This window comes from Pseudomonas germanica (assembly GCF_019614655.1).
Lineage (GTDB): Bacteria > Pseudomonadota > Gammaproteobacteria > Pseudomonadales > Pseudomonadaceae > Aquipseudomonas > Aquipseudomonas neuropathica.
The window spans coordinates 5103351-5216975 of sequence record NZ_CP071586.1 but is presented as its reverse complement, the minus strand read 5'-3'; the positions used below and the strand labels follow the sequence as shown (position 1 = coordinate 5216975).

Annotated in this window: 103 protein-coding genes and 2 pseudogenes (1 of these 105 cut by a window edge); 40 read left to right on the top strand and 65 right to left on the bottom strand. The window is 54.9% G+C overall.

What is annotated here, in order from left to right:
• Window positions 1-220 precede the first annotated feature (220 nt).
• Window positions 221-304, bottom strand: a pseudogene (locus J0G10_RS30210) (hypothetical protein); the annotation flags it as partial.
• A gap of 21 nt (window positions 305-325) precedes the next feature.
• Here J0G10_RS30210 and J0G10_RS30205 point away from each other — a divergent pair.
• The 4 genes from J0G10_RS30205 to J0G10_RS23050 all read left to right on the top strand — a co-directional run bounded on the left by J0G10_RS30205 (window position 326) and on the right by J0G10_RS23050 (window position 7544).
• Window positions 326-829: a tyrosine-type recombinase/integrase gene (locus J0G10_RS30205; RefSeq protein WP_342593387.1), complete on the top strand. Its 504-nt coding sequence runs from the start codon at window positions 326-328 to the stop codon at window positions 827-829.
• 412 nt (window positions 830-1241) lie between these two features.
• Window positions 1242-2498 (top strand): hypothetical protein, encoded by a 1257-nt coding sequence (locus tag J0G10_RS23060; RefSeq protein ID WP_220556842.1) that lies wholly within the window; start codon window positions 1242-1244, stop codon window positions 2496-2498.
• 823 nt (window positions 2499-3321) lie between these two features.
• Window positions 3322-5691 carry a sensor histidine kinase gene (locus J0G10_RS23055; RefSeq protein ID WP_220556841.1) on the top strand — a complete coding sequence of 790 codons (2370 nt, stop codon included), beginning with the start codon at window positions 3322-3324 and terminating at the stop codon, window positions 5689-5691.
• Window positions 5692-5693: 2 nt separating this feature from the next.
• A complete protein-coding gene (locus J0G10_RS23050; RefSeq protein WP_220556840.1) occupies window positions 5694-7544 on the top strand; it encodes a hypothetical protein in 1851 nt (616 codons plus the stop codon).
• 100 nt (window positions 7545-7644) lie between these two features.
• Here the strand turns inward: J0G10_RS23050 and J0G10_RS23045 are convergent, their stop codons facing one another.
• The 4 genes from J0G10_RS23045 to mobH form a co-directional block, all read right to left on the bottom strand.
• Complete coding sequence (locus J0G10_RS23045) at window positions 7645-8484, bottom strand: phosphoadenosine phosphosulfate reductase domain-containing protein (RefSeq protein ID WP_220556839.1); 840 nt, start codon at window positions 8482-8484, stop codon at window positions 7645-7647.
• Window positions 8477-11788: an ATP-binding protein gene (locus tag J0G10_RS23040; RefSeq protein WP_220556838.1), complete on the bottom strand. Its 3312-nt coding sequence runs from the start codon at window positions 11786-11788 to the stop codon at window positions 8477-8479. The genes J0G10_RS23045 and J0G10_RS23040 overlap by 8 nt, the downstream gene beginning before the upstream one ends.
• Entirely contained in the window at window positions 11778-12704 is a 927-nt protein-coding gene (locus tag J0G10_RS23035) for a DUF4007 family protein (RefSeq protein WP_220556837.1), read from the bottom strand. The genes J0G10_RS23040 and J0G10_RS23035 overlap by 11 nt, the downstream gene beginning before the upstream one ends.
• A 498-nt stretch (window positions 12705-13202) precedes the next feature.
• Window positions 13203-14930 carry a MobH family relaxase gene (gene mobH, locus J0G10_RS23030; protein WP_220556836.1) on the bottom strand — a complete coding sequence of 576 codons (1728 nt, stop codon included), beginning with the start codon at window positions 14928-14930 and terminating at the stop codon, window positions 13203-13205.
• Between the two features lie 230 nt (window positions 14931-15160).
• Here mobH and J0G10_RS23025 point away from each other — a divergent pair, with 230 nt between their 5' ends.
• Complete coding sequence (locus J0G10_RS23025; RefSeq protein WP_027912535.1) at window positions 15161-15355, top strand: DUF7740 domain-containing protein; 195 nt, start codon at window positions 15161-15163, stop codon at window positions 15353-15355.
• A 133-nt stretch (window positions 15356-15488) separates the two neighbouring features.
• On the opposite strand, the gene J0G10_RS23020 is transcribed toward J0G10_RS23025, so the two are convergent.
• Together J0G10_RS23020 and J0G10_RS23015 are read right to left on the bottom strand one after the other, a co-directional pair.
• A complete protein-coding gene (locus J0G10_RS23020) occupies window positions 15489-16451 on the bottom strand; it encodes an ArdC family protein (protein ID WP_220556835.1) in 963 nt (320 codons plus the stop codon).
• A gap of 134 nt (window positions 16452-16585) precedes the next feature.
• On the bottom strand, window positions 16586-16915 hold the full coding sequence (locus tag J0G10_RS23015; RefSeq protein ID WP_220556834.1) for a hypothetical protein: 330 nt from the start codon (window positions 16913-16915) through the stop codon (window positions 16586-16588).
• Window positions 16916-17365: 450 nt separating this feature from the next.
• Here J0G10_RS23015 and J0G10_RS23010 point away from each other — a divergent pair, with 450 nt between their 5' ends.
• Complete coding sequence (locus J0G10_RS23010; RefSeq protein WP_220556833.1) at window positions 17366-17731, top strand: DUF3742 family protein; 366 nt, start codon at window positions 17366-17368, stop codon at window positions 17729-17731.
• A 9-nt stretch (window positions 17732-17740) separates the two neighbouring features.
• Here J0G10_RS23010 and J0G10_RS23005 read toward each other — a convergent pair whose 3' ends face one another.
• The 9 genes and pseudogenes from J0G10_RS23005 to J0G10_RS22965 all read right to left on the bottom strand — a co-directional run bounded on the left by J0G10_RS23005 (window position 17741) and on the right by J0G10_RS22965 (window position 27017).
• A complete protein-coding gene (locus J0G10_RS23005; RefSeq protein WP_220556832.1) occupies window positions 17741-19297 on the bottom strand; it encodes a conjugal transfer protein TraG N-terminal domain-containing protein in 1557 nt (518 codons plus the stop codon).
• Window positions 19298-19307: 10 nt separating this feature from the next.
• On the bottom strand, window positions 19308-19616 hold the full coding sequence (locus tag J0G10_RS23000; protein ID WP_217856104.1) for a hypothetical protein: 309 nt from the start codon (window positions 19614-19616) through the stop codon (window positions 19308-19310).
• A gap of 3 nt (window positions 19617-19619) precedes the next feature.
• Window positions 19620-21002 carry an integrating conjugative element protein gene (locus J0G10_RS22995; protein WP_220556831.1) on the bottom strand — a complete coding sequence of 461 codons (1383 nt, stop codon included), beginning with the start codon at window positions 21000-21002 and terminating at the stop codon, window positions 19620-19622.
• Window positions 20999-21955, bottom strand: a complete 957-nt coding sequence (locus J0G10_RS22990; RefSeq protein WP_220556830.1) for a TIGR03756 family integrating conjugative element protein — start codon at window positions 21953-21955, stop codon at window positions 20999-21001. The genes J0G10_RS22995 and J0G10_RS22990 overlap by 4 nt, the downstream gene beginning before the upstream one ends.
• 163 nt (window positions 21956-22118) lie before the next feature.
• On the bottom strand, window positions 22119-23198 hold the full coding sequence (locus J0G10_RS22985) for a polyamine ABC transporter substrate-binding protein (protein ID WP_220556829.1): 1080 nt from the start codon (window positions 23196-23198) through the stop codon (window positions 22119-22121).
• A 53-nt stretch (window positions 23199-23251) separates the two neighbouring features.
• Window positions 23252-23593: a cupin domain-containing protein gene (locus J0G10_RS22980; RefSeq protein WP_220556828.1), complete on the bottom strand. Its 342-nt coding sequence runs from the start codon at window positions 23591-23593 to the stop codon at window positions 23252-23254.
• Between the two features lie 27 nt (window positions 23594-23620).
• Complete coding sequence (locus tag J0G10_RS22975) at window positions 23621-25027, bottom strand: NAD(P)/FAD-dependent oxidoreductase (RefSeq protein ID WP_220556827.1); 1407 nt, start codon at window positions 25025-25027, stop codon at window positions 23621-23623.
• A gap of 51 nt (window positions 25028-25078) precedes the next feature.
• Window positions 25079-25899: pseudogene (locus tag J0G10_RS22970) on the bottom strand (helix-turn-helix domain-containing protein); the annotation flags it as partial.
• Between the two features lie 269 nt (window positions 25900-26168).
• Window positions 26169-27017 carry an SDR family NAD(P)-dependent oxidoreductase gene (locus tag J0G10_RS22965; protein WP_220556825.1) on the bottom strand — a complete coding sequence of 283 codons (849 nt, stop codon included), beginning with the start codon at window positions 27015-27017 and terminating at the stop codon, window positions 26169-26171.
• 271 nt (window positions 27018-27288) lie between these two features.
• On the opposite strand from J0G10_RS22965, the gene J0G10_RS22960 reads away from it, so the two are divergent.
• Window positions 27289-27981 carry a Crp/Fnr family transcriptional regulator gene (locus J0G10_RS22960; RefSeq protein ID WP_220556824.1) on the top strand — a complete coding sequence of 231 codons (693 nt, stop codon included), beginning with the start codon at window positions 27289-27291 and terminating at the stop codon, window positions 27979-27981.
• Window positions 27982-28012: 31 nt separating this feature from the next.
• Here J0G10_RS22960 and J0G10_RS22955 read toward each other — a convergent pair whose 3' ends face one another.
• From J0G10_RS22955 to J0G10_RS22915, 9 genes are read right to left on the bottom strand one after another with little or no spacing between them, the layout of a single operon-like run.
• Window positions 28013-30760: a conjugative transfer ATPase gene (locus J0G10_RS22955; protein WP_220556823.1), complete on the bottom strand. Its 2748-nt coding sequence runs from the start codon at window positions 30758-30760 to the stop codon at window positions 28013-28015.
• The gene (locus tag J0G10_RS22950; protein WP_407682007.1) at window positions 30760-31164 is read right to left on the bottom strand and encodes a TIGR03751 family conjugal transfer lipoprotein; all 405 of its coding nucleotides are present in this window, start codon (window positions 31162-31164) and stop codon (window positions 30760-30762) included. Before J0G10_RS22950 ends, J0G10_RS22955 begins: the two co-directional genes overlap by 1 nt.
• Window positions 31139-32656, bottom strand: a complete 1518-nt coding sequence (locus J0G10_RS22945) for a TIGR03752 family integrating conjugative element protein (protein WP_220556821.1) — start codon at window positions 32654-32656, stop codon at window positions 31139-31141. Before J0G10_RS22945 ends, J0G10_RS22950 begins: the two co-directional genes overlap by 26 nt.
• The gene (locus J0G10_RS22940) at window positions 32646-33458 is read right to left on the bottom strand and encodes a TIGR03749 family integrating conjugative element protein (RefSeq protein ID WP_220556820.1); all 813 of its coding nucleotides are present in this window, start codon (window positions 33456-33458) and stop codon (window positions 32646-32648) included. The genes J0G10_RS22945 and J0G10_RS22940 overlap by 11 nt, the downstream gene beginning before the upstream one ends.
• Complete coding sequence (locus tag J0G10_RS22935; RefSeq protein ID WP_220556819.1) at window positions 33455-34096, bottom strand: PFL_4703 family integrating conjugative element protein; 642 nt, start codon at window positions 34094-34096, stop codon at window positions 33455-33457. Before J0G10_RS22935 ends, J0G10_RS22940 begins: the two co-directional genes overlap by 4 nt.
• Complete coding sequence (locus tag J0G10_RS22930; protein WP_220556818.1) at window positions 34093-34506, bottom strand: TIGR03750 family conjugal transfer protein; 414 nt, start codon at window positions 34504-34506, stop codon at window positions 34093-34095. The genes J0G10_RS22935 and J0G10_RS22930 overlap by 4 nt, the downstream gene beginning before the upstream one ends.
• 7 nt (window positions 34507-34513) lie before the next feature.
• A complete protein-coding gene (locus J0G10_RS22925) occupies window positions 34514-34885 on the bottom strand; it encodes a TIGR03745 family integrating conjugative element membrane protein (RefSeq protein ID WP_123341799.1) in 372 nt (123 codons plus the stop codon).
• 17 nt (window positions 34886-34902) lie between these two features.
• On the bottom strand, window positions 34903-35142 hold the full coding sequence (locus tag J0G10_RS22920; RefSeq protein ID WP_123341798.1) for a TIGR03758 family integrating conjugative element protein: 240 nt from the start codon (window positions 35140-35142) through the stop codon (window positions 34903-34905).
• Window positions 35129-35467 carry an integrative conjugative element protein, RAQPRD family gene (locus J0G10_RS22915; RefSeq protein WP_220556817.1) on the bottom strand — a complete coding sequence of 113 codons (339 nt, stop codon included), beginning with the start codon at window positions 35465-35467 and terminating at the stop codon, window positions 35129-35131. The genes J0G10_RS22920 and J0G10_RS22915 overlap by 14 nt, the downstream gene beginning before the upstream one ends.
• Window positions 35468-35583: 116 nt before the next feature.
• Between J0G10_RS22915 and J0G10_RS22910 the strand changes: the two genes are divergently transcribed.
• A complete protein-coding gene (locus tag J0G10_RS22910) occupies window positions 35584-36669 on the top strand; it encodes a hypothetical protein (protein WP_220556816.1) in 1086 nt (361 codons plus the stop codon).
• A 26-nt stretch (window positions 36670-36695) separates the two neighbouring features.
• Here J0G10_RS22910 and J0G10_RS22905 read toward each other — a convergent pair whose 3' ends face one another.
• The 11 genes from J0G10_RS22905 to J0G10_RS22855 form a co-directional block, all read right to left on the bottom strand.
• Window positions 36696-37427 (bottom strand): TIGR03747 family integrating conjugative element membrane protein, encoded by a 732-nt coding sequence (locus J0G10_RS22905; RefSeq protein WP_220556815.1) that lies wholly within the window; start codon window positions 37425-37427, stop codon window positions 36696-36698.
• A gap of 89 nt (window positions 37428-37516) precedes the next feature.
• Complete coding sequence (gene traD / locus J0G10_RS22900) at window positions 37517-39622, bottom strand: type IV conjugative transfer system coupling protein TraD (protein ID WP_220556814.1); 2106 nt, start codon at window positions 39620-39622, stop codon at window positions 37517-37519.
• Window positions 39623-39631: 9 nt separating this feature from the next.
• Entirely contained in the window at window positions 39632-40147 is a 516-nt protein-coding gene (locus J0G10_RS22895) for an integrating conjugative element protein (protein ID WP_220556813.1), read from the bottom strand.
• Entirely contained in the window at window positions 40144-40692 is a 549-nt protein-coding gene (locus J0G10_RS22890) for a lysozyme family protein (RefSeq protein WP_220556812.1), read from the bottom strand. Before J0G10_RS22890 ends, J0G10_RS22895 begins: the two co-directional genes overlap by 4 nt.
• Window positions 40674-41393 carry a TIGR03759 family integrating conjugative element protein gene (locus tag J0G10_RS22885; protein WP_220556811.1) on the bottom strand — a complete coding sequence of 240 codons (720 nt, stop codon included), beginning with the start codon at window positions 41391-41393 and terminating at the stop codon, window positions 40674-40676. Before J0G10_RS22885 ends, J0G10_RS22890 begins: the two co-directional genes overlap by 19 nt.
• Before the next feature lie 9 nt (window positions 41394-41402).
• On the bottom strand, window positions 41403-42074 hold the full coding sequence (locus J0G10_RS22880) for a DUF2570 domain-containing protein (protein ID WP_220556810.1): 672 nt from the start codon (window positions 42072-42074) through the stop codon (window positions 41403-41405).
• A complete protein-coding gene (gene pilL2 / locus J0G10_RS22875) occupies window positions 42071-42613 on the bottom strand; it encodes a PFGI-1 class ICE element type IV pilus protein PilL2 (protein WP_220556809.1) in 543 nt (180 codons plus the stop codon). Before pilL2 ends, J0G10_RS22880 begins: the two co-directional genes overlap by 4 nt.
• Before the next feature lie 106 nt (window positions 42614-42719).
• Window positions 42720-43466 (bottom strand): DUF5983 family protein, encoded by a 747-nt coding sequence (locus J0G10_RS22870; protein ID WP_220556808.1) that lies wholly within the window; start codon window positions 43464-43466, stop codon window positions 42720-42722.
• Window positions 43467-43519: 53 nt separating this feature from the next.
• Window positions 43520-44014: a RadC family protein gene (gene radC / locus J0G10_RS22865; protein ID WP_220556807.1), complete on the bottom strand. Its 495-nt coding sequence runs from the start codon at window positions 44012-44014 to the stop codon at window positions 43520-43522.
• A gap of 100 nt (window positions 44015-44114) precedes the next feature.
• The gene (locus J0G10_RS22860; RefSeq protein WP_220556806.1) at window positions 44115-44372 is read right to left on the bottom strand and encodes a hypothetical protein; all 258 of its coding nucleotides are present in this window, start codon (window positions 44370-44372) and stop codon (window positions 44115-44117) included.
• Between the two features lie 71 nt (window positions 44373-44443).
• Entirely contained in the window at window positions 44444-45016 is a 573-nt protein-coding gene (locus J0G10_RS22855; protein ID WP_220556805.1) for an STY4534 family ICE replication protein, read from the bottom strand.
• Window positions 45017-45641: 625 nt separating this feature from the next.
• Between J0G10_RS22855 and J0G10_RS22850 the strand changes: the two genes are divergently transcribed.
• The gene (locus tag J0G10_RS22850) at window positions 45642-46130 is read left to right on the top strand and encodes an Lrp/AsnC family transcriptional regulator (protein ID WP_220556804.1); all 489 of its coding nucleotides are present in this window, start codon (window positions 45642-45644) and stop codon (window positions 46128-46130) included.
• Here J0G10_RS22850 and J0G10_RS30160 read toward each other — a convergent pair whose 3' ends face one another.
• Complete coding sequence (locus J0G10_RS30160) at window positions 46131-46265, bottom strand: hypothetical protein (RefSeq protein WP_281062454.1); 135 nt, start codon at window positions 46263-46265, stop codon at window positions 46131-46133.
• Between J0G10_RS30160 and J0G10_RS22845 the strand changes: the two genes are divergently transcribed.
• The 6 genes from J0G10_RS22845 (at window position 46264) to J0G10_RS22820 (ending at window position 54726) form a co-directional block, all read left to right on the top strand.
• A complete protein-coding gene (locus J0G10_RS22845) occupies window positions 46264-46803 on the top strand; it encodes a peptidylprolyl isomerase (protein ID WP_220556803.1) in 540 nt (179 codons plus the stop codon). The genes J0G10_RS30160 and J0G10_RS22845 overlap by 2 nt on opposite strands.
• Window positions 46803-48587: an aminopeptidase P family protein gene (locus J0G10_RS22840; RefSeq protein WP_220556802.1), complete on the top strand. Its 1785-nt coding sequence runs from the start codon at window positions 46803-46805 to the stop codon at window positions 48585-48587. The genes J0G10_RS22845 and J0G10_RS22840 overlap by 1 nt, the downstream gene beginning before the upstream one ends.
• Window positions 48588-48747: 160 nt before the next feature.
• The gene (locus J0G10_RS22835) at window positions 48748-50034 is read left to right on the top strand and encodes a purine-cytosine permease family protein (RefSeq protein ID WP_220556801.1); all 1287 of its coding nucleotides are present in this window, start codon (window positions 48748-48750) and stop codon (window positions 50032-50034) included.
• A gap of 166 nt (window positions 50035-50200) precedes the next feature.
• Window positions 50201-50914, top strand: a complete 714-nt coding sequence (locus J0G10_RS22830; protein WP_220556800.1) for a TorF family putative porin — start codon at window positions 50201-50203, stop codon at window positions 50912-50914.
• 60 nt (window positions 50915-50974) lie between these two features.
• Window positions 50975-53026 (top strand): hydantoinase/oxoprolinase family protein, encoded by a 2052-nt coding sequence (locus J0G10_RS22825; RefSeq protein ID WP_220556799.1) that lies wholly within the window; start codon window positions 50975-50977, stop codon window positions 53024-53026.
• Window positions 53023-54726, top strand: coding sequence for a hydantoinase B/oxoprolinase family protein (locus tag J0G10_RS22820; RefSeq protein ID WP_220556798.1), 1704 nt, complete (start codon window positions 53023-53025; stop codon window positions 54724-54726). The genes J0G10_RS22825 and J0G10_RS22820 overlap by 4 nt, the downstream gene beginning before the upstream one ends.
• 583 nt (window positions 54727-55309) lie before the next feature.
• Here the strand turns inward: J0G10_RS22820 and J0G10_RS22815 are convergent.
• Complete coding sequence (locus J0G10_RS22815) at window positions 55310-55651, bottom strand: helix-turn-helix domain-containing protein (RefSeq protein WP_025214468.1); 342 nt, start codon at window positions 55649-55651, stop codon at window positions 55310-55312.
• A gap of 209 nt (window positions 55652-55860) precedes the next feature.
• On the opposite strand from J0G10_RS22815, the gene J0G10_RS22810 reads away from it, so the two are divergent.
• Window positions 55861-56118 (top strand): hypothetical protein, encoded by a 258-nt coding sequence (locus J0G10_RS22810; RefSeq protein WP_047542283.1) that lies wholly within the window; start codon window positions 55861-55863, stop codon window positions 56116-56118.
• 46 nt (window positions 56119-56164) lie between these two features.
• Here the strand turns inward: J0G10_RS22810 and J0G10_RS22805 are convergent, their stop codons facing one another.
• The 16 genes from J0G10_RS22805 to J0G10_RS22730 form a co-directional block, all read right to left on the bottom strand.
• Window positions 56165-58135 carry a DNA topoisomerase III gene (locus J0G10_RS22805; RefSeq protein ID WP_220556797.1) on the bottom strand — a complete coding sequence of 657 codons (1971 nt, stop codon included), beginning with the start codon at window positions 58133-58135 and terminating at the stop codon, window positions 56165-56167.
• Window positions 58136-58350: 215 nt separating this feature from the next.
• The gene (locus tag J0G10_RS22800; RefSeq protein ID WP_220556796.1) at window positions 58351-58821 is read right to left on the bottom strand and encodes a single-stranded DNA-binding protein; all 471 of its coding nucleotides are present in this window, start codon (window positions 58819-58821) and stop codon (window positions 58351-58353) included.
• A complete protein-coding gene (locus J0G10_RS22795) occupies window positions 58818-59336 on the bottom strand; it encodes a DUF3158 family protein (protein ID WP_220556795.1) in 519 nt (172 codons plus the stop codon). Before J0G10_RS22795 ends, J0G10_RS22800 begins: the two co-directional genes overlap by 4 nt.
• Window positions 59333-60088 carry a PFL_4669 family integrating conjugative element protein gene (locus J0G10_RS22790; protein WP_192002622.1) on the bottom strand — a complete coding sequence of 252 codons (756 nt, stop codon included), beginning with the start codon at window positions 60086-60088 and terminating at the stop codon, window positions 59333-59335. Before J0G10_RS22790 ends, J0G10_RS22795 begins: the two co-directional genes overlap by 4 nt.
• Before the next feature lie 144 nt (window positions 60089-60232).
• Window positions 60233-61420, bottom strand: a complete 1188-nt coding sequence (locus J0G10_RS22785; RefSeq protein ID WP_220556794.1) for an STY4528 family pathogenicity island replication protein — start codon at window positions 61418-61420, stop codon at window positions 60233-60235.
• Window positions 61417-61965, bottom strand: coding sequence for a DUF2857 domain-containing protein (locus tag J0G10_RS22780; RefSeq protein WP_220556793.1), 549 nt, complete (start codon window positions 61963-61965; stop codon window positions 61417-61419). Before J0G10_RS22780 ends, J0G10_RS22785 begins: the two co-directional genes overlap by 4 nt.
• Entirely contained in the window at window positions 61962-63524 is a 1563-nt protein-coding gene (locus J0G10_RS22775) for a ParB family protein (RefSeq protein WP_220556792.1), read from the bottom strand. The genes J0G10_RS22780 and J0G10_RS22775 overlap by 4 nt, the downstream gene beginning before the upstream one ends.
• A 14-nt stretch (window positions 63525-63538) precedes the next feature.
• Window positions 63539-63748 (bottom strand): hypothetical protein, encoded by a 210-nt coding sequence (locus tag J0G10_RS22770; RefSeq protein ID WP_220556791.1) that lies wholly within the window; start codon window positions 63746-63748, stop codon window positions 63539-63541.
• Between the two features lie 78 nt (window positions 63749-63826).
• Entirely contained in the window at window positions 63827-64666 is an 840-nt protein-coding gene (locus tag J0G10_RS22765; protein WP_220556790.1) for a ParA family protein, read from the bottom strand.
• Window positions 64667-64670: 4 nt separating this feature from the next.
• Window positions 64671-64901, bottom strand: coding sequence for an AlpA family phage regulatory protein (locus J0G10_RS22760; protein ID WP_220556789.1), 231 nt, complete (start codon window positions 64899-64901; stop codon window positions 64671-64673).
• Between the two features lie 112 nt (window positions 64902-65013).
• Complete coding sequence (locus J0G10_RS22755) at window positions 65014-65763, bottom strand: hypothetical protein (RefSeq protein WP_220556788.1); 750 nt, start codon at window positions 65761-65763, stop codon at window positions 65014-65016.
• Between the two features lie 359 nt (window positions 65764-66122).
• Complete coding sequence (locus J0G10_RS22750) at window positions 66123-67193, bottom strand: AraC family transcriptional regulator (RefSeq protein WP_220556787.1); 1071 nt, start codon at window positions 67191-67193, stop codon at window positions 66123-66125.
• 501 nt (window positions 67194-67694) lie between these two features.
• A complete protein-coding gene (locus tag J0G10_RS22745) occupies window positions 67695-69056 on the bottom strand; it encodes a CitMHS family transporter (RefSeq protein ID WP_342593402.1) in 1362 nt (453 codons plus the stop codon).
• A 92-nt stretch (window positions 69057-69148) separates the two neighbouring features.
• The gene (gene phbB / locus J0G10_RS22740) at window positions 69149-69892 is read right to left on the bottom strand and encodes an acetoacetyl-CoA reductase (RefSeq protein ID WP_220556785.1); all 744 of its coding nucleotides are present in this window, start codon (window positions 69890-69892) and stop codon (window positions 69149-69151) included.
• Between the two features lie 133 nt (window positions 69893-70025).
• The gene (locus J0G10_RS22735) at window positions 70026-70814 is read right to left on the bottom strand and encodes a hydroxypyruvate isomerase family protein (protein ID WP_220556784.1); all 789 of its coding nucleotides are present in this window, start codon (window positions 70812-70814) and stop codon (window positions 70026-70028) included.
• Window positions 70815-70843: 29 nt separating this feature from the next.
• Window positions 70844-71503 carry an aspartate/glutamate racemase family protein gene (locus J0G10_RS22730; protein WP_220556783.1) on the bottom strand — a complete coding sequence of 220 codons (660 nt, stop codon included), beginning with the start codon at window positions 71501-71503 and terminating at the stop codon, window positions 70844-70846.
• 225 nt (window positions 71504-71728) lie between these two features.
• On the opposite strand from J0G10_RS22730, the gene J0G10_RS22725 reads away from it, so the two are divergent.
• Entirely contained in the window at window positions 71729-72667 is a 939-nt protein-coding gene (locus J0G10_RS22725) for a GntR family transcriptional regulator (protein WP_220558890.1), read from the top strand.
• Here J0G10_RS22725 and rraA read toward each other — a convergent pair.
• Complete coding sequence (gene rraA / locus J0G10_RS22720) at window positions 72660-73142, bottom strand: ribonuclease E activity regulator RraA (RefSeq protein WP_220556782.1); 483 nt, start codon at window positions 73140-73142, stop codon at window positions 72660-72662. The genes J0G10_RS22725 and rraA overlap by 8 nt on opposite strands.
• Window positions 73143-73394: 252 nt before the next feature.
• On the opposite strand from rraA, the gene J0G10_RS22715 reads away from it, so the two are divergent.
• The 3 genes from J0G10_RS22715 (at window position 73395) to J0G10_RS22705 (ending at window position 76942) form a co-directional block, all read left to right on the top strand.
• A complete protein-coding gene (locus J0G10_RS22715) occupies window positions 73395-74465 on the top strand; it encodes an isocitrate/isopropylmalate dehydrogenase family protein (protein ID WP_220556781.1) in 1071 nt (356 codons plus the stop codon).
• A 117-nt stretch (window positions 74466-74582) separates the two neighbouring features.
• Complete coding sequence (gene otnK / locus J0G10_RS22710; RefSeq protein WP_220556780.1) at window positions 74583-75851, top strand: 3-oxo-tetronate kinase; 1269 nt, start codon at window positions 74583-74585, stop codon at window positions 75849-75851.
• A gap of 218 nt (window positions 75852-76069) precedes the next feature.
• A complete protein-coding gene (locus J0G10_RS22705; protein ID WP_245397998.1) occupies window positions 76070-76942 on the top strand; it encodes an amidohydrolase family protein in 873 nt (290 codons plus the stop codon).
• Window positions 76943-76993: 51 nt separating this feature from the next.
• Here J0G10_RS22705 and dctA read toward each other — a convergent pair whose 3' ends face one another.
• Window positions 76994-78349 carry a C4-dicarboxylate transporter DctA gene (gene dctA / locus J0G10_RS22700; RefSeq protein ID WP_220556779.1) on the bottom strand — a complete coding sequence of 452 codons (1356 nt, stop codon included), beginning with the start codon at window positions 78347-78349 and terminating at the stop codon, window positions 76994-76996.
• A gap of 402 nt (window positions 78350-78751) precedes the next feature.
• Here dctA and J0G10_RS22695 point away from each other — a divergent pair, with 402 nt between their 5' ends.
• From J0G10_RS22695 to J0G10_RS22680, 4 genes are all read left to right on the top strand, one after another.
• On the top strand, window positions 78752-79822 hold the full coding sequence (locus tag J0G10_RS22695) for an isocitrate/isopropylmalate dehydrogenase family protein (protein WP_220556778.1): 1071 nt from the start codon (window positions 78752-78754) through the stop codon (window positions 79820-79822).
• Window positions 79823-79938: 116 nt separating this feature from the next.
• Complete coding sequence (locus J0G10_RS22690) at window positions 79939-80820, top strand: LysR family transcriptional regulator (RefSeq protein WP_220556777.1); 882 nt, start codon at window positions 79939-79941, stop codon at window positions 80818-80820.
• Between the two features lie 42 nt (window positions 80821-80862).
• Window positions 80863-81927, top strand: coding sequence for a lactonase family protein (locus J0G10_RS22685; RefSeq protein WP_220556776.1), 1065 nt, complete (start codon window positions 80863-80865; stop codon window positions 81925-81927).
• A complete protein-coding gene (locus J0G10_RS22680; protein ID WP_220556775.1) occupies window positions 81924-82964 on the top strand; it encodes an AbrB family transcriptional regulator in 1041 nt (346 codons plus the stop codon). Before J0G10_RS22685 ends, J0G10_RS22680 begins: the two co-directional genes overlap by 4 nt.
• A 37-nt stretch (window positions 82965-83001) precedes the next feature.
• Here J0G10_RS22680 and J0G10_RS22675 read toward each other — a convergent pair whose 3' ends face one another.
• On the bottom strand, window positions 83002-83742 hold the full coding sequence (locus J0G10_RS22675) for an ABC transporter substrate-binding protein (protein ID WP_220556774.1): 741 nt from the start codon (window positions 83740-83742) through the stop codon (window positions 83002-83004).
• Window positions 83743-83955: 213 nt separating this feature from the next.
• On the opposite strand from J0G10_RS22675, the gene acnA reads away from it, so the two are divergent.
• The gene (gene acnA / locus J0G10_RS22670; RefSeq protein ID WP_220556773.1) at window positions 83956-86640 is read left to right on the top strand and encodes an aconitate hydratase AcnA; all 2685 of its coding nucleotides are present in this window, start codon (window positions 83956-83958) and stop codon (window positions 86638-86640) included.
• A 64-nt stretch (window positions 86641-86704) separates the two neighbouring features.
• Here the strand turns inward: acnA and otnC are convergent, their stop codons facing one another.
• The 3 genes from otnC to J0G10_RS22655 all read right to left on the bottom strand — a co-directional run bounded on the left by otnC (window position 86705) and on the right by J0G10_RS22655 (window position 90046).
• A complete protein-coding gene (gene otnC, locus J0G10_RS22665; RefSeq protein ID WP_220556772.1) occupies window positions 86705-87343 on the bottom strand; it encodes a 3-oxo-tetronate 4-phosphate decarboxylase in 639 nt (212 codons plus the stop codon).
• A complete protein-coding gene (locus tag J0G10_RS22660) occupies window positions 87318-88301 on the bottom strand; it encodes a GntR family transcriptional regulator (RefSeq protein WP_245397996.1) in 984 nt (327 codons plus the stop codon). Before J0G10_RS22660 ends, otnC begins: the two co-directional genes overlap by 26 nt.
• Before the next feature lie 122 nt (window positions 88302-88423).
• Window positions 88424-90046 (bottom strand): methyl-accepting chemotaxis protein, encoded by a 1623-nt coding sequence (locus tag J0G10_RS22655; RefSeq protein ID WP_220556771.1) that lies wholly within the window; start codon window positions 90044-90046, stop codon window positions 88424-88426.
• Between the two features lie 316 nt (window positions 90047-90362).
• On the opposite strand from J0G10_RS22655, the gene pyk reads away from it, so the two are divergent.
• The 7 genes from pyk to J0G10_RS22620 all read left to right on the top strand — a co-directional run bounded on the left by pyk (window position 90363) and on the right by J0G10_RS22620 (window position 98261).
• Window positions 90363-91811 (top strand): pyruvate kinase, encoded by a 1449-nt coding sequence (gene pyk / locus J0G10_RS22650; RefSeq protein WP_220556770.1) that lies wholly within the window; start codon window positions 90363-90365, stop codon window positions 91809-91811.
• Window positions 91812-91825: 14 nt separating this feature from the next.
• Window positions 91826-91996, top strand: coding sequence for a hypothetical protein (locus J0G10_RS22645; RefSeq protein WP_220556769.1), 171 nt, complete (start codon window positions 91826-91828; stop codon window positions 91994-91996).
• Window positions 91989-93290 carry a phosphopyruvate hydratase gene (gene eno, locus J0G10_RS22640; RefSeq protein WP_220556768.1) on the top strand — a complete coding sequence of 434 codons (1302 nt, stop codon included), beginning with the start codon at window positions 91989-91991 and terminating at the stop codon, window positions 93288-93290. The genes J0G10_RS22645 and eno overlap by 8 nt, the downstream gene beginning before the upstream one ends.
• A 3-nt stretch (window positions 93291-93293) precedes the next feature.
• Window positions 93294-94076 (top strand): triose-phosphate isomerase, encoded by a 783-nt coding sequence (gene tpiA / locus J0G10_RS22635; RefSeq protein ID WP_220556767.1) that lies wholly within the window; start codon window positions 93294-93296, stop codon window positions 94074-94076.
• Window positions 94077-94173: 97 nt separating this feature from the next.
• Entirely contained in the window at window positions 94174-95799 is a 1626-nt protein-coding gene (locus tag J0G10_RS22630; RefSeq protein ID WP_220556766.1) for an NADP-dependent glyceraldehyde-3-phosphate dehydrogenase, read from the top strand.
• 9 nt (window positions 95800-95808) lie between these two features.
• The gene (gpmI, locus tag J0G10_RS22625) at window positions 95809-97332 is read left to right on the top strand and encodes a 2,3-bisphosphoglycerate-independent phosphoglycerate mutase (RefSeq protein WP_220556765.1); all 1524 of its coding nucleotides are present in this window, start codon (window positions 95809-95811) and stop codon (window positions 97330-97332) included.
• A 161-nt stretch (window positions 97333-97493) separates the two neighbouring features.
• Window positions 97494-98261: a TerC family protein gene (locus J0G10_RS22620; RefSeq protein ID WP_220556764.1), complete on the top strand. Its 768-nt coding sequence runs from the start codon at window positions 97494-97496 to the stop codon at window positions 98259-98261.
• 76 nt (window positions 98262-98337) lie between these two features.
• On the opposite strand, the gene J0G10_RS22615 is transcribed toward J0G10_RS22620, so the two are convergent.
• The 5 genes from J0G10_RS22615 to J0G10_RS22595 form a co-directional block, all read right to left on the bottom strand.
• A complete protein-coding gene (locus tag J0G10_RS22615) occupies window positions 98338-99792 on the bottom strand; it encodes a serine hydrolase domain-containing protein (RefSeq protein WP_220556763.1) in 1455 nt (484 codons plus the stop codon).
• A gap of 114 nt (window positions 99793-99906) precedes the next feature.
• Window positions 99907-100653, bottom strand: a complete 747-nt coding sequence (locus J0G10_RS22610) for a TorF family putative porin (protein WP_220556762.1) — start codon at window positions 100651-100653, stop codon at window positions 99907-99909.
• Between the two features lie 416 nt (window positions 100654-101069).
• Complete coding sequence (locus tag J0G10_RS22605) at window positions 101070-102008, bottom strand: LysR family transcriptional regulator (protein WP_220556761.1); 939 nt, start codon at window positions 102006-102008, stop codon at window positions 101070-101072.
• Window positions 102009-102087: 79 nt separating this feature from the next.
• Window positions 102088-103263: a sensor histidine kinase gene (locus J0G10_RS22600; protein ID WP_220556760.1), complete on the bottom strand. Its 1176-nt coding sequence runs from the start codon at window positions 103261-103263 to the stop codon at window positions 102088-102090.
• A gap of 5 nt (window positions 103264-103268) precedes the next feature.
• The gene (locus tag J0G10_RS22595; protein WP_220556759.1) at window positions 103269-103958 is read right to left on the bottom strand and encodes a response regulator transcription factor; all 690 of its coding nucleotides are present in this window, start codon (window positions 103956-103958) and stop codon (window positions 103269-103271) included.
• A 96-nt stretch (window positions 103959-104054) separates the two neighbouring features.
• Here J0G10_RS22595 and J0G10_RS22590 point away from each other — a divergent pair, with 96 nt between their 5' ends.
• The 8 genes in view from J0G10_RS22590 to J0G10_RS22555 are tightly spaced (at most 17 nt apart) and all read left to right on the top strand, a layout consistent with a single transcriptional unit that may run on beyond the window.
• Window positions 104055-105539, top strand: a complete 1485-nt coding sequence (locus tag J0G10_RS22590; RefSeq protein ID WP_220556758.1) for an efflux transporter outer membrane subunit — start codon at window positions 104055-104057, stop codon at window positions 105537-105539.
• Window positions 105536-106375, top strand: a complete 840-nt coding sequence (locus J0G10_RS22585) for a MipA/OmpV family protein (RefSeq protein WP_220556757.1) — start codon at window positions 105536-105538, stop codon at window positions 106373-106375. Before J0G10_RS22590 ends, J0G10_RS22585 begins: the two co-directional genes overlap by 4 nt.
• A gap of 17 nt (window positions 106376-106392) precedes the next feature.
• On the top strand, window positions 106393-107523 hold the full coding sequence (locus tag J0G10_RS22580; protein WP_220556756.1) for an efflux RND transporter periplasmic adaptor subunit: 1131 nt from the start codon (window positions 106393-106395) through the stop codon (window positions 107521-107523).
• Window positions 107524-107526: 3 nt separating this feature from the next.
• On the top strand, window positions 107527-110589 hold the full coding sequence (locus tag J0G10_RS22575) for an efflux RND transporter permease subunit (RefSeq protein WP_220556755.1): 3063 nt from the start codon (window positions 107527-107529) through the stop codon (window positions 110587-110589).
• On the top strand, window positions 110586-111197 hold the full coding sequence (locus tag J0G10_RS22570) for a paraquat-inducible protein A (protein ID WP_220556754.1): 612 nt from the start codon (window positions 110586-110588) through the stop codon (window positions 111195-111197). The genes J0G10_RS22575 and J0G10_RS22570 overlap by 4 nt, the downstream gene beginning before the upstream one ends.
• Window positions 111194-111808 (top strand): paraquat-inducible protein A, encoded by a 615-nt coding sequence (locus J0G10_RS22565; RefSeq protein WP_220556753.1) that lies wholly within the window; start codon window positions 111194-111196, stop codon window positions 111806-111808. The genes J0G10_RS22570 and J0G10_RS22565 overlap by 4 nt, the downstream gene beginning before the upstream one ends.
• On the top strand, window positions 111801-113471 hold the full coding sequence (locus tag J0G10_RS22560; protein ID WP_220556752.1) for a PqiB family protein: 1671 nt from the start codon (window positions 111801-111803) through the stop codon (window positions 113469-113471). Before J0G10_RS22565 ends, J0G10_RS22560 begins: the two co-directional genes overlap by 8 nt.
• Window positions 113468-113625 carry the beginning of a PqiC family protein gene (locus J0G10_RS22555; protein WP_220556751.1) on the top strand. The gene runs 463 nt beyond the window's last position, so 158 of the gene's 621 nt are visible here — the first part of the coding sequence; it begins with the start codon at window positions 113468-113470; its stop codon lies beyond the right edge, outside the window. The genes J0G10_RS22560 and J0G10_RS22555 overlap by 4 nt, the downstream gene beginning before the upstream one ends.

Below are 113625 nucleotides of genomic sequence, written 5' to 3'. Positions count from 1 at the left end.
ACCAGTTCGCCATAATCCCTTTCTCCAGGTAAGTGAGCTTCCAGGATTGCTCAAGGCCGTCGCTCTCTACGAGTGTGTAGAAGCTACACGGCTTGCTATCCGTCTATTGCTGCTGACGGGCGTGCGTACAGGAGAGCTGCGGGCGGCCACGCCAGACCAATTCGACCTCGACAAGGGGAGGGATCTTGATCAGGGCGAACCAGAACTCGAACTCACCGAAGGCTTTTACCGCGATCATCTCGACGCCGAGGTAGGCGAACATCACCATTTGCAGGGACATCAACACGCCTTGCACGCCGTCTGGCTGGTGCCACTGGAGGGTGTGATGCAACTCCGGAGTCGTGTTCGAACCCAAGGGAATGAGATCCCGCCTTATGTGATCCCACTGTCTACTCAAGCGATTGCAATTGTGCGGAGGCTGATGCAGTTAAGGGCGCGCGGTGCGCGCTATCTGCTGGTTCACCGATACGAAACGCAGGAAATGATCAGTGAAAATACCCTTAACACCGCGATCAGCCGGATGGCGTACAAAGGACGGCAAACCGGCCATGGCATCAGAGCCACCATCTCAACGGCGCTCAACGAGGTTGGCTTTGTAGAGGAGTGGATTGAGGCGCAGCTTTCACACGCTGATACCAATCAAATTCGGGCCGCATACAATCATGCAGAATACGTCGAGCCGAGACGTAGGATGATTCAGTACTGGGCGGATTTATTAGATGCGTTAGAGATCGGCGATCCATGGCCTGTGCCCAATGCTCACCTGTTGCAGGCCCGGAGTGCCCCGGCGAGCTTTCTGTGGTCACAACGGGAATCTGCTAATTCCTAACGTGGGGTACGAGAAAGCAAGTCAATTCAAAAAAAGCCACTCGAAGGTGGTTTTTTTCCTCAGGAATGGCTAAGGATTAGGTGCAATGCACTAGATGTTCGAGCAGTTCAGGAGGAGATCATTCTGTAAGCTAAGAGCGGTAGATAGAGGCGGTTGCATTTCCATTGCCAGACCTCTGAGTCCGGTGGCTATACGTGCGTCACGTTGCTCACCTTCTGAAAAATTATGTAATAATGGCTAAATGGTGGCTCTTGGTGTTTGCCGATATGGATTGATACAGGTTAGATCGGTTGTCAGTAGATTAAAAATCTCAATTTCTAGTTTTCAGCCCGAATTCGTTGGCATCGCCTAGGCCGGGACGTATTCGAATTTTAGGCCATGAGCAGGCGATTTTTTTGTATATGAGGGTGTCATGTCTCAGTGGTTTTTACAGTTTTCGCTTCCCTATTATTCGCTTGTCTTGACCGGCTCCTACTCGCTGATGCAGAATTTTCAGGCTATGGGATGGGCCAGTATATGGCAGGGGATGACCATGGACTTCGGCATCATTCGGTCTGTAGCCGCGCTTTATCTTCTTCTCCTACCAGTGATCTACTTGCTTAATGTTCTGGCTGCACGGGTGCTGTCCCCGCGTCTGGCAGTCATGATTACTTTGGTTTGGTTCATACCAGGATTGCTTTCTCTGTCGGGTCTGTACAGCATAAAGGCTGTCGTCCCCGATACTTACGTCATTGGCTCTGGGGGATCGGATCAGTTAGGCAGTGTCCACGGTGCACTGGTCAATTCAATCCTGCTCTTGCTTGTTAGCTGGTCGATTTCGACTCTTTTTCTGCATGCGATGAGAGCTGGCAAGAAGAGCAAGAGTGCATTTGATCACCTCTGGTACCTGCTCGGGCTGACTGCAGTGGTGTTCTACGTGTCTGATGGCAGCCTCAAGAGCACGGCTGATAACGCGGCCCAGCATGAGAAGGATTTGTCGACTGGATTCTCGTTGCTTGAACCGCAATTTGCAAAAACTTCGGTGCGATGCCGCGAAGTGTCATTCGCTGTCAGTAATCCAATACTTTGTGCCTGGGTAATTGAAGCGCGTGCTTATATTAATCAGCAAGCGCAGGAAAATTGGGTCGGGCGTAAATATAAAGATGCTCCGTCTTCTACGTACGTGTTCCAATTGCTACGGTCGCAAGGTATTGACAGTCAGCAAATAATCAATGCTGTTCGAGTTTACAATCAAAACTATTGTAGGGGCAGCAACAGGGATCCAGATTGTCAGCCCATTCCTGTGGAGCTGAATCAGCATCCAGGCTTGCTTAAAGGAGAGGCGGATATTTTCGATCAATATCTTTTGTCAGTCGAAGGTGTATTGCCCTACGTTAACTATCACTGGAATGCTGAAGTCAAAGCTAGAGAACGGTACGAGAGTCAAAAAGCCGTGATAAATGAGCGATGGGCATACCTTGCGTTACTTTTTCCACTATTCATTGGAATTAAAATCTCCCATTCTAGTCGCGAGTTATTTGGGGGGATCGAGACCTCTGTAGTGCGCAAAGGCTTCAAGGCCCTAGGACAGAATTTCTGGAGTGTGTTGATCGTTATCGGTAGTACCCTCATGGACGTAGCCGGAAGTTTGGCCCGGAGACTAGGGCACATTATCACGCGTCGATGCTGAAAACCGCTTTTACGCGAGCATTGACCATCAGGTGTATTTGCAGGGAGGGCAATTCATATTTCCCGTGCAGAGCTTTGACACTGATGGACATCGGTGCCGGACGCATCGCCTCTACCTAGCTGCAAATTTCTGTCGCGCAGGGATGAGCCATGTTGCCAGTAGCCTTCTCCCTATCATTTTTGGAGCTGCGTGGTCGGGGGCATAGCAGCCCAGCCTTTGTGCTATTTTTTCAACATGGCCAGGTATAATCAAATGCGCAAACCTGTTTGGTAACAGCCCTGGTTCTGCCCTGCATCTGCCTCCACAGGCCGCAGCGATTAATTAACACCTACAAAGTAAGTGGCTATTCAGTGCCTAATACAGGGCTTGCTCATTGATGTCACCTGCAGCTTGAATGCGCCTGAACAGGTCGCGAACCAACAGGCCTGCTTAGCTCCAGTCGAACTGCATCACATAGGCGGATGAGGTATCTGGGGAGGAGGCTTCCATGCTGTCTAGTAAACTCATGGACTCTCTCGATTACCTCGGGTGGCGCATGAGGGGGCGCCAAAACCTAGGGATGAATTCTCTGATAGCTTGGCTAGCGCGTTGGCCCGGTAATCCGCGCGGACGTTCAGCTAATTTTTGCAGGTTGGTCTGACGATGAATTAATATTGGGTAATTCGCTCGAGCTGACATTTGGCGTCGACGTTCAGCTCGTAGCTACGGCTGATAGGTCCTCAGGCATGTCTTCTTATGGTATCAGTGATGGGATTTTCGGCGAACCCCGGCTTCTAGGTGAACCTCATCCATCATTTCACTCAAAATTCAAGGATCTGAATCAGTGGCGAAGTTTTCCGTAGCAGCCCGAACCCTCGTTCACCTCGGCGCAGAGCTCATCACCTCGGATGAAGTTGCAGTGAATGAATTAATAAAAAATTCGTTTGATGCCGAGTCTCCTCGAGTAAAAATAGAAATAGTAAATCCTATACCTCATCAGCTTGTCGAAGAGATAGGCAACAAGTTAAGCGCTATAAAAAATAATGTTGGTCTGAAGTCTGTAGTGGCATTGGCCGCTGAGCGTTTGTTGGCAGCGCTGCTTGAGCAGCCAGACGGGGAAGTCAAGAAGGAAGCGGAAAGGAAAATTCGCAAATTTGAATTCGTTAAGTTCAGATTTGAAGCGCTGCGTATCCTAGACACTCTTAACTATATCTCAATAGAAGACGCTGGCATTGGGATGAGTAAGAAGAACTTGTTGTCAGTTTTTCTTACCATCGGTACCCCGTCGAAGCTTCATACTCAAAACAGCAAGGATCTGAGTCGAAAAATCCAAGGTAATAAGGGGATTGGTCGGCTGGCGATGATGCGGTTAGGTGGGGTTGCGCATGTGACCACTTGGGAAAATACCAAGGTGGCGCACAAGATAAAATTTGACTGGCGTATGTTTGATGATCCTGATAAGGAAATTGGTGATATACCTCTCGGTATTTTGTCAACTCTACCTCCTCGCAGCAGTTCATCAGGAACACTGATTCAGATTTTTGCCCTCAAGAACACCTGGACCGAGGAAAAAATTCGCTCGGACTTAGTTGGTAAGTTCTTGCGTAGGCTTCAGAGTCCATTTGCGACAGCAGATAATAAAAAAAGCCCCATAAGTTTTCCCATAGATGTTCATTTCAATGGTGGGCAGAGAATCCCAATCGAAGGAATGAAAAAGGTTCTGACTGACCTCGTTCAAATAGACTTTGAACTCGAATTCAATCCGGAAGGTATGGGAAAAAACGCGAATAATATAGTAGAAACCAAACTCACTGATTATCAGCGAGGGAAAGACCCTGATGTCACACGACGGACGATAATTGAAGTAGCTACTAAGTTAGAGGCTACGAAAGACGAGCTTGATAAAATTGGGCCATTTAGAGCCGTCATTCGGTGGTTTAATCGCGATAAACTGCGTCAGCAGGCAACATTACATGGTAGCTGGAAGGCGGCTAAGCAGGAATTAGATTTGTGGAGCGGCGGGATCGCCATTTATCGGGACGGATTTCGGGTTGGATTTTCCGGTCAATCAACTGGCGAAGACTGGCTTGGGCTTGATAGCTCGGCGTTAAAGCGCGGTGGTTTTGCAGTCAATCGAATTCAAGTGGTCGGTGCACTTGAAATTACGCGCACGCTGAATCCAAATCTGATCGATCGTTCAAATCGTGAAGGACTAATTGACTCGCGGGAAACTGTATTAGTTCGTGAGCTATTGACCGATTTCGCGATAGGAGAACTGCGTAGGTATATAGACAAAGAGGGGCGGGAAGAGAAAAAAACTGAGTTAGATGATTTGGTTGAAAGTGCTCCAGCGACGATCCGGACTAGGGTTGCCAAAGCGGAACAGGGTTTGGCTGAGATACGCTCAAAAGTTTCCCCTGAGGTCAAGAAAACCATACAATCTATATCGGTGAACCTGCACCTGATAAAGAATGAAGTAAAAAAGTTTGAGGACGCGAGCAAGCAAGCGAGTGAGAGGAGAGAAGATATTCTTGAGCTAGCAGGCGTCGGTACCGTGATGTCTGGAGTACTGCATGAGCTGACCAGGACTACTGGGCACACTAGACAGCTTCTCCAAAAGCTGTCCAAGGATGAGTCTCCTCAGACAAAAGCGCTTCTCTTAAAGTTAGATGCCGAGATTAAAGCGATTAACACTCGGTTACGGCAACTCGACCCTCTGACCCCTTCTGGTCGTCATCGCAAGGAAGAGTTTGATCTAGTCGCGTTGTTAGAAACAATAGTAGATGGCTATGCAGCCCGATTTGAGAGGCATGAAATTACGTGCGAGTTATGTATATCTAACGAAAGCGCGCTTCGGCCCGTAAAAGTAACAATGGTTAGAGGATTTGTCAGTCTGGCTATCGAAAATCTGATCACCAACTCAATATACTGGTTGAAAGAAAAGAGCAAAGTCTCTACTGAGCAATCGGCGATCCGAATCGAGTTGGATCCAGAGTCTAAAACGCTTTCTATTAGTGATACAGGCCCAGGCATATCGCCCGCAGACAAAGATCGAATTTTCAGCGCAGGGTTTTCTCTACGTCCTAGGGGGCAAGGGTTGGGGCTTTTCATCGCAGCAGAAGTTGCAACTTATCATAACGCGAAGTTACTTCTCGACTCTCCTGATGATGATGGGCGTTATCGTTGTTTTGTTCTCGAGTTGCCGAGGGATTAAAAATGGATTTTAGTGAATCTTTGATGCATGCCAATATCAAGCGCGTGGCCATAGTGGATGATGATCTATCCAGAAGCATTACGACTCAAGATCTACTAACTATTGACGGTGATCTCGAGGCACTATTGAGTGATCCGAACGATCCCGATAACCAACAGTACCAGGAGTTATTGTCTGCGCTGGGACATGATTACGATAGCCTTGAGGATAAGGCTGGGCCCTTGTCAGATCCGGCGCTCGCAGCACAAGCGCCTGCTAGGTTGAGGAGTGCAGCTGAGCAAGTATTAGAGGCGCGTTCTAATAATGCTGAGCCAGTGGCTAGGCTGCATGCGCTTTTAATATCGGCAGGCATATCAGAAGATAGTATTGATAAGTACTCTTCTCCGTACATCCCGCCTGATAAATTGTACGATCTTATTATTGTTGATTATTTCTTGGTTGATAATTCTGAAAAGAAAACCTTACCTTTTATTCGTGAGATGATTGAGGCCCATGACGGTAGAGAACACCCGTTACAGGTGATTTTAATGTCCACGCATGAAGCGGAGATCAAAAAAGAGTTTCGCAATTTCCGTCCTGAGCTAGGGGTCACAAGCTCTCGTATGAGGGTGATGGGGAAACCGGTGTCTGACGACTATCTCATACAATGGCGTCTCGCGTTGCTGCAACTTGCTAATGACCGATCGTACATCAATGTTATGGAAGGGTTCATCAGAAATGCCGGAGCTGCAATACAGAAAGCGGCTGCCGACCAAGCCCGCAGTATGTGGGAACTTGATCTTCAAGCTATGGACATTCTGCATGAAACGTCAAGTCGGGATAACGATAATTATTGCCGTTATGTAGAAGAGTGCCTTAGTCGGAATTTGCTAACTAACCTTGAAGAGCAAACCGTCATGCGCGCGGCGCTCACAACTCTTGAAGAGCAATTAGTTACTCATCGTGTAACAAAAGTTATTCCTCCCGTTGCGGAGGTCGGTGACTCCCGCGCCGCTATCCGCGCTCTTATGAAGAGCATGGAATGGCGGGGAGGTGCGGGGCCTAGTCTATCAGTTTATCCGGCAGGCGGTTCGGCGTTAGAAAAAGCTCGTTGGGTTCGTCTCAACCTTCGCTTCGGAATGGTTCTCAGGGCGGCTGACGGCAAGGAATGGCTAAATATCACTCAAGCCTGCGATCTGGCGCAAGCTAAGGATGCCGACGTTGAAAATACTACATTGCTTTTGATCGGCGGTTATAGAGCTCATCCATCGAGTTCAACTGCGAACGAGGCGATGATTCAGATGAATTCAACTATGACAGACAAAGATGCGCAAGTACTTGGTTGGAACCTGCGCAGTGTTAGAACGCCCTCAATACAACAGTTTGGCGTAGAGTACGAGCAGGGTTGGTCGGTGTCGGGTGAGCTGCGGTTAGACTTGGCGCAGAGCATAGCTACGCAATATGGATCAAGAACGGCAAGAGTAGGTCTTCAAAAGAAAATGTGGAGCTGGAGGTTACAAGGAGTCGGGCTTGCGGCCCACGCTCTTTTGGATGCCGCTCCGGAGAGCCCCGTTGTTGGTGTTGTGCTTTCTGGTCATGGCATGTCTCGCGGCAAGTTTGAAGAAATTCATATCGACCGAGAAAGCTTAACGGCGTTATCTGATGAATTTCCAGGTGTTTATTCAGACACGGTTCACGCCCATGAAGGATTGCAACTAAAGACCGGCAGTAAAAAAGATGGTTCTCCGCTCATTCTTTATTGCAAAGGGACACCGGCAAATATGGGTGAGCTCCGCACGGAACTCAGCCACGAACAATGGTTAACGCGTGCAGATAATCGGCAGAAAATAATAGTCGCACTTTGGTACGCCTGAGTCATATCGCCTTATGAAAGCTGACGGAGCTTTGGGGGCAGCTTTCATTTAAAACATCTTCGTACGAAGATGTTTTAAATTCCACTGCTAAACAGACGGCTTATTTGTGGCAGATGTTGCAACTACCGTTCGACTCATCTACCCCATAAATCTCGTCGATTTCTTGGTTTTCCTCCCAGGGCCGAAGTGGGTTCCGAGGCCTCCGTGCCTTCGTCCTAGCGATGCGCGCGTCGTATTCTTTTCTAATTGACACTATACGTTCGGGCTTTTCAAGATCTGTCAATGGTTCCCCTTTAGTCCATGTAAAAGGTGAGCCGTGCTCAATCGCAGTCTTTTCCAGCGCTTTTGCTTCTTCAAATGCTGCTGGGTGCCGTTCCCGGAGGCGAACCCATTCAATTTTTTGCTGAAAAAAGCAAAACGTACATCCACTCCGGCTTCGCCATTCGTAGTATCTGGGAAGGCCTACTCCTGACGACTCGAGTATCTCCATAACCCCAGCTTTATCGATACCATCTCCACGAAATGGCAGAACTATTTTTAGGTTCTCGTTCTTCGAAGAATATCCTTCACGATAGTCTTCATCCGAGCGTATCGCCACATATGAGAAGACCCGTTCGCCTTTGGCGAGCATCGGTCTGGTCCACTCTTCAAAGGGAGCGAGTTTCAGTTGGCGCGTGCACCAGCGAGTTTGCGCAGACGGCAGAAAATTATTGTATTCTTTGAGCCAAAACTCGAAATCTCTGCGAGGATTAAGTCGCAGGATTGGTTTGCCTAGGAACCCTTCGAGGCGGCCTAGAAACTCATGCACTTCAGGGAGTTCTTCTCCTGTGTCCGTGAAAAAGTACTCAATATCTAGCTCGGGCCGTGTTTGTCGCATGTACACCGCTAGAGCGGCGCTATCTCGCCCTCCCGAAAGACCTAGAAGATGTCGTTCAAGCATTTTCGACCTCCGTGTTTTTTACCATGGTCGTTCCTGCGCGTGCTATGGCGGCCAAAAGAAGGTCGCCATCAAGGCCTGACGCGGTCAAGAAGCTTATAATCTGATCGGCAGCTTCCCTAACTTTTTCACGGTCCCTGCCAGCGATTTCGAAGTGCTTGGTAACGAGGCTTGATGATGCTCCCTCTCCAATTACCACGGCGAACGATTCACGCCCCGGCAGTCGTCCTTCTACAGAGACGAATGCCTCTGCTCTTCTGAATGCCAAAGACAGGTCGGCAACTGCAACGAGGGCAGAATCGAAATCGAGATCGGTCCAGTCTCGGGGCGGCTTGTTCACCGCCAAACCTAATATCTCTTCTACGCCCTTTGTGGTGCCATCGCGTTGTCTGAGTCTGGCGGCGAAGCCCTCTAACCTTAGGTCGCCGGTCATTGTCGACAAGTACTGCGCGCGTGCTCTCAGTTCAGGGTCATCACCTTCTTCAGCATCCAGAGCTTGAGCTAATCTAGCATCAGCTTTCTTGAGCATGTCTGAATAAGCACTGAGCAGCTCCTCTAAAGGAGCCTGAATGTTAGCGCAATACTCGTTTTGGTTGGGAGAGAACACCTCAGGGAGGTCTATGAATAGGAGTCTGTGTGGGTCAGATGCTTTTAGCAAAATATCGCGAACTGTTTGTGCTTTTTTCGAAATGCGATGCGTTCGTCGTGTCCATGCAGGGAGCGAAAAGACCAGGGCCACCAAAGCTCTCGCAACCTCTAACGGTACCTCGCTAGCAGGGGGGAAGCCGCATTGTTTTAAGGTAATCGACAAGACTTCGAGGGCGCGTTTTTTCTCGGCGTCGTCATCTACCCAGCGTACCGAAAATCTCCCGGCATCTTGCAACATCTCGTCGACGTCCGCGTCTGTCAGTGAAGGTTCAAATACGCCGTCTCGGTATACTGCAACTGTCTCTGCATGAGCGAGCATGAAGGCAAGCGCCAATACGGGTAGCAGGCCAGCTTTTACCCCATAAGGGCGTGATCCCCATAGGGAATACAGCTCCCTGAGACTTACCGTGCCCGCTATGCGTGTAGAAACCAGCTCGAGGGCAGATGTCCATAGCGGAATAAGGTTTCGCTGGTCGGGTAGCTCTGGAGCGTAGAAACGCCAGGCTCCATCAGTCCCTTCACGGTGTAATCCCGTTGAAGATAACAAGGTGTCGTATAAGCCGCGCTCAGCTGGAAACCCCTCTATTCCAAGATTCTCTTCGAACGTATTTTTTATCATTCGGTGAAGGAGGTCGCGGCGGGCTTTTACACTGTTTGCCGAAAGCGAATCACGGTTTACAAGTTCACTCCAGACCCTCGGTGATGCTGAAAAAATTTCATTAGCCATTTCTGAGGCTAATGTTGACAGCGAATTAGATTTCTTTCGTTTCGTGCCGATTCTCCACTCAGCCTTTGTTACAGCCGCTCGAAGCGCCTCCTCAAGAGCGCCCTTTACTGACGATAGCCGGGCGGCCACTTCTCGACGTGCCACTGAGTCGCCTTCCAGCTCGGGGCTGCCTTCGAAAACAAGTCTTAAAGACAAAAGCTCAGCGCCTAAGTCCGCAATCAGCTCATAATTGGGAGGTACACCGTAGATGATAGGGCTCTGCGAATTGACCGGAAGCGCAGCCAGCGCTCTTCCGGTTTCCTGGGCATTGGACTGCCGCTCGGGTAGCACTAGCGCAAGTCGGCCAAATTCGCCGCCTTCTGGTTGGTAGTTACTCGCCAGATGTTCCGCTTCGTGGACGGAGTGCATTGATACACCAAGCCATCGGAAACTTCCGGTGTCATTGTAGTGACGCTTGGCAATCACAGGGTGGAGGTTTGCCATAGCGGTTAGCGTTTTCATATCCGCAGAAGCAAATGTCGCGCGCGCTTTCGCGACTGCTTCATCAATATCGAAATCGCTTCCCTCATAGATTGTCCAGGCCCCGACGTGTTTCCTGAACAACGCAACACGCCACACTGACAACTTGCTTAAAAGCGCTTCTACATCTGTCTTACTACGGCCATGAAGAATTGTTTGAAGCACATCATTGTCTGCGGCCAAGCCAGAAACACTGCGAAACATATCAATGATGGCCAATGATTTGGCTAGTGCTATCTCGTCTGCTGCTCCACCTTTGGATTCGGTTCTTTCAACCGCTTCCACAGCTTGAGCCCATCGGTGCCCATCTGGGGAGGCTAGAATCGCTTGTTCTAAATTCGCCCTCAAGTAATCCCAAAATTTGTCAGGCCCATAGGTCGCTTTGCCGTCCCACTGCTCGAGAAAATCCTGGAAGCCATTAGGTTCAAGGGAGGTCAAGAAGCCAAATACGCTGCGTTCATTTTGGCCAAACTGGCGACGTGAAGCCGGACCGAGAAGGGCCGCCGTTACAGGATGGAGAGGCCAGCAGCGGTTCAATAAGGTGCCCATGCCCTGACCGACAGCTGGGCGTCTACCTGAAATTGCTGAGCCAATGATTTCCGCTGCACTCAAATCTGCTGGGTGCGCAACTTTGCATTCTATCGCCCTGCCGATCAGCTCGACCACTTCATCGCCGGTTGCTACGAACGAAACGTCGGAAAATCTTCCTTGGACCTTCGCCCACTCTTCCCGGGCTTCGATACCCAAGCGCGAGGCATACTGGCGAAACGCTTGATGGAGAATCCCGATAACAACGATCTTTCCGTCACTGCGTGCAGCAGTTTCGGCTAAATCCTGGAAAAAATGGACATCGTCGCCACCGGCAGCCGAGGCTTCAAGAAACTTACCCATTTCATCGACAATTAACAGCACGCCGCCGCAGCCTTCCCGGCAGGCCTCGTTAGCGAGATCTGTAACTAGCGTGTCTTCAGATGAAGCTTTGTCTGCTGTGCCAAGCGCTTTCGATAAATTTTGAGCAATGGCTTTGGTGATGCTCCCGCGTCTACCTACAACTGGAACTACGAGCCAGTCGCCGTCATCAGCGGAAAATACTTCATTAAAATAGGGGATATTTTTTAGCAGTTCGATGGATTTCTTTCGAAGTGCTTGATCGGCTGACACTGCTGCAGCCAGGACAAGTGCAAGTGATGACTTGCCACCTCCATAGGGCCCAGTCCACGTGAATGCTCGTTGATTACTGCCTGCTATCTGCCGCGCCATAACGGAGAGAGCTTCTCTAGCTGTGTCTGTTAAGAGGTAACCGTCTAGCGCGTCAGACCTACCAATGTCAGCATCAATCCTAACCGAGCGGCGATAATGCCTCACTATCTTGACTAGGTTTTTGTCGTCCGCAACTCCTAATTCAGCAGTCATAAGATTTTCTCAACATTCTTTCCATTAGCAATTCAGAGTCGAAATCAGCTCGATGAACTTGGCGGAGTCCGGAGGTATCCGACCAACGAAGCTTGCCCTCAGTGTGGTCCGCGAGGGAGAAAAGTCGCTCAGCTACTGACTCCTCGTCTAGCTTGAAGACCCTTCCAGGAGAACCTTGGGCATAAGCTATAGCTTCAAAGCTCAGTGACGATTCTGCCTTCCTGTGATTTGCCCAGAAATCGAGGAGTGCCCAAGTGAACATTGCGTCTGGCAAAGTCGTTTTAGGTCCTCTACGAAAAGAGAACACACCCTTACGCTCCTCCTGGAGCAAACCCAATTCGGCTAACATGGGCTCTGCGGCTTCCTCTACAGAAGAGGACGCTGATCTAGGGGCGTACCCTCTCAAACAGGTATCTAGGTCGCGGCTTAGGGTTGCCTGCGAAAGCTTCTTACCATTTGCCACGGTCAGGGCATATTTAGTGAGTATTGGTAGGGCTTCATCACGGCTGAAGGATTGTGCTGAGAGGCTGTTGAAGAGCCAAAACCATGTCGTTGAACGGCTTCCTCGACCGGCTAGGCACCAATGGGCGTACCATGTAGTCACCGGGTTCTCGGAATAGGGGTCAAGGCCCCCTGCGCCGAAGATACTTTTGCCATCCTCGGTAAGATCAAAATTGCGACGAGATTCGTCTTCCGCAATCACGTCGCACGCAAGCGCCCAATGTCGAATTGACGCAACCATATTCCTGCCAACGCCAAAATACGCGATCGCCTTTTCGCTAGCGAAGGTATCCTTAGAAATTCTACCGCTAGCGTCGGCCTTATCGACCGCTTTTTTTAGCCACATCTGCCGCAGTGGGAATGTCTCATGCCCAGAAAAATGGGCATCCGTCCTGTTCGCCTGCACCATAGTCATCCCACTCATCGCTAACTGGACGCCTCCTCCAGCACCAAACGTGCCGACTGGTGAACTCATCCAGTCTGAGGGGCTTTGTGTGCATTGTATCCTCCGTAGCGGTTGATGTCTCGTCAGGGAGACGTTCCGGCAGCGCAAATCTGAGCTCCGACGGAACCCTGCTATGGCCTAAATGACTCAAGTGCAGGGCCCCTCGTTGAGCGTTATACGCCTCATGCTGAGTTATATTTTTCGAGTTTTCGTGGTTGTTTTGGGTTGAGCTTCAATGGGTATGTGTTGATTTATAGATCCCAATATTCCTTTTTTCAGTTTTAAAATTTGTATGTGCTTATTTGGGTGTAATGATTTGATTTTGCGTCTAAGCAGTAGATTTATAAATATTTCCTAATATCTGATAAACCTCTAATCGGTTGGTCTGCATTTTATTCGCAAGTTTATTTGGTGTGCTTGGCGCATGTTTAACTAGTTGTTCTATGTGGTACTGTCCGTGAAATATAGCTACTGGCTGGCGTCAAGTTTTAGAAAGGGATTGTCTGGCGGAACGTTTTTTATAAGTGAAGCCGGTTCGGTGATAAGGTACCCCTTCAACGAAGTTTGCTTTCTGGGACCTTGTACCTTGCAGGTCCAGATGTTCAAACCATCAGCGCGCTTTCTGTGTGCATTCAGTTTCTCAAACTGCTTCTGCGCCCAACGCCATTCTTCAATCTCTTGATCGACCCCTTTCGCGATGCCAGGAAACTCCTGGACATAACGTTGGAAGAGGCCCGGCGTCACGAGAAACACAGTGCCATCCACCGTGTGAACCTTCGCCTTGCTGTCGTTGATGATCAGCTTGTGACTCACAACGCCTTCCTTGACCCAATTTAGGAATGCCTGACCTGGGCTGTCCGATGGAGGCGTTGAGGTTTCGAGAGTACTTTCTGCCGGCGCATTGCTGGTCTCAGAGTCTACCAACTCGAACATGTCCAGCAGCGGGCCGAGGTAATCGGCATCCTCTAGCGCCATGGGATCCGGCTGCGGTTGACTTTTACCCGATACGATACTGACTGTCTCGGGCGCTGGTGTTGGTAGCGGGGTGTCAGATGAGCGTTCATGAGCCACAATGCTCACCGTTCCGCTGAACGCCTCAGGCCGGTCTTCGTTCCCCCAGATCAACGCCGGTTGGAGGCGCAGAAAGGTAAAGCTCTGCTGCCAATTTCCCTGTGCCACAAGCGCGGTCCAGATGGCTTTGCCTTCTGGGGTGGACTCGACCAGACCATGTGATTGCAGTTCGTCGAACACGGCGATGTTGGAGGAGGGAATGCCTTCAATCGATTGCGACAGCAGATGGGCTCGTAGCTTGTCCGTGACCGTCTTGCTGACTAGCCAGAGTGCGTCCTGGGTCAGCCATCCCGCGGCACCTGGCTGGTTGAGTTTCAGCTCGTGCTGAATCAAATGACGCAGTCCGCTGATCAAATGGTGTTGCAGCGAATGAGTCGGCGCTTGCAGCGCCTTGCTCGGGTTACCACCGATGTTCTGTGCGGTGGAAACACGGTCTGCCTGCATCACCAGCTCACCCAGCACGCCGGCACGTTCGTACTGACCCGCCAGGACATACAGCAGGTTGGCCCAGAGCGATGGGAACCCACTGAGCCAATCGAGGATCGGGCGGTCGAGAATCTGGGTATAGATCAAGCCTGCGGCCGCGCGGTGCAGGTGGTAGTCGCGACCCTTGAGGTAGCGAAAACGGTAGGGCTGATCCAGCGATCCCTGCCAAGGATGCCAGACACGGCCATCCTGGCGTTCGACCAGCAGGTCCACGGCGATCTTGCCGATGTCATGGAGCAACGCGCCATAGGCGATGCCAGCGGACCAAGCGTCGGTCTGGGCTGCTTGGTCTTCGGGTGCGGCGCCGGTGGGAAGCAGATACGATTGACGCAATTTCAGACTACAGGCGACCAACTCCAACCCATGGTCGAGCATGCCGCCAAGATAAGCATGGTGGTGCGTCTCGCTGGCTGGAAGCTGCTGGACCAGTTCGGCGTAGCGATGGATCGGATTTAAATAGAGCTGTCTGAATTGCGGATGGGAGAGGGCGGTGTACTGCCAAATGCGATCAAGCAACTGGCGGCGATGCCCGGCTGCTAACAAGCTCTGGGACGATTCGATGGACAGGTACCCATCGGCGACGTTTACGGTTGGTGGAGGAGGAGGCTTTTGCCTTTTGTGCCGAAACAAACTGAGCATCGTGACTTCCCGGGAAATGGCAGGATCAGTGGCCTTTTAGCCTTTTCGGATAGGGCTCTTACCCTTGACTCCCATTCCCCTTCCAACCCTTACCCGTCCTTTTGCCGTGTGTCCTTTTTTGCGGCAATCGGAATATCGATTTGTCTTGGTGCCGTTTTGTTGGATGCGTGTGCTGGTGCGAAAAAGGCAAGTGTCGGTACACTGCGGTGCGAATTTTATCGGGTCTTGCCATGAACCTCACTGACGCCACGCTCATACTGCTGCTCGCGGCACGTATCCATGGAACAGACGAAGCCGTCAGGGCCTCGGCGAAGAGCGTGGTCAAGAAGCTACCGCGAAGCAAACGTGATCTGATCTACAAGGTGATCGACAGCCGAAGTCCACTCGAACTGGTGGATTACCTGGCTGAGAATCTGGATACGTAACGGCGCACTGCGGTTACGGGATTACTTCATGTTCTTTGCGTCAGAGCTCCGCAGTGTGGGAATTTTCTGGGCATAGAAAAAGGGTCCAACTCGTGTTGGACCCTATGAAGCATTTGCAGCGGTGAGGTGACGATCAAGCTCCATCGTTCATGCATCGCGAGTCATCCATTCCCGTCTGCCTCCGTTGCTGCTCCAGGTTGAGCACATACTCCGAAGCGCATCGGGCCTGGCCACTGGCGCGGAAAATCGCGCGGTTGTCAGACTTGAGCAGGCCGAGCCAGGAGTCGATATAGCCCTCGTGCCGAAGCTCTCCCCGTATACCGGCGTAGGCACATAAAAAAGCGGCGCCCATTTCGGCGATCAACTCTTCAAATGCATAGCCTGGCGAGCCAAATGGACACGGAGATGTCACGCCTTCGCGCTGCAACCGAGAGTGGTGTCCGGTCCAGTGCGTCAGCTCGTGAAGTGCAGTGGCGTAGTATCCACCTTGATCGTGGAATTGCGATTTTGTCGGCAGTTGGATGAGATCCCTGATCGGGTGGTAAAAGGCTTCGTCGGCAAAACGATGGATGATATGTGCGCCCGAACTTCGCAACAAACTTTCTGCAGCAGCGTTAGGGAAGAAGGGATCGCTCGATTCCGTCTCGAGCACCGTTTCGTTGAGCGTTTCGAGCCCCTCCGTTTGCTCGATGTTGAACAGAAAATGCGTCCTGAGAATGCCAAAGTGAGCGACCTTGGGCTGACCGTTTTCATCTAGTACGGGTTGGCCTGATTCGGTCTGTTCCTCGCGTTCCATCGGTTTGTAGAGCACTGCCAGGGTGCTGTGCTCACCCTTACGGATGTGCCCGCCGGCTTTTTTGGCTTGGTTGAAAGTCAGCCAGCGATCTTGAGTGAACCCCTGCAACCTAGCCTCGGTCCAGAGCAGCGGTAAATTGATGCCCGAATAGGGACGCTGGGTGATGGCGTTGATGGGGTAGGGGTGGTGATGACCGACGTCAGCTGAGCCACTTGAGGACCAAGGTTTGATCCAGGGCGCTACGCCTTGGTCCAGCGCGGTAACAATCTTGTCAGTTACGTCTTGGTAGATATTGCGCATGGCATTTTCCTCGAGAGAAAACGGAGGAACGCCTTGCCCGTCGGGGAGGGTTCCCCGGTGGGTGTTGGTTGGATTGGATGCAGGACTGCGCGCAGTCTAAGTGTGGATCAGTGGCAGAGTCTGGCCATTTGCGGTCAGCGTTGCTGCTCTTTCGCAAGCGCTATCAGTAGGGCGTTAGGTTGGTCTGCTGCCTGAAGCTGGCTGAGGCTCAGTCGCAGCAATGGTTCATGATCTGCATCACTCGCTGAGACGAACTTGGCTACCTCAAACACCACGTAGGGTGCGTTTGGATCGGCCAGGTGTGCTTTGAAGGCTGCGCGTACGATGTTGCTCAGCCTATCGAGCTGCAGTTTTTCAGAATGATTTGAACCATCGAGCAATACTGCGTGTTGCCACGCGTCTGGAGTGAACACAACGGGCAAGTGCAGAGTGTTCAGTGCTTCGCTTGTGAGTGAGTCGGACATGGGGTGCCTCCGTTGATAGCGCGAAGAAACCTGTCCCATAGGGGAAAGAGTTTCCCGCGGTGGGTTGAAGAAAAACAAGAGGGGTTAGGACGAGCCGAGCTCGAAAGACGCTCGGGAGAGCAGTAGGCGTTCATCACCGTGAAGCGTGACCGTGCGAGCCACCGAACGCTAATCGCACTTGGGGGGAACCATCACCGGAGTGACGTAGCCTCAAAGGCTCTGGCTACCTGGGAAGGTGCTGTCGATAACAGCGATCCGTACCCTCTATGTAGCTGGATGATATGGATGGGTCAACGGCCATAGAGGCGCCGGTGCACGAGCTGCGTCTTCTGTCTTCCAGTGAAGCGTTTTTCGACCGAGCAAGCTGATAAACGGTTAAGCATGGGCGGTTTTCAGTAGTAGTCTGTAATCTCGATTTCCACAGGAATACGCTCAGAAGAGGGCGCAATCATGTCGGCTCAGCAGCCACTTCAAATCTCCCGCGCACACCGCTGGGCATATGCATGCGGTATGTTCGCCAAACGTGGTTATCGAAGGTTGAAAGGGTTTGAGTCTCGTGTGGCCAAGCGTGCAGTGACGGCAGGTTTGCCTGCGGGTAATTTACTCGTTCGCGGGATCTTTCTGCTTGCCCAGGTGGCCCTGTTCGGAGCACTTCTTTTTGTTAGCTTTTGGTTGTTTCTGCTGGTGTGCACATTCGTCGCATTAGCAGCTATCCCAGTTCAAGATTCAGACACTCCAGATATTGATGATCTCGATGATCCAATTCACAGAGCGTCTTGGCCTGAGCGGTACGATAAATGGGGTTCACTGAAGTAACCTCCCTGGTTATTTTGAGCCCGATTTACCTGAAATCATTCTTGCTCCGCTCATCAACTGAGAGGTCCCGTTAGAACTCGCTGTCTGCGCAGCCTGGGTTCCCCGGCTGAGCATTCCTTCTACACCCGAACCTACGCTATACCCAGCCCAGCTCATTGCGGCTAGAAAGACCATCGGCAGTACGATGAACATCGCCCCCATCACATACTCTATCACCTGCGCCGTGACGGTCCCGTCCATAAAACCGGATGTGGGCAGCGACAGCAGCACCTGATTGGACGCCGACACTTGGTTGTACAAGGTATCGAGCATGCTGGAGTCGACCCAGCGGGCCAACTCCCACCAGAAGGTCAGCATGTGCAGCGTGAACAGCGCGAACGTCACCGTCATGACGGTCTTTAGCTGGTAGGTACTGACCAGTAGGATCAGCGGCAAGCTGATGATGACGCCCATGATCAGGAAGGCCTGCACCATCGGCAGGGCTGCGCGTAGCGCGTTCATCGCCGGGAAGTTGCTGAAGGAACCGAGGGCTAGCCCAGTGTTGGTCGCCAGGTTATTGAGCCCCTGATTGATCGACCCACCGCGAGCACTGGAGCCATAGTCCTGGTACACCTGTCCGGGCGACATGGACATCGATTGTTGGCGCGGGCTGACCAGTTCGCGCAGGGTGGCATCCTCAATCTCGTTACTCGAACGGCCAGTCAACCAACCTTTTAGCTGAGTCAGCAGCGAAGGATCGACCTGCTTGATCAAGCGTTCGCGCAACCCGACACCACTGTCGTTCCACCACTGTTTGCAAGTGGGGTAGCCCGCGCCATTTTCCAGCCGTGGCAAGGAAATATCGCGGGTTTCATCATAGGGCCAGCTGACTCGCGGTGTCCGTGAGCGATCGGTGTCGTAGTAGCCGGGAGTGTCGAGAAAATAGCTTGAGCCGATCCAGGACGCATCATGACTTTGTGCCTTGTCCAACTGAGGACGGTTGGTGAACAGCCGAGAACGGGAATAGCCGTAGCAGTCGCGAGTGAAGTCGGCGACTTCCTGTAGCAGTACCTGGTTATCGATGCGAGAACTGTCGATCTCCATGCGCATCTGCCGGATGTCCGGTGCGCAGGGGATGGAGGCGGTGGCCGCTGCGGTCACTCCTTTACTCAAGGCGTGCACCAGAAACCACCAGATTGGCACGTTGGCAGAGCGTTCACCGATGGTGTTGAACGTGGTGCCCCAAGCGGTTTCCGCTGGCTTGGCCACGCTGACACCGCAGCGTTGGCTCGCTGCATCGTCGAACGCCATTGAAGCGAGGTTTAGCGGAAAGACCGGCGCACAGCCGAACAATACGACAATGTAGGCCAGCCAAAGCCGGTTCTCGATTCGAGGTACCGAGAGCAATCCTTTGTTGCCTTCATCCGCGCCTTGCTGACGGGCCGACAACCATTCTTGCAAGATGATTGCACCAAAGGGGGTGGCGAACAGGCCAGTATCGGACAGGACGTTCCAGATACCGTTGTTGATGATCCAGGCCAGCAGCGAGAGGTAAAACTCCAGGTAGCTGTTGGTGCTCATGAGCATGGTAGTGACCTCACAACCGAGTGAGCTCGACGCAGGTAAAGAGCAAGAGCCCTAATGTCCCGGCGCGCTTCACGCGCAGTCGGTCCTGAGGTCGATGTCGATAGCGCCTCAGCAGGTCCCACCAGAGTGCTAATAGGACGCCGTAGAGCAAGGCTCGCCACCACCGCAGGTAAGGCCGTATCGATTCCAAGGCTTGCTGCCAGACCTCGAAACTGCCCAGCGCAGTGCGGCCGATCCAGGCGATCAGTGCGGCGGTCAGGATCATCCCTGCGGCGATCCCTAGACTTGAAAGCAAAGTGAATAGCAGCGAGCGTTTCATGGCTCACTTGTGCCTGGCGTCAGCGTCGTTGAGTCGGCCAGGTTCGGGGTCGCCTTGCTCGACGGTGCGCGACGCATCGGCACCTCCGGCATGCCGATCGAGCACGAGGCTGGCGGTATTGGTTGTGAGCATCTGCCGGACCTGCAACTCGGTTTGTAGCAGGCGTATCTCACGCTCCAGTGTGTCGATGTTTTTCGTCAAGGCCGTTTGGGCCGGTTCGGCGGAAGCGATGTTAGGTTCGTGGCTGCCTGCCAGCAGCGTGCGCAATAGCAGGAGCGCTTTGTCGAGCACGCTGGACAGGGCCGTCTCACTGGCCAGGCGCCGCGCCAAGAGTTCCTGATCAGGATCGTCGCGCAGGGCTTCGATCACACCACGGGTCACCGGCAGCATCGGGCTTGAGGCTTTGCCCAGATTGTCAGCGTTCGGCGGCAGAGATCCGGACAGTAATCCTTGCAGGGTTTTGAGGTGTTCACTGTAGGCCTCTTGGATCAGCGGCGTCAGTCCGATGCCAGCGGTAGCCCGCAGAGTCTCGCAGGTGTCGCAGGTTGCGACTTCGGTCTCGCCCAACACTCGAACAGCCCATTCGGATTCCTCTTGGGGTGAGGTCCATGCCTGGCAAATAGCGCCGCCCAGGCAATCACTGCTACTGATCGAGGCGCTGTCATCCACGGACCGGTTATGCAGCAGGTTGTAGCCCGCCCGCACCACATCGGAGGTTGCCCGGATGGGTGTTTGTCCGCTACCTCCAGCCTTCTGCCCGCCGACCCAAGACACCCCATTGTTGCCGTTACGGGCCTCGGTGTTTTTCACCGCAGCCACCGCGTCACCGCCGGTTTGTTCGAGGTTGCCCTGCATTTCCTGGTTCTTGGCCAATGCGCCCCAGCCGGCTTGACCGACCTTGTCCGCCATCTTCTCAGCCATGGCTTGGCAGGTCAGTTTGGAGCGGTCGAAGTCGATACGTCCCTGCAGCACCCCATTACTGAGCAATTCATAGAGACCGGGATTGGCGCGCTGAATAATCAGCGCCGGCAGTGACATGACTGCTTGGGTCGCGTTCTGCACGATGCTGCCCATAATCTGCTGGAAACCTTCGGTGACGCCGTTTAGTTGGTTTTGCAGAGTGTTGGTGAGGCTCATGTTTCCGCACATCATGTTTGCTTGCCAGGATCCGCCGACACCGAGCCCGTTGGGGCGATAGAGCGAGCTCGGCGAGCCCGCTGCCGAGCCGCCACCGATGGTGTACATCACCCGGTCGTCGAGCACCTCACCTTGAGTGCCTAGACGGTAATCGTCCTCGGCGGCGTCGGCATGCGTGGCCACGGCGAGCAGCCCGCAGAGCAACAAACTCATCGGGCCCAACCATGGTCCTGTAAGAAGCGGACTCATGAAGCACCACCTTCGAAGTCGATGCTGAACAGGAAGGTCTGTCCCTCACGCTTGCAGCAGCTATAGGGGCGCCACAGAGACCAGGCGTAGCCGCCATCCGCGCTCTGCACCGGATCGCTGGGGAAGATGGCACATGTTGGCTGAACCAGAGGGGAGAGCAATTGCCATTTGTGGCTCGAAGCTTCGTTTTCAACGATTGGGCCAGGCGGCCAATAACCATCGCGTGGTACGGGTATGAGCGGGAAATACACGTGCGGTTGCCAGTTGCGGGTAATGACATCACCCGCCCGCTGCGCCATTACCGCAGCGGCTTTGAAGTCGTCGGGTTGCACCAAAAATCCTTGCCGGGGATAGACGTTGCCCCACATGTTTCCCGCGAGCTGACGACCGATTTCACGGATCCCAGGCACGAGCGACTCGGGGTAAAGGCTTTCCGGGATGCCATGACGCCAGGCCAGTGAGTCCAAAGTGCTCAGGTAGTAGGGCATGAACGCTGTGGCGCCGCTGGCGCAGGCATAGCCGGACTGAGAAGCCAGTTGCGTGGCGGCCCAGCCTCCGGGATGGCCAATGCCATCAACATTTTTGAAACGAGGCAGGTTATCGCGCTGGGTGTTCGGCGTGATCAGGTTACCGCCACCTTCCGCACCGCTGATGGGAGAGGAGAGAGCGGCCATCTCGGTCCACGGATTGCTGCCGGTGGTGGTATAGCTCGAGACCACCAGTTCAGGAATGAAATGACGGACCTTGGTTGAAGTTTTAACCGTGCAGCCGAAGGGGGTGCAGAGCAACCAGAAGCAGATGCCGACGACTCTGTACTCGAGGCAGTCTGGAGAAAGTACGGAGGCGGTAATGCTGTCGGTATCCAGCGCCACGCTTGACCCGGATGCCAGCAGAATGCTCAGCACCAAAGGATGTAACTTCTGGGGCGAAATGTGCGGGCAGGCAGCAGACATGATCCAGGCTCTGGTTGTATGGCCTGGACAGGTTCAATAATCGAGATAGGGGTGTCAGTAAGAAAGCCGAACGCAGGATCGTCGGTTTAGGCAAACTTGAGGTGCTAGACGTCCATGTCATCATCAAAAGTACTCTCGCTCCCGCACTCGCTCTGCTCCGTCCTTAGCTACCTGTACGTATCTTATTCCACGACCGTGTACGGATTCTGTCGATATCCATTGGCATGGCTTCCAGAGAAAATAATTTGCCCATCATTTCAGGGTTAGGGTAGACCTTGGTATCGCTCTTGATCGCCGGGTCTACCAACTTGTCAGCTGCCGCATTGCCATTGGCGTAATGTACGTAATTAGTGATATCGGCCATCACTTCCGGGCGTAGCAGATAGTTCATGAATGCGTAGCCGGCTTGTTCGTTAGGGGCTTCGGCGGGCATGGCGACCATGTCGAACCAGATGGCGGCGCCTTCCTTGGGAATGTTGTAGCCGATGTTCACACCGTTCTTGGCTTCCTTCGCGCGGCTTTCAGCCTGCAGGATGTCGCCGGAGAAGCCGACGGCCACGCAGATATCGCCATTAGCCAAGTCGGCGGTGTATTTCGAGGAATGGAAGTACGCCACGTAAGGACGCACTTTCATCAGCAGGTCCTCAGCCTTTTTGTAGTCCTCGGCTTTTTTACTGTGGTGTGGCAAGCCCAGATAGTTCAACGCGGCCGGTAGTAGTTCCGGGCCGTTGTCGAGGATCGCCACCCCACATTTCTGCAATTTGGCCATGTTCTCGGGCTTGAAGATCAGGTCCCAAGAGTCCACCGGGGCGTTGTCACCCAATGCCGCCTTGACCTTATCAATGTTGTAACCGATTCCAGTACTGCCCCACAGATACGGGAAACCGTGGGCATTCCCCGGGTCATTGGTTTCCAGGGCCTTGAGCAGTATCGGGTTGAGGTTCTTCCAGTTGGGCAACTGGCTCTTGTCGAGCTTCTTTAGCGCCCCGCCCTGGATCTGCCGGGCCATGAAGTGGTTGGACGGGAACACCACGTCGTAGCCGGATTTACCGGTCATCAACTTTCCATCAAGGGTTTCGTTGCTGTCGTAGACGTCGTAGGTGAACCCGATGCCAGTCTCTTTCTCGAAGTTCTTGGTAGTGTCCGGCGCGATATAATCCGACCAGTTGTAAATCCTAACCGACTCGGTAGCTTGACTGAGGGTGGTAATGAGCAACAGGGGTAACAGCGCAATGGCTCTCATGATCTGGTTTCCTGGCGATTTTAGGGCTGTTTTTATGGCAGGCGATCAAAGAGTTAGAGGATCAATACATAGGTCTTGCGCACCGATTCCAGAACGTTCCAGATACCAGCACTGTTGGCCGGCAGCATCAATGCGTCGCCAGCTTCGATGTGTATGGTTTCACCATTGTCTGGAGTGAAAGTGCAGCGGCCTTTGACGAAGTGGCAGAACTCTTGGCTAACGATTTGGCGCCGCCAGAGCCCGGGGGTGCATTCCCAAATACCGGTTTCGACGCCATCGCTGCGTTCCACGCTTAGGGTGGACGCCACAGCCACTGGCTCGCCCAAGGGCACGGCGACTGGGGATGAATATGGCAAGTGACTGCTTAGAGCATCTTTGAAGTGAGTGATATTCATGGTCATACCTGTAGTAGTTGAGACGACTTACTGCATGAAACCTTCCATGAATCCGGCAATTCCACTGGCCATGCGTCGACGCCACGACGCAGTGCCGGGGTTGGCCAGGATCTGGTCTTCATGAACAAAGCTATGAATAATCGCGCTGTAGCCCAGCCAACGGCAGGGTTCCCGTTCCCAGGCCTTTAGGGTGTCGAGATTGCCTTGGGGAATGACCCAAGGCTGGCGAATTAGAGGCGTCTCAAGACCCAGGATCAGGTCCGCCAGGGTCCGACCGCCGAGGTTGCTGGCGCCTACTCCCTCACCGCCGTAACCGCCGGACAAAGCAATGCCTGATCGGTGGTCACAGAGCATGTGCGGCCTGAAACGACGTGACATGGCTAGATTGCCGCCCCAGGCGTGAGTAATGCGAACATCCTTGAGCTGAGGAAACAGCTCGCCGAATAGATAGCGGCGCAGATCTACTTCGTTATCAGTCAGGTCAAAGTTATCTCGCAACTTACCGGCAAACTGATAGCCGCCACGGGCCCCAAACACAAGACGATTGTCCGCTGAGCGCTGGCCATAGGTGACTTGTCGGCTGCTTTCGCCAAAGGCTTGGCCTCGGCTTAGGCCAATTTCATCCCAAATGTTGGCGGGCAACTGCTCGGTGGCGACGATCAGGCTTTGCACCGGCAATTGATAACGTCCCAACGGCGGCAGAGTTGGGGCATAGCCCTCGACCGCAGGCACTACCCAGGAAGCGCGGACTACGGCTTTGTCAGTGCGCAAACTGCCGGATTGCCAGTGGGTCACTGGACTGTTCTCGTAGATGTTGACCCCCATCTGCTCGACTATCCGTGCCAAGCCTCGAACCAGTTTGGCTGGATGAAGGGTTGCGACATGAGGCGCGAAGATGCCACCGTAAGGTTTGGCGATGCGGATCTGCTCGGCCAACTGCTGTGGGCTCAACCAGCGATAATCGGCTTCGGTCAGGCCTTGGGCATAAAGATCATTGAGATGCTTGCGTAGGCTAATCTCCTGTTCCGGATAGCGGGCTGCGCAATACAACACTCCACCCTTGCGGTAGTCACAATCAATGCCTTCGCGTTCGATGACCTGAGCCACTTCATCGGGGATGCCGTGCAGTAAGTCGAAGGACGCGCGGCGTTGCTCGAAAGACAAACCCGCGAGCAAACGGTTCTCACCCAGCAGATTGCCCATCAGCCAGCCACCGTTGCGGCCCGAAGCGCCAAAGCCTGCGGTTTGCGCTTCGATGATGGCAATCTTCAGTTCAGGCGCCTGGCGTTTGAGGTAATAGGCGGTCCACAACCCGGTATAGCCAGCGCCGATGATCACGACGTTGACGTCCAAGTCGCGCTCCAAGGATGGTCGACCCACCAGCGGCTCTTCCAGCTGGTCCATCCATAAGCTGATATTGCGCCATTGCAGCATGCCCAGCTCCACCATCCGACCTTGATGGCGTGATCTTAGTGTTTGGGCTCCGGGAGTGTCTTGCGTGCGTGCACGCAAGAAATTTGTTTGACGTAGGCCTTGGGCGACAGCCCAGTGTGCTGACGAAAGCAACTGTAGAACGCCGATAGCGAATTGAAACCGGCGGCGAATGCCAATTCATCTATGCGGATTGGAGGTGGCGTTTTGTCCAAGGCCGCCAGCAAATGCTGCAGGCGTGCATGGTTGACGTAACGATAAAAGCTTTGCCCTAGCACCTGATTTAACAGGTAGGAAATTTGGTTACGGCTATAGCCACATTCCTTGGCTACCCGTTGTAAGTCTAGCTCGTGGTCCAGGTAGGGTTGCTGATCTTGAAAGTACTGTTGCAGGTCTTTGGCCATATAGCCCAGCTGGTGGGGCGACAAACCAAGTCGGCTGACCGTTGGGCGTATGGCCTGGGAGGGAGAGCGGTTGGTGGGATGCTCATGCACCAGAGATGCATATTCATTGACGCGCCAGATCAAACCGTCGCGCACGGTGATCGCCTCACTGGTGCGAAACGAAACCAAGCCCTGACCACCACGAAGAGTGATGCAATACTGGATGAACGCCGTATCACCATCGACCCGGATACGGTCGCTGTGCTCGATGTTCTCGTCGGAGCCACGGGGCATTGTCTCTTGCAGATACTCACGTAGTCCGTCGAACGTCACCACTCGATTCTGAAAGAAATCGTGGTATTGAATTTCAGGATGGTAATGAGCCAGAACCCCTTCGAGGTTCCGGTTTTTCCAGCACAGGTGATGATCCAGTACCACATCGCCTGTGGCCTGGGTTTGCGCGCGATCATCGTCTGGAGCTATATCTGGCATAAAACGCTCCGCTCGGGGCTGGTGACCCTGGATTTTGCCCAACTGTACGAGGCCCTTCAATGACCCACTGGACAATTTGGATGACGTTTTAGGGCAGGAAGGTCTATCAACGGAAAAGCGCCGAACGGCTGAAATCCGGCGTGCGATGCGTCATCGGTATAGCGGCAGTGCAGAAAAAAAGTGTTGAGTGATGATCTAGTGATCCGATTTGGAGGGCAAAATCGGCCTTGGCCACGTGACCCAAGAAGATCGGGCTGTCTCTAGCTTAGTTAAAGCTTAGCCGGATCCATGGAAACGCCGCTCCCCAGCTCTTCACGAAGTTTCGCCAGACGCGTACCCTCCCGGGCCGTTAAAGTGAAGAGTTGTTCCGGATCTTGGGTGCGCAGCCGCAAAGCCATCGCCTCGATACCTTCGGCCACTACAATTTCCCGACTGTTATTTTTCAAACCGTTCAGAATCAACTCCGCAACAGTCTCCACTGCCATACCGTGCTCAATATTGTCATCGGAACGGCCTCGCGAAGCACCGTTGCCTTCAAGTGAGTTAATCGCAATCGACGTCCGCACTGATCCTGGCAGGATAACACTCACGCGAATGCCATAGGCCTCTTCGACTTCTGCGCGCAAGGCATCGAAGTAACCGACGACGGCATGTTTTGCCCCGCAATAACCCGAACGCAGTGGCGCGCCGACTTTGCCGGCAACCGAGCTGACCACTGCGATCTGTCCGCTACGCTGCTCAACCATCAGCGGTAGCAGCTGTCGGGTCAGCGCCACGGGGGCAACGTAATTGACCTCCATGAGCTGGCGATAGACGGCTAGGTCGGTGTCCAACGCAAGGCTTCTTTGACTGATGCCGGCGTTGTTGATCAAGCGGTCTACTCGGCCACGCCAGTTCCAGGCGCGCTCTACTAATTCGGGAAGCGCGGCATAATCAGTGGTGTCGAACGGTAGGACGAGAGTGCGATCCGGCGCCAGGGCTGCAACTCGATCAAGTTCACTGACGCGCCGCCCGGAAAGAATCACCCAAGCGCCATCGCGCAAAAATGCCGCGGCCAACCCTTCACCGATACCCGAGGACGCGCCGGTGATCCATACAACTTCATCTGTGAATGACATACATGATTGCTCCAGGTTGAAATCAGGATGACGCAAGGGTTGGACTACGCAGCATGACCAGGCCACCCAATGCCATTAGGGCGGTCATTGCGTAAAAGCCGAGGGTAAGACTACCCGTGCCATACAAGGTGGCACGCTGAAAAGGAGGGTAATTTTTTGAGCCGGTGGACACTGCAAGGAATCTTGCATTCAGCGAGTTTTTTACGAAGGGTGATTGGGAGGCGCACCTTTGTGGGACTACATTATGCCGGCTGACAGAAGAGAGATAACCATGCTTGCCTACGACCAACTCCTGAAGCAGATGGCCGAGAACCAGTGGTTCGCTGGCCTTGCACCTGACGTGCAACAGGAAATGCTCGTCGACAGCCGAATCCAGCGTCTCAATCCCGGAGAGTTTCTCCTTCGCCAAGGCGATGCGCCGGGCTGTTTCTATGGATTGGTCCACGGCGCGCTTAAGGTGTCCAGCTTAGGGGAAGATGGCAAAGAAGCGATTTTGACGGTGTTTGAAGTGGGTAATTGGTTCGGTGAGACGTCATTGCTCGACGGACTGCCGCGGATGCACGACATGAGCGCTGTGACTGCGGTCGAAGTGCGCTGCATTGAGCCCGCAGATTTCGAACGCCTGATGAGTAACAACGGTTTCGCACGGGCGATCGCGGCACTGCAAGCCATGCACTCTCGTCTCGTCTACAAAATGCTCGAAGACAGCATGCTGCGTTCGACCCGCATGCGCATCGCTCGTCGACTTGATCACCTAGCCCACGGCGATACATCTTTGTCGCTGAATGAGCGTCATGTCCTCAATATCACTCAGGACTCGCTGGCCATGATGCTTGGCATCACCCGGCAAACCCTTGCACTTGAGCTCAAGTCCATGGCAGGCGAGGGGGCGGTAATTCTAAAATACGGACAGGTTCAGATCGCATCGTTGGCAAAATTGAAGGCGATGGCGTCTGGATTGTGAATCGCGCTGTTGGTATTTAATGATGTCCGTGTCACTTGATCCCTCGCATCTTATCGATCCGTTCAGCTACTCGGTAAGCCGCTTCTAATTCCGAGCAGCCGGTGCTCTGCATCAGTCTCCAGCGCTCGGCCTTTTCCTCAGGCTCCGTCATGGCCAGGGCGAGGTAAAGACTGGGCGGCACGGCCCGAAACAGTGTTTCGAGCTTCTTCGACAGCACGACCCCCTCGGTGTATTTACCCGGCTCCTTGCTGGCGGAGAGCAGCAAGGCTTTCTGTGCCGATGTGAGCTTTTTGAATCGTGCGATTTCCTCAATCTCTGCGGGCGGCATGTTCAAACAAATCCACCATTCGATCATGTTGAGCATGGTCTGCGCGGCAGTGGGAAAGTCGGCAAGGTTTTGCGTCGCCATCCAGAACCAGGCACCGAGCTTGCGCCACATCTTCGTGCCTTTGACCACGAACGGTGCCAGCAAGGGGTTCTTGGTGATGATATGGCCCTCGTCGGTGACCATGATAATCGGTCGCCCCAGGTACTGGTCGCGCTCGGCAAGGTTGTTCACGGTGTTCATCAGGCTGATGTAGCTGATGGACATCTGTGCCTCGTAGCCTTCGCGAGCGTAAGTGGCCAGGTCGACAATGGTCACATCGCTCTCGGGCCAAGGTGCGCCCTCGCGATCGAACAATTCACCCTCGAAGCCCTGACAAAACAGGTCGATGGACTCACCCATTTCCTGGGCACGCTCACGACGTTTCTCCGGCAAGCGCGTGTCAGCAGCGACGCGCAGCAGGGCGTCGCGCACGTCGCGAGTCAGTACCTGGTGACCCGCCGCGACGCACGTCTGCGCCGCATCCAGAAGGCACTCGCGGATCAAGCTGCGATCGGCTCGACTCAGGCGCGCCTCTTCCTTGGCCTCGCCGCCGGTGATCATCAGGCGGGCAGTGATTTCCAGTTCGCCTAGAATGTCGCGTTGGTTTTCGCTACTGGCTACCGTCTCATCGTCGAGCTCATCGATCGACAGACTCGCCACCTGATCCGGCTGCTCGACCAGGCGCGAGGCATCGGCGAAAGGGGCGAGGCTGATCGCGGTACCAGGTTTCAATTGGACCATGTTCGTCGACAGGTCTTGCATCGCGAAGTAGTCGCCCTGCAAGCCAAATGAGTTACCGGCCTCGACGATAAACAGGCGGGGGCGGTACACCGCCATGACCTGCATCAGTAGGGTGACCAAGGTGGCCGACTTACCGGCGCCGGTCGGGCCGAACAACAGCAGATGGCCGTTCATAGCCCGGTCTAGTCGTGACAACGGATCGAAGCTCAACGGCGAGCCACCACGATTGAACAGAGTGATGCCCGGGTGGCCAGTGCCAGTGCTGCGGCCCCACACCGGAATCAGGTTTGCCAGGTGCTGGGCGAACATCAGGCGGGTGTACCAGTTGCGTGTGTCGCGGGCCGGGTTGTAAGCCATCGGCAACCAACGCAGATAACTGTTGCAGGCGGCCACTTCATCGCCTTCGCGTACCGGTTGCAGCCCCGCGCCCAACAGCGCGTTGGCCAGGCTGACCGATCGCTGGTGCAATTGCTGTTCATCGTGACCGCGCACGTAAAATGCCAGGGTGCCCCGGTATAGCTTGTGCTGACGGCCGATGATCGCGCGAGCCTCTTCAACATCCTGGCGGGTCTGGGTCGAGGCCAGGTTTTCACCGATGGCTTTGCGCGCCAGACGGTTCAGCTGCTCCTCGAGCACATCTTGGGGTTTGACCACCAGGGTCAGACTCATCACCGTGCCTTCGGGTAACTGGTCGAACAGCGCATTCACCGCGTCGCCCTTGCGAGTTTCACCATTGAGTTGACCAATCAAGGGAGGCCGCCGCAGTTTGTCCACCACCATGACCCGATGGGGTTGTCCATCGAAGTACCAAAGTCCCTGTTGCACATCCGAACGCGGTTCGTTGAAAAACAGCCGCTCGGAGAAGTCGTGGTCGAAGGGTAACTCCAGCGACTCGCCATCACTTGACTCCGGATAGGCCACGCATTGGTAGAAATCCTCGGGCGCTTCATCCGTGAGCCTGGGCGCCGGATTGAACCAGGGCAACAACCAAGCATACAGACCGTGGCCATCGACTCGCGCCGATTGCACCCCGCATGCCTGCAACGAAGCCACGATACGTTCGCAAGCCTGTTGCAGGGATTGCGCCGGGGTAAGTCCCGCCTCCTCAGCGCCAGACTCAAGCCAGCGATAGATCACCAGGCGCACCCGTCGGTTATTGCCACGCCAGGGTAGGCGCGTGACGGCCTTGTCCTCGAACAGACCTCCCGGCTTGGCGATGGCCTTCAGATGACGACGACTGAGTTCCAAAAACGTTTCGGTGAAGACCGTACCTCGCGCGCTGTCCTGAATATAATCGGTGAGCCGCGTCAAGTAAGGGGTGAAATCGTTGTCGTCCTGGCAGAAAAACTGCGCCACCCAAGGCGCTTGATCCAGTTCGTCAAAGCTATCCTGCAGGGCGTCTTCGAGTGCATCGCGGGCGGCCATCAGCCAATCGGGTTCGCGCCCTTCGGTACCGATGGGCAGTAACTCGAACACCGCTCCCACCGAGCGATTGTCATCCAGCAGGAAACACTGCTCGGTGTCGAGGTATTCGACCCAAGGCAGATGATCGGTGAAGCTGGGGTTGTGTGCATACAGTGCAGCTTCATCGGCCAAGGTGGCACGAGGGCGCAATGGGTGGCGCCAGGCTTTCCACGCAGAAGTGCGGCTGCCCGAATCGCCGGTACGCACTACAAGTCTTCCTGACGTTCACCCGGCAATGCGTACTGCACCCGTTGGTAGAACGGAAAGACCGTCGAGTAACCTGGGATCGGTGTCTGTTCGGTACCACTAAGGTGCGGATACACGTACAGCACCAGATCGGGATTGGGCAGGCGAGGGAACAAATTGTGGATCTCGTTCGCTGCGGTGCGCGTATACGGTTCCTGGAGAAGCGCGGAGAAATCCGCCTGAGCCAGCGGGCGGCGTAGCTGCTGCCGAGCATCTAACAGTTGCTGCTGAGTGCCTTGCGAACCGGCGCCGTTCCAGATGTCCAGCATGGTTTGCTCGCCATGGGGCAGCAGCGTTTCTTTGTCGGTGGAACACCCAGCCAGGCCCCAGCAGAACACGCTAATCCAGATTAGGTAGGGAGGCATGATCTTTTTCATGGCGAACACTCCGGCCCTTGGGCTCGTAGTCGATGGTAATTTCATGGTCGAGGTGCAGCGCGACTTGGGCGGCCGGTGGCACGTACACGGCAGCAAAGGTCTCGCCATAGAGTTTGTTGATCCACTCACGGATGTCGCTGACCCCACCGCTGAGAATTGAATTCAGCGCGCTATTGCCACTGCTGCTGGTGACCCCGAGCGTACTGCCGCCCGAACTGATCACGCTGTTGTTGTTCTGCTCATCCCCGAGCAAGGCGGCAACACCGGCGCCGGCGGCAGTGATTAAGCTCTGGCTACCAAGGTACTGTTGGGCGTTTGAGCGGCGCTCACCGGCAATGCAAGGAATGCCATACGGATCGGACAGGTAACCGAGTCCGCCACGAATCTTGTCGGTATTCGAACTCTGGGCGGTGGAGGCGTTGCGGCTGGCCACTGCCTTCGGCTGAGGCACCGTGCGGATAGTGCCGTCGGTAAACACAAAGGTGATTGACTCAACCTGTCCGCGTACGCAAGACAGAGTCCAGTCACCGGACGCGGTGCCGCTCATTACAGCGCCCGCAACATCCGGCAGATCGATGCCGTTGGCGGTCAGGTTCTCTGGACCAACCAGCACCTTGAAGGGGTAGGGATCATTCACGGTGCCGTCCACTGGGACTCGGCCGATCAACGCAGTCATGGCGACCGAACCCATCAATGTCGCGTTTTCCGGAATGGTGTAGATCGGCTTCGCATCTTCGGTACGGTCAGCGGATCGCGAAAGGTCACGCTCACCCTTGGTGGCCTCGCGTAACTGCTTCTGGCTGCGGTCGATGGCATTGTCCTTCAAACCCTCCAGTGAGTTGAAGGCAGTTGGCAGACTCAGGTCGGCCGCGGTCTTGGTTTTGCCCTGGGGGGTGGTGGGCAGAGCATCCGAGGGCTCAATCCACTGCAGTGCATCATTGGTAGAGTGCTGCCCTTCGAACTGGGCACCGTCGTTCGGCTCAAGCCCCAGTCCGATCGGCATATCCTTGTCTTTGCCGGTCAGCCCCGACAACTGCTCCTGCAATTGCGTCAGCAGACCGCGAGCCTGACGACTGTCTTGTTCTGCTTTGAGTCGGGCCTCGTTGGCTTGTCGGCGGCCTTCGTCGACCTGCTGCGTTACGCTGCCCAGTGCGGTCTGGATACGTGAGTCGACACTGTTTTCCCGCTCGCGCAGGCGATTGTTCTCCGTCAACAAGGAATCGTTGTGTTTCTTCAAACCGAGCATGTCGCTGCGCATGGCTTTCACCTGGCCGATCAGGGTGGCGACCGTGTCGCGTGGAGTATCGCCCGCAATACCGAGCGACTTGGCTTGCTCGGCGGATAACTGAATGTCACCCTGATCAACTGGGTTTGCTGGAGAGGGCGTGCTGCTACCCGCGACCCAGGTTTTCAGGATGATCAACACCACGGCCAGCAGCGCAGCCGGTACCAGCCATTTGAGCAAGGCGTTAGCCTTCATCGTCAGCACCTCGCGCAATGGGCGGGAGCAGCATGGCTTGTTCGAGGCCGGCACCGCGAGTGAGGAGGTAGGCGATCGTAGTGTCTTCAGCGCTGCCGACAGGCCCGAGGAAAGCGTGCTGGAAGGTCGCGGCGAACAGCTTGGCCTGAAGTCGGCGTGGGTCGAGTTGCACCGTCTCTGAACCACGATTGCGCAGCTTCACGGCCGTCACCCAGTAATCACCGAGTCGCCAGGCGGCGATGGGTGTGCTGGACACGTTTTCGGTTGGCAGCAGGGTTGGCAGTTCGGTACGCAGCATGAGCGGGACGCGACGCACACCGGGCAGGGACTCCACGGTGCGTAGCGGCGAATACAGGCTTTGCGCGGCGTAGCGCGTCAAAGCGACTGGGATTGGCGTACGTTCTGGAACAGGGACGGTGCCAGATTCAGCCTCGGTAGGCTGTCCCTGAGCATTCTTGATAATACGCACGGGTTCCAGCGGTTGCTCGCCAGGCGTGGCTGCAATGTCCAAGAGGATGATCTCGCCCGTCGCGACCGATTGCAGTTGTAACCGGGTAGGTGCAATGGCTTCTGACGCGCGTAGGTACAGCGTGCCACCGGTTGATTGCACGCGCAGTTTGCCTGTCAGAGTTGAGGGCAGCCCGACTCGAACATCCTCATCGATAAAGACCACTCGTTCCTGATTGATCACCAGCGGGACCGCGAGAGGGAGGCGTTCCCAGCGCATCAACTCGACGGCCTGCGCTGCAACTCCCCATAGCATCAGTGCGATGGTGAGCCCCAGGGTAGAAATCCGCGTCATGGCTCACCTCCAGGAAGAGCGATTTTTTGCGGCGTGCCCTGATAACAGTCCAGTGCCAGCCCCCATTTATTGCGTTCGGGGTCCAGATCAAAACGCACCACGCGTAATGGATAACGCACCACCACCCGTTTCACCGGTTCGGCGGCGTAATACTCATCGGCGTTGAGGTCGAGCGTGACCAGCCAGCTGTCGCGATCGAGCTGCTTGACCCTGAGTTCCGGATCTTCGCTGTAGCCTCGGCCCAGAATTTCGTAGACGCCACGCACCCGCTGGCGGAGTTCGCCGGCGGCCTTGCGGTATTCGTAGTCGCCATCGAGGAAGGCCTTGCAGGAGGGTGTCAGGTAGGACTGCAAACCATAGATGGCGCGGCGATAATCCTGCTCGCCATCCGAGGGCCAGCGGTTGAGTTGGCCAAAGATGTACATGGCAAAGGCATAGACATTCTCTGAGGGGATATCCCACCACTTGCGCGTGCTGCCTGAGCGCAGATCCGGTGGTACATGCACGGTCAGATCGGTCGGTGCCGAGCGCCAGCCGTACCAGAGCCCGGCACAGACCAGGGCAAGGATCATTACCGCCAGACGTAGGCTGAAGATATGAGCCTGTTGGGCATCGACCTTGTTCCTGAAGCGGCTCATGGCTGCCACCGGGACAGGGCAGGGCGCAGTCGCCGCGAACGGCGAACCGTCCAGGTACCGGAGTGGAGAATCAAACTTCCGCGCCCCAGGCGCCAACGGCTGGCGAGTACCCATTCGAGTTTGCGGTACAACCAGGTCTCGGGGCGAGCCCGTTTGGCCCGACGCAGTAGTGAGCCACTGGCAAATAGCACCATCGCCATGCCTGCGATCATGCTGGTTGGAGCCACGGCAATGGAGGAGGTGGCTATCGCCAGAGGAACACCCAGCACTAGGCCGGTAAATGCGCCAGCACCGAGCGCGACCCACATCTCATCATTGGTCAACCCTCGCAATACGGCGGGATCACGATTGAGTCGCTCAGGGAGAAAGACCAAGGTGCCGTCGGCAAGGCGTTCGATAGTGTCGTTCATGTCGACCTCACAGAATCGCGGCGGCCTTGGTCAGGAACCAGATGATGATTACCACCAGCAAGGCACCGATGCCGACCACTGCACCCAAGTCCTTCCAGGTCTTGCGCTGGTTTTGCACGTCGGCATACACGGTCAATGAGTGCCAGGCCACCCCCAGGAAAGCGAGTAAGGCGATCAGCAGACCGAGCAGGATGCCTCCGTCGTAGGCATAGTTTTTGATCGTCTCGATCAATCCGGACCCTTCGCCGCGAGAGGGGGCTTCCATAGTGGGGAGCTCGGCGAAAGCTAGGCTCGGACCAAGCACCAGCAGCAGACCGATCAAGCGCTGGCTGGCACGGTCACGCAGATTGTTTTTCAGGGGGTAAAGGCACTTGAGCATGATGGCGATCTCCTGGGTTAGGACAGGGTGAAGAACATCAGAACGAGCAGAGCGAGCAGCACACGCGTGGCGCTGCCGCCTAAGGCTCCAAAGCGCACACTGCCGGCTGCCCAACCCCGGTAACCCATCCAAATCACCCAGGCACACCAAAGCAAAGTCAGGACGAGAACCAGGGACAGCCAGAGCGTCGAACTGCTCTGCGCCGAAAAGCCGGAGGCGTTTTGGAAGGCAGCGGTCTGGGCGTCAGTCATGCTCATGGCGAGGACTCTGTGGCGTGGTATCGAGGCGGTAATCGCCGAACAGTTCACTGGGGTCGCGAGGTTGGGCACGGGAAGGGGATAAATAGCCCTTCACACCTTCGCGAATGCGCTGGATATCCTGAGTCAGGCGAGGGTAGTCAAAGCGATAACGTGTATTTAATTCTGGTGCTTCGAAACGTGGCGCCCTGCGTACTAACGTGTCGAGGGTATCGAGCTGTCGGAGGATTAAAGTGAGCTGCTGCTCTTGCCCGCCCGCCGCAAAGCTGTTGCTGTGAAATGCGATAACAGCAAGCGTGAGCAAACGCATAGGAGAAATGGACATTATGGTGGTCCCGACGTTGGTCTGGAATTAAGATCTCCGTTGGAAGAGTGAACGTCAGCAGATTATTCGAGCTGAGTGTGATCGGTTTTATTAAATTGTCGTTAAGGAAGGTGGTAGTGGAAGGCGTAAAGGGAAAAATTATAGTCGAGGTCGCGGAGCGTTTACATGGCCGCAGCGACGAAGAGATTTTTCAATTTTTTATGTCGACTGAGACGTTTGCAAGAAAATACGCGGTCAGCTACGAGTTGGAAGGGCCAATGTATTTGGTTCTCGATAATAGTATTATTCAGTCTTTTAAACATAGAGCCTCTAAGCCGAATCGCGATTTGCAGGCATTATCATATACCGCGTTTACCAGGTTCGTAACAGGCTGGAGTGATAGAGAAACCCACTTGGCTGTGACACCGGCAGCTCTTTATGAGCATATGGGGCGTCGTGGGAATATTACGTCAGCTGAAGCAGTAAATGCACTCGAAGAACTTCAGCTGTATTTCTCTGATACAGGTCTGTGCATGACCTGGATCGGCTTTAAGTCGGTTGAAGCTTTGGTGGAAGTTCTCGCTGCGGTACATGCTGACGATATGTACCTTACGCAATACTTTAAGAAAATAGAAGGCATGAGTTGGAAGAGAGACTTGAAGGCGCCTTTCGGTGTGAAAATTCCTTCTGGTATTGCGTATGGTGAAATACCTGATGACTTGCCTTTGAAATATTTTGATGCTTGGTATGTTAAGTTCGTACTCGCTAGTCGAGTGGAGCGCGCGATAATTCAGCAGTCACAGCATAACCTCGATGCACTGCCGATCGGGAGTGGCCCAATGGCGGAGGCTTTAGCTGATCTCAATAATTTCAATAGGAAGGGTGCTTTATTGGGGCTAGGAGATATTGATATGTTGCAAGTCTGTGATGGTTCCCGACAGTATCAGCAGAAAGCCGGTTATGTTTTGGTAGGGCAAACCCTGGACGATACGCTCGCTGACGTCCTGAGTCATCGACACTCATATATTGAGAGCATGGGAGTGGAGTTCGGAACCCCAGATACGGAGAGCCAAATTAAAGATATGGTTAATTTTATGTTTTCAAAACCATTCTCTGAGCATGAAAAACGTGCGGATAGAATTTGGCCTAAATTGAAGGATTTCATGGGGGCAATCGCCACGGCCTGCAAAAATGCGAGTATGAATTCCACTCATAGCCAATGACTTGAGGAACGCTTAACGGCCAAATTTCACAGATATTTCTTGAATGTCGTCGCGGTGATTGCCGTTGTTACACCAAGCATCGCGGCGCTCGGTATAAATATAACGAGAGGGTTGAGTGAAACGGGCAGCGATAGATAAACAATCCAAGGTACAAGCAGCAACGGCGTCATTGCACGCTTAGCCCTATGATAGACAAAACTGCTCTCTCGCCCCGCGCCAAATTTTCGCAAGTCACGACGCATCAAACCATCGACAAAACCAGTGAACATGACCATCAAGAAGAGCGGTGTGGCCAGAACTAGAATTGTCAGGCGCACCACGAAGGTAAAGGCCACATACACAGCGGCCATTACGAAGTCCTCGATGCTTACGTAGAGCTGGTTGATCCAGCTCCAGAAGCCGTTGCCCTGGCTCGACACCCGCGCCTGCCGAGCGAAGTCCGCAAAGCCAGTCTTGACCAATAACCATTGATTAAGAAAATCCAGCCACTGGACAATCGTCTGTCCAGGTTGTTGGAGGATGAGAGAAGATTTGAAGTGCTCACTCAGCCAGCCCAGTTCGTTCGCCAACATGGCTTGGCTGTGCCGCCAACCCAGATCACCCCAGAACAGCAGCAAACCGGCGAACTCGATGAGTATCGAGAACAGCAACGAGGCGATCAGCAAACCGATAATGCGTAAGACCAAGCCAATAACCGAGATGATCAATCCCGGGCGCTGGATCGGTTGTGGCGGCGTGTTCTGTACGGAAGTCGCCATCCTTTACTCCATTGCGCACCGTTAAGTTGATGCTGCCACGGCGCCTGCCGAATAAGTGTTTGCTGAGTCAAAACCTGTAGCGGGGCGGGCTACCCCACCTGATCCAGATCGAAGTTGGTTGTTGGGCCGCCACCGCTCGCACTCCACCATTGGCCCGCCTGTTCGTTGTAAGTGGCCCGCATCCGCTGGGTAAGCTCTTGCAGGTCCTTGGGCATGGCATCATCGTTGGAGGGCTTAGGCAAAGGCATACGGACTTTCCAGAGCTGCCCACCGACCTGGAAGGAGAACATCTGCCCCTTGGGCAAGCTCACGATGTGAGCGGGCTCGATCAACGGCACGCTGGTGCTGCTGACGCGATCCTGCGAAGACGATGTGAAGTCTGTGTTGGCGTCGGGATCGGAGGTGTCGGTGGCACCGGACACCAGCGTTTTCGTAAGTACATTCACCATAGGCAACTGCTTGGTGAGTAACTCCGCGGTAGCGGTTTCACGCACGCGTAGCATCTGCAGGGTGTTGAAATTGCCGATCACCTGGCCGGCCTTGGCCCGGTTACCGATTCGCGCTTCGATGTCGCTGAGGGTTTGGGTGTAGGCCGTCACCTGAATGCCGGCACCGCCACCCTTGTTGATCAGCGGAATGAACTCATCGCCCATCAACTCGTTGAACTCATCAGCGTGCAGGTTGATCGGCAGCTTCTCACTGCTGCTGCCCGATGCGGGCAGGCCGTGATCAATGCCATGTTTGTAGATGTGGCCCGCGACCGAGACCAAGTCGGCGAACATGGAGTTGCCCACGGCGGCAGCCACCTCGGCATCGGTCAGTGCATCGAGGCCGACATAAACGATGCCGCGTTTTCGGATGACTTGCATCCAGTCGAAGATCGGCCGTGGATCATCCAGATCGGTGTAGTTGGGGGCTAGTAACTGGGCGGTCTTACCGGTGGTAAGTTTCTCCAGCAGCGGTAGAAGCGAGGCAACAATTTTGTCGAAGTAGGTGCGGTCATAACGCACCGCCGAACGCAATCCGTCCATTACTGGATCAAACACCCGTTTCGCCGCCAGGTATTGCTCGATGGCCACCACCCGCTTTTCGCGTCCCACCATGTGCCGGGGAATGTTCTTCTCGGTGAGCTTGCCTTCAAGCTGAACGATCACCTCCCACGCCTTCGGGTCGGTCTTAGCGAAAAACTGCTGGGCGTACTCAATGAACAGTGCGTCGATGTTCACCACATGCCGTTGGATCTGCAGGTAGTCCGGACGCCGGCCTAACTCGATCAGGGCGCGGGCGATGATGTTGACGAAACGCCAGGCAAACTCGCGAAAGGCCGCGGAGTTACCTTCGCCGCTGAGCTGCCCGGCGATGCGTGACGCCACTTCCGAGATGCGCCCGAAGCGTCCCACCGCATTGTATCGAGCGGAGATCTCCGGCCAGCCCAGATGGAAAACATAAAACTCCTTATCCCGACCGGCTCGTTTGGCTTCGACATACATCCGCTTGAGCAAGTCAGCATCGCCTTTCGGATCGAAGACAATCACTACCTCGTGTTCGACGCGGTGTATGTCCTGGGTGATATACACCTCGGCGAGCCGCGTCTTGCCGACACGGGTCGTGCCCAGCACCAGTGTGTGTCCGACCCGTTCGCCCAGCGGCAGACTGGCTTCCATTTCGTCGGGCTCGACCCCATGCAACAGCGGCGAGCCACCTACCGGGGGCAAAGGGCGCAACGGATTGAAGGCACTGTCCCAAGCCGTGACTCGGGCCAATGTCGAGAGCGGAAACGGTGCATGTTCCAGGCGTCGTTCGAGTCCACGGGCCAGACGGTAGCTGGTCGGTTGGTCGACATAGTGGGCGACCGCCGGATCCTGGGCCTCGACCAAGCGCTGGGTGTGTAGACGGGTCCAGCGAAAGCCGCGACCCATGAACAAACGCTTACGGTTAACCGGAATCTGCCGACTGGTCAGTTCGTAGCGGGGCAGCCGGCGGATATTTCGTCGATAGCGCAACACCTCCCAGGCTTGTCGTAGGCGGATCAGGCCGAACAGGGCATAGGCCAGCGCCGCAACCTGCCCGATCTCGGGTGACAGGGCCACGGCCCAGGGCGAGGACATGCACAGCATTGCGGCCGCGATGCAGATCGCTACGGTGTACAGCTCCACCGCTGGCCGGAGCTTGGATTCCATCGCATGCTCGGCCATGACCTGGACTCACTGTTCCAGTGAGGTGGCAGTGATCAAGACGGGGTAGTGCTCGATCTGCAAGCGGGTGGCGATGTCGTTACCGTTGATCGGCAGGATGGTGAGGTTCGGAGCGGCTGTTCGAATCCGCGCCAAAGCTTCGGTGTCGGCCACTTCGACGGCGAGGCCGGCCGCGCCCATTTCGTGCAGTTCGGCCGCGCGTTGACGCAACCAAGCCAGTGACTGGGGATCCTCACCTACCAGGAAAAATGGCCGTAAGCCCGGCATGTTCAGGGCGCGAGACGTGATTTGGCCAGGGCTCAAGTGAGAGCTGCGGACGGGTAGTGTCCAGGCTTCATCGGCAAAAGTGGACAGGTCCGCATGCATGGCCCGATTAGGCTGGATCTCGTTGTTTATTGGCGGCCTGGCGACCTGAAAATGGAGGCGGGTGAAGTCGCTAGGCTGATCCTCGGCTACGGTCAGTTCCGGCTGGGCGAAAGTAGCCAAGAGCAGGATGAAATAGCAGATAAGGGGTATTCGCTTCATGGTGGTGTGCCCTGTTTGAAGGAAACCTGCAGTCGTTCGAGTTGGCGGGAAAAGCCGGCGCGGTAACGCGCGGCCGGCGTTCCTCCTGCCGGGCGGTGATATCGGCCGGCAGCTGACACCCAATCACCGGTAGCGGCGTGATGCTCCTGCAACAGCGCGGCAGTCACGGCGAGATTTCGGTAGGGATCGAGGGCTTCGCAAGGATTGGGAAAACGTTGTCCGTGGTAACCCAGGTTGGTTTGTCCAAGACCGACATCAACCCGCTTGGCGTCATGTCGGACGAGTGCTTGAAGCAAGGCGTGACAGGCGGCCGCTCGTGTGGCGAATCGGTAAGGTATTCCTCCGATGTTCAGGGTCCAGGGCCAGGGCAGCAGTTGATCACGGACGCGGATACCACTCTCCTGCAGCGCAATCGCGAACAGCACCTTTGAAGGGATGCTGGCGTCATGCGCCGCTAGTTGATAGGCAGGCGGCGGAAGTTCGTCAGCCTGGGCTGCGAGCATCGTCAGCATGAGCGCAAGTCCACTCAGTCTAAGCGTTGCCATTGTCCGTTCACCTGTTGAAATGTGGCGGGCAATGGCCCCGCAGCACCCAGGCTGAACCAGCGACCTCGGTCATGGTTCAGGGTAATCTGCCGGCGCTGAACCTTGGCCGGATTGATGTCCGCTTGCCGAGCCCAGCGACGGACGCGTTCATCCTCGCCCTGGCTGCCCACCATGTAAATATCAAACGCCGTATCACTGCTTTGCAGACGCTGCGCTTCAGCGGTGCACGCTGGGCAATGGTCCTCGACAAACAGAGCTTGGCGCGGCTCTACCGATGAGCTGGCAGGGGACGGGGATGCCATACCCTGGATCGGCAACAGCCCCGGAAACAGCTTGGCCCAGGCCGCGGTGTAAGCATTTTGGTAGGCCAACTCGCGCTCGGCACGTTTGGCTTCCAGCGCTACCTGCAATTCGGCATAGCGCTGACGCTCCTGGTCGTTCTCTGCTTCGACACCGAGTGCAGTCAGCGGATCGAGATTCGGGCTCCAGTAACCACGCGGACCGGTTTGGATCTGTTTGAAGCGTGTCCACTCCTGCTCCGTCAGGCCCCAGCTTGCCGCCTGTTCTGAGTGCGAACGCTCCAGCGGAGCAGGCTGCGTGTCCTGGGTCCGTGGCGGTGTCGTGACAGGGTTACCCATCGCAGCGCCCGTGCTAAGCAATGAAACGAGACAGACGACAGGGGACAGTAGCGCTCGGTTCATGATCGTTTCTCAAGGGAGTTGCACGGTCTGGTCTGGCTGAGTGGGCACCGTGAAGATGGCCGCGTTCGGCTCCAGCGCCTTCAGCTGCCATGTGCCGAGCTGCTCGCCGTTGTGCAGCAACCGGATATCTGTGAGCGAGCGACTATCAGGAGGTGAGACGGCCAGAAAGCGCTCGCCACCGCGGGATTCAACACCCAGCACTGAGAATGGCGGCGAGAGCGGGGCAGGCTTAGCGCGAGCGGCTTTTTTCGGCTTGGCTGAGGAGGGCGTCGGTGATGGGAGTGATGACTGGGGCTTGAGGTCCAGGAGTCGCTGCTCAACGTTCTCAAGTCGTGCGCGTAGCACGATCATATCGGCTGCGGTGGCACGGTCTGCCAGACCGTCGCGTAGCTCCTGAATCTCTTGCGCCCATTGATCCAACATCGGATCGAGGGTATTGGCCTGTTGCTCACCGGTATCGGCCATCTGCTTCAGGTCTTTCAGTGCGTACTGCAGCTTCTCCTGTGCATCCATGAGGGTGCTTGAATCACGTTGCAGGGTATCCAGGGTCTGTAAGCGTTGGGCGTTCGCATTTTCCAGCTCGGTCACGCGTTGATACTGGTTATACAAGCCACCACTCAGCCCGGAGACCGCCAGACAAAGGGAGCCGACAATGAGAGTTTGAAATGTCGAGGCTTTCATGGGCGTGCCTCCGACTGATGGGACGAGGTTGGTGTGACCTGCACGTTGCCAGCGTCATTTTTCTCCCGTTCGAAGCAGACCGAACGGCTGACCTCATCGGTCGTGAGTTGCCAGGCGGGGCCAGCCAGTACCTGCAGTGCGCTGCGTAATGGGATCGGGCCGAGCCGGTAATGGGCTGCGGGCAGAGGCCGGGTGAAAAGTATTTCTACTGGTTCGGCAGCAGGGCAGAGCGAATAACCCGAGCGCTGCAGCACGTAGTGCATCGCCTCCTGTACCGAGGGATTCAGGTTGGACGGAATGCTCACGTCAATGATTTGAGTGAGAAGATCATGTTGTTCTGTGGTGGGCTCGGTGCTGACCAGCGTATAGCGGCCATAGCGGAGCTCTGACGGATGGCTTTCGTCGGCCGGGCTCCTCGATAACTGGGGCCGATTGGAGCCACCGTCAATCTCTGCATTAGTCGGCAATGGGTTTGGTATTTGCGCGGTGCAGGCACTCAGCAAGCCCAGCAGGCAGACAGGCGTGAAAAAACGCTCCATGGAAAAAACCTCATGTCAGATTCAGTGCAGAACCTGACATGAGGTGAACGAGCCAATCAGTGAGAAAGTTGATTCAAGGCGAGTCGCGTTAACGCTGAAGGCATTGCTACTCATCAAAAATGGCTAGCCCATCCAAGACGGCAGCGTCGGGGTCGAAGATCAACAACCTCACATCCGCCAATGCCGCCAGATACAGTACGTTGACCAAGGCCTCCGGCGTACCGGCGTCGAGCTGCTCTTGTCTCAGCGACGAGTAAGGATTGCCCTCGATCTGCACCAAGTTATCGTCGGTCCAGGGCGTGCCGATCAGCTTACATCCGACGCCATTGCAGTCTGGCAGGGCAAAGGGTTCAAACAGCAGTCCTGTTGGCTTGGAGACGGCATTGCCAACCCGGCTTTCCAAGTGGTGCAGTGCTTCGTCAGTGAGGTGTGCGGTACTGATCTCCCAGGCTCGACTGTAGTGTCCTGTGTCGAAGTTCAAACGATGGACCATGGCTTGGGCTTCTTCCAGGGAGTACAGGTCTCCGACATGATGTCGCTCGTTGAGCATTTCGCCAGTCACGGCATAGATCACTTGCCGCACCAGTCCGGTGGACTGGAAGCGTTCATCCAATTCATCCGGAATGGACTGACCCTCGCTGATCAGAGCCACGTCGTCATTGAACAGGCAGGGAAACAGTTCTAACGCATCATCGGGCAGATAGGCTTGTGCGTCGTGTACGGTGCGAAAGCAGGGAGGGCAGTCATTTGCGTAGGTGATCTGTAGCAGTCGTTCGATATGCAGCTTGTCGTAGCCGCGAGCAAATGGATTCGAGGTTTCCGGCAGAGCTAAGGGTTGGGATGTTGGGTTCATGAGGATTCTCCAGAAGGGAAATGAATAAGGCGTCCGAAGAAGCCTTTGGGGGGTTAAAGCCAGCCATGCTCGGCAAGGGAGAGAGGACGACCTTCACCGACGATGAAGTGATCCAATAAGTGCACTTCGATCAAGTCCAAGGCCTCTTTCAACCGTGCGGTCAAGGCGCGATCCGCCAGGCTGGGTTCCGTGCAACCGGAGGGGTGGTTGTGAACGACAATGGCAGCTGCCGCGTTATGTGCTAGGGAGCGCTTGACGACTTGGCGCGGGTAGACACTGGCGCCATCGATGCTTCCGTGAAAGAGGATCTCGAATGCCAGAGCGCGATGGCGGGCATCGAGAAAAATCACACTGAAAACCTCATGTTCTTGGGGGGCAACATACAGTTTTAGGTATGAGGCCACGGCGTCAGGTGACGTCAGGCTGGGGCCGCGGGTGAACAGCCGATGATCCAGAATGTGCAGCGCTTCGTCGATCAGCTGGTTTTCCTGGGCGATACGATCAGCCTCGACATCCGAGGCTTCAATCAGGGTGAGCTGGGTGTTCATGAGGTACCTCCGAAGGGAACAATCCGGGGGTACACACCCGAGGGGAGTGGTGTCCCCGAGGTGGATATAGAGTCACGGGCATTGCCCGATGACGCGCTGTTTACAGCCGAGTGAATCGGTGGCGTTGTCCGTGCAGTTGTGAATCACAACCGTCGCAGGGCAATGGGGAGAAGGTTCTTATCCCCTGGCCGGTTTCGGGATCGAAGTCGGCACTGATGGGCATTAATCGAACCAGTTCCTGATGGAGACCGGCGATGCGTTTCTCGATCTCATCCGTCGTGTAGTAGAGCGATAATGTGCTGTAGTCCTCGTAAGCCGCAGCGAACAGGCAGTCTTCGCAAAGCCAGAAGGATTCCATGTTGGTTCTCCTGTGCTGACTGAAGAAAAGGCGCTCGATTGAGCGCCTTGATGTAAAACATCGTGAATTGTTCAGGCGGACTGAACAGTACGTGTGGCGACACGGCGGGGAGTGCGTGGAGATTCAGGTTCAGTCCTGGACTCTGTTGGGTTGTCGGTATCCTCAGCTTCGGCATCAGCCGACGTTGGGGATGGCTCACTGTTTGGCGCTTGCTCAGCAGGTGCTGTTGCCTCCTGCCTGGCAGGCGCTTTGTATTCGTACGTGCCGTTGACCTTGATCCAGTCGATGTACAGCAGACGACCTTTCAGGCTGGCCCCCGGCAGGCCTTGTTTATCGCCTTTCTCATAGAGAAATGGGTCAATCCACAGGTCGCCGATACGGAACGACAGCAAGACCTTTTTCTCGGCTTTGACGGCGTCCATATAGAGACGAATTAAGCGTTCAGCTTCACCTCCAGCGACTTTGCAGTCGAAGCGGGTGTACTCGACCGCATCGGTTGCACCGTGCAGGGCGGCGATATCGCAGGCCATGAACGGCTGGCCGCGGCGGACTTGTACTTCACGAACACGGTTGAGGTAGCCGATACCGACGGTGTGCAGATTGAAGTAAGCGGTAGCTTCTTGGGATTGGTTGGCGTGGGCCATGATGGTTCTCCTTTCGAGGGAAAACGGCGACGCACAACCCCTGACGGGGAAGTGAGCCCCGTCAGGGTGGGTTAAGGTGAAGGCAAGCGATTACGACACGCCACCGGCAGCCGATGACAAACAGAACGACGCGCCTAGGGAATAGCGGTGCAGCAGAAGAGAGTCCGCAGCAGTGGTCTGCGGACCTAGGGTAGTGGGCATTCATCACCGCTGAAGCGGTAATCGTGCGAACCTCCGAACGCTGATCGCACTTGGGTAAACCACCACAAGCGTGGCGTAGCCTTGAGGGTTCTGGCTACCTGGGCTGTCAACGACAGCGAACTACGCCTTTTGTATAAGCCCGACAAAGGAGAACGTCAAGGCGTTGCAATCCGCTTTTTTTAGACCAGAACACAGTGGCAGTGATTGGAATGAAAAAGCGAGAAGTTGACCAGTCGGACATTTTTAAGGAGGCAAAATTTGATAGTTTGAGCGCACCTGACCAGATGCAGTGTCTCAGCGTTTTGTGATCCGAAATGGAAATCCGATGGTCATGGACTATCCAGATTCCCGGCCTCATGCCAATCTGATAAAGACCTCCGCCCGTACGAGGTCGGGCTGATCGTTGATTTGAGGTAAGGGCCGCATGAAAAGAGTAAAGCTGGATCGGATCAATCGGGCCATCCTCGAGAATCTGCAAAATAACGCACGGATCAGCAATCTAGAGTTGGCCGAAAAGATTAACCTCTCTCCTAGCGCCTGTCTGCAAAGGACTAAGGCGCTGGAGGATGCAGGGTATATACGGGCGTACATGGCCTCGATTGACATTGATGCAATCTGCATCAACGTTATGGCATATGTCATGTTCAGTCTGCGTGATCACGCGGGACATTTGCGTCTTCAATTCGAGCGTTTCATCGCCAAGCGCCGTGAGCTGGTTGACTGCCTGAAGGTAGACGGTGAGTTTGATTACATCGCCCTAGCGACATGTTCGACAGTGACGGACTTCAACGCACTCTGTGAGCAGCTTCTGGATGAAAATCCCAACATTCTCAAAATCAGCAGCAGTATCATCCTCGATAAAACCAAATGGTTTGCAGGCTATCCTTTGGAGAACCTGATGTGGCGTGAATGATCACACGCATTCTGCATAATCTGCGGTAAGGGCGGTGGCATCCCGCAGCATGTTCAATGCTGACCGGTTATCTCGATTTTTTGCACTGTCTTCTTTGCGGACAATGGTGGTTTTATCCTGAGGGAGAACAGCCATGTCTACACCTACGTACGTCACACTAGAAACTGTTCTGGGATGTTTTACCGTCGAGTTGCATGGTGAGCAGGCACCGCTGAGCACTGCTAACTTTCTAGCCTATGTTGACAGCGGCCGCTATGACGGCAGCAGCTTTTTTCGCATCGTCAGTCCGTCTAATCAACAACCTGAAGACCCGGTGCGCATTAGTGTTATTCACGGTGGCACGCGACCATTGGACCCAAATAATTTTCCGATGATCGAACTCGAAAGCACTCTGCAAACTGGGCTGACACACCGTCACGGGACCTTGTCGTTAGGGCGTGACGGTCCCAACAGTGCTGAAGGCGATTTTTTCATTTGCCTGGGGGACCAGCCGCATTTCGATCATGGAGGTGCTCGCCATCTCGATGGCTTGGGGTTCGCGGTGTTTGGGCAAGTTTGCACAGGCATGGAAGTAGTTGAGGCGATCTGGGCATGTGCTGGAGAGCAGGAGTATTTGCCTCCTGAGGGCGAGATCGCGATTGTGCGTGCTTACCGCCAACAGCGAGGTGTGTGATGGATCGCTATGGGCGTGTACGGGCCGTCATGGCGACTCATCAGTTCGACGCTTTTTTATTGCCTCGAAGTGATATCTATCTGAATGAGGACCTTCAGCCTGCCGACGAACGCTTGCTCTGGCTGAGCGGTTTCAGTGGCAGCGTGGGACTGGCGGTGTTGACACAAAAGAGTGCCGCGCTACTGATCGATGGCCGCTATACGGAGCAGGCCCGCCAGGAGTGCGGAGGGCAACTCGATACGCTGACGCTGGACGATGTAAGTCTATTCAGCTGGCTGCGTGAACAGCTTCATCCCGGTGCCACCGTTGCCTGTGATGCTAGGTTGCACAGCATCGATGAGTATACCCGTTGGCAGTTCATGGCTACGCAATCGGGTTTCATCTGGCAAGACACTCTCGAAAATCCAGTGGATGAATGCTGGTCGGATCGTCCCACGGTGTCGGCCAGCCCGGTGGTTGCCTGGGCACTTGAATATGCCGGTGCTGCTGTTGAAGACAAACTCGGGCAACTCACTGACAAATTGCGCGAATCACAGTGTGATGCTTTGTGGCTGCCTTCGCCGGATATGTTGGCCTGGCTGTTGAATGTGCGCGGACAGGACATTGCTATTGCGCCATTACCGTTCAGCTTCGGGATGTTATACGCCGATGGCAAGCTTGATTGGTTTATTGATGCAGCCCGACTCCAACTGCCTGAAGGATGGTTGCCAGAGGAGGTGACGATACGCCCACCGCAGATGCTGAATACACTCATTCAACACCTCGTTGACGTCGGTTGCCGGCGGGTATTGATTGATCGTCGTAGCTGCACGGCAGCTGTCTACCGCTTGTTCGAGTCAGCAGGCTGTTCAATTTCTGATGGGCCGAACCCTCTGCTTTTGCTACGGGCCTGTAAGCAAGCGGCCGAACTGCAAGGCAGTCGTGAAGCGCATCGTATCGATGGGCTTGCGCTGTGCCGGTTTCTTTACGAGTTCTACCACCGATGCGAAAGGTTTCTCGGGCAGAGCGAGTTATCAGTAGTCGAGTCTCTAGAACGCTGGCGCAACTTGCACTCCGATTACCGCGGCGTGAGTTTCGAGACCATTGCTGCTACCGGCGCCAATGGTGCGCAGCCGCATTACCTGCCCAAACCAGGGCGGGCCGCAAAACTGAAAAGAGGGGAGCTACTGCTTATCGATTCCGGTGGCCAATACCCGCAAGGCACCACCGACGTAACCCGGGTGTTGGCGTGCAGTTCCCCCACCGCAAGGCAGCAGCTTCTCTATACCACTGTATTGCGCGCACATGTTGCCTTGGCAACTTGCATTTTTCCCAAAGGAACCAGTGGTCAACAACTCGATAGCGTTGCGCGTCAGGTGATGTGGCGTGAAGGTCTGGACTATGCCCATGGCACGGGGCATGGAGTCGGCAGCTACCTGCATGTGCATGAAGGACCTCACAGAATTGCAACCCACGTCAGTGCGGTGCCTCTTCAAGTAGGGATGGTGACATCCATTGAGCCAGGCGTTTATTTGCCCGGTGAGCTAGGTATTCGTATCGAGAATCTCTATGAAGTGGTTGGAGTCGAGAAACATCCCGGTTTTCTTGGCTTCCGCGTTTTGACCTTAGCCCCGCTGGCCAATGAACTGATTGAGCGTGGAATGCTGAGTCAGGTCGAGGCACAGTGGGTTGATGACTATCAACGCAGTGTCTGGGTTGCCTTGGCTCCGGATCTGGAGCCGGAAGTCGCAGGATGGTTGCTGAGGCAAGTCCCACCGAACAACCTGCAGTTTCGTGCTGAATAACCGTTGAAAATTTTCGCTGGCCCCCGCAAAAGCGCAGTTAGATTTCCCGGCGGGCTGGCAAGATATTTCCAGCGTTTGCGAGCGCCTCATAGCAATTCTAATAATCAGTTTGCCTTCTGCTTATCGTGGAAGATCAGACATTGCCAGTATAGGGGCGAGCATGAGCAGCACAGAAAAAGCAATTCCTGACGGGTATGATCGCAGACCCGTCCCCCAGTCTGAAACAGTTTCCGGAACCGGACTGGCGCTCATTACTTTCGGGATTGGAATGACCTTGCCAGTGTTCTGGCTAGGCGCTGATGTGACTCAGAAAGTCGGCTTCTCCACCGCATCGCTGGTTTTTGTCGGAGTATGCGCAGTGCTTGGGTTGCTCTGTGCATTGACCGCGTTGGTCGGTGTGCGGACACGGCTAAGTACCTACATGATTCTCCAGTTTTCCTTCGGTCGCCATGGTGCAAAGCTCATCAACCTGACCATGGCCGTCACGTTGCTGGGGTTCTATGCCGCTACGGTAGATATCTTCGGCAGCACCATATCCAGCGCCTTGCAGAGCGCCTGGGGTCTAGGCACACCTGCGTGGGTCCACTGTATATGGGGCAGCGTTCTGATGACACTCATGGCCATTTACGGATTGCGTGGCCTGGATCGTTTGTCAATTTACTCGGTGCCGCTAATGGCGCTGTTCATACTGTTTGCGCTTTATCTAGGGTTGCAGCGGGCGTCGTCGGGCCAACTGGCGGGATTCATGGGGGCTGGTGATAGCCTCGCACTGGCCATCGCCAGCACTATTGGCATGGTCATTCTCACACCGGTACTGATGCCGGATTTCACCCGCTATGCCCGTACGGAAAAAGATGCGTTGATCGCCATCCTTGGTATGGCCGTAGGCTTTCCCTTCGTGCTGATCATCGGCGGTTTGCTGTCGATCATCACCAATCAAACCGAAATCATGCTGATCATGGCAAGTCTGGGCGTATTGTTGCCGGCCCTGACGGTACTGGTGTTCTCCACTTGGATTACCAACACCGCTAATCTTTATTCCGCGACGCTAACACTGGCGACGATTAGCCGTACCGCAAGCTGGAAATTGACGGTAGGCGGAAGTCTGCTCGCGACTGCACTGGCGGTGGGTGGATTCATGACGCATTTCCTGGATTTCGTCATGGCGTTGAGCATCGTGATTCCACCATTGGCGAGCATATATGTGACGGACTTTTTCCTGATGCGTCGCCAACGCTATGACGTCGAGGCTTTGATGCAATCAGCAGCGTTTGGCTGGCCTGCGCTGTTCAGTTGGGCATTAGCCAGCGGTGTCGCTTGGATGACATCCTTTGAAGGCTGGACATTGACTTCGCAACCCACGCTAGATTCGCTGCTGGTAGCCCTCGTGGCGTACCTGACGCTTTGCCGGTTGCGCCCCGTTTCTGCGTCCCTGTTATCTCGTTAGCAAACTCGCCCCTTAAGCCAACCCTGTGACCCGGGATTCGTCCCGAGCGAAGCCGTGCCCATCTTTCAGTGAATACCCTAACAAGAAAGTTTTAGACAGGCTCGTCTTGTCCTTTTTCTGCCAACCGTAACGCATAAAAAAACCTAAAAGTTCAGGAGCAGATCCTTTGAAAATCATTCGATTCGTGTTGTTGGCGGTATTGGCATTCGGCAGTGCTGCTCATGCAGAAGTCTCCAGTACGCTTGCATTGACCTCCGAATATCAAACCCGCGGCATCGGTTATTCCGGTAAAAAACCAGCCTTGAGCATGAGTCTGGACTGGACCGCCGAAAGCGGTGCATTTGTTGGCACCTGGGTTTCCAGCACCGATAGCTATAAGAACGGCGATCCCTATGACGATGGGGCGAATGTCGAGGTCGATCTCTACGGTGGCTATAACGGTCAGTTGGAAAACGGGCTGCGTTATGGCGTGATTGGCTACTACTATTATTTCCCGTCGACTAACTACAACATCGACTATCCAGAAGTTGGATTCAGCCTCGGCTACGGCAACTTCAATGCCTATTACTACTACTCCAACGATTTGATCAGTTCGTCCAAGGCGTCCCGCTACGTGGCGGCTGATTACACCTTCAATCTTCCGTTGCAAATCGATCTGACATTCTTGGCCGGACACTCCTACGGTGAGTATTTCCGCGACAGTGAGGTCACTGGCGGCCACGAATACACAAACTGGGAGATCGCTCTGAAACGCAGCTTTGGCCCGGTGAATACGAAATTGAGCTGGGTCGACACTGACTTGTCGGGCCGCTTTGCCAACAGTGGTGAATACCTACGTAACGACGGACGATTGATATTCGCCATTTCTCACACGTTCTGATGCCCCAGGAACCGGCAGGCTCGCTTGTCGGTTTGATTTGAATGTTACGCCGGAGGACCTATGACCATTCGTGTGGCTACCGATATCGGTGGCACTTTTACTGATCTTGTTTACCTAGAGAACGGCGTGATCCATGCGGTTAAGGTCGACACCACGCCGCCTGATTTCGAACAAGGCTTGCTCAATGCCGTTGCAAAAAGCGGTGTCAGTTATGCCGACATAGCATTTTTTGCCCACGGCTCCACTGTGGTGATCAATACGTTGACTGAGCGCAAAGGCGTTAAAACAGCCTTGCTCACCACCCGTGGATTCCGTGACGTGCTAGAGATCGCTCGTGGCAACACGCCGGATATATTCAACGCCTACTACCGCAAGCCGCCACCTTTCGTCCCGCGTCATCTACGTCTCGAGATTTGTGAACGCTTGAATTATCGCGGCGAGGTGATCACCGAGCTGGATTTGAAAACCCTGCCGACAATGCTCGATACCTTACGCGAGGAGGGCGTTGAAGCTATTGCGATCTGCCTGCTGCATGCCTATTGCAACCCGGTGCATGAGCAACAGTTGATGACCGCCGTGAAACAACTCTGGCCGCAGGTCGCGGTGATCGCGTCACATCAGGTCAGCCGTGCCCTACGTGAGTACGAGCGTAGCAATACCACTGTGTTATCGGCCTATGTCATGCCCGCTACTCGGGACTATCTGGATAACCTGTCCAGGCATCTGTCAGACAGTGGCCTCCAACCTGTTCCGTTCATCATGAAATCCAACGGCGGAATCTCTCCAGTCAACGCCGCCAAGCAGGACCCGATCAGCCTGGTGGAGTCCGGCCCGGTCGGTGGCATCCTTGGGGCTCAGGCGTACGGCCAGTTGATTGGCGAAAACCAATTGTTGGCACTGGATATCGGCGGTACCACTGCCAAGTGTTCTCTCATTCATCAGGGCCAAGTGGAAATCAGCAACGATTACGTCATTGAGAAAACGGCTGTCAGTGCCGGTTATCCGATCATGACTCCGGTGGTTGATATCGTTGAAATCGGTAACGGCGGAGGCAGTCTGGCCTGGATCGATGCAGCGGGCAGCTTGCGGGTGGGACCTCAAAGTGCCGGTTCGACTCCTGGCCCTGTTGCCTATGGACGAGGTGGGGTGGCGCCAACTACAACGGATGCCAATCTTTATACCGGTCGGATCAATCCGAACGACTTTGCAGGTGGGGAAATCACGCCGGATACCTGCGCCGTGGAGAGGGCTTTTGCTCAACTGGGCGAACGGATCGGTGTATCACCCAAGCTCCTGGCGCACGGTGTACTACAGATTGCCAACGCCAACATGGTCAACGCACTCAAGCTGATTTCGGTGAATCGTGGTCACGATCCGCGCGACTTCGCCTTAATGGCCTTCGGTGGCGGCGGCGCACTGCATGCCTGTGCTCTGGCTGCTGAGTTGGGGATTCCGAAAGTCATCATTCCGCCATTCGCCGGAGTCTTTTCTGCCTGGGGCATGCTGATGCTCGACTCACGTCGCGATTACATCCAAACCCATCTTCAACGGCTCGACGACGAGAGCTTGCAGCATCTGGTCGAAGCCTTCGCCACGCTCCAGGCAAAGGCTGAAGCAGAATTTGATAACGATGGAATGTCTCGCGAAAAGCTTCGTTTCGAATGGCACATTGACGCGCGATACGCCGGACAGGAACACACCGTCAAGGTCGCCCTCGAGGAGCCGCATTTACTGCCGATACTTGAGCGTTTTCACGCTCGACACGAGCAGGCTTATACCTTCCGTCTGGACTTGCCTGTGGAGATAGTCAACCTCCATCTGGTGGCGTTTGGCTCTGTACCTAAAACACCTATGGCCCCCATCGGCGTGAGTACTTCGGGTACTGCCGAAAACGCACTGAGTGGAAGACGCTGGGTCGAGTTCGAACCTGAACAATCGATTAAAACACCCCTCTACCAGCGCACAGCCTTGCTCAGTGGCATGCAGATAAATGGCCCGGCGATCATAGAAGAAGCAACCACGACCACGGTGGTTCGTCCGGGTGATCGGCTTGAGGTCGATATATACGGCGGCCTTCATATCCACATCAATGTGCAGGAGGTTCTGGCATGAATAACGCCAACCCGTTTACACGCGAGATCATCAAAAACGCCCTGGTTGCTATCGGCGAAGAGATGTTCATTGCTCTCAAGCGCACCAGCATGAGCCCGATCATTTATGAGGCGCTGGATTACGGCATCGGCCTCACCGATGCACGTGGGCAACTGATTTCACAAGGCAACGGTATCCCGGGCTTCATCGGCACGCTGGACGGTGCAGTGCGCAGCGTGATGGAAAAATTCCCTCCGGCTGACATTCTTCCGGGCGATATGTTTATTACCAATGACCCATACGGCGGCGGCGGGACGCATCTTTCCGACGTGTCGATGATCATGCCGGTGTTCCATGAGGAGCGATTAATAGCCTGGACCGCCAACAAGGCACACTGGACTGAGGTCGGCGGGAAAGACCCTGGCAGCTTCAGCTCCGACGCGACAGAGATCTATCAGGAAGGTTTGCAGTTTCCTACTGTAAGGATCTATGACCGGGGGCGCATCAATCAGGCCGTGGTAGACATGATTGCGGCCAATGTACGCTTGCCAGACATGACCCTTGGCGATTTGCATGCCTGCGCCGCCGCCTTGCGCGTAGGGGAGCGTCGACTTCTGTCGATCGTGGCTAAATACGGTGAAGAAACCACTCTTGATGCCATCGAACGGTTGCTGGAACACGGTGAAGCGATGGTGTTGGCGGCATTTGAGAGTCTTCCTAAGGGGACCTTTCATGCCGAAGATGTCATTGATGAGGATGGTCTAGGCAACGGACCGTTCACGGTAAAGGTCAAGGTGGAAATAGGTGAGGGCCGCTTCATTGCTGACTTCACCGGCTCAAGCCTGCAGGCACAAGGGCCGATCAACAATACTTTGTGCGGTCTTCAGTCCGCCGTGCGTGAAGTGTTTATGGGGGTCGTCCGGCCAGGGATTCCAGCTAATGCCGGGTGCTTCCGCCCAATCGAAGTGATCTGCCCTCCCGGCACTATCTGCACGGCTCAGCGCCCGGCGCCGGTGTCAGCGTACTTCGAGTCGATGGTTGCGGCCGCCGATGTGTTGCGCCGGGCACTGGCGCAATTGCTGCCGGATCGCTTGATCGCCGGGCAACTTGGTTCCGTATGCTCAATGGTCCTGAACGGTCGGCATTCTATTACCAATGACGAATATCTATTGGTCCAGCCATTGGTAGGCGGTTGGGGAGCGGGCCATGACAAGGATGGGGAGAGCGGTCAGTTTTGCGTCGGTAACGGTGAAACCAGCAACATTCCGGTAGAGCTGACGGAGCGCTGTTACGAAGTGCTGGTCGAGCGGTATGGATTTCATCACGAAGAGGGTGGGGCGGGTCGTCACAGTGGCGGAAGAGGCGTGATGCTCGATTATCGAATCTTGTCACCCAAGGCATGGGTCTCGACATTTTTCGGGCGAGGTTCTACTCCGCCATGGGGGGTTGATGAGGGGCAGGAAGGCTCATGCAATTTTGCTGAGGTCGTTCGTATACAAGGGAAGACCGAGCGATTCAGTAGAGCCAATCGTGTGGCGCTTCAAAAAGGGGATTTGTTGCGTCTGGTCACCGCCAACGGCGGTGGCTGGGGCCCGGCTCATAGACGGAGCCTTGAGGCGATCCAGGACGATATTAAAAATGAGTACATCTCGGTTGAACAAGCCTGGCGGTACTATCCCCAACAAATGTCTTTGGCAGCAAACAAACGGGCAGATCTTTAAGTTTCACACAGTCTAGGTTGGCCTGGACGTGTTCTTGTTCCTTGTATGGAACTGTCACCGGGAAGTTTCAAGGCGCCGTAGACCGATTTAGTAAAATTGCGGGAGAGGCAATCAGCGGAAAAGCGAAGCCCGGCAGAGTGCCGGGCAACGAATAGATGAGCCACCTTAGGCGGTCTGATGCAGTCGACAAGCTCCTCGCAAAACTTGACTTAACTGCGCCATGATTCGCCAACCGACCCTTGTCGTGGCCTGGGTCGGGACATGCTGGCACGCATCCGCGCACAAAGGGTGCCCAGTGTTTCCCCGGCGAGCTCCGGGACTGAATACGATCGCTGAAGCGGATGACCGCTATTGCCTGGTAGAGGCAACATTGGTCATCCGCCACTGCGATCAGGTCGAGCACAAAGCGGGAATGAAATTCCGCAGAAGAGAAGGCTCCGAACTCCAGGAGTCCGACCGAGCTACCCGGAGCGAATCGGTCTTGGGTCGCCGTTGGCGGTGATCCGAAAGGTACTACAGCAGAGAGGGAAGGATGACGTCAAGACAGAGGGCAACCCTCTAGATCGAATACGAGTGAATGAGCTTATTTGTTGGCGAGATGAGCAGCCAATTGCTGGACGGTAGCCAGGACAAAGGCACGGTCGCTTTCTTGAAGGCCGTTCAGCAGACCCGCGATCATCTGGCCCTGGTCATTGGGACGATTGCTCGACTCCGTCAGCAGTTCATCCATCCGGCAGTCGAAGATGTCCGCTAGTTGCATCAGCTTGACCACGGAAAGCTCCACTACACCCCGCTCAAGGCGCGAAATGGCTTCGCTGCCGATCCCCAGGCGTTCAGCCACCTCTTCCTGGGTCAGATTACGCTGGGTGCGGTGCTTCGCGATCATGCGTCCGATTTGGGCTTGGGTTGGATGTTTATGTGCCAAGTGATGAGTTCTCCAATTCAACCCGAATGGTTGAGCAAAGACCCATTGACATGAACATCCTTAACGGTTGAGTATCGACTTTTAGGGTTGTTATATTGACTGAAATAGCTGTTTGTCGCGACGTGACATCTATTCCTCCAGGAATCAGAGGCCGAAGCGACCAGCGAGACTGAGCGGTCTGATAGGGCCAAACGGAGGAAAGGTTGAGCATGGATGAGCAGCGCGAGAACGTCATGGACCTGATCTGGGATCGAACACTGGAGCTGTTCATCAAGATCCATGACTGCCCTGATAACCCCGAACACCTCGACAGCCTTGTTCATTGGCTCAACGAAGATCCTGCTCACCTGAAAGCTTTCAACGAACTGGGGCAGATATGGATTGCGACAGGCATCGCGTTGGCCCGTGAAATCGGACAACCGCTAAGCGACTTGGAGAAGGATCAACTGCCGTTGATGATGCACTGACCCGTACATCAGCCCCCCAAAGATTCATGTGATCACCAACGGTGCGTCATGGCCGACGCGGCCCTTTGCTGATCGGCACAGTGCCTTTGCAGTCCGGGTAGTGGGAGCATGACCAAAACGGTCCTGATTTTCCCTTCCGCCTAAGCATTGATGCGTTGCAAATGGGGCAGTACGGTCCGGCTTCGACCGCTACCGACAAGGTGAGCGCTCCGTAGTGCTCGACCAACTGCGTAATCCAGTTCGCCTGTTTGGCGACGAATGCATCCAAGGTCAGACGTCCCGCTTCGATTTCATCCAGAGCTTGCTCCCAGATCGCTGTCATACCCGGATCCGCGACTGCAGCGGGTACCGCTTCGATCAGCGTATGGGCCGCTGCGGAGGCCATTAGGGCACGTTTTTTCTTCAGCAAGTAACCGCGATCAATCAAGCCCTTGATGATGCCGGCTCGCGTGGCTTCGGTTCCGATACCGGTGGTATCCCGAAGTTTCTGTTTAAGGCGCGGGTCGTTGACCAGCTTGGCGACGTTTTTCATCGCCTTGATCAGATCGCCCTCGGTGAGCGATTTGGGCGCAGCGGTGCGCATGGATTTGAGTTCAACGTCGTCCACTGCGCACTGCCTACCCTGTTGTAGGGCGGGCAACACCTGGGACTTTTGACTCGGTTCATCGTCGTCGGGGTTGTCGGAGAGTAAGCCTTTCCAGCCTTGGACGAGGATCTGTTTGCCAACAGCAGTCAAACGCTCGGCGCCGCACTCCAGTTCGACCTCGGTTCGATCAAACTCGTGATGCGGCAGGAATTGCGCGAGGTAGTGGCTACGAATCAGTTCGTAGACTTGGCGCTCTTGTTCAGACATCCGCCCAAGGTTCGCCGGCTCGGTGGTGGGGATGATGGCGTGGTGCGCGGTGATCTTGGCATCGTTCCATGCTCGTGAGCGCAATGATCGATCGACGCCTCCGAGCGCTGGGCGTAACGCGGGATCCATTCTAAGCAGGGCATCGAATACCGCGGCTACTTCGTTGAACATGCTCTCTGGCAAATAACGGCAATCGCTGCGCGGATAGCTGGTGGCTTTGTGGGTTTCATACAAGGCTTGGGCGATGTTCAGGGTTTCCTGAGCGCCGATTCCCAGCTTGCGTGAGCAGACTTCTTGCAGTGTGCTCAGGTCGAAGGGCAGGGGTGGCGCTTCGCGCAAATGCTCAGTCTGCAGCGAGACTACGGTGGCGGTCTTGCTGCTAGAAATCGCTTGGAGGGCTTGACTTGCGAGCGCCTGCTGCAGGCAGCGACCGGCTTCGTCACGTCCTGAGCTTGGTGGTATCCACGATGCGATGAATGGTTGTTGCCCCATTGAGGACAGGTGCACATTCACCACCCAGTACGGCACCGAGACGAAGCTGGCAATCGCACGATCTCGATCAACCACCAAGCGCAAAGTGGGCGTTTGGACGCGTCCAACCGACAGTACGCCGTCATAACCCGCCCGCCGTCCCAGGAGGGTAAACAAACGACTGAGGTTCATACCAATTAGCCAATCGGCGCGGCTGCGGGCGAGGGCTGAGTGATACAGCGTGAGGGTCTCATCGCTTGACTTCAGCGAGGACAATGCCTTGCGAATCGACGCCTCATTGAGTGCGGATAACCAGAGGCGCTCAACAGAACCACGATAGTTGCAGAACTCCAGCAACTCGCGGGCAATCATTTCACCTTCGCGATCGGCGTCGGTGGCGATGATGACGGTGGTAGCTTCGCTGAGCAGGTGTTTGATGATTTTGAACTGCGCGACAGTCTTGGGTTTGACCTCAACCCTCCACTGAGCGGGAATGATCGGTAGATGATCCAGAGACCAGCTTTTGAATTGCTTGCCATAAGTTTCAGGCGGTGCTGCCTCCACCAAGTGGCCGACACACCAGGTGACGGTTGTCTCGGTACCGATCAGGCAGCCATTGCCACGCCGTGTGGCCCCGAGGACCTTGGCGATGTCACGACCTTGGGAGGGTTTCTCGCAGAGAAAGAGACGCATAGAACTGCTCCGGGTTGAGTTCGGAGCAGCCTCGTTGGCAACAGCAGTGGCGAGCTATGAGAAACCTGAATGGCAGATTCCTCATATTAGTCGGTGAGGGCGGTGTTGTGGGCGAGGCTACCTTGTAGTCGCGTGGATGACAGTGCTTCACGAGCAGCGAGTAATGACAGGCCAGGAACTTTGCGCAAAGGCGCAATTTTTATGCCTCAAGTCTGTCATGTCGATGGTGGCTGCCCTCTGCGCTTTTTGGACTTCGCCGTAGGCGAGCTGGCCTGGTCTGTAGCCTGCCCGACGGGAGCCGCAGATGAGGCTGATTCACTGGAGCGCTCCCGCATGACCACGTTTTGCACACGATGAGGCAGGATGCCGACACGACGTGCCTCGATCTTGAAGGTCACCCTCGCATTGTCTTCGCTGTCCTCCCATTCATCGCGCACCGTGCGGCCTTCGACCAGTACGCGCATACCTTTCTGGTACAGCGCGCTCCAGTGTTCAGCCTCTCGGTGCCAGAGCTCGACCGGCGCCCAATAGCCGCCTCGATCCTCATAGCTGCCATCGCGTGGCACGGGGTTGTCGAAGTACACATTCAGGCGCAGCAAGCGCCGTGGCTCGTCATTGCCTGATGGGAACTCCTGGAACTCTGGCGCACTGCCAATGTTGCCTTCGCCGACGAAAAAGGTACTCATCGTGATATCTCCGCTGCTGGTGTGAACTGGCGCAGCAGCCGTTCGGCGCTGGCCATTTTGATCGCGCAGGTTGAAGCCTGACGATAGAGCGAATGCACCACGCTCATCTGCAAGTTCAGTGCAATGCGCTCGCATTCGAAACGGTGTAACCCCTCGCGTACGGCTTGCGGCAAGGCCTTGTTGGAGGCTTGGCGTTCCCAGACCGCAACGCCCATACGGGCGAAATCACGGGTGCGCCATCGCAAAAAGGTGCTGCCCGCACTGGTGTTCTGCAGCACCAATCGAATATCCAGCAGCGAGTAAGGCGGTTGTCCGGCCTGCTGCGCCACAGCCTCCATCAGACGACATAACTGCGCCTCGGTTTCCCTCGCCACCTGCGCCAGGTATTCCAGTTCCCCCTTACCCTTAAAAGGTTTTAAAAGGCCTTTTAGGGAGGCAGCGTGTTCGAGCTGTCGATAGGCATCCGCTGTTAGTGTTTCGAGGGGCATTGGTTGAGTCGGGATTAGGGGCTTCATACTTCGTCCTCTGGCTCATCGACTGTCGCAGATGGCTCGACAGCTTCCTCGGCCAACGCGTCAGCGTTATCCACTGCCACAGCACCACGACGAATGATGGGTGGCGCGAACTGGGAGCGGCGATGCCCCTCAAGGATGTCCATAGGGGGTAATCCAAACTTCTCCATGGCCGCCAGAGCACGAGCATTGTTCGCCGCCATGTCATCACGGGTGACGCCAGCATGCCGATAGCGCTGCGCCTGACCGAACAGGCTGCGCAACAGGTGGGCACCGTCGTCTATCCAGGCTTCCATGTCTCTGCGACCGATCAAGGCGGTGTGATGGGCCAACAAGGTGTGGCGCACCAGCGTGTCGTAGTCAGTCAGCAGGTAGACGGCGAGAAACCCCAGCTGGCTGCCGATGTACAAGGGTAAGGTGACGGGGTGGATATTGAGGTTGTCGCTCATGTCGATCTGCGTTGGCAGGTCCTGTCTGATCCGGTCCAACTGCTGGGTCAGTTCCTGCATCCCAGCCTTGGCCTGCATCAATTTTTCTTCGAGCTGCACGATCGCCCAGTCAGCATAAGGATCGTCCTGCGTTGCGGCTTGTTTGATCAGGTTGGTGACGCTGATGTAGCCCGCCATACCCATGATCGAGTGGACACCTTCGCGTGCGGTTCTGCCTTGCCAGATTCGGGCGGCGTGGTGGGTATGCAGTGTCAGGGTAATGCTGCTGCGCAATGAGCCCAGGTTGAGCTGATATTGATCGGCCACGGTGTTGTCCTCGCATAGGCTTGGACGGGGACGTTGCGACAGATGAGGGTCAAGGACAGTAGAAAAGCTGAATGCGGTCTGTTCGGTTTGGTTCGAGACGGTTAATTTCCGACACGCTCGACAGTGATGCCAGTGGCATCAAATCTACTGACGTCCAGAGCGTTTGCTGCGCAGCTGGCGCAGTTCATTCAGGCATGCTTGGGCGAGGGCAGATGCGGGCTCGCCCTGTTTTCTAGGTGAGCGTGGGGGGGAGGGTGGCGGTTCAGCAATGGGTAATGATTCAGCCTGACCTGCCCAAGGACGAAAGTCGCCTTTCAGCGCTCGCTGGACTAGGCCCATCAGATACGCCGCCGGCTTACGGATGCCGCCGGCCGCACATCGCGCGCCCGCCTCGTTGAGCACTGCCTGCCGATCCGCTGGTTTGAGCTTGTTTAGCGCCACCGCGACGGCCTGACGTTCGTTTGGGCTCAAGTGCAGCGAATCGGGCCAATGCAGGTTATCCACAGTTGGGGTCGCGCGCGGTACGGTACAAGTACTTTCTTTTAATACAGTACAGGCGGCGTTCGGTTTCCGAACTGTGCCGGAAACATTGGCGTTCAGGCCCGGTTCGGAATCCGAACGAGGTCTCACACGATTCCGAACGCTGTGATCGCCACCCAGTTCGGAATCGTGTAACGCTTCATCGGTTATCTGATCCCATTCTTGCGGTGTCCAGTGTTCGCCCCAGTGCTCAAAACGGGTAGGGAGTCGACCCTGATCGATATCCGTGTCTTGGCGAATTTCTTCCACAATGTGCTGCGCGACAATACGTACAGCCCTGGTTGCGTGATCGAGGGCATGTCCGACTAGCTCTAGGTAATCTTGATCCAGCTCCATGGCTTCGGCGGGTGTTAACGGTTCATCGTGCAGGACATACAGAGAGCCTTGTAGGCGCCCGCTGAGTTGATCGCGGCCACGACTCACCAAGCTGAGCCAGCGCGTCAATCTGAGCATCGTCAAGACGCGAGCGATGGTTTCACGGGAGGCTGATACACCATAGGGTACGCTGGACAGGTAAGGTTGCAGATCTTCATAGCGCGGTGTGACCACTCCCTGGCCTTGCAGCATAAGTCGAAATACTTGCCATGCATTACGTTCCAGAGGAGTCAGCCGACAATCCAGCAGCAGTCGACGCGGCACGACTTCGTGAGATTGGCCACTGAACAAAAAGCCCGCCTGCAGGGCCTGGTTGGAAGGATGTTCAGTGGTGGGGCGTGCGGGCCAACGTTCACTTAGTTGTTGGGTGCATTGCTGCAGAACACGCTGCCAGCGACTGGAAGGGGTAGTGTTCATGTTCCGTTGCTGTATTGGTCGATCTGCTGCCAAACAATGGTCAAGCTGATCTGTTGCTCCTCCGCCAACATCATCATGGCGTCGAGCTGATCCTCAGCACCGTCCTCAGCGAGTAGCTGGCACCAACGCTGCCAGAGCGCGTGTTCCTGCGCTTCACTCAAGTTTTGTGGGCGCCCCTTACGGGTTTCTATCTTGAGCAGGCGTCGACGTAGGGCGGTTTCCGAATGCGCCAAGCCGAAGCACTGATACATGATGGTACTGCTGGCACCAAGCTTGAGCGCTCGGTTGATCAAGCGCTCATTCTGCTCGTCGCGTTCGGCCTGGTCGATCAAACGATGTAGCACCGGCGAATCAATCTTGACCTCAACCCAGGGGACGGTGGCATGGGCCAGGCGTGACAGCGTAGTAGGTGGCAAAGATTGCAGCAGGTAGATGTCCTCTTCACCCAGTCCGAGTGCCTTGCAGCGTTGCAGGTTGCCCAGGCGCACCTCGTGAAGGACTTGGGTTAGCATTGCCTGGTTGAGCACATTGAAGGACAGGTTCATGGCAGCTCCCTTGGTGAGTCGTCTTCAGGGGTAAGCGTTAAGTCGACCAGGCGCCGGGCTAAGCGAATGAGGCGATACAGTTTTATCAGTAGAGCGTCGGGCAATCGCTCCAATCCTACGTCCACGGCGGGACGATCTGTCAGCGGGAGTTGATAGACCCCCAATAGCAGTTGGCCGAACAGGGCTGAGGGCAATTGCTTGCGATCTTCCCAGTTCACTTCGTCTTGAGCGCCCAGTAGGGCCAGGAGCATCAGGTGAACGCCGGTTGCACGAGGCGCCGAAAGATTCAGTTGCTCCATGTTGAGGGCGAAGCCCAAACCACACTTCTGATCGATGATGCTCTCGGGATGTCCGGCATAGGCCGCCATTTCCCGAGCCAGTCCAGCAATGGAGAATCGTAGCTGCTCGGGGGTATCCAGTGTGGGGGCGATGAACCAGATATCGTCGATCGTGCAGATTTCGACGGTTGGTGCTGGTTCGGGGGCAGTGTCGCGATCAATCTGTTCGCGAATTTGTTGGACACGTGACGTAGGGTTGACTGCTGATGCGACATTCGTTTCAGGCAGCGTGAGCAGCTTCTCTTGCGCTGTTTCGGTCTGGGTTCTGGTCTCAGTTGATTTGGGTGAGAGAGCGCCTGCCGTGGTTTCAGCAGTGCTTGGCGGATTGCTGTGCTCTGAGGGCGTGACAGGCGTCCGGATGAGCCGTTGTGTATCGCTCAGCTCCAGAGCCAACATGCGGTAGGACTGTCCGAGTAAGCGGCTCATGCGTTCGAGCAATTCATCCTGGACTTGCTCAAGATCGAGGGAATCGGGGGCGGCATCAAATTGCCCTAAGGTGTCGAGCCAAAACTCGGGGAACGCGATGGCGTCGGTCGAATAACGATTCCAAGTTTGTTCAGCCTGGCTACGCAGAGCGATCAGGCGTTCAATTTTGGGTTTGCCCAACCCGGCATACAAGGTTTGTGGGATTGCGGGCAGTAGGTATTCGAGGGTGTCAAGCATCCGGCTGATGTGCGACTGTGAAATGGGGTAGCCCCCAGCGGCAAGACGTCGTGCCAGCTCGCGTTGCGAGAGTGTTGCTCCATCTGGTTCGAGCATGGTCTTGAGTTTGGCTACCGCCAGAGCACGTTCGATGAAAGTGAGTTGGCCGTGCAGATCGCTTTCGGCCAAATGGCCGAGGAGGCTGGTGATTTCATTGCTCCAGGGGCGAAACAGGCAATGAATGCGAAAGAAACGCTCATCGTGGGTTTCCTGCCACAGCTCGCCGAGAATCGCCAATCGCGTATTACCGCCGTTGCGGATGATGAAATAGTTTTCACCTGGGCGGCGGGTAATCGGAGGTGGTTGATCCAGCCCTCGCTCACGGATCGAGGCTTTTATGTCGTCATAAAGTGGATTGCGGATGAAGCGTGGGTTGTGCTCGTAGGGCCGCAACTGCTCCAGCGTGACCAGCATGGGGGTATCGATGACTGGATCGGATAGTCGCTCCAGTTCTGGACCCCGAGGAAAATGGTCCTGGTGCAGTTTGTCGGTAATCTCCTCCTGACTGAGCTTCTTCATTTGAACCGCCTCAGTTAACGCCGGTTGCGCAAATGGTCACCAATCTCGAATTTCACAATCTCGGCAGTCTCCGATCCTTCGAAATGTTGGGACAGTTTTGCGAGAAACCGCCCCATGGCCGAGCGCCCATTTCGCAGGCGAAAGACCACGGTGCAGTATTGCTCGTCAGGCGAGTCGTGGGAGCGAAAAGTAGGCTGAATAAGGACGGGCAGTTGGTTGAGCATCAATAGACTCCTTGCCAAGTGTTGTTGGCGTTCAAATGAAAGTGATTGACGGAAGTACCTGCCTGGTCATAGATCTCATTAAACCTCCGTGCGTTTGCTCAACGTAGAGATCGCCGCGCGCCACTCTGGAAACAGTTCAATGGCCAGCGCTTGCATGGTTTGCAGCGCTGATGGCGAATGTTGTGCGCATGCCCGGCGCTGCTCGATTAAATGAACTGGCAGACCGAGGGAGGCGGCATTGAGATAGGCCACTCGTTCTGGAACTACGGTATCTAGGACCGAAATGTTGGTCGCCCCAGTGAAGGCTGCGCGCAGGCCACGGCTGATCATTCGCGCGTCTACCCGAATGGTGTTCACCTGATTCAGCAGCAGTCGCAATGGTGGCGGGGTAATGCCCAAGTGGTGGAATGGTTGGAGTTCGCTGAGCAGCTTCAATGTGCCGCGGTGAAGTTCGCGGGCGGCGAGCATTTCCGGTGTGATGGGCGACAGTGTTAAATCAGAGGCCAGGATGGCCATCTCCAGCTGTACGCTACGTGCGCCCTGAGTATCGATCAACATCAGGTCATAAATGGGGCGAAAGGCATCGAGGAGATTACGAAGTCGCAGCCGTCCATCAGGGGCATGTAGCAATAAGGTATTCAGTCGGCCTTGGTCATCATTGGAAATGATCAGATCAAGGCCTGTGATTATTGTCCTGGAAACAAACTGTTCGGGCGTTCTCAAGTTGAGTGCGATGAACTCAAATACGCCGTTATCAGCTTGGTGGCTCAAGGCGTAATAGCTGGAGAGGGTGGGTTGGCCATCTAGATCGAGCAGCAGGACGCGTAAACCAGCATCCGCTAGAAGACCGCCTAGATTTGCAGCCACCGTGGTCTTACCCACGCCACCCTTGGTGGAAATGATCGATACCACACGCATGACATCAGGCCTGCTGCGCCAAGCGCTCGGTGATCCAGCGCTCGACTTCCAGAGAGTCCCAGCCAACGGCGCGCATGCCGATACGTTTCGCTTTAGGAAATTGTCCTTCCTTCATGAGGCTGTAGATGTGTGCACGTTTGAAGCCGGTTTTTCGCTCCACCTCGTCACGGCGCATGATGTGACGTTCGACCTGTGATTGAGCTTCTTCTGCGATAGGTAAGGATTGGTTGGACATGCTGTGGTCACTCCTGGCGTTTATTGGCTCATATTGGGAAGTGGCTTCAATTCAATCCCAGAAATAACCGCGCGTCATTGCACTGCAATGAGGGAGACTGCGGCGCAATCCTCTAATTTTGAGAGAGGCTACGTTTTGCAGCCGCAAATTTTTCATCAAGGGTTCTCTTCGTGATTCCGATGCAGTTGGAATGATGGGCGGTCAGGTTATCAACGATGGCTGCTTGGGATTGGAAAACCGAATGGGGTTTCCCAGCAGGAGTGCGACCTAGTAGCAGGTTAAGTAGCGCGCCAATTATATGTAGGTACACAATTTCTGTTCTGTCGCTAACCTGTTTTTTTGAATTCAACAGCTGGCTAAGTTTTTCCTTCTCTAAACCTACGAATTGTAAGTCCTTAAGCAATGATTGATATGTTTGTTCTATGGCTTCCAGTTTCAATCGCGACGCATCACGATCGGCTTGAAGTGCTAGGTAACTCTCAATGCTAACGGATTCGCTATTGCTGGGTATATTAAAGAACAAAAATGAGGGGCGATGGTCTGGATGATAAATGGACATCCATAATTTCAGATCGTTATGTCTGATTGTGACTAGGGCGGGGTCTATTTTTGTGCCGGGCGAAACGGTAACGCCTAGCCAGCCATAGGCAAGCTCACCATTGTCGATGGCGTCATAAATCAAATCTAGGTTTTTATGAAGGCATGGCCACTGAGGAAATGTGGAATGTAGGGTGCTTGGCCAGGTGAGTGATTCTTTTAAAATAATGGTTTCGTGAGCCACCAAGTTACACCAGCGTAATGCGGCCTCAACGGGTCTATAGAAAACTTTGGAGTGTTTGTTATAGCTGGCAGGTATGTACATGAGAACGCTCCTTTTCTCTACTGGTCTGGCAGTCGCCATCTGTCCTATTGGCGGCTAGGGGTGGAAGCTAAATATACATCTTGTCGAGGGACATTTACTCCGTTTTAGCCGTTTTCAGAAATTGGTCGAAAAAATGATATGTAAGAGAGTTTCCGTACGTTAATCTCAATTATTTAAAAGGCCAATTGAAAATTGAATGGCTCGATGTCACATAGCTGAGAGCCCTAGTTGTTGCCGATCAGATCATTGGGTGAACTGGTTAGTAAGATGATCTACCTTTCAACGCCTGATAAAGGGGCTTAGTTTGATTGCTGTCATCAGTCGTAAGACCGACGACTATAAGTGCTAAATAAATTCATTCAAGAGTTTATTCTTGCAGCCCCAGGCGTCATTCCGCACCACTTACTAAATGCGCGATTAAAAGCAGCTTCGGATCCGTAGTTTGAGCACTCTGCAATTTTGGCGATGCTAAGCGAAGTGTTCGTCAATAATTCGCTGGCGCGTGATAACCGGATATGAGTGACAAACTGCCGTGGTGTCATACCCATGAATGCTGAAAATCGGGTGTTCAACGCAGATTTACTTAGATGTGCAATTTCTTGCAGTTCCTCTAATTTCCATTTCTGTTTGGGGTTTTTTAGAATTGCCGCTGTTACTCGTGCAATGGCGGGATCAACTAAACCTTTATAGATCGAACCACTTTGTTTTTGCGAGGTTACCTCCTTGAGAACAATGGTCAGCAGCGCTTCGGTGAGGCGGATGGTAATGGGCTGTGCTATGAGATGGTCGCTTCGCTGCATATCGAGCTCATCGAAAATAGCATTAAAAAAAGCCCGATGTTGGTTGGCGAACTTACTAAGAAGTACAGGGCCAGGGAGGCAGTTTATGAGGAGAGCAGGCAGTTGTTTATCTATGAACATGACGATCATACGCAGCCTAAATAATTCGCCACCTCCACCGTGAGAAATCCGTTGCTTCAGCAGACGCATCAAAGACGGCCGGCCCTCAGCGTCAGTCACGTGAGGCTCAACCTGTTCTCTGAGCAAGTCAAGAACATCAATGCACGGTGTGTTCGATGGATTGGTGAATTGATGGCGCATTCGACGAGGTACGATAAGAACATCTCCCTGAGAGAAGGCCAATGGGGTTCTGCCTGCTTCGAAAGAAACTTCACAGCTACCGTGGTAAGCCTCGTAGATGACGAACGTATCAGCGCCATAAGAGATATCAACACCGAATGGAGATGATAAATCGGCATAGCCAGGCAAAGCCCCGGAGAGATGTACCGAGCGAAGGAGATAATCTATTGCGCAAGCTGGTTGGTATCGGGCTGGGTTAGAAAGTGACCAGATTACATTATCGCCATCTCTGAATAATTCGCTATCGGCGTTATTTCTTCCATTGAAAAAAGTCGATGTCGATTGAGCCATACGCTTTCTCCGACAGCGTTTAAGAAATGCTGAGTGCAATATGTTTAGCTGTTCTTGTCTTTGCCAATATCAAATTAAACTAGATTCAATCCCGCGTCATTGATTGTTTTTTCTTATGTATTGACCGTTTGGCACTGAAAACGTGCGTGCCAGACATTTGGCTCGGACGGCGGTGCTGCCGTGCCTTTGTGCGTTGACGGTTTCTGAGTGGCTAACTGCTATCTCTATCGTCTAAGCAACGAACTAAAGAGTATAAGTGAGTCAGTATCGAAGCATGTTTTTTTATGCCATAAAAACTGGCCTGGTAGGTCTAATAGTTGAGCTAAGTCTCTCAAGCTACCCAATCCAATCATGGTAGCAGGGTGCCCATCAGGCCAGAGCATTTAAATCGGCCAGCTACTTACAAATGCAGCGCGATGGCTTCACTGAAAAAATCCCGGGACATTCCTGTCTCCGGGATTTTCGTTGTAGCGCAGTGTTGATGGAGCTTACGTCGGTTCGTTAGATCCCTGCTGCCAGCGGGAATAATCCCAGCAGCAAGCAAGCGAGCAGAATGAGGAAGCTCAGCGCAAACGCCCATTTCATGGTGTATTTCTGATGGTCGCTGAACTCCACGCCGGCCAGGCCGCAGAGTAAGTAGGTCGAGGCTACAAGCGGGCTGAGTAGATGGACCGGTTGACCCACCAGCGAAGCGCGCCCGATTTCCGCGTGAGTGATGCCATACACCTCGGCAGCCTTGGCAAGGACCGGCAAGACGCCGTAGTAGAAAGCATCGTTAGACATAAAGAACGTGCCCGGAATACTCGCCAACGCGGTAATCGGTGCCATGTAAGGGCCCCAGGTCGCTGGCAGCATTGCCAAGAAGCTCGCCGACATTGCATTGACCATGCCGGTGCCGGAAAGGATGCCTGCCAGGATACCGGCTGCCAGGAAGATTGCGATTTGGTTCAAAGCGGTCGGAGCGTGCGCGGAGATCCGGCGACGCTGATCATTCATGTGCGGATAGTTGATCACCAGGGCAATGGAGAACGCGACCATGAATAGGATGGAAAGTGGCAGCACTTCTGTTACCAAGCCAGCCATCAAACCTATCGTCAAGCTGGCGTTCAACCAGAACAGTTTTGGACGACGCAGTTCGGCATTTTCGTCCGACATGGAGGGCAGACCCCCATCGTTGTCATCGTCAAAGACAGTGGCGGCGGCACCTACCGACAAGCGCAGTTTGCCCAAACGCTGACGTTCGCGAATACCGATGAAATAAGCCAGTGCAAGGACGCCCAGGAAACCTACCACCATGACCGGAATAAGCGGGATAAACAGTTCGGACGTATCGACTTGCAAGGAGGCTGCGGCACGTGCCAATGGACCGCCCCACGGCAACAGATTGGTCACGCTCGCGGCCAGAATGACGACGCAAGTGAGCGACAGAGGCTCGAGTCGCAGGCGCTTGAATAGCGGCAGCATCGCAGTGACGGTGATCATGTATGTCGTTGAACCGTCGCCGTCCAGTGATACCAGGCCGGCTAGTAGTGCTGCGAACACGACGGCCTTCATTGGGTCGCCGTTGATCAACTTGATGAACTTGCGAATGATCGGATCGAACAGACCCGTATCGAACATCACGCCGAAGTAGAGGATCGCGAACATCACCATGACTGCGGTCGGAGCTACTTTTTTCAAACCCTCGATCATCATGTCGCCCATATCCGGGCCAAATCCCGCCAGGAGAGCGAACACGATCGGGACGGTTGTCATCGCTACCAGCGGTGACAACCGCTTGGTCATGATCAGTGCCATAAAGGTCACGATCATGCCGTAGCCGAGTATTGAGAGCATTTGTATCACCTTGACGTAAAGTACAATTATTTTTATGGGATCTGCGCTTAATGCGCATCAAGGTTCCCGCTGCATTTTTGGTCTGATCCAGCGGGTTGCCGCTGAGTCTCACACGAGTGTCAACTCATGTGAAGGCCACCATTGAGCGAGAAGTCGGCACCGTTCGCGTATCCAGCCTCTTCGGATGCAAGCCAGGCACACACGGCGGCAATTTCTTCAGGTGTTCCAAGACGTCGTGTCGGAATGTCCTGGATGATGCGGTCCATGACGTCAGCGGTCGTGATGGACTTTAGCTTGGCTGTCGCAATGTAACCCGGGGACACAGTATTCACCGTAACGCCGCAGGGTCCGACTTCTCGTGCTAGAGCGCGAGTGAAGCCTCGGATTGCGGATTTAGCGGTGGAGTAGTTGACCTGTCCCACTTGACCCAACTGGGCGTTGACCGACGAGATATTGATGACCCGTCCCCAGCCCCTCTCAACCATGCCATCGATAACCTGCTTGGTTACGTTGAATAGTGAATTGAGGTTGGTATCGATGACGGTGCTCCAGTCGTTGGGCTGCATGTCATGGAACACAACGTTTCGGGCAGTACCGGCGTTGTTGACGAGCACATCCACGGGCCCGACATTTTTTTTGATCTGCTCAAAAGCCTGTCGGCAAGAGTCCCAATCAGCGACACTTCCTTCCGAGGCAATGAAGGTAAAGCCAAGCGCCTTTTGTTGGGCCAGCCAAGTGTCCTTCAGTGGAGAGTCAGGCCCGCAGCCCGCAACGACGGTAAATCCGTCTCGTGCCAGGCGCTGGCAGACTGCTGTGCCGAGGTTGCCCATGCCAGCAGTAACAAAGGCGATTTTCTTGGTCATGCGTTAACTCCTGTTGTGTTTTTTGTGGGGAGCAGTGCGTGCAACCTTCAAGGGCTACTGGCCCCTAATAAACTCCACTCGAAATTGTTTTGCAAGGTCACGCAGTACAATTTCTGCAAAAGGAAACGATTTCTTACCAACGGTCATCCTCTGGCGGGCTGGGTTTCATGACCTTCCATAGGTCATCGAGCCCGTCGACCGTGGAGTTACGCGGGCGATACTCGCATCCAACCCAGCCTTGATAAGCATGGTCCTCAAGCAGGGAGAGCAATTTGCGAAAGTCGATATTGCCGGTACCCGGTTCATTGCGACCCGGGAAGTCGGCCACTTGGATATGACTCACCCGCGGCCACCATTGATTCAGTTTTCGCAGACAGTCCTCGCCAAGAAGCTCTGTGTGATAGGTGTCCAGAATCAGGCCCAGGTTAGGGATCGTCTCAAGCATTTGCTCGGCGAACTCGAAGCGGCTCATGAGGTAGCCTGGAACCTCATTTGAACTGATGACTTCAATCAAGGGTTCAATACCTTCGTCGGCCAGGAAGTCTGCCGCATACCTCAGGTTGCGCCGGTAAAGGCTGCTGTCGGCAGTCACCCCGAGGTCAGCCAGTGACACACCGGACATCAGGTGAAGCATTCTGCAGTCCAGGGTCTTGGCGTATTGGACGGCGTGGGTAAGCTCTGCCAGGAACTCCTGCTTCGAGGCACAAATGCCGGTGGTCCCCCTGGTAGAACCAGCAGGTGCGGAAAATTGCACCATCTCCAGCTGATATTCATCGAGAAGCTCCGCAATCTGCGTCGCTTCGTATTCATAGGGCGAGGGGAACTCGACCGCTCGAAAGCCTGATTTTGCGGCCGCGCGGAACCGCTCCAAAAAGGGCAGTTCTGTGAACTGGAAGCCAATGTGTGCGTTTAACTTGATCATGCCTTACTCCGGAAATCGGGATGACTGCTTCAAGCGTTCAGCAGGCCACGCAGCTTCAGTACAGCGCTGTCAGGCGTGGTCAGTACGGGACGGTCACTCGCCTGGCTGGCCTGTTGTGCTGCGCTGGTCATCGAGAATTGGGCGAAACACAGCAGTTCGCTGTTCGTCAGCGTTCGCGCCGAATCGGCGATCAGCGCATCATGGCGGTCAACGTTACCGTTGCGCAGTTCATCGAATGCTCCAGGGCAGACGTGGGTGGTCAGTTCCAGCGCCACGCCTTTGTGCTGCGCATAACGTTGGAATTCTTCAGTCATTGAAGCGATGGCTGGCTGAAAGGTCGCCACGATGGTGATCTTTGGCGTGCGCTCAATGGCTTGCGCGATCATGGCTTCGTTCGGCTTGAGGATGGGAATGCTTAGGGAGCGTTTGCACAAGTCGATGGCGTCACCGAATGCCGAGCAGGTGAACAAGATGGCGTCAGCCCCCGATTGTGCGGCATAGGTGGCGAGTTTCAAAAAGCGCTCGTTCAATGCCGGGGTAAGTTCACCGGCGTCTGCCAGATCGCCGGAAAGCGAGTCTTCCAACAGATTGACCAGCTTGGCCTCGGGCCAAAGCCGTGTGAAAGCTTCAGTTATGGGGGCAATCGATACCGGTGTTGCATGGATCAAATAAATGCGTGGTGCGGTCATGACGTAACCTCAGGTTGTGGTCGATCAAGTGGATGGCCGGTGATATGACGGCATCTCAGCGGCGTGTTGATGTGCAATAGGTGTGTTATTTTTCTTTCAAGGGGTGGTCGCAGAAGGCTCTACCCCAGGATCTTCGCAATTGACGCCATCTTCCTCGGATAGCCGGTTTCCATGAATTCAGCAGAATCGATTCCTCAACCACCATTGGCGGGCGAACAATCCAAAATGAAGCCCAAGATAAAAAAAGACCTTGCGGAGCAGTTGGCTCCCAAGATCATTGATATGGCCAGAGCCAGGTCGATGCGCGCCGGTGATCCACTGCGCGAGGAGTCTTTCGCCAAGGAATTGGGGGTTTCCCGTTCGCCGATACGTCGAGGTTTTGCTTTGCTGGCTGAGTTGGGGCTTGCGACCAAAGAACCGAATCGGGGCTATTTCCTGACGGCTGACGCGCGAGGAATCGATAGCCGTAAGCTCCCCCTGGAGGTCGACCCGTTTGAAGACTTTTACTTGCGCGTTGTCGACGACGTACTTCGCGGCGATATCCCCACGACGTTTTTTGAAGCCGAGTTGATGCGCAAGTATGAGGTGCCGAGAGGGCAGCTTATGAAGGTGCTGAATCGGCTGGCCAACGAGGCGATGATTGAGCGCAAGCCAGGGCAGGGGTGGGAGATCAACAGCTTTCTGCATGACTCCAAGGCGCACATCCAGAGCTACCGTTTTCGAATGGCGATCGAGCCTGCGGCCGTATTGGAGCCCGGTTACGAGGTGGACAAAGCCGCGTTTGCAAAGGCCCGGGAGATTCAGCAAAAGATGTTGGATGGCGATATTTTCAGCCTTTCGCGATCGCAGCTCTTTCAAGTCGGTGCGCAGCTTCATGAACTGGTGGTCCGTTGCTCGGGCAACGCTTTTTTTCTCGAGGCTATCCGCCGGCAAAACCAGCTGCGTCGATTCATGGCCTACAAGGCCAACGTGGATCGGCCTCGTTTGATTAACCAGTGTAAAGAACACATCCATCTTCTGGATCTCATTGAAAGTGGACAGCGAGAAGCGGCTGCGGATTTTCTACGTAATCACCTCGATGTCGTCGGCCGGCAAAAAACTGACAAAGAGGCCAAGGATGAGCTGGAGCACCAGCGCAGCCTTGAGGTCTCGGTTGTCAGTTAGTGCGCGGCTCGCTCAGCAACACCACGCCGTCATCGTCGCCGTATAACTGATCGCCATCAGTGATGGCGTGTCCGGCGAACTCCACCGTGATTGCAATCTGCCCCTCATTACGCTTGATGGTCTTACGCGGTGAGGTGCCCAGCGCCTTGATGGCGATGGGCATGGTGCGCAGGACCGCTTTGTCCCGGATGTACCCGTAGATCAGAACGCCGGCCCAGCCGTTTTTCACCAGGTCTGCTGCGATCACATCGCCGAACAGCGCGTAGCGATCGCTCCCCCCACCATCGACAACCAGCACCCGGCCGTGGCCAGGCAGACTGCTTATCTCCTTGATCCTGGAATTGTCTTCGAAGCATTTGAGGGTGAAGGCGCGTCCCTCAAAATCATTTCTGCCGCCAAAGTCCGTGAAAATAGGTGCCAGAACACGGACGGTGTCTGGGTATTGATCGCACAAATCAGAGGTTTTGGTTGTCATGGGCTGAGTCTCCGGGCTCGCTTAAAGGATGGCTGCGTCAGCGTAAAGGTTGCATAAATTGTATATTCGTGCAATAAAATGCAATATGTTGACGACGAAGTGGTGCCGCTCAGTGAAGGTCGGACGACTGGAGAGCGATCGCTAACGACTTTGCTTTGTCGATATTGTACTTTGTGTTTACGATATACATAAATAATTGCGGTGCCCGGTGTGCCGCAACATTCAGCTCAAACAACAAGCAAGGGGTGTGCGATGCGTATTTTGGTTCTTCCTGGTGATGGCATTGGTCCGGAAATCGTTGAGTCGTCGATGTCGGTCCTGCAAGCAGCCAACAGAAAATTCGATTTGGGCCTGGAGTTCGATTACGACGACGTCGGTTTCACCAGCCTTGAAAAATACGGCACCACCTTGCGTGAAGAAGTGCTGGAAAAGGCCAAGGGCTACGACGGCATCATCCTGGGTACACAGTCCCACGCCGATTATCCGGTGCCGGAGAAGGGTGGTCGTAACGTCTCCGCCGGTTTCCGTATTGGCCTGGACCTGTATGCCAACGTGCGTCCTGCGCGTACCCGTCCGTTCCTGACGTCGAACATGAAGGACGGCAAGACGATGGACCTGGTCATCATGCGCGAAGCGACGGAAGGCTTTTACCCGGACCGCAACATGAGCCGCGGTTGGGGCGAAGTGATGCCAACGCCTGACATGGCACTGTCGACCCGCAAGATCACCCGTCATTGCAGTGAGCGCATCGCTCGTCGCGCCTTTGAGTTGGCCATGAAACGCGGCAAAAAGGTCACCGCCATTCACAAGGCCAACAGCTTCCACATGACCGATGGCCTGTTCCTGGAATGCGTGCGCAACGTGGCCAAGGACTTCCCTGAAGTCGCGCTGGACGACCTGCTGGTCGATGCCTCGACAGCTCACCTGGTGCGTAACCCCGAGCGCTTTGACGTGCTGGTCGCGACGAACTTCTACGGCGACATCATCAGCGACCTGGCGAGCGAGTTGTCCGGCAGCCTGGGGCTCGCCGGTTCGATGATGGCCAGCGATATTCATTGTTGCGCCCAGGCCCAGCACGGTTCTGCGCCTGATATTGCCGGCCAGGACAAAGCCAACCCGGTGTCGATGATTCTTTCGGTGGGCATGCTGCTGCAATGGATGGGCGAGCACCATGACAAACCGGCCTTGATCGATGCCGGTCTGGAAATGGACAAGGCCGTCGATGCCGTGCTGAAGAACCCTGAGCAACGTACACCGGACCTGGGTGGTTCGTTCGGCACCAAGGCCTTTGGCGAAGCGGTTGCCAAGGTCATCCTGGGCTGATCGACGCGGGCGGCATGCCGGTCATGCCGCCCGTTATCCGGAGTGCTGCGGGATCAATAACAAGAGAATGCCTGTTCTTCCTTGAGGTAACCAAGGGAGGGGCGCGAGGAGAGAACAGTGAGTCAATTACTACTCGGTTGCATCGCTGACGACTTTACAGGCGGTACTGACTTGGCCAGTACGCTGGTCAGGGGTGGAATGCGAACGCTGCAAGTGATCGGAGTACCCGAGGGACCCTTGCCGGGTGACATTGATGCGGTGGTGATTGCCCTGAAAAGCCGCACCGTCAGTCCCGAAGAGGCTGTCGCTCAATCGCTCGAAGCGCTGGAGTGGTTGCGCGCGGCGGGTTGCCAACAATTTTTTTTCAAGTACTGCTCGACGTTTGATTCGACCTCCCGGGGCAATATTGGCCCTGTCGCTGACGCCCTCGCGAATGCCTTGGGTGTTTCCTTCGCAGTGGCCTGTCCTGCATTTCCGGAAAACAAACGCACGATTTTTAACGGCCATTTGTTCGTCGGCGAGCAGTTGTTGAGCGAGTCCGGCATGCGCAATCATCCGTTGACGCCCATGACCGATTCCAATCTGGTGCGAGTGCTGCAACAACAGACACGTAAGCCAGTTGGGCTCGTTGCGCATTCGGTCGTGAGCAAAGGCGCACAAGCCATTTCAACGGCCTTCAAAAACCTTGTGGCCCAAGAGCGGGGCTATGCCATTGTCGATGCGATCGACGATGAGGATCTGTATGCGATCGGCAAGGCCGTTGCGGACCATAAACTGGTTACCGGTGGCTCCGGCGTGGCGCTGGGGCTGCCCGATAATTTTCGTCGTGCAGGTTTGCTCGGCGACTGCGCCGCCGCCTCGGTGCTGCCCGCCATCCAGGGGCTGGGCGCGGTTGTTTCCGGCAGTTGTTCAGTGGCGACCAACAGCCAGGTCGAGCACTGGCAAAAAACGCATCCGAGCTTCTCGCTTGATCCGCTGCTTTTGGCCAACGGTCACGATCAAGTCGCAGAAGCGCTTGGGTGGGTCAAGGCGCTGATTCAAAAAGGCCCCGTCCTGATTTACGGGAGTGCACAGCCAGAGAAGGTCAAGCTTGCTCAACAGAAGCTCGGTGTCGAAGCCGCAGGTCAGCTCGTGGAAGATGCCTTGTCCGCTGTTGCGGTTGGCCTGTACGAAATGGGCGTGCGCAAACTGGTGGTGGCCGGTGGCGAAACTTCTGGCGCGGTGGTCAAGGCACTTCAGGTCAAGGCGTTGAGGATCGGCGTAACGATTGACCCGGGTGTGCCGTGGACGCTCGGCTTGCGGGATGACCCGATTGCGTTGGCGCTGAAATCCGGAAACTTCGGTACGGTAGATTTTTTCGAGAAAGCATTGGCCTGCGCGCCGTAGTTTGCCCGTTCGGAGCGTCCTCCTGGCAAGCACATTTTTGAGCTTGGGTTGGAGGAGGGCGTTGCGACTGGCGCTTGCGCGTCCTTTATCAATATCGGAAGTACGCCTTTACTCAAGACAATAAAAATAAGGATAAAGAAGTGCTCAGACCATCCAATCGTCGTCAATTCATAAGAAATCTCGGCAGGCTGGGTGGGTTAGGATTCGCGGCGATCCACATGTCTTACAGCTTTGCCGATGAAACCTATCCTTTCAGCAGCGGCACTCAGTCGCCACGCTTGCGTGTCCCCCCGCTGGCCTGTGACTGCCATCATCACATCTATGATCGGGAGTTCCCTTACTACGATGATCGAAATCTTCCCAGCGCAAGCGTGGAAGACTATCGACGTATTCAAGCGCGACTGGGGCTGACCAGGAGCGTGGTGATTCAGCCATCGTCCTACGCTACCGACAATCGTTGCATGTTGGCCGCGTTAACCAAGCTTGGCCGGCAGTCACGGGGCGTCGCGGTTGTGGATGACAAGGTTGAGGTCAGTGAGTTGCGTCGCCTGCATGAGCTCGGTGTTCGAGCCATACGGTTCAACCTTGGAACGGGAAGCGCCACTACCGTCGAGATGATTGAGCCTCTGGCAACACGCATTGCAGACTTGGGGTGGCATATTGAGGTCCACACGCGGCCAGACGAATTGATCCAGTTGGAGGCATTGTTGTCTCGCTTGCCTGTTCAAATCGCATTTGATCATTTCGGTCGAATCCCGTTGCCGGACTGGAACGATCATCCTGTGTTCAAAATGATTGCTCGATTGGTTGATCGGGATCGGGCCTGGGTAAAGGTCTCAGGCGCTTATCAGGACTCGGTATTGGGCGGCCCTGATTACGATGATGTCAAAAGCTTGGCCAGGGAAATGATTGCATTAGCGCCGGAACGCGTGGTCTGGGGCACCGATTGGCCTCATCCGAGCCTGCAGTCGAAGAAAAAACCGATGCCCGATGACGCGTCGATGTTTGATTTGTTGCAGGTGTGGGCACAGAGCGACGCCATGATTGAAAAAATTCTCGTCGATAACCCGGCCAAACTCTATGGTTTTTGATCGGAGGCAAAAAAGGGCGCTTGACGCCCTTTTTGCTGGTCCGATGAAGGTTCAGGAGTGCGTGGTAATCCCTTCAGCTTTAGTGTGGCTTTGAGCGACCTGAAGAGGATATGGCTGCGTTTCGACCTCCGGATCTGGCTCGACATATTCGCCACGCAGGACCTGATTCATGCGGTCCGTGTCCAATGCACCTTCCCATTTCGAGATCACGATCCCGGCCACGGCGTTGCCAATGATCGATGTGACGGCTCGCGCTTCGCCCATGAATCGGTCGATGCCTACCAGCAACGCAATGGCGCTGAGGGGCAGTACATGGACACTCGCCAGGGTGGCTGCCAAGGCGACAAATCCACCGCCGGGTACGCCGCTCATGCCTTTGGATGTGAATAGACCGATTGCCAGTACCGTCAGCTCCTGGGAGAGCGTAAGCGGAGTGTTGGTTGCCTGCGCAATAAAGATCACGGACATGGTCAGGTAAATACAGACACCATCCAGATTGAAGGCATACCCAGTCGGTACGACAAGGCCTACCACGCTTTTCTGGCAGCCCAGCTTCTCCAGTTTTTGCAGCAGTCCCGGCAGTGCCGGCTCCGCGCTGGCGGTTCCCAGAGTGATCAAAAGCTCAGTCTTCAGGTAGCTTAAAAAGACGAAGATGTTCACGCCGCACACTTTCAAAATGAGGCCCAGAATCCCAAAAATGAACAGGATGCAGGTGGTGTAGAACGCCATCATCAGGTAACCGAGCGTCGCCAGGCTCCCGACTCCGTATTTGCCGACAGTGAATGCAATGGCGCCGAAAGCGCCGATGGGCGCGAATTTCATCAGGTAGCCGATGATGGAAAATAGCGTAATCAACCCTTGGTCGATGACATCCACAAAAGTGGCCACTCGTTTTCCGCCTTGTGCCAACGCAACGCCAAAGAGTACGGCGAGGAACACAACTGGCAGGATATCTCCATTTACGAAAGCGCCCATCACCGAGTCAGGAATGATGTGCAGGAAAAACTCTCGCAGTGACTGCTCACCGGCAATCTTTGCATAGCCGGCCACCGCTGACATGTCCAGACTCTTGGGGTCGATGTTCATGCCGGCACCCGGTTGCATCAGGTGTGCGACGACCAGGCCGATAACGAGTGCTGCGGTGGTTACGATTTCGAAATATAGCAATGCCTTGGCGCCCACCCGGCCTACCGAGCGGATGTCACCCATTCTGGCGATACCTACCACCACCGTAGCGAATACGACAGGCGCTACGACCATCTTGATCAATTTAATGAAGACATCGCCCAGCACTTTCATTTCCACGGCTGCTTTGGCATCAAAGAGCGCGAAAAGGGTGCCGAGGATGACGCCGAGCAAGACTTGGATGTAGAGGGGCTTTAGCGGGCGTAGCAATGCTGATTTCATGGAGGAACTCCTGACGTTTGGAGCCGAAGGCCCCTAATTGTTGTTGTCGATCTACACGAAGGGAGGTTTTCCTCGTGCGACGAACGTCGTGTGAGCGTGCTTAAATTGATCCTTATAGCAACAAAATACAATTCGTTTTTTGGCAAGCTGAGAGAGGTGGTGATTTTTTGGCCGGAAAGGGTGCAAAAAGAAATTGCAATAATTGTATATTGATGTAATAAAATGCAATTCTTAGGGGTTGAAAACAGCACCGTGACGCAAAAATCTCGGCGAACAGGAAGCGATCATTAAGGACTTTCGCTCCGCTGGTATTGTATTTTGTATTTATGATGTACATAAAATGAGGGCGGTACCGGTGCGCCGCTCCAAGAAATCAGACAAACAACAAGCAAGGGGTGTGCGATGCGTATTTTGGTTCTTCCTGGTGATGGTATTGGTCCGGAAATCGTGGAGTCGTCGATGTCGGTCCTGCGAGCCGTCAACAGAAAATTCGATTTGGGCCTGGAGTTTGATTACGACGACGTCGGTTTCACCAGCCTTGAAAAATACGGCACCACCTTGCGTGAAGAAGTGCTGGAAAAGGCCAAGGGCTACGACGGCATCATCCTGGGTACACAGTCCCACGCCGATTATCCGGTGCCGGAGAAGGGTGGTCGTAACGTCTCCGCCGGTTTCCGTATTGGCCTGGACCTGTATGCCAACGTGCGTCCTGCGCGTACCCGTCCGTTCCTGACGTCGAACATGAAGGACGGCAAGACGATGGACCTGGTCATCATGCGCGAAGCGACGGAAGGCTTTTACCCGGACCGCAACATGAGCCGCGGTTGGGGCGAAGTGATGCCAACGCCTGACATGGCACTGTCGACCCGCAAGATCACCCGTCATTGCAGTGAGCGCATCGCTCGTCGCGCCTTTGAGTTGGCCATGAAACGCGGCAAAAAGGTCACCGCCATTCACAAGGCCAACAGCTTCCACATGACCGATGGCCTGTTCCTGGAATGCGTGCGCAACGTGGCCAAGGACTTCCCTGAAGTCGCGCTGGACGACCTGCTGGTCGATGCCTCGACAGCTCACCTGGTGCGTAACCCCGAGCGCTTTGACGTGCTGGTCGCGACGAACTTCTACGGCGACATCATCAGCGACCTGGCGAGCGAGTTGTCCGGCAGCCTGGGGCTCGCCGGTTCGATGATGGCCAGCGATATTCATTGTTGCGCCCAGGCCCAGCACGGTTCTGCGCCTGATATTGCCGGCCAGGACAAAGCCAACCCGGTGTCGATGATTCTTTCGGTGGGCATGCTGCTGCAATGGATGGGCGAGCACCATGACAAACCGGCCTTGATCGATGCCGGTCTGGAAATGGACAAGGCCGTCGATGCCGTGCTGAAGAACCCTGAGCAACGTACACCGGACCTGGGTGGTTCGTTCGGCACCAAGGCCTTTGGCGAAGCGGTTGCCAAGGTCATCCTGGGCTGATCGGTGCGGGCGGCATGCCGGTCATTCCGCCCGTTGTCCGAAGTGTTGCGAGATCAATAACAAGAAAACGTCGGGGACATTCAAATTGCTCAATGAGTTCGAGAAGGCAGTGGTCCATGCGCCATGATCTGCTCAGCCTGGAAATCTTCATGGCGGTGGCGGAGCAGCGGAACCTGACTAAGGCGTCGCAACTCTGCCATTTGGCGACGTCCGCGGTCAGTAAACGGATCAGCGAGCTTGAAGAGAAGGTCGGTTCGCCTCTATTCGTTCGTTACCCCCGTGGCATGGAGTTGACTCCCGCAGGGCAGTCACTTCGTCATTACGCGCTGCAGGTCAATGAGACATTGCAGAGGATGGATCAGGAGCTGAGCGAGTACGGCGCTGGCATCAAAGGCCATGTGCGCTTGCACGCGATTACATCCGCATTGGCGCAACAGTTGAGCCTGGACATCGGCTCGTTCCTGGAAACCTATCCCGATATCAAGTTCGACATTGAGGAGCGCGTTGGCGCTGCGATTGTGCGAGCTGTCTCGGATGGCCGCGCGGATGTTGGCATCATCGCCGAACAAACGCCCTCCCTTGGGTTGGAAACGCTGGCCTATCGTACGGATGAATTGGTGATCGCGGTTCCTGAGCACCATCCACTGGCGGGGCAAGCGCAGGCCAGTTTCGAGCAGGCGTTGCACTATGAGTTCATCGGTCCTCACGTGGAAAGTTCGGTACACCGGCTGCTGACTGAACAGGCCGAATTATTAGGCAAAACGGTTAGGCAGCGAGTTCGTGTTTCCAGTTTTGAATGCATGTGCAGGATGGTTTCGACCAATCTGGGCATCTGTATTTTGCCCCGCGACGTGTTGCGTCCTTACCTGCGACCCTTTCATTTGCAGGCTGTCATGCTTGCCGAGCCCTGGGCCAAGCGTCAGTTGCAAATTGTCGCTCGACGATTTGAAGGTCTTCCCCCTACTGCCCGTGCGTTCGTCGCGCACTTGACCGCGTAACTGGCGCGGTTTACGCGCCTGTTCGCCTTGCGAGGTGAGTTCATGTTTATTTACGTAGGCTGCCGTACCACTCGTGAAAGAAATGCTCGTGGAAATGGTCTCAACGTTTACAGCGTGGATGCTCAAACAGGCTGTCTGAGCCATGTGCAGCTGGTTGATGGGTTGATTAACCCCTCGTTTCTGGCCATTAGCGAACGACAGGATTTTCTGTATTGCGTCCATGGCGATACAGATCAGGCCAGTGCATTCAGGATTCACTCCGACGGCACACTGAGTTATCTCAACAGTCAAAATACCCACGGTCACAATCCTGCTCATCTGGCGATTTCGCCGGACGGCGGTTTTCTCGTGGTGAGCAATCACTACAGTGGTTCGGTCGTTGTTCTACCGATCCTCGCTTCAGGTGAGTTGGGTGAACTCTGTGATCAGGTGTCGACTAACGGGCCGGTCGGCCCCCACCGAGTGGAGCAAAAGAATCCGAAACCGCATTTCAACCCATTTGATCCCAGCGGAAGATTTGTGCTTGTTCCAGACAAAGGTTTGGATCGGATTTTCACTTATCGATTCGACTCCTCATTGGGTAAGTTGCTGCCTGCAGCCTACCCGTTTGTCGCCACGCGTAAAGGCGCGGGCCCACGCCACGTCGCTTTCCATCCAGGGTTGCCGGTTGTCTACTCGGTCAATGAATTGGATTCGACTGTCGGTACCTATCGTTTCGACAGGCAAAGTGGGGAGCTCAAGCCGCAGCAGGTGATCTCGGCGTTGCCTGATTCCTTTACTGGCGACAGCACGGCGGCCGAGATCGAGGTAGATGGGGCTGGACGCTTCCTGTATGCCTCGAACAGAGGCAGCGACACGATTGCTCTCTTCAGCATCGATCCGCAATCGGGTTGGCTGACCTTCAAGTCTGCGACGCCGACGGAAGGCCGGACGCCACGGTTTTTTGCATTGTCACCTGGCGGGCAATTCATGTACGTCGCCAATGAGGACAGCGATACGATCGTGGTTTTCAGGGTTGATCCAACGACAGGTGCCCTGACCTCAACAGGTGAGGTCATTGAGACTGGCAGCCCGGTGTGTATAGTCTTCGGTAGCCAAAGGGCATGAAGACCTTCTTCACCTCAGTCCGATTGTGGTGGGCGACTCCCGTCGTTGGTGTTGCCGGGGCTCTGATTGCCAGCTATCTCAACTGGCCGCTGCCGTGGATCATCGGCTCGATGTTGGCGGTGATCCTGGTGCGTTGCCTGGGCTGGCGCGTGGGGGAGATTCCTTATGGGCGTCTGACTGGCCAGTGGATGATCGCGACATCCATTGGGTTGCACTTCACGCCTGTGGTGCTTGAGCAGATCGTGGGGCATTTCGCGATGATGTTGTTTGCGGCGTTTCTGACCCTGTGTCTCGCACTGCTCGGCATAGAGTTCATGCGGCGTCGGGGCATGGACCTGACGACCGCTTTTTTTGCGTTCATGCCGGCCAATTTTTCAGAAATGATTCAATCAGGAATCAGGCACAAGGCCAACGTCAGTCAGATCGCCGCGGCTCATAGCGTGCGTCTGGTGTTGATTGTGCTCTGTGTGCCGCCCGCGATGTTTTTTACCGCGAGAATCTCTCCGACGGCGGTTCATGCTCGTTTGCCGAGTGATTGGTATTGGCTCCTACCGCTGTTGATAGGCGGAGCGCTGACTGCGATGATGTGGAAGCGCTGCAAATTACCGAACCCTTGGATGTTTGGTCCGATGGCTCTGTGTGCCTTGTTCACTGCCAGCTTCAATTTACAAACTGCGCTGCCCGTGCAGCTCAGTCATTACGGCCAGCTAATGATCGGATGCGCCCTCGGTGGGTATTTTGATCGTCAATTCTTCCGAGCTTCACCGATCTTCCTGCTCAAGGTATCACTGTTCACCCTGGCGATGATCGGCTGCACCCTGGTCCTGGCGCTTGGTATCGGTTACTGGCTGGGCTTTCCGGTGATGACGCTGGCATTGGGCATGATGCCGGGTAGCAGTACGGAGATGTACCTGACCGCCGAAGCTCTGAACCTGGGAGTCGGCATTGTCACGGCAATGCAGATCATGCGTCTGGTGGTGGTGATGCTGTGTGCTGAGCCAGTGCATAAAGCGTGGTTGAAACGCCTTCGTCGTTGAGTGGGCAATTGCGTTTCAACCGACCATGGGCGAAGTGTCAATGGCCTTGCAAGGGGGCAACCGTGACATCGCTCTGACCGCTGTCGTCGAGAGCCTTGCGGACGAAGCCGTTGGCTTTCTGTTCCTCCAGAAACGCCCTGACGTAGGCTGCACCTGCGATGCATTGCACGGGAACGCCCATCGCTTGGCGAATCGAGGTGAAGTATCCCTCAAGCACGCGCAACTCGCTGTTGGCTTCGGCAACTTTGAGCAGTGGCTGACGTACACCCGCCGCCGCGTCCAGACCTTCGTCCAGAAACAGGTCTACCGCGCCTGCTGAGGTCGGCGCACGGACGAGCGATGCATGTTGCTGGGTTCGGCTCAGGTATAAATCGTAAGCCGCACCCTGGCCGACGGCGATCCGCACACCCGGTTGATCCAGATCCTCCATCTTCAGGAACGCAGAGTCGTTCTTGACCAGGTAGGTGCCTTCGATGATCACGTACGGTTCACTGAAGGCGACCTGGGCTTCGCGCACGGGCTCGATGGCCAGGAACGCAACGTTCCATTGCTGCTGCGCCAAGGCCTCAAACACCTTGCCGGCGGCGTCATACGTGACGAACTCAACCGGGACACCCAGTTGCCTACCCAGCTCCACGGCCAGGCTCACGGAAACCCCTTGAGGCTGTCCTGTTTCGGCATTGCGCTGTGCAAGCACCGGGTTGCCAAAGTTGATGGCGGCTCTGAGCACGCCAGTCGGTGCGAGATCATTCAGGGCTTCTGCGCTAGGGATGGGCATACAAGGGTCTCCAGGGAAAATGTCATCAACTCCGAGAGTAGGGAAGTGCGTCGCATCTGACAATTTCAGGCTCATTAAGTCTGCGTTCTCCGTTGACGAACGCAGGCTTGCCCAACGCTCAATTTTACTCAGGCCGGTCATTGGTTAGGCTGGGGCCAATTGAACGACCCCTTAGAGTCGTTTATTCATGCTCTCAACCAGTGAATGACATCCATGATTTCAGCCGCCGATGCACGTCATTTAAACCATCTTCAAGTGGGTGACATTCGTTACGCCTACGTGGATCTGCACAAAATACTGAGCCGAGACGAACTCTCAAGCTTGCCCTATTCGATTCGTATCCTGTTGGAGAATGTGGCTCGTTGCTCGCCGGCGGCGCTGGATGGATTGATCGCCTGCATACGGGACGGCGCACCCGCCTGCGAAGTGCCGTTCTATCCCAACAGGTTGATGTTCCACGACACTACCTGTCTGCCGGCGCTGGCCGATTTCGCCGGCATGCGGGATATGGTGGCTGAAATGGGCGGCGCGCCCCAGACCATGAATCCGATGATTCCGGCGGTTTTGGTTATTGATCACTCCGTGATTGTCGAGCGCTACGCCGAGCCGGATGCCGTCGAAAAGAACCTGGACATCGATTATCGGCGAAACACCGAGCGTTACGAATTCATCAAGTGGGCACAAAAGAGCCTGACGAATTTCAAGGTCGTGCCACCTGGCACCGGAATCATCCACCAGGTCAACATGGAGTCACTGGCCACCGTGGTCTGGGAAAGCCGGACCGCCGATGGCCAGCCGCTGCTACATCCTGACGACATCGTGGCAACCGACAGCCACACGCCCATGATCAACGCCATTGGCGTGCTGGGCTGGGGCGTGGGTGGTCTGGAGGGGCAGGCAGCCATGCTGGGCGAGCCGGTGCCGATCAGCTTTCCTGAAACCGTTGGCATCCGCTTGAGCAATGAGCTGCGACCCGGGGTGACCGCCACCGACTTGGCATTGCGCATCACCCAGATACTCCGTGCCAAAGGCGTGGTGGGCAAGTTCGTGGAACTCTGCGGCCCCGGCCTGTCGAAACTTGGCTGGGCGGCACGAGGCACATTGTCGAACATGGCCCCTGAGTACGGTGCCACGGTGGTGTTCTTCCCGTTCGACGACAGCACGATGGAGTACATGCACCTGACGGGGCGCAGCGAGGAGACCATCGCGCGCATTCAATCCTACCTTGAGGCGCAAGGTCTATGGCGCCACGACTCACTGCCAGAGCCGCACTTCGATGATCTGATCGAGCTGGATCTTGGCGTCATCGAGCCCAGTGTCGCCGGGCCGCATCAGCCCCATCAGTGGCGCAAACTGTCGGATGCTGCGCCCTCTTTCCGGCAAGACATCCTGGGTGAGCGGGAGGGCGTAATTGCCCGCTCCTCGGACCATGACGCCGAGTACTTCGAGCCTTCGTTCGGTCAGGCATTGACTCATGGCGCCATCTCTCTGGCCGCGATCACCAGTTGCACCAACACCGCCAATCCAAGCCAGATGATCCAGGCTGGATTGCTGGCTCGTAACGCCCAGCGGCGTGGTTTACGCAGCAAGCCGTGGGTCAAGACTTCGCTATCGCCAGGCTCGCGGGTGGTGGCCGATTACCTAGAGAAAGCGGGCTTGCTGAGCGCCTTCTCGGCCTTGGGTTTTGACTTGGCCGGGTTCGGCTGCATGACCTGCATCGGTAACTCGGGCAGCCTCGAAGAGCACATGGAGCGCTTTTCGGACCAGGGGCTCAAGACGGTGGTGGTGTTGTCCGGTAATCGTAACTTCGAGGGACGGGTCAATCCGCGCGTGCAGGTCGGTTACCTGGCTTCGCCGGCGCTGGTCGTTGCCTACGCCTTGGCCGGCACGATCAACATGGATATCCAGAACGAGCCACTGGGGCAAGATGCGGCGGGGAATGACGTTTATCTGCATGAGCTGATGCCGACCGAAGAACAGATTCAGGCACTGGTCAGCCAGACCGTTCGCCCGGAGTTGTTCCGCAAGCGCAACGCGATGCTGTGGGACGGGACTCACCACTGGCAGGCACTGTCGGCCAGTGGCAGTGTGCAGTTCCCTTGGGCACCGAATTCGACTTATTTGCGCCGACCTGTTTATCTGCAAAACGTCAAACCCCAGGCTAACGCCGAGCTGTCGATTCAAGGTGCGCGGGTGTTGATGGTGCTGGGGGACAACGTCACCACCGACCACATCTCGCCTGCCAGTGCGATTCCTCTCGAAAGCCAGGCCGGGCAGTGGTTGATCGAGCGTGGCGAAAACCCCGAGGATCTCAATCAATACTCGACTCGCCGCAGCAATCACGAAGTAATGATGCGCGGCGCGTTCGTCAATCGGGCGGTGAGGAATCAGCTGCTGGAGCAGCAACCAGGGGAGGGGGGATTTGCCCTGGCTTACGACGGTTCTGTACAACGGGTGTACGACGCGGCGCTGAGCTATGTCGCCAGGGATGTCCCTCTGGTGATCTTTGCCGGGTTCAACTACGGGGCAGGTTCCAGTCGTGACTGGGCCGCCAAGGCGCAAGCCACGCTGGGTGTCAAAGCTGTCATCGCCCAGAGTTTTGAGCGCATCCATCGCAGCAACCTTATTGGTATGGGGATCTTGCCTATTACGTTTGCAGAGGCCGTCAATGTCACGAGTTTGCAGCTGAGGGGCGATGAATTGCTGGAGTTCGGCGGGCTGGACGCGTTGCGGGTGGGCGCGAATCCGGTGACCCTGACGATCAATCGCGCTGACGGAAGACAGACTTCGGCGTCGTTGGTCCTACAACTGGATTCCCAGCAGGAAATTCTGTACTTGAAGGCGGGCGGGATTCTGCCGTATGTCGTGCGCAAGGTCGTTGCGCAGGCAGCGGTTTAAAACCTATAGCGGTCTTGAAACACTGCTCTGGTCAGTGTTTGAAGGCCGCGTTGACAGGTGGGAGTTACCACTTGACGGCAAAGACTCGTCGCAGGTCTTCAATCGCCTCTTCACCTAGCGGTGCGGGCTTGGGATTGCTCATGATCCACAGCTTCGCCGTTTCCTCCAGCTCTTCCAGGGCGAAGCTTGCTTTCGAGACCGAACTTTCCCAAACCACCGGGCCTAGTCGCTCAAGCATGACACCCCGTACGGTGTTAGCTAAGCGCGCAACCTGTGCGGCTACATCGGGTGAGCCTGGACGCTGGTAAGCGATCAACGGGATGTGGCCAACCTTCATGACTTGATAAGGGGTCAGCGGTGGAAGGATGTCGTCTTTATCCCAGACACCGGCAAGCGTCAGCGCTACGAGTGAGGTCGAATGCGTATGGACGACGCCGTTCACGTCGGGGTTGCGGTCGTAGACCTGGCGGTGCAGCTCTAGGGTTTTGGAAGGCTTACTGCCGGAGACCCAAGTGCCGTCTTTGCTGACTTTGGCTATCTCTTCGGGTCGCAGTCTTCCCAGGCAGGCATCGGTAGGGGTGATCAACCAACCGTCTTCCAGGCGCGCACTAATATTCCCCGCGCTGCCGACGGTATAGCCGCGCTCATAGAGGCTTTTCCCGACGACGCAAATTTCTTCACGTAGTTGTGCTTCGGTGTTCAACGTCTTCTCTCCCAACAGGTGATGCTTCAGTGGACTCCGATCGCAGTTTCAAGATCGGGGATTTATGAGCAAAGGAGCCGCTCAGGTGCTGCTTCATCAAATGCGCGGCTTCCAGGTTAAGGCCTTGCTCCACTAACTCGATCATCCGAATGTGTTCGGCGCATTGCTTGTAGAGGCGCTTGCGGTCGATCATCGAGCGGTATTCGATCAGCCTCCGCATGTTGTTCATCTGCACCAGGATCATGTGATACAGCGGGTTTCCGGAGAGCTTGATGAACTCCTCGTGGAAGCGAATGCCATTCTTGAGGAGGACATCTGCCGGCAAGCTATCGATGCCGCCGTCGAGCATGTCCTGCTGCTCTTTTTTCAAGCGTCGGAGCTTGGCCAGATCGTGCAGGTAAGTCGGCTCAAGCAGTGCCGCTGGCTCGATCAGCGAACGCACCTTGTAGATTTGTTCGAGGGTTTCCGGAGTCTTCGCCACATCCAGAAAACGCCAGCCATAACCTGGTTTCGGCTCAGCCCACCCGACTTTGGCCGCGCGATTGAGGATGTCGATGACCTGGGCTTTGGTGAGGTCATAGCGAGTGCGCAGGAACTGCTCCGTCACTTCGCTGGGGATTGCGTTGTTCAGCCAGTCTTCTGAGAGTCGGTAGTATTCGTCCGGCTCTTCAAGAGGAAGTACTTCGTCGTGGATCTGAGTCGGGGCCTGCACAGACTCCAGCACAAAGAATCCGCGATTGGGCAGCTGCTCAAGAACGTTTTGCTCCGAAAGCAAGACCAGTGCTTCTCGCGCCGGAGAGCGAGAAACGTTGAATTCGTCGGCAACTTTTTGTGCGCTTAGGTGAGCGCCCAGCAACAGTTCACCGGTCTGGATTTTCTGCCGGATCTCAGCAGCAATTCGTTGTACGAGGGCGCTTGAGGCCATATCTGTGATCACTTGCGAATGGGTTGGCAACAAACACAAACCGGCGAGGCCAGGCCTGTGAGATCAAATGGGGCGTACCTCGATTCGATCAGGTTTTGTCACGTATGACTACTTTTTAACGTGGAATTATGCAAAAAATTGCATGAGCCCATCCGTTACATCTTGAAGTGTTGAACCATGGAATTCAGTTCGAGGGCCAGTGAACCAAGGGATTGAGACGCGCTGGTAGTCTGTTGTGAGCCGGAGGCTGATTGCACAGACAGTTCTCGTATATTGAGCAGATTCTGGTCGACCGACCGCGCCACATGGGCTTGTTCCTCGGTTGCTGTGGTGATCATCAAGTTTCGTTGGTTGATGTCATCGTTGGCGGCCACGATTTCTGCCAAGGCACTTTGGGTAGACTGGGCCAGAGAGAGCGTCAGGCGGGTGTTTTCACTGCTACTGAGCATTGTCGACACGGCAGTATCCGTTCCGCTCTGGATCCGCTTGATCATGTCTTCAATTTCTCGCGTGGACTGAGCAGTGCGGTGAGCGAGTGCGCGGACCTCGTCGGCGACCACGGCAAAGCCTCGACCCGCATCGCCCGCCCGCGCAGCTTCAATGGCAGCGTTAAGTGCTAACAGATTGGTTTGTTCGGCGATTGTGCGAATCACGTCCAGCACCTTGCCAATGCCTTGTGCCTGGTCTGCCAGGTCTTTCACTTGTCTTGAACTGGTTTGTACATCCCGGGTAAGCGTTTCGATCGCACCAAGGGTTTCCACCATCCGTTGTTGGCCGCGAAGGGCTATGTCCCGGGACGCCACCGACAGCTCTGAAGTGGACAGCGCATTACGGGCTACCTCTTCAATAGCGGCGGTCATTTCATTGACCGCCGTGGCTGCCTGTTCGATTTCTGCGTGTTGTTGGTAAATATCCTGGCCTGATGCCTCTGCGACGGAGCTCAACTGGGCTGTGGCGCTGGTCAGCTGGTTCGATGAACCGGAAATTCGACCCAGGGTTTTGATCAGGTTGTCCTGCATGGTTGCCAGGGATTCGAGCAGACGGGTGGTTTCATCATTTCCGGTCGGATGGATGGGTTTACTTAAGTCTCCCTCGGCAATCGTTCTGGCCGCTCTTACCGCTGCATTCAGTGGTGCGGTGATACTGCGGGTCAGCAGCCATGCCACCAGGATGGTGCCAATGCCGACCAGGATGATCACCAGCACCACTCCTCTGACAGCACTTTGGTAAGCCTCTTCTGAATGATTGCCTGCTGTTTCCGCGCCTTGGTTCGAGCGTTCAATCAGGTCGTCGAAGTTCTTGGTCATCTGATCGTACGAGTCCCTGATGGTCATCAGAAATGCCCTGGCTCCTGTCTTATCTCCTTGACGAGAAAGCTTGAGCAACTCGAGGTGGTTTTTTGCATAAACCTCAAGGCTGGCATTAAAGGTATTCAAGCGATCTTTTTCTTCGTCGCTGACCAGCAGCTGTCCGTAGCGCTGCATCTGCTCACGAACTTGCTGCAGGCGACCTGCGGTCTTCTCCTCGTAGGACTGCATATCTTTATCGCTGACCGAAAGGATGTGCTGCATTGATCCCATTCGGTAGCGGTTCAACGCAGCGTTCGCCGCCCCTAATGCGCGAACCCGCTGCAGCCAGTTGTCCTTGATCTGGACCGATTGGTCCTGCACCTCATCAATTTGTCTCAAGGCGAATACCCCTAACGCGACGCTCAGCGCGGCAATGATGACGAACCCGAGCAACATTCGACCGGCGATTGAGAGATGTCTTGGGAGCATGAGCGGTGTCCTTCATCAGAGTGGCGCGATCCGAGTCTTAGCCGGATGCGTGTATTTATGCTGATTAAAATAGCATTGCATTTTGATGTGTCAATGTGCCAATATTTTTTAGCGATTTTCCGAGGCGATTGATCTTGGTTTCGGGCTGTTGGTCTTTATGTGCCGGACTTGACTAGATCGAGTGGGCTCCTTACGCGGCCGCGAGCATCGCTGATCGTTTTCGTTAGATTGAATATTTGCATGTGAATATTCATCGGCCAAAGCCGGATTTTCCTTAGCGTTCAATAATAAAACCCTGTTCGAGGAACCATCTGTCATGCAGCGCAGAACCAAAATTGTGGCCACGTTGGGGCCAGCAACAGAGTCGGTCGAAGCCATAGAGGGCTTGGTTACGGCGGGCGTGGATGTCGTGCGTCTGAATTTTTCCCATGGCAGTGCTGAGGATCACATTGCCCGTGCCAGATTGGTTCGTGAGTTGGCGGCCAAGCACGGCCGCTTCGTGGCGGTGTTGGCAGACTTGCAAGGTCCGAAAATCCGAATTGCCCGTTTTTTGGAGGGGAAAGTGATCCTCGAAAAGGGGCAGCAGTTCGTGCTCGACGCTTCTCTGGACAAGAATGCAGGCGACAAGCAGCGAGTCGGCATTGATTACGAAGCGTTGATTACCGACAGCCGTCCAAACGACATCCTGCTGCTCGATGATGGACGAATCGAGCTCAAGGTCTTGAGTGTCGAGGCGACCCAATTGGTCTGCGAAGTCCTGGTCAGCGGGCCTCTCTCGAACAATAAAGGGATCAACCGCAAAGGCGGTGGGCTGTCTGCATCGGCGCTGACCGAGAAGGATTTCGCCGATATCAAGACTGCCGCACAGATGCAGGTTGACTACCTGGCCGTATCGTTCCCACGGGACGCTTCGGATATGGAGCAGGCGCGTCGATTGCTGCATGAGGCGGGAGGGCAGGCAGGTTTGATCGCTAAGATCGAGCGCGCCGAAACCGTCAATGACTTGCGTGTTCTGGATGCGATCATCGAAGCGTCGGAAGGTGTCATGGTCGCCCGTGGCGATTTGGGCGTGGAGATTGGCGACGCGGAATTGGTGGCGGTACAGAAACTGATTATCGACCGTGCTCGCACATTGAATCGGATCGTGATCACGGCGACGCAAATGATGGAGTCGATGATCACTCAGTCGATGCCGACTCGTGCTGAAGTATTCGACGTAGCCAATGCGGTACTCGATGGTACCGATGCGGTGATGCTCTCGGCGGAAACCGCAGCAGGGGCCTATCCGATCGAGACGGTCGAGGCCATGCATCGGATCATTATCGGTGCCGAAAAACACCCGCAGTCCCACCGTTCCAAGCACCGTGTCGATCAGGTGTTCCACAAGATCGACGAATCCATCGCCATGTCGGCGATGTATGCCGCGAACCATTTGCACGGCGTCAAAGCCATTATCTGTATGACGGAAAGCGGTGATACGCCACGTTTGATGTCGCGTATCCGCTCACACCTGCCGATTTTCGCATTCTCTCGCAATCTGGCTACGCAGAATCGGGTCACGCTCTTTCGTGGAGTCACCACCATTCCATTCGACAGCGATGATTACGCCCCTGAGTTGGTGAATGAAAAAGCCGTGGAGCAATTGACCCGGCGCGGCGTGGTCAAGGCTGGCGATCACGTGTTGATTACCAAGGGCGACTACCTTAACGCCCAGGGTGGCACTAACTCCCTTCGCGTCGTCTGCGTCGGTGAAACCATTCGCTGAGTGAGGAAGCCTTGATGAATGCGATCAATTCAACGGACCACGACGGGGTGCATCACCGCGATCGTGACACCTGGCCAAGAGACTTCGATTTTCGTGAGCAGTACGCGGAGCAGCAGGAATTGATGAAGTTGCAGGGCGACAGCACGCCAGCGCCGAAACTTCCGAATGGGGAAAACCATGCTTAATAAAAACAGCCTGATTCAACACATCAATGCCCGGGAGATACTGGACTCGCGAGGGAACCCGACAGTCGAAGCCGTGGTGACACTCATGAATGGAGTCAGTGCTACCGCCAGCGTCCCCTCGGGAGCTTCGACCGGTTCACGGGAAGCGCTTGAGTTACGAGACAACGAATCGCGTTACATGGGCAAAGGTGTAATGCGGGCGGTCGAGAACGTGAACAATCCGATTCGTGAATGCCTGATCGGATTGGATGCTTTAAACCAGCGCGAGATCGACGATGCCATGATCGCCCTGGATGGCAGTGAGAGTAAGAGCGTCTTGGGCGCCAATGCGATTCTTGCCGTTTCATTGGCGACGGCAAAAGCTGCCGCCCAGTTCCAGAATATTCCTTTGTACGAGCATCTGGCGGCGCTATACGGCTCGCCGGGCCAGTTCAGCATGCCGGTGCCCATGATGAACATCATCAATGGTGGTGAGCATGCCGATAACAACATCGATATCCAGGAGTTCATGATTCAGCCCATCGGCGCTTCGTCGTTCCGTGAAGGACTGCGCATGGGCGCCGAGGTGTTCCATGCCCTGAAGAAGGTTCTGTCGGAGCGGGGATTGAGCACGGCGGTGGGGGATGAGGGGGGATTTGCACCTTCGCTGGCCACCAATGAAGAAGCGTTGATTGTTATCAAAGAAGCGGTAAGTCGAGCGGGCTACGAGTTGGGCAAGGACATTACTTTGGCACTCGATTGTGCTGCCTCTGAGTTTTACCAGGACGGTCAATACGTGCTTGCTGGTGAAGATCAGTCGTTCAGTTCGGCTGGCTTCGCCGATTACCTGGCAATGCTGTGCGCCAAGTACCCGATTATTTCCATTGAAGACGGGATGGATGAAAGCGATTGGGACGGCTGGGCAGGTTTGACCCGGAAACTGGGCCACCTGCAGCTGGTGGGGGACGATCTGTTCGTCACCAACACCAAGATCCTGCGCGAGGGCATTCAAAAAGGGATCGGTAATTCCATACTGATCAAGTTCAACCAGATCGGCACGCTCAGCGAGACGCTGGATGCCATTCGCATGGCTCAGGATGCCGGTTACACCGCAGTGATCTCCCATCGTTCGGGGGAGACCGAAGACACCACGATTGCCGATCTCGCGGTCGCCACTTGCGCCGGGCAAATCAAGACAGGTTCGCTCAGCCGATCCGACCGAGTTGGGAAATATAACCGTCTGTTGCGCATTGAAGAGGTGTTGCAGGAGCGTGCGCCATACAACACTTCCGATCTTTTGCAGAGGAACGCCTGAATCATGCAGACCTCTCCAAACAAGAAACAACTGGTGATCGGCAATTGGAAAATGAATGGCAGTAGCGCTGCCAACGCAGGGTTGTTGCGTAGTTTGCTGCCGGTGATTTCGAGTCTTGAAGGTGTTGAAGTTGCGCTGTGCCCACCGTTTCCCTATCTCAGTACCGTCGCGGATCTGCTCGATGATTCGGACGTTGCGCTGGGCGCCCAGAATCTCAGCACCGAGCTGACAGGGGCTTATACAGGTGAAGTCGGCGGGACCATGCTCCGTGATATCGGTTGTCGCTTCGTGCTGGTCGGGCACTCCGAGCGTCGGGCGCTGTATGGCGAAGATGATGCATGTGTGGCGAAGAAATTTGCCACGGCATTACAAGCCGGGCTCATTCCGGTCCTGTGCGTTGGCGAAACCCTGGTTCAACGTCAAAGCGGTGAAACGCAAGCCATCGTCACTGCACAGTTAAATGCAGTACTGAACGCTGTGGGTTTCAATGATCTGGTCAAGGGCGTGATTGCCTACGAACCGGTCTGGGCCATTGGTACAGGCGAAACGGCAACCCCTGAACAAGCACAAGCGGTGCATCGGCATATCCGACAGTGGTTGGCTAGCCAGCACCGCGCCGCTGCTGCTGATTGCAGGATTTTGTACGGTGGAAGTGTGAAGGCCGACAATGCAGAGCAATTGTTCAGTCAGCCCGATATAGACGGCGGCTTGATCGGCGGTGCATCCCTGGATGCGATGTCCTTTGCTGCCATCTGCAGTGCCGCCCAGGTTAAGCCGACGAGTTGATCCTTGCGCGATTTGAAATCTTTTAAATGTGTAGGCGCGGGGTGTCAGATCGACCCCGTCTCCCGCTCCGCGTCGCTTGCAAGCACAGAGGTACGAAATGACTTTGAACAACCGTCTCGAAGCACTGTTCCCAAGTGCTGACGAAATTCCCGCTCAGTACCGCCCAGGCCCAGCGATCGAACAGCGAGAGTACCTCGTCAACGGTGAGCTGCGATTGTGGGAAGGTCCAGTGGCGGCCGTGCGCAGCCCCGTGTGCCTGAAAAAAGAATCAGGCCATGCGTTCGTCATTCTAGGCAGCACACCGCTGCTGGATGCGCAGACCGCCATGACCGCTTTGGACGCCGCGGTGCAGGCTTATGATCGGGGCCAGGGTGCCTGGCCGACCCTGCGCGTGGTCGAGCGCATTCGCCACGTCGAGGCGTTCCTCAGCCGTATGCGTGAGCAGCGCGAAGCCGTCGTCAAATTGTTGATGTGGGAGATAGGCAAGAACCTCAAGGATTCAGAGAAAGAATTCGATCGCACTTGCGACTACATCGTCGACACCATCAATGCCTTGAAGGAACTGGATCGCCGGTCCAGCCGTTTCGAGCTGGAACAGGACACCTTGGGGCAGATCCGTCGCGTACCGCTGGGTGTGACACTGTGCATGGGGCCATACAACTACCCACTCAACGAAACGTTCACGACGTTGATCCCAGCCTTGATCATGGGCAATACCGTGGTGTTCAAGCCCGCCAAGTTCGGCGTGTTGCTGATCCGGCCTTTACTTGAAGCGTTCCGTGACAGCTTCCCGGCTGGCGTCATTAACATCATCTACGGTAGCGGACGAGAAACCGTCAGCGCGTTGATGGCCAGTGGCAAGATTGACGTCTTTGCATTCATCGGCACCAACAAGGCCGCCAGCGACCTGAAAAAACTGCATCCCAAGCCACATCGCTTGCGGGCTGCACTCGGCCTGGATGCCAAGAATCCTGGCATCGTCCTGCCGGATGTCGATCTGGATAACGCTGTATCGGAAGCGGTTACCGGTTCCCTGTCGTTCAATGGACAACGTTGCACCGCGCTGAAAATTCTCTTTGTGCATGAAAATGTCGTTGACGCTTTTCTGAATAAGTTTCAGGCCAGGCTTGCCCAGTTGAAGCCGGGCATGCCCTGGGAAGCCGGAGTCGCTTTGACGCCATTGCCGGAGCCCGGCAAGACAGACTTCCTCACGGCACTCGTAGCCGACGCTGTCAGCAAAGGCGCCAAAGTGGTCAATGCTGGAGGCGGTGAGGTCTGTGAGACATTCTTTTATCCGGCGTTGCTTTATCCGGTGACCGCCGAGATGCGGGTGTACCACGAAGAGCAATTCGGGCCGGTCGTGCCGGTGGTGGTTTACCGCGACCTGGAAGCAGTTATCGACTACGTCCTCGACTCCGACTTCGGCCAGCAGCTGAGTATTTTCGGCAACGACTCCGCACAAGTGGGTCGCTTGGTGGATGCGTTCGCCAATCAGGTGGGTCGGATCAACATCAATGCGCAATGCCAGCGTGGGCCGGACAGCTTTCCTTTCAACGGCCGAAAAAACTCTGCCGAAGGAACCTTGTCGGTCCATGACGCGTTGCGGGTGTTTTCCATCCGGACGTTGGTGGCTACCAAGTTCCAAGAGAGCAATAAGGCGTTGGTCAGCGACATCATTCGGCGGCGTGAGTCGAGTTTTCTGACCACCGATTACATCTTTTAGGGGGGCATGATGACTACGCGCTCCTTGATTATTCTCGACGGTGTCGGCATTCGTCAGGCGACTGAGTCCAATGCCTTTGCGGCGGCCAGGAAGCCCACATTCGATGCACTGCTCAAGCGCTTTGCGAACAGCCAGATCGAAACCTCAGGCTTGGCGGTTGGACTGCCTGAAGGTCAGATGGGGAACTCCGAAGTCGGACATATGAACCTGGGAGCAGGCCGGGTGGTTTACCAGAGCCTGACCCGGATCGATAAGGCCTTGGCGGATGGAGAATTCGCCCGTAACCCGGCGTTGCTGGAATTGCTCCAGAATGTAAAGAGCCGAGACGGCGCTGTACACGTCATGGGGCTACTTTCTCCTGGCGGTGTTCACAGTCACATCGATCAGATCGTCGCGACATGCAGATGTCTTGCCGAGCAAGGCGTCCAAAAAATCCACGTACATGGTTTTCTAGATGGTCGGGATACACCACCCAGAAGTGCACAAATGTCGCTTGATGCTTTGGAGCATGAGTTCGCTCGCCTCGGTGTAGGGCGGATCGTCTCGTTAGTCGGTCGTTACTATGCAATGGATCGCGATAACCGCTGGTCCCGGATCGAAGCCGCTTATCGCCTGATTGTTTCGGCGGATGCTGGGTATCATGCGGCAACCGTTTCCGAGGCGTTGTCAGCGGCTTACGAGCGCGGGGAATCAGATGAGTTCGTCAAACCGACAACGATCGGACAACCGGCCGGCGTAGGACCTGATGATGCACTGATCTTCATGAATTTCCGTCCCGATCGCGCTCGGGAATTGACCCAGGCATTGATCCAACCTGACTTCGAGGCGTTTGAGCGACCTCTTGTGTTCTCCAAAGATCGCTTGCTGACATTGACGCGTTATTCCGAAGAGCTGGATTGCCCCTGTGCGTTCGGTCCCGAGGCCATCCACAACAGCTTGGGCGAACACCTGGCGATTCTTGGAAAGAGACAACTGCGCATTGCCGAAACCGAGAAATACGCCCACGTCACATTCTTCTTCAACGGTGGGAGAGAGCAACCTTTCCCAGGTGAGGAACGGATCCTGATTCCGTCACCTGATGTCGCTTCCTATGATCTCCAGCCAGAGATGAGTGCGCCGCTGCTGACGGATCACCTGGTCAGCGCCATCGCCGGCGGCACGTTCGATTTGATCGTCTGCAACTACGCCAATGGCGACATGGTGGGACACACCGGTTCTTTTGATGCCGCGGTGAAGGCCGTTGAGGTACTTGATGACTGCTTGCGCCGTGTCGTGGAAGCGACACTGGCTGCGGGCGGCGAATGCCTGATTACCGCCGATCACGGCAATGTCGAGCAGATGCTTGATGTTGAATCAGGTCAGGCACACACCGCTCACACCTTGAATCCCGTCCCCTTGATTCTGGTCAGTGAACAGCCTGGTCGTGCCGGGCTCAAGAACGGCCGGCTGTGTGATATCGCGCCAACCTTGTTGCAGATGCTGAGTTTGCCTATTCCATCAGAGATGGATGGCAAGTCGCTGCTTACCGTCTGATTGGTCCACAGGCGCCATCAGAGCATCGCCGACTTGATGACTGGCTTGGTCACCTATCGTCGAGGCGATGCGGCTTATCACGACTCGCTCACTTTGAGCATACGGGCATCGCCAAACAGGGTGATGCCTTTTTTTTCTGAGCAAACGAGAGTTTTGACGTTATGGAATGGTTTCTCAATCCGGAGATCTGGATCGCGTTTTTTACCCTGACAGTGTTGGAAATCGTTTTGGGGATCGACAACATCATCATGATTTCGATTCTGGTCAGCCGCATGCCCAAAACCATGCAGTCAAAGACACGTTTTTTTGGCCTGGCCCTCGCCATGGTTACGCGCATTCTTTTGCTGCTTTCCATCACTTGGATCATGCGCCTGACAGCGGATCTATTTCATATTTTAAATCAGGGAATTTCTGGTCGTGATCTAATTCTTTTCTTCGGTGGTTTGTTTCTATTGTGGAAGAGCAGCAGCGAGATTTTTCAGGAGCTGGAAGGCGGGGAAGAGGGGGGATCTGAGTTCGGGAAAAAAGGCGCTGGTTTTCTGAGCACCATTATTCAGATAGCTATCATCGATATTGTCTTTTCCCTAGACTCAGTCATCACAGCTGTCGGTATGGTCTCACACGTGCCGGTGATGATCGCGGCCATCGTGGTCGCAGTCATAATCATGATGCTTGCCGCGGGCACGATCAGTGCGTTTATCGATAAGCACCCAAGTTTGAAGATGCTCGCCTTGGCATTTCTGATTGTCGTCGGCACTGTACTGATTGCAGATGCCTTGGGTTTTCATATACCCAAAGGCTACGTCTACTTTGCGATGGGTTTTTCGCTCATGGTGGAGGCGTTGAACATTCGTCTGCGGACCGGCCAGAAAAAAGGCCCGAGCGTTGGGGGCATGGACGAGCAAAAAATTGGAAGTAGAGGGCAGTGAAGGTGTGACTGATTGAACGCTTGGGAATGTGGGGCCATTCTTGATAGAACGCATGGCCCCACATCGGTCAGTCTCCTTAATGCAGTTTACTGATCAGCGCATTGAGGAAGACCGCTTGTTCGTTATAGGGGTTCTCGGCTGTGTACTGTGGGTCATTTGCATCACAGCACTTAGGGTCAGGTTTATCCCATGTCGACCACTGTACGACGACAATATTCTCACGTTGGTTGATCGCGATGAATTGTCCATAAATACCGACAGCTGAGAACGTCCAATCAGAAACACTTGCTGGCTGGCCTTTAACCGGATCTCGACCTTGCACCGGAACAGCGCCGGTCGGCACGGTAGTGTTCTGCAGCGGAGCTCCAATGTCTACGTAGAGGGGCGCGGCTTGGTTTTTGCCGCCGATTAGCGAGTCGTCGTAGGCAGGGCTGAACCACCACATATAGCCATACATGCCATTGTCAGCAAAGTGAGGAAATACTGAAGACGCATTCCAGGTTGTTGCATCACGGACCCAGTTATCGGGAAGCACATGAGAGCCATCTGGCAACACACCGTTATTCAGGATGAACTGACCGAAACGTCCATAATCTCGTAAGGTAGCGTTGAAGCCGCTACCTCCCGAGGCTATGCCGTTTTGCGCCCACCAGTTGCCATCCGCTTCCATGCCGTACGGTTGCCAGATTTTTTTCTGTAAGTATTGTGCCAGGTTCATTTTAGTCGCGCGTTGCACGATCAGGCCGGTTAGAAATGCTTCGCCGGTGTTGTACACGAATACCGCCCCGGGCTTTTTTTCCTGGCCCGTAGCGGGGTCGGTATCCATGTGTAGGGATTTCATAAGCGCGATGACACAGTTCGCCGGCTCAGTTGCTTTCAAACAATGAAGCATTTTGGATAGATCAGCCTGCGGGTCAACTTCGGTTTCGTTCCATTTCACCCCCGTGGACATGCGGATCAAATTGTGAAGAGTCATGTTCTCGTAAACAGACCCCTTTAACTCGGGAATATAGGTGCCGACTGTTTCATCGAGGCTTTTAACGGCGCCGTCCTTGATGGCGGCACCCATCAACGTTGATGTGACGGACTTGGTAACCGATTTGCCGTCCCAAACGCTTGAGCTATTGAGTCCCTCTCTATATTTCTCAAGGGCAATTTTACCGTTCTTTATCACTAATAGAGCGGTGGCTTTGTTGTTTTTCATGAAATCATCGACGGTATTTCCTTTATGTGGAGAACCGTCGGGATTGCTACCGTATTGGTATGTCGTTGAGCTAGCGAGTGCTTGGATCTTACTGTCTGCTTGTGGGAGCGGATAAACGTTGGCGCTTTTCTTGAAGGGCTCCGTACTAAATAGGTCAGAGCTGTGGCTAAAACCAATAACTTTTTCCTGTGTCGACCACGAGAAGAGTTTTTGAGGGTCTGGCATTGTTGTGTTGTTTGTTTTGGTGTCGGCGACGGCAAAGTTGGTGGCAATGATCGAAAGTGCCAGGCACTTCGTCATGAGCGTCTGTTTGATGTGTTTATTCATGTTAACCCTTCATGTTGCGATTGGTGTTAGAGGTGGGGCGTTTTTTGCTTTCAAAATCAATAGATCCAAGAAAAGTGCGGCTAACGAATCCGCACACTTCAAATTGAATTTGCATTAGAATTTTTTACTGAGGGCAAGCACCACGCCTGATTTACACAAGTCGTCGTAACCGGTGAGGCTGTAACATTGAGCATCTGACAGATTGGTATCGAAATAGCCGACCGTCGTCGTAACTCCAAAAAAGTCGCGTGCCAGAGTGAGTTCCCAGTTGCTGTATTTTGATGTAGCTCTGGTGAAGTCCGAGTTGTAGATCATGTCGTCTTTGAAATCGAGAATTTCATATTTCACCTGAGCGGTGATGGCTTCTGGAAGAAGAGCGTGGAAACCGACGAAGTTGGTAGTGGTTGTTTCTTCGGTGCCGACGGAGTGTCTCATACCCAGGAAGAAACCATACATGTCCAGGGTCGAACGAACATAGCCTCCGTTGAACTGACTTTCTTTAGGGTACGTGTACTTCAGGTAGTAAGTGTCAAGGGATATGGCATCGGTAATTTGCCAATAATAGCCGGTATAATAGTCCAGCTCTTGTCTCGTGGCGAAATGATTGGAGTCGACGTAGTCATGACCGAAATCTACCCCGGAAGTGAAAATGCCTAGGTAAGCGCCGGTTTTGTTATAAAGCAATATGTCCAGTTGTGCGACAGGGTCGCCCATGGATTGTGAAATGCCAGCGAACCGGTAGTCAGTGATCAATACGGGAGTTATTTGAAGTGTGTTGTTTTCGGAGAGCTCTATTGCGTTTGCCGTCAATGTGGCGGAAAGAGCCAAAGTAAAAAGCAACGGACTTGTAATGGTATTCATTGTAAGATCAGCCTTTGTTGTGCTCTATTATAGTTTTAGGCATTTCTGAGTTGAATAGCAGGGCATTTATCTTATTTTTGTCTCGGCGGGTTGCGCACGCACGTACTCTTAATCTCTCTGCCAGGAGAGAAGGAGCTTCGAGGGTATCCTTGCCCATGGAAAGTATGGCGGGTGTGCTTGCTATCGTATTTCTAAAAAATCAATAATGTAATACCTGGCTAAGAAAAATTCGGTTTCCTGCCAGGAAATAATAAAAACTAATGCTGCACTAGCCACGACGGATTTCAACCCGTTGGTCGGATATTTTTTGCGCTTGAGTTGCGTAGAACACTGAGAAAGCGTTGTGAGTGGTTTGCGGGATGCGGGAAGGGGGACTCAGAGACGGATTTAAGAGGGCGTTATGTCGGCCTTATTAGCTAGTCGGTAGTTTGGTTGGTTGTAATGTCTGCACCGATGACTTTAAGCTTTAATTTCACCAGCTCAATGAATTGATGGATTTTTTTTGTGTCCCTTCGGTGACTAGGGTAAACAGCCAGGATATGCGGTCCAAACGCATCTGGGTCTACCCCGCAGCCGGGTTCGACCAAAACCAAGCGTTCATTGATTAGGTACTTGGAAATGCTCCAAAGTGGGGCGTGCAATATGCCGACTCCCTCTATTGCAGCTTCTATCAAAAGGTCAAAGTTATCACTTAATATTTTTGGTTCGGGCATCTCGAAACGGATAGTTTCGTTTTCTTTGTGCAGGTACCAGAAACGTTGATTCAATGCGGGGTGTCGATACACAAGCCATAGATGTTCATGCAGGTGACCGGGCCTTAATCTATGTGGCCTGGAGGATATGTATTCACGGCTGGCCACCATCACCACATCGTTTCGCCCGATCGGTTTCGATATCAGGCCTGGTAAATCACATTTGCCTTCGTGAAAAATGAGATCGAAGCCACCTTCGAGAATTTTTCGGTCATCATCGCTTAGCGTTATTTGAAGATGTATCAGGGGGTGGTTTTTTGAAAAGCTGGCGCTAACTGAGTTTAAGAAAGCCGCACCAAATGCGAGCGGCGCCGCAATGCGCAACTCCCCGCTTAATTGATTTTGCAATTGATTGATTTGTTCGTCAGCTTGTTCGAGTTTTAGGATGATTTCTCGTGCAGCTTCTACCAGTACTTTGCCTGCCTCGGTCAACTGGATTTTCCGAGTGCTTCTCTCGAATAAACTTGCTCCGACCTCCTTTTCTAGGCCGGATATTATTTTGGTTACGGCGGAAGGGGTTTTGCCTAATATAAGGGCTGCTTGGCTAAAGCTATTTTGGTCGGCAACGCATAGTAATGTAATCAATGCAGTGTGTTTGTCCATTTCAATGCCCTTTTTATTTTATGGGTGCACCTTGAAAAGTGGATGGGTGACAAATATATTGTTCATGAATTAATGGGGCTTAAGTTGGAATCTCTACCTGAATCAATACTCCACCCCCAGTTCGATTGCTAACTGTAATAGCTCCGCCATGAGCGTTGCAGATGGCATGTGCAATCGATAAGCCCAGGCCGCTGCCACCCGAATGTCGAGCACGAGAGCGTTCTGCGCGCCAGAAGCGTTCGAAGACCTTTTCAGCGTCCGCTATATCGATTCCCGGACCTCGATCTGCAAAGGAAAGCACTACTTTATTAGCTGTAGAGTTCACAACTATTTCAATCGATCCGCCTTGTGCGGCATAGCGCAGAAAGTTGTCAATCACGATATTCACAATCTGGCCCATTCGATCCCTGTCCGCGTTCAGTCGAAGGTGAACGGGAATCTGTACGTCAGGCTCGACGTGAGCGGTTTTGAATTGTGCGCTAAACCAACTCAAGCGTTCAGAAACTAGGTTGTGCAAATTAAATTCCGATTTTTCCAGAATCAATTGCCCCGCACGTGCGAGTGAAAGAAGGTGTAGGTCATTTACAAGTTTGTTTAATTGTTCGAGTTGGCGCTTGACCATTTGTAACTGGTTGATATCGCTTGGGAAAACCTCATCAATCATGCCTTGCACTCGGCCCATGGCTGCATTCAAGGGCGTGCGTAATTCATGAGCGATCATGGCGCTGGATTCCCGTACTTCCTGTTCGTACCGTTCCAACTGCGTCGTCATGCTGTTGAAATCGCTGATTAGGCCCTGTATTTCGTCGGGAGCGTTAGGTTTTGATGGCAATCGTGTTTTGAAGTCTCCTTGAGCCACCAAACGCGCGACTTGGGCAATAGATGAAAACTGGTTCGACAGGGGCCTTGAAAACAAAAATCCGCAGAGCACAATGATTGGAGTCGCAGCTATCACGAGGCCCGCGAGCAACAGCCAGTCGCTATTGGCAATGCCCGGCAAGAAATTTTCGATAGGATAATACTGGGTGAGGAGTTTCCATAATTTGGCTTCGTTGAGGTGCGGATCGCTCTGTAACCGTTGGAATTCAGCTCGGGCGTCAATCGGAATACTTGTCAGCGTTGTCCATTCTTCTATGGTGAAATGAAGCCACATGCTGAAAGAAACTGCGATCAAAGCGCCGATGGCCAGCATACTCATGCGTACGCCTACCCAGTGCCAAAGAGGTGTTCTTTTGCGTAAGAGATGGAACTTCATGAAGCTCATTTGAACCGGTATCCGACTGAACGAACGGTGACTAAAACGTCCTCAATTTCATGAATTTCCAGTTTGCGCCGCAAGTTGTGTACATGCGTGTCGATGACCCTGGACAACGCTTCGCTTTCCGGCATGCAAACTTCCAGTAACTCTTCACGTGTGAAAGCCTTGGCGGGTGTAGCCAGAAGGGTGGTCAATAGTTTGAATTCGGTAGGTGTGAGATCAAGGTGTATTGCTTCACCACTCTGGTGTTCAATGTGGGCCGTGTAGGCATTGAGGTCTACAAGCAGATGTTTGTAGCGCAAGTTATTTTCATCTGCTCGCACATAACTTGAGCGGCGCAGCACCGCTTGTACTCGAGCCACCACTTCCTTGGGGTTATAAGGTTTTACGACATAGTCGTCCGCTCCGTAGCGCAAAGCGCCGAGTTTTTCCGGTTCGTCGCCCATCGCCGTGACCATGATCACGGCAGTATCGCTGCAGCGCCTCACTGCTGCGAGTACTTCCGTGCCGCTTTTCTTTGGCAGCATGATATCCAGCAGGATCAGGTCGGGTTTCCATTGCCTGTGCAATTCCAAGCCACGTTGCCCATCTTCGGCCAGTGCCACCTCAAAGCCATCCCGAAGTAAGTAAGCCTCGAGAATGCTAGCGCTGTCAGCATCGTCTTCGACGATGAGAATACGTTTTCCTGACACGGTGGCGACCTCTTGATCAAATCTTGATATTTCGTGAACGGTTTATTGAAACTGGCGGCATAGGATCTCGTCCAGACCCGATGTCACGAAGATCCTATGTCGACTTACGTACCACTGTCCAAGCAAATTCAGTCGCACCATCGCTCATTGCTGGGGATGTGCATGGCGATGATTGTTGCTGGCTGCTCGTTGGTCCCGACTTACCAACGCCCGTCACTTCCTGTTCCTCGAAGCCAGGAATCAACTGCTTTGGAGGTGAAGGTGGGCGAGGACATGCCTGAGCTTTCGCGGGACGAGCAGGCGTTGATCACGGAACTGTCGCCCAATGGTGAACTGCGTAGCTTGGTAGGTTTGGCGCTGAGCTATAACCGTGATTTGCGTCTGGCTGGCTTGAGAGTCAAGGAGGCACGGGCTGCGCATGGCGTCTCTCGGGCAGACCGTTTGCCGACGGTCGGTGCAGGGGTAGAGCGTGACCGCCAGCATTTCGATAACGCGGCTGCCGAGGAGCGTTATGGCCAGGACATCACGCTCGCCACGCTGGGCTTTTCAGATTTTGAACCGGACTTTTTCGGTCGGTTGCGCAGCTTATCCGAGGCGGCTCGTCATGATTATCTAGCCACGACTTATGGGCAGCAGGCCACCAGAAGCGCACTGGTGGCGGAGGTTGCGCGAACCTATCTTTCACAACGATTGACCACCGCATTGAAAGCCGATGCGCAGCGTATCGACGACGCCCAGCAAGACACGTTGCACCTGATTGAAGAGCAGCAACGCCTGGGAGCAGTGTCTGTCGATGATGTTGCAGTGCAGCGCGTAGCAGCCGAACGGGCCCATCAGCAGTTGGCCGTTGCGATAGCCAATGATTCCAGTGCTTCTCAGGCGCTTCTGTTACTGACTGGATACGCCGCTGCACTGCCCCCGTTCGATCCAGAGGTTGCGAGCGCCTACCACGACCGCGCCGCGGGACTTGCCGATATGCCGTCGGAGCGTTTGCTGGAACGTTTCGATGTTCGCCAAAGCGAAGAGTCCCTGAAGGCCGCTAACGCAAACATCGGAGCAGCCCGGGCGGCGTTTTTCCCTTCGATCAAACTAAGCACTGGCGCCGGTCTGCAGAGCGACAGCCTGCGCACGCTATTTAGCGAAGGCAATGGGACCTGGCTGTTCAGCCCGCAGCTGAACGTGCCGCTGTTCGATGGTGGGCGTAGTCGGTCCAACCTGAACCTTGCCAAGGTGCGCAAGCAGATGGCCGTGGCCCAATACGAGAAGACCATCCAGGTTGCCTTCCGTGAAATGGCCGACGTGCTAATCCAGCGGCGTCTGGTTCTGGAGCAAATGCGCGGTGAAAACGAACTGCGCAACCTGGCCGAGGATAAAGCCCGCAGAGCCTTGATTGCCTATGCCCATGGTGGTGCGGACCGAACGACGGTCCTGGCCTCCACGATCAGCGTTAACCAAGCCGACATTGCGTGGCGCCAGCTGCGTCACGATCTTTTGATGAATCGCCTGAATCTTTATCGCGCGCTCTGCGGTGCAGACGCCACACCTTCCCAACGCCTATCTGAAAACGGAGTATCCCTATGAATGGTATAACCACCCCCCGCGAGTTTTCCCTCAAGCTCGCACGAACCCTGCTGGCCTCTGCTGCCCTGTTGGCTAGTAGTATCAGCCTAGCGGGCGAGTCTTCCGCAACGGGCGATCAAGGTATTTTTGGCGACAAGACCTCCTTCACCCTGGGCCTGGGCGCCGCTGTTCTTCCTCGCTACATGGGCTCGGATCGGTACCGTAGCCAGATACTGCCGGTGGTGAGTATCCAACGCGGTATTTTTTTCGCTGACACGGCTCACGGCCTGGGCTTGCAATTTCAAACGGCGTCGGGTTTCAGCGCGAGTGCTGCCCTCAATTACGATTTCGGTCGCAAGGACAAAGACAGCGATAGCCAGGCCGGCTCCACTGACTTGAAAGGCATGGGTACCGTCGACGGTGCAACAGTTGCCGACCTCAATGTTGCCCAACAGATTCTGCCATGGCTTTCCGTCAATGCTGAGGCAGAGTTGCGGGTAGCCGGTGAGCGGCGTGGCAATCGTTTCCGCCTGGGTGTCGAAGGTATTGCCTATCACAGTGATAGCGATTCGGTCACTGTTGATTTAGATGCGCATGCCGGTAACAGTCAATACAACCAGACCTATTTTGGTGTCACCCAGCTACAAAGCCAACTCTCGGGCTTCTCTCCTTTTAAAGCGGACAGTGGCATCTACGCGTATTCGGCGGCGCTTAACTGGCAGCACATGTTCGATGCTCATTGGTCAACAGTTGCCAGCCTCGGCGTCACTCACTACACCGATCAGGCTCGGGGTAGCTCATTGGTAAAAGCGGATGCCGAAGGCACCGGTTTATTCGCTCTGAATTACACCTTTTGATGGCGCGGGAGCTAGCCATGCAATACTTTTTTGATGCGCCTCGCAGTCTGAGCCGGATACTCCAATCAAGTTGTTGGTGCCTTGGCCTGTTCGCGATGGTGTTGAGTGGCTGCTCCCGGGAACAAGCCGCTGCCCCGCTGTTCAATCGTGCGGTCAAAGTCGAGGTGGTCAAGGAGGACCACGTCGGCAACCTGAGTGCCACTGGGGTTGTCCGCCAGCGGCATCGCGCCGCTCTCGCGTTTGAATCGGGGGGGAGGCTGGCGCAGCTGAATGTTGATGTCGGTGATTCGTTCAAGTCGGGCCAGATGCTTGCAACCTTGGACCTACAGCCTGCGCGGCTTCGCCTTCAGCAAGCGCAAGCTGCTTCTAGGTTCGGCCTCGCTCAGGAGGCCGAACGCAGCAGTAACCTGCGTCGCCAGCAGCATTTATTTGCTGCCGGTAGCGTCGCGCAAAGCGTGGTAGAGGCCGCTTCGGTGGCTTATCAGCAGGCTCTTGCCGAGCGACGCCGAGCGGATTCGGAGCTGGCACTGGCTCGCCGTGAGGTGGAACGTGGCCAGATGGTTGCGCCGTTTGTCGGTCGTGTGGTCGCACGACACAGCGAACAGTTTGCCCAGTTGACTTCTAATCAGGTTGTCCTTGAAGTGGAGTCAGTCGGTGATCAGCAGGTGGTGGCCGCTATTCCCATCGACCAAGCTGCCCAACTTAAACCTGGCGACAGCGCCGTCGCCTACGATACACGATTACCTGCTACAGCGTTCGATTTGGTACTGGAGGGCATATCACCGAGAGCTGATAACGGCTTGGTCCAGACCTGTATTTTTCGCCTGCGTAATTCTTCCGCGATGCTGTCTAGCGGTACGACGGTATTGCTGAAAACCAATTCTCAGGGGCCTCGTCGGCTATTTGTGCCGATGCAAGCACTCCGGATGGGGGCTGACGGTTCCCACGCTCAAGTATTTGTTTATCACTCGGATGACCGTCGTGTAGCGATTCGTGATGTCTCGCTTTTAGGTATTGATCGCGGGCGCGCCGTGATCGCCAGTGGGCTGGTCGGCGGCGAGCAGGTGGTCACCGCAGGCGTCGCATTTCTCTCCGATGGCCAGGCAGTAAGCATGTTCCAACCAACCTCCCGTTTGGCACGGAACTGAATCATGAGCCTTACCCGCAGCGCCATGAGCGCCAGTCGTCTCACTCTGTTTACCTGCTTTTTGATCATTGTTGCGGGTATCTATACCTTCTTGAGTTTCCCCTCCCAGGAGGAGCCTTCGGTCACGATTCGCGATGCGGTGGTCAGCATCACCTATATGGGGTTGCCTACTGAACGTGCCGAGGAGTTGCTGGCAAGACCCACCGAAGAAAAGCTTCGTGAGCTACCAGAGATAAAGCGATTGATCACCACCGTGCGTCCCGGGAGTGTGATTATCCAAGTCACCGCTCATGATGACGTGAAGAACCTAGGCATCTTGTGGCAGCGTGTAAGGGCCAAGCTTGGCGAGTTGAGCGCAAGTTTTCCACCTGGCACCCAAGGCCCGAATCTCGATGACGATTTCGGTCAAGTGGCGGTGGCTTCAATCGCGGTCACCGCGCCTGGCTACAGCATGAGTGAGTTGCGCGGTGTCATAAAAGGCCTGCGCAATGAACTCTATGCGTTGCCCGGTGTGGATCGGATCGGCATCTACGGTCTGCAGGACGATCAGTTGTATCTGGATTTCGACCGCCAGCGGCTCGCCGCTGCGGGCCTGTCGGTGCAACAGTTTTTCCAACAGCTTCAAGGCCAGAATGTTATTGCGCCAGGCGGGATTCCGGTCATAGGTCAGCGGAGCACAACGCTGACCGTTACCGGTGAGGTGCTGGGGGAAGAGGCGTTGCGTCGTTTGCCGATCAAGCTGCCGAGCGGTGAAACCTTGCCGCTTGAAACGTTGGCTGACGTGTCCTCGGCTCCCCAAGACCCCCCGGATACGGCGGCGGTGTACCGGGGGCAGGACGCAGTAGTGTTGGCTGTGTCTATGCAGCCTGATCGCAATATCCAGGCATTTGGTAAGTCGTTACGTATGCGCCTTGCCGAAATAGAGCAAAAGTTGCCGCTTGGTTTTGCTTTGCATGTGGTGACGTTTCAATCCGACGTCGTGCATTCGCAGATGGAAAAAATGCAGCACGTGATGATGGAAACGGTAGTCATCGTAATGAGCGTCGTGATGCTGTTTCTGGGGTGGCGCACCGGTCTTGTCGTCGGAGCCATCGTGCCTTTGACTATTCTGGGCACGCTCATAGTGATGCGTGCCGTTGGCGTTGAGCTGCAGATGGTTTCGATCGCCGCGATTATTCTTGCGTTGGGGTTGTTGGTGGATAACGGCATTGTTATCGCCGAGGATATTGAACGCCGGTTACATGCTGGCGAAGATCGCCGTGTCGCTTGTGAGGACGCTGGTCGAACGTTGATGATTCCGTTGCTGACATCGTCATTGGTCATCGTCCTGGCGTTCTCGCCGTTTTTTCTAGGCCAAACCAGCACCAATGAATACCTGCGCTCTCTGGCCACCGTTCTAGCGATCGCGTTGCTAGGCTCCTGGTTGCTGAGCGTGACGGTGACTCCGCTGTTGTGTTTTTACTTTGCCAAGACCACTGCTCATGCCGCTGATAACAGCCGCTACGATTCAAAATTCTACAGCGGTTACCGTCGCCTTATCAGGGGGTTGTTAAAGCATCCGTTTCTCTTCCTGGGCAGCATGTGTGGATTGTTGACTGGGGCGGTCGTTGTGCTCGCTCACGTGCCTTATGACTTCTTGCCGAAATCCGACCGAAAGCAATTTCAGATTCCTATTTCGCTGGAGCCAGGCACCAGCTCGCGTGTCACTTTGCAAACCGTACGCGACATCAGTCTTTGGCTGAACACGGATCAGGACATCATCGACAGCATCAGTTACGTCGGTGATGGTGGACCGCGAATTGTACTGGGGTTGAACCCTCCCATTTCTGCGCCGGATACCGCCTACTTTACAGTCAGCGTACGGGAAGGCGCCGATATCGATCTGGTCATTGAGCGAACCAGAAGCTATTTGCTTTCCAAGCATCCAGAGGTCCAGGCACAGCCCATGCGTTTTTCCATGGCTACCACCGAGGCAGGCGTCGCCATCTATCGGGTTATAGGGCCTGATGAAACCGTGCTGAGGGGTATCGCTGAAAAAATCGAGGGTTACTTGCAGGCTTTGCCTGGAACTCTCGATGTACGCAACGACTGGCAGATCCGACTTGTTCGCTACAACGTAGTGGTCGATCAATACAAGGCCCGAAGTGCCGGCATCAGCAGCAAGGATATTGCCCAAGCGTTGCAGATGCGCAACGGCGGGTTACAGGTTTCGTCAATGCAGGATGGCGAGACCACCGTGCCGATTATCGTCAGAGAGCCCTCGACGACGTTGGTCCCTGCCAGCGATTTAATCAACACGCTCGTCTACCCATCAAATGGCGGCCAGGCAATACCGCTGTCCGCCTTTGCGACATTGCAGCCAGAGGCAGAGGCCTCGACGATCCAGCGACGCGATATGGAGCGGGCTATCACTGTGGTGGGACACAACCCTTCACTGACGGCCAGCTCCATCATAGAGCGCCTGGCGCCGCAGATAGCCGCCTTGAATCTACCGAGTGGCTATCGAATCGAACTGGGTGGTGAGATAGAGGACTCGGCGGAAGCCAATCAGGCACTCCTGCAGTATTTGCCCCATGCCCTGATAGCGATGCTGTTGCTGTTTGTCTGGCAGTTCAATTCCTTTCGCAAGCTTCTGATCGTGGTCGCCAGCGTGCCATTTGTGCTGATCGGCGTGTCGGTTGCGCTGCTATTGAGCGGTTCTCCTTTCGGCTTCATGGCCACTTTTGGCCTGCTCTCGCTGGCGGGAATAATCGTCAACAACGCGGTGCTGTTGCTTGAGCGTATTGAGGCTGAGCTGGCTGAAGGCATGCTGCTGCGTGAGGCGGTGGTCAGTGCCGCAGTCAAACGCCTGCGACCGATCATCATGACCAAGCTGACGTGCATCATCGGATTGGTACCGCTGATGTTGTTTGCCGGGCCGCTCTGGAAAGGTATGGCTATCACCATTATGGGGGGACTGGCGTTGGGCACGTTAGTGACGCTGGGGCTGATTCCTGTCCTTTACTGGCTGCTATTCAAGAAGCGGCCCAAGACTCTTCGCCATTCCCCGGTCCCATCTGCCCCATGAAAACCAAGCATCGCTGGATTGTTTGTGAGCATTGTGATTCGTGTTTTGAATCGGTGCCTTTGACCAGAACCCAAAAAGCCGTGTGCACCCGTTGTGGCGCGGTCTTGGCGCGCGGGAGAAGGATGAGCGTGCAAAGCCTCTTCGCCCTGTCGATCAGCACCGCAATATTGTTCGTCTTTGCCAACCTGTTTCCGGTTATCAGCATCAGCATGCAAGGGTTGAGTAACGCCGCCACGCTGTGGCAATCGGTGCAAGCACTTGCTCAAGGTCGGATTACGCCGATCGCCGTGGTTGCCGGCCTGACCATCATCCTGGTGCCCATGCTACAGATCGTTCTGCTGTGCTGGGTGTTGGCCTTCGCCAACGCAGGGCGCACGGCCCCAGGCTTCAAGGCCTGCATGCGCACGCTTGAGCAGCTGCGGCCCTGGAGCATGCTGGAGGTCTGCCTGCTGGGCATTCTGGTGGCAATCATCAAGCTGGCAGGGATGCTCAATGTGCACCCGGGACTTGGCTTATGGGCGCTAGGCGTGCTGAACGTGCTGCTGATTCTGATTTCAGGCAAGGACATACGCCGCCTATGGGAAGACCTGGAAGGGCAGTTCAAATGAGTCTGCCAGCCTACGCCCGAGACCTGAAAATGAAGTTGTGCCACATCTGTGGACACGTCTGCTCGTTGGAGGTACATCGCTGTCCGCGCTGCGACTCTGTCGTTCATGAGAGAAAAACCAACAGTCTTTCTCGCACCTGGGCACTGCTTCTGGCCTCATTGATTCTCTACATCCCGGCAAACGTTCTGCCGGTGATGCGCACCAGGATGCTCGGCAAGGCCAGCGAAAACACCATCTTGAGTGGGGTCGTCGAATTCTGGAAGAACGGTTCGTGGGACATCGCTGCGCTGATCTTCTTCGCCAGCGTAGTCGTGCCTTGCATAAAATTCCTGGTCCTGGGCGTCTTGCTCGTGACTTGCCAGCGCAAAAGCCGATGGGCGATGCGCGAACGCAGCCGCCAGTATCGCTTCATCGAGCTCGTTGGCTACTGGTCAATGCTCGATGTGCTGGTGGTCGCCCTGGTTGCAGCCTTGGTGCAGTTCCGCTCACTGAGCTCTATCGATCCGTTACTGGGGATCGTTTTTTTTGGTTTGGTGGTTGTGCTGACGATGTTGGCCGCCATGAGTTTTGATCCCCGGCTTATCTGGGATGCAGAGGTTAAAGATGTCTGATCGCCCCAACTCCAATCATTCGCCCGCCGTCGGTGTTCCCGTCGTCAATACTCGGCGGTTCAACGTGTCGCTGGTGTGGCTGGTGCCTATTATCGCCGCGCTGGTCGGGCTCTCGATGGTGATCCACAGCGCGCTTTCCGCGGGGCCCAAGATATTCATCAGCTTCCAGACCGCAGAGGGGCTGGAGGCCAATAAAACTCAAGTTAAATACAGAAACGTGGTCATTGGCCAGGTAACGGCTATTGCGCTGAGCAAGGACCGCACTCGTGTAACAGCCACTGTAGAACTCAATGAGGACGCTCGTACGTTCACCGCAGAGGACTCGATGTTTTGGGTCGTACGCCCTCGCATCGGCGCCAACGGTATTTCCGGCGTCGACACGCTACTTTCGGGGGCCTTCATTGGCGCCGATGGTGGTAAGTCCGAACGTACAAAAAAACGCTTCGTGGGGCAGGAAGCTCCACCACCTGTGACCTATGGCGAGCAAGGTACGCGTTTTACCTTGCACGCAGAAGATCTAGGCTCGCTCGATATCGGTTCACCCGTCTACTACCGGCGAATTCAGGTGGGGCAGGTGGTGGCGTATCACCTATCGGATGATGGCAAGGGGGTGGACGCGGACATCTTTGTTCATGCACCCAATGACAAATTTGTGACCACTGATACGCGGTTCTGGAATGCGAGCGGAATCGGTCTGACTGTAGGGGCTGACGGACTTAAGATCAAAACCGAGTCGCTTTCTACCGTATTGGCTGGGGGGGTGGCATTCATTGAGCCAACCTATAGCCCAGATGCGAAAAGAGCGGCTGAACATACCCGCTTCAACTTGTTCAATGATCAAGAAGCAGCCCTTGCGCCACCTGATGGAGAGCCAGGTTACCTGCGCATGACCTTCAAGCAGTCCTTGCGAGGTTTGGAGGTCAATTCAGCTGTTGAATTCATGGGCGTGAACATAGGTCGTGTGGTATCCGTCGATTTGGACTATGACCCCATTACCAAGTCCTTCTCCAGCGTAGTGGGGGCGGTGATGTATCCAGATCGACTGGGCTTGGCCAACGAGAAAATAGTGAAGGAGTTGGGGAGTACAGATGAGGCGCGTACCGCGCATTTGATTGGCGCATTCGTCAAACAGGGTCTGCGGGCCCAGGCTCGCACCTCCAATCTGCTGACTGGGCAACTTTATATTTCGTTGGACTTTATTCCCAATGCCACTCCGGTTCTTTTCGATGTCAAGGCAAAGCCGCTGATGATTCCTACGGTACCTGGAAGTTTTGAGAAGGTGCAGGAGCAGGTACAGGCGATTGTCGAGAAGATCAGCAAGCTTCCGTTGGCAGAAATTGCCAACAACCTGAATGGCAATCTCAGCGAAATGCAGAAAGTTCTAAAGCAGGTCAATACCGATGTCCTCCCGCAGATAAAGGTCACGCTGGCGCAGTCTCAAAAAACACTGGATGTTGCCACTTCGAGCTTCGAAGAAGACTCTCCCGCTCGGCAACAGATTAGTCAGACCATGGAGGAAATCCAGAGGACCGCCCGCTCGGTGCGGATCCTCACCGATTTTCTCAGCCGTAATCCCGAAGCATTGATCCGTGGCCGCACCGGGCAAGGCGCGCCAGATGCCTATAAAACCTCGAGTCCTGATTCGTCGCAGGTGCAGCCATGAACAAGGCCTTGATACTCCTTGTCACGCTGGGTCTCACTGCCTGTAGCTCTCCCGATATGCGTTACTACACGCTGCAAGACGTTGCTCCGGTGCGCGTCGATACGCCGGCCACGCCTGCTGATTTCCAATTCGAAGTGCTCAATGTTCGCGTCCC

What these genes read in the sequence shown, in the direction of transcription:
- J0G10_RS30205 (WP_342593387.1), top strand. Translation starts at nt 326, where the DNA reads ATGCAACTCCGGAGTCGTGTTCGAACCCAAGGGAATGAGATCCCGCCT.
- J0G10_RS23060 (WP_220556842.1), top strand. Translation starts at nt 1,242, where the DNA reads ATGTCTCAGTGGTTTTTACAGTTTTCGCTTCCCTATTATTCGCTTGTC.
- J0G10_RS23050 (WP_220556840.1), top strand. Translation starts at nt 5,694, where the DNA reads ATGGATTTTAGTGAATCTTTGATGCATGCCAATATCAAGCGCGTGGCC.
- J0G10_RS23045 (WP_220556839.1), bottom strand. Translation starts at nt 8,484, where the DNA reads ATGCTTGAACGACATCTTCTAGGTCTTTCGGGAGGGCGAGATAGCGCC.
- J0G10_RS23040 (WP_220556838.1), bottom strand. Translation starts at nt 11,788, where the DNA reads ATGACTGCTGAATTAGGAGTTGCGGACGACAAAAACCTAGTCAAGATA.
- J0G10_RS23035 (WP_220556837.1), bottom strand. Translation starts at nt 12,704, where the DNA reads ATGACTATGGTGCAGGCGAACAGGACGGATGCCCATTTTTCTGGGCAT.
- mobH (WP_220556836.1), bottom strand. Translation starts at nt 14,930, where the DNA reads ATGCTCAGTTTGTTTCGGCACAAAAGGCAAAAGCCTCCTCCTCCACCA.
- J0G10_RS23025 (WP_027912535.1), top strand. Translation starts at nt 15,161, where the DNA reads ATGAACCTCACTGACGCCACGCTCATACTGCTGCTCGCGGCACGTATC.
- J0G10_RS23020 (WP_220556835.1), bottom strand. Translation starts at nt 16,451, where the DNA reads ATGCGCAATATCTACCAAGACGTAACTGACAAGATTGTTACCGCGCTG.
- J0G10_RS23015 (WP_220556834.1), bottom strand. Translation starts at nt 16,915, where the DNA reads ATGTCCGACTCACTCACAAGCGAAGCACTGAACACTCTGCACTTGCCC.
- J0G10_RS23010 (WP_220556833.1), top strand. Translation starts at nt 17,366, where the DNA reads ATGTCGGCTCAGCAGCCACTTCAAATCTCCCGCGCACACCGCTGGGCA.
- J0G10_RS23005 (WP_220556832.1), bottom strand. Translation starts at nt 19,297, where the DNA reads ATGCTCATGAGCACCAACAGCTACCTGGAGTTTTACCTCTCGCTGCTG.
- J0G10_RS23000 (WP_217856104.1), bottom strand. Translation starts at nt 19,616, where the DNA reads ATGAAACGCTCGCTGCTATTCACTTTGCTTTCAAGTCTAGGGATCGCC.
- J0G10_RS22995 (WP_220556831.1), bottom strand. Translation starts at nt 21,002, where the DNA reads ATGAGTCCGCTTCTTACAGGACCATGGTTGGGCCCGATGAGTTTGTTG.
- J0G10_RS22990 (WP_220556830.1), bottom strand. Translation starts at nt 21,955, where the DNA reads ATGTCTGCTGCCTGCCCGCACATTTCGCCCCAGAAGTTACATCCTTTG.
- J0G10_RS22985 (WP_220556829.1), bottom strand. Translation starts at nt 23,198, where the DNA reads ATGAGAGCCATTGCGCTGTTACCCCTGTTGCTCATTACCACCCTCAGT.
- J0G10_RS22980 (WP_220556828.1), bottom strand. Translation starts at nt 23,593, where the DNA reads ATGAATATCACTCACTTCAAAGATGCTCTAAGCAGTCACTTGCCATAT.
- J0G10_RS22975 (WP_220556827.1), bottom strand. Translation starts at nt 25,027, where the DNA reads ATGCTGCAATGGCGCAATATCAGCTTATGGATGGACCAGCTGGAAGAG.
- J0G10_RS22965 (WP_220556825.1), bottom strand. Translation starts at nt 27,017, where the DNA reads ATGTCATTCACAGATGAAGTTGTATGGATCACCGGCGCGTCCTCGGGT.
- J0G10_RS22960 (WP_220556824.1), top strand. Translation starts at nt 27,289, where the DNA reads ATGCTTGCCTACGACCAACTCCTGAAGCAGATGGCCGAGAACCAGTGG.
- J0G10_RS22950 (WP_407682007.1), bottom strand. Translation starts at nt 31,164, where the DNA reads ATGCCTCCCTACCTAATCTGGATTAGCGTGTTCTGCTGGGGCCTGGCT.
- J0G10_RS22945 (WP_220556821.1), bottom strand. Translation starts at nt 32,656, where the DNA reads ATGAAGGCTAACGCCTTGCTCAAATGGCTGGTACCGGCTGCGCTGCTG.
- J0G10_RS22940 (WP_220556820.1), bottom strand. Translation starts at nt 33,458, where the DNA reads ATGACGCGGATTTCTACCCTGGGGCTCACCATCGCACTGATGCTATGG.
- J0G10_RS22935 (WP_220556819.1), bottom strand. Translation starts at nt 34,096, where the DNA reads ATGAGCCGCTTCAGGAACAAGGTCGATGCCCAACAGGCTCATATCTTC.
- J0G10_RS22930 (WP_220556818.1), bottom strand. Translation starts at nt 34,506, where the DNA reads ATGAACGACACTATCGAACGCCTTGCCGACGGCACCTTGGTCTTTCTC.
- J0G10_RS22925 (WP_123341799.1), bottom strand. Translation starts at nt 34,885, where the DNA reads ATGCTCAAGTGCCTTTACCCCCTGAAAAACAATCTGCGTGACCGTGCC.
- J0G10_RS22920 (WP_123341798.1), bottom strand. Translation starts at nt 35,142, where the DNA reads ATGAGCATGACTGACGCCCAGACCGCTGCCTTCCAAAACGCCTCCGGC.
- J0G10_RS22915 (WP_220556817.1), bottom strand. Translation starts at nt 35,467, where the DNA reads ATGTCCATTTCTCCTATGCGTTTGCTCACGCTTGCTGTTATCGCATTT.
- J0G10_RS22905 (WP_220556815.1), bottom strand. Translation starts at nt 37,427, where the DNA reads ATGGCGACTTCCGTACAGAACACGCCGCCACAACCGATCCAGCGCCCG.
- traD (WP_220556814.1), bottom strand. Translation starts at nt 39,622, where the DNA reads ATGGCCGAGCATGCGATGGAATCCAAGCTCCGGCCAGCGGTGGAGCTG.
- J0G10_RS22895 (WP_220556813.1), bottom strand. Translation starts at nt 40,147, where the DNA reads ATGAAGCGAATACCCCTTATCTGCTATTTCATCCTGCTCTTGGCTACT.
- J0G10_RS22890 (WP_220556812.1), bottom strand. Translation starts at nt 40,692, where the DNA reads ATGGCAACGCTTAGACTGAGTGGACTTGCGCTCATGCTGACGATGCTC.
- J0G10_RS22885 (WP_220556811.1), bottom strand. Translation starts at nt 41,393, where the DNA reads ATGAACCGAGCGCTACTGTCCCCTGTCGTCTGTCTCGTTTCATTGCTT.
- J0G10_RS22880 (WP_220556810.1), bottom strand. Translation starts at nt 42,074, where the DNA reads ATGAAAGCCTCGACATTTCAAACTCTCATTGTCGGCTCCCTTTGTCTG.
- pilL2 (WP_220556809.1), bottom strand. Translation starts at nt 42,613, where the DNA reads ATGGAGCGTTTTTTCACGCCTGTCTGCCTGCTGGGCTTGCTGAGTGCC.
- J0G10_RS22870 (WP_220556808.1), bottom strand. Translation starts at nt 43,466, where the DNA reads ATGAACCCAACATCCCAACCCTTAGCTCTGCCGGAAACCTCGAATCCA.
- radC (WP_220556807.1), bottom strand. Translation starts at nt 44,014, where the DNA reads ATGAACACCCAGCTCACCCTGATTGAAGCCTCGGATGTCGAGGCTGAT.
- J0G10_RS22860 (WP_220556806.1), bottom strand. Translation starts at nt 44,372, where the DNA reads ATGGAATCCTTCTGGCTTTGCGAAGACTGCCTGTTCGCTGCGGCTTAC.
- J0G10_RS22855 (WP_220556805.1), bottom strand. Translation starts at nt 45,016, where the DNA reads ATGGCCCACGCCAACCAATCCCAAGAAGCTACCGCTTACTTCAATCTG.
- J0G10_RS22850 (WP_220556804.1), top strand. Translation starts at nt 45,642, where the DNA reads ATGAAAAGAGTAAAGCTGGATCGGATCAATCGGGCCATCCTCGAGAAT.
- J0G10_RS22845 (WP_220556803.1), top strand. Translation starts at nt 46,264, where the DNA reads ATGTCTACACCTACGTACGTCACACTAGAAACTGTTCTGGGATGTTTT.
- J0G10_RS30160 (WP_281062454.1), bottom strand. Translation starts at nt 46,265, where the DNA reads ATGGCTGTTCTCCCTCAGGATAAAACCACCATTGTCCGCAAAGAAGAC.
- J0G10_RS22840 (WP_220556802.1), top strand. Translation starts at nt 46,803, where the DNA reads ATGGATCGCTATGGGCGTGTACGGGCCGTCATGGCGACTCATCAGTTC.
- J0G10_RS22835 (WP_220556801.1), top strand. Translation starts at nt 48,748, where the DNA reads ATGAGCAGCACAGAAAAAGCAATTCCTGACGGGTATGATCGCAGACCC.
- J0G10_RS22825 (WP_220556799.1), top strand. Translation starts at nt 50,975, where the DNA reads ATGACCATTCGTGTGGCTACCGATATCGGTGGCACTTTTACTGATCTT.
- J0G10_RS22820 (WP_220556798.1), top strand. Translation starts at nt 53,023, where the DNA reads ATGAATAACGCCAACCCGTTTACACGCGAGATCATCAAAAACGCCCTG.
- J0G10_RS22810 (WP_047542283.1), top strand. Translation starts at nt 55,861, where the DNA reads ATGGATGAGCAGCGCGAGAACGTCATGGACCTGATCTGGGATCGAACA.
- J0G10_RS22805 (WP_220556797.1), bottom strand. Translation starts at nt 58,135, where the DNA reads ATGCGTCTCTTTCTCTGCGAGAAACCCTCCCAAGGTCGTGACATCGCC.
- J0G10_RS22800 (WP_220556796.1), bottom strand. Translation starts at nt 58,821, where the DNA reads ATGAGTACCTTTTTCGTCGGCGAAGGCAACATTGGCAGTGCGCCAGAG.
- J0G10_RS22795 (WP_220556795.1), bottom strand. Translation starts at nt 59,336, where the DNA reads ATGAAGCCCCTAATCCCGACTCAACCAATGCCCCTCGAAACACTAACA.
- J0G10_RS22785 (WP_220556794.1), bottom strand. Translation starts at nt 61,420, where the DNA reads ATGAACACTACCCCTTCCAGTCGCTGGCAGCGTGTTCTGCAGCAATGC.
- J0G10_RS22780 (WP_220556793.1), bottom strand. Translation starts at nt 61,965, where the DNA reads ATGAACCTGTCCTTCAATGTGCTCAACCAGGCAATGCTAACCCAAGTC.
- J0G10_RS22775 (WP_220556792.1), bottom strand. Translation starts at nt 63,524, where the DNA reads ATGAAGAAGCTCAGTCAGGAGGAGATTACCGACAAACTGCACCAGGAC.
- J0G10_RS22770 (WP_220556791.1), bottom strand. Translation starts at nt 63,748, where the DNA reads ATGCTCAACCAACTGCCCGTCCTTATTCAGCCTACTTTTCGCTCCCAC.
- J0G10_RS22765 (WP_220556790.1), bottom strand. Translation starts at nt 64,666, where the DNA reads ATGCGTGTGGTATCGATCATTTCCACCAAGGGTGGCGTGGGTAAGACC.
- J0G10_RS22760 (WP_220556789.1), bottom strand. Translation starts at nt 64,901, where the DNA reads ATGTCCAACCAATCCTTACCTATCGCAGAAGAAGCTCAATCACAGGTC.
- J0G10_RS22755 (WP_220556788.1), bottom strand. Translation starts at nt 65,763, where the DNA reads ATGTACATACCTGCCAGCTATAACAAACACTCCAAAGTTTTCTATAGA.
- J0G10_RS22750 (WP_220556787.1), bottom strand. Translation starts at nt 67,193, where the DNA reads ATGGCTCAATCGACATCGACTTTTTTCAATGGAAGAAATAACGCCGAT.
- phbB (WP_220556785.1), bottom strand. Translation starts at nt 69,892, where the DNA reads ATGACCAAGAAAATCGCCTTTGTTACTGCTGGCATGGGCAACCTCGGC.
- J0G10_RS22735 (WP_220556784.1), bottom strand. Translation starts at nt 70,814, where the DNA reads ATGATCAAGTTAAACGCACACATTGGCTTCCAGTTCACAGAACTGCCC.
- J0G10_RS22730 (WP_220556783.1), bottom strand. Translation starts at nt 71,503, where the DNA reads ATGACCGCACCACGCATTTATTTGATCCATGCAACACCGGTATCGATT.
- J0G10_RS22725 (WP_220558890.1), top strand. Translation starts at nt 71,729, where the DNA reads ATGAAGCCCAAGATAAAAAAAGACCTTGCGGAGCAGTTGGCTCCCAAG.
- rraA (WP_220556782.1), bottom strand. Translation starts at nt 73,142, where the DNA reads ATGACAACCAAAACCTCTGATTTGTGCGATCAATACCCAGACACCGTC.
- J0G10_RS22715 (WP_220556781.1), top strand. Translation starts at nt 73,395, where the DNA reads ATGCGTATTTTGGTTCTTCCTGGTGATGGCATTGGTCCGGAAATCGTT.
- J0G10_RS22705 (WP_245397998.1), top strand. Translation starts at nt 76,070, where the DNA reads ATGTCTTACAGCTTTGCCGATGAAACCTATCCTTTCAGCAGCGGCACT.
- dctA (WP_220556779.1), bottom strand. Translation starts at nt 78,349, where the DNA reads ATGAAATCAGCATTGCTACGCCCGCTAAAGCCCCTCTACATCCAAGTC.
- J0G10_RS22695 (WP_220556778.1), top strand. Translation starts at nt 78,752, where the DNA reads ATGCGTATTTTGGTTCTTCCTGGTGATGGTATTGGTCCGGAAATCGTG.
- J0G10_RS22690 (WP_220556777.1), top strand. Translation starts at nt 79,939, where the DNA reads ATGCGCCATGATCTGCTCAGCCTGGAAATCTTCATGGCGGTGGCGGAG.
- J0G10_RS22685 (WP_220556776.1), top strand. Translation starts at nt 80,863, where the DNA reads ATGTTTATTTACGTAGGCTGCCGTACCACTCGTGAAAGAAATGCTCGT.
- J0G10_RS22680 (WP_220556775.1), top strand. Translation starts at nt 81,924, where the DNA reads ATGAAGACCTTCTTCACCTCAGTCCGATTGTGGTGGGCGACTCCCGTC.
- J0G10_RS22675 (WP_220556774.1), bottom strand. Translation starts at nt 83,742, where the DNA reads ATGCCCATCCCTAGCGCAGAAGCCCTGAATGATCTCGCACCGACTGGC.
- acnA (WP_220556773.1), top strand. Translation starts at nt 83,956, where the DNA reads ATGATTTCAGCCGCCGATGCACGTCATTTAAACCATCTTCAAGTGGGT.
- J0G10_RS22655 (WP_220556771.1), bottom strand. Translation starts at nt 90,046, where the DNA reads ATGCTCCCAAGACATCTCTCAATCGCCGGTCGAATGTTGCTCGGGTTC.
- pyk (WP_220556770.1), top strand. Translation starts at nt 90,363, where the DNA reads ATGCAGCGCAGAACCAAAATTGTGGCCACGTTGGGGCCAGCAACAGAG.
- J0G10_RS22645 (WP_220556769.1), top strand. Translation starts at nt 91,826, where the DNA reads ATGAATGCGATCAATTCAACGGACCACGACGGGGTGCATCACCGCGAT.
- eno (WP_220556768.1), top strand. Translation starts at nt 91,989, where the DNA reads ATGCTTAATAAAAACAGCCTGATTCAACACATCAATGCCCGGGAGATA.
- tpiA (WP_220556767.1), top strand. Translation starts at nt 93,294, where the DNA reads ATGCAGACCTCTCCAAACAAGAAACAACTGGTGATCGGCAATTGGAAA.
- J0G10_RS22630 (WP_220556766.1), top strand. Translation starts at nt 94,174, where the DNA reads ATGACTTTGAACAACCGTCTCGAAGCACTGTTCCCAAGTGCTGACGAA.
- gpmI (WP_220556765.1), top strand. Translation starts at nt 95,809, where the DNA reads ATGACTACGCGCTCCTTGATTATTCTCGACGGTGTCGGCATTCGTCAG.
- J0G10_RS22620 (WP_220556764.1), top strand. Translation starts at nt 97,494, where the DNA reads ATGGAATGGTTTCTCAATCCGGAGATCTGGATCGCGTTTTTTACCCTG.
- J0G10_RS22615 (WP_220556763.1), bottom strand. Translation starts at nt 99,792, where the DNA reads ATGAATAAACACATCAAACAGACGCTCATGACGAAGTGCCTGGCACTT.
- J0G10_RS22610 (WP_220556762.1), bottom strand. Translation starts at nt 100,653, where the DNA reads ATGAATACCATTACAAGTCCGTTGCTTTTTACTTTGGCTCTTTCCGCC.
- J0G10_RS22605 (WP_220556761.1), bottom strand. Translation starts at nt 102,008, where the DNA reads ATGGACAAACACACTGCATTGATTACATTACTATGCGTTGCCGACCAA.
- J0G10_RS22600 (WP_220556760.1), bottom strand. Translation starts at nt 103,263, where the DNA reads ATGAAGTTCCATCTCTTACGCAAAAGAACACCTCTTTGGCACTGGGTA.
- J0G10_RS22590 (WP_220556758.1), top strand. Translation starts at nt 104,055, where the DNA reads ATGTCGACTTACGTACCACTGTCCAAGCAAATTCAGTCGCACCATCGC.
- J0G10_RS22585 (WP_220556757.1), top strand. Translation starts at nt 105,536, where the DNA reads ATGAATGGTATAACCACCCCCCGCGAGTTTTCCCTCAAGCTCGCACGA.
- J0G10_RS22580 (WP_220556756.1), top strand. Translation starts at nt 106,393, where the DNA reads ATGCAATACTTTTTTGATGCGCCTCGCAGTCTGAGCCGGATACTCCAA.
- J0G10_RS22575 (WP_220556755.1), top strand. Translation starts at nt 107,527, where the DNA reads ATGAGCCTTACCCGCAGCGCCATGAGCGCCAGTCGTCTCACTCTGTTT.
- J0G10_RS22570 (WP_220556754.1), top strand. Translation starts at nt 110,586, where the DNA reads ATGAAAACCAAGCATCGCTGGATTGTTTGTGAGCATTGTGATTCGTGT.
- J0G10_RS22565 (WP_220556753.1), top strand. Translation starts at nt 111,194, where the DNA reads ATGAGTCTGCCAGCCTACGCCCGAGACCTGAAAATGAAGTTGTGCCAC.
- J0G10_RS22560 (WP_220556752.1), top strand. Translation starts at nt 111,801, where the DNA reads ATGTCTGATCGCCCCAACTCCAATCATTCGCCCGCCGTCGGTGTTCCC.